Origin of the sequence: Pseudomonas sp. Ost2, assembly GCF_018326065.1 — a bacterium.
GTDB lineage: Bacteria > Pseudomonadota > Gammaproteobacteria > Pseudomonadales > Pseudomonadaceae > Aquipseudomonas > Aquipseudomonas gingeri.
Window position 1 is genome coordinate 5577102 of the sequence record NZ_AP021904.1, and the last position, 115343, is coordinate 5692444.

General features: G+C 63.3%; 107 protein-coding genes and 1 pseudogene (2 of these 108 cut by a window edge). 35 read left to right on the forward strand and 73 right to left on the reverse strand.

Going from position 1 to position 115343, the window contains the following annotated elements:
* The 15 genes from ybgF to KI243_RS24615 all read right to left on the reverse strand — a co-directional run.
* Positions 1-199 carry the start of a tol-pal system protein YbgF gene (ybgF, locus tag KI243_RS24545; RefSeq protein WP_212810000.1) on the reverse strand. Its footprint begins 638 nt before the window's first position, so only the first 199 of its 837 coding nucleotides appear in the window; its start codon is at positions 197-199; its stop codon lies beyond the left edge, outside the window.
* Between the two features lie 6 nt (positions 200-205).
* On the reverse strand, positions 206-703 hold the full coding sequence (gene pal, locus KI243_RS24550) for a peptidoglycan-associated lipoprotein Pal (protein ID WP_083875268.1): 498 nt from the start codon (positions 701-703) through the stop codon (positions 206-208).
* 52 nt (positions 704-755) lie between these two features.
* Complete coding sequence (gene tolB, locus KI243_RS24555) at positions 756-2036, reverse strand: Tol-Pal system beta propeller repeat protein TolB (protein ID WP_177088235.1); 1281 nt, start codon at positions 2034-2036, stop codon at positions 756-758.
* A gap of 17 nt (positions 2037-2053) precedes the next feature.
* Complete coding sequence (gene tolA, locus KI243_RS24560) at positions 2054-3133, reverse strand: cell envelope integrity protein TolA (protein ID WP_017124281.1); 1080 nt, start codon at positions 3131-3133, stop codon at positions 2054-2056.
* Positions 3133-3585, reverse strand: coding sequence for a protein TolR (gene tolR, locus KI243_RS24565; RefSeq protein WP_017124282.1), 453 nt, complete (start codon positions 3583-3585; stop codon positions 3133-3135). Before tolR ends, tolA begins: the two co-directional genes overlap by 1 nt.
* Before the next feature lie 14 nt (positions 3586-3599).
* Complete coding sequence (tolQ, locus tag KI243_RS24570) at positions 3600-4295, reverse strand: protein TolQ (protein WP_103033137.1); 696 nt, start codon at positions 4293-4295, stop codon at positions 3600-3602.
* The gene (gene ybgC, locus KI243_RS24575; protein WP_017124283.1) at positions 4285-4752 is read right to left on the reverse strand and encodes a tol-pal system-associated acyl-CoA thioesterase; all 468 of its coding nucleotides are present in this window, start codon (positions 4750-4752) and stop codon (positions 4285-4287) included. Before ybgC ends, tolQ begins: the two co-directional genes overlap by 11 nt.
* A gap of 128 nt (positions 4753-4880) precedes the next feature.
* Positions 4881-5939 carry a Holliday junction branch migration DNA helicase RuvB gene (gene ruvB / locus KI243_RS24580; RefSeq protein WP_177130805.1) on the reverse strand — a complete coding sequence of 353 codons (1059 nt, stop codon included), beginning with the start codon at positions 5937-5939 and terminating at the stop codon, positions 4881-4883.
* Positions 5940-6554: a Holliday junction branch migration protein RuvA gene (gene ruvA / locus KI243_RS24585; protein ID WP_017124285.1), complete on the reverse strand. Its 615-nt coding sequence runs from the start codon at positions 6552-6554 to the stop codon at positions 5940-5942.
* A gap of 114 nt (positions 6555-6668) precedes the next feature.
* Positions 6669-7193, reverse strand: coding sequence for a crossover junction endodeoxyribonuclease RuvC (gene ruvC / locus KI243_RS24590; RefSeq protein ID WP_177088222.1), 525 nt, complete (start codon positions 7191-7193; stop codon positions 6669-6671).
* A 148-nt stretch (positions 7194-7341) separates the two neighbouring features.
* Positions 7342-8088, reverse strand: coding sequence for a YebC/PmpR family DNA-binding transcriptional regulator (locus KI243_RS24595; RefSeq protein WP_212810001.1), 747 nt, complete (start codon positions 8086-8088; stop codon positions 7342-7344).
* Positions 8089-8221: 133 nt separating this feature from the next.
* A complete protein-coding gene (aspS, locus tag KI243_RS24600) occupies positions 8222-9997 on the reverse strand; it encodes an aspartate--tRNA ligase (RefSeq protein WP_212810002.1) in 1776 nt (591 codons plus the stop codon).
* Positions 9998-10091: 94 nt separating this feature from the next.
* A complete protein-coding gene (locus tag KI243_RS24605) occupies positions 10092-10313 on the reverse strand; it encodes a zinc ribbon domain-containing protein (protein ID WP_177119760.1) in 222 nt (73 codons plus the stop codon).
* A gap of 212 nt (positions 10314-10525) precedes the next feature.
* Complete coding sequence (locus tag KI243_RS24610; protein WP_017124290.1) at positions 10526-10798, reverse strand: ribbon-helix-helix domain-containing protein; 273 nt, start codon at positions 10796-10798, stop codon at positions 10526-10528.
* A gap of 288 nt (positions 10799-11086) precedes the next feature.
* Positions 11087-11557, reverse strand: a complete 471-nt coding sequence (locus KI243_RS24615; RefSeq protein WP_017124291.1) for a Dps family protein — start codon at positions 11555-11557, stop codon at positions 11087-11089.
* 461 nt (positions 11558-12018) lie between these two features.
* Between KI243_RS24615 and KI243_RS33120 the strand changes: the two genes are divergently transcribed.
* A complete protein-coding gene (locus tag KI243_RS33120; RefSeq protein ID WP_017124292.1) occupies positions 12019-12621 on the forward strand; it encodes a cold-shock protein in 603 nt (200 codons plus the stop codon).
* Between the two features lie 74 nt (positions 12622-12695).
* On the opposite strand, the gene KI243_RS24625 is transcribed toward KI243_RS33120, so the two are convergent.
* Positions 12696-12902, reverse strand: coding sequence for a SlyX family protein (locus KI243_RS24625; RefSeq protein WP_017124293.1), 207 nt, complete (start codon positions 12900-12902; stop codon positions 12696-12698).
* A complete protein-coding gene (locus tag KI243_RS24630; protein WP_177119758.1) occupies positions 12899-13330 on the reverse strand; it encodes an HIT domain-containing protein in 432 nt (143 codons plus the stop codon). Before KI243_RS24630 ends, KI243_RS24625 begins: the two co-directional genes overlap by 4 nt.
* Positions 13331-14315: 985 nt before the next feature.
* Here KI243_RS24630 and KI243_RS24635 point away from each other — a divergent pair.
* A complete protein-coding gene (locus KI243_RS24635; RefSeq protein WP_017124295.1) occupies positions 14316-15680 on the forward strand; it encodes an OprD family porin in 1365 nt (454 codons plus the stop codon).
* Positions 15681-15913: 233 nt separating this feature from the next.
* Here the strand turns inward: KI243_RS24635 and KI243_RS24640 are convergent, their stop codons facing one another.
* Positions 15914-16756, reverse strand: a complete 843-nt coding sequence (locus KI243_RS24640; protein WP_017124296.1) for a mechanosensitive ion channel family protein — start codon at positions 16754-16756, stop codon at positions 15914-15916.
* Positions 16757-16877: 121 nt separating this feature from the next.
* Complete coding sequence (locus KI243_RS24645; RefSeq protein WP_177119757.1) at positions 16878-17363, reverse strand: YajQ family cyclic di-GMP-binding protein; 486 nt, start codon at positions 17361-17363, stop codon at positions 16878-16880.
* 118 nt (positions 17364-17481) lie between these two features.
* Between KI243_RS24645 and KI243_RS24650 the strand changes: the two genes are divergently transcribed.
* Positions 17482-18435 (forward strand): diguanylate cyclase, encoded by a 954-nt coding sequence (locus tag KI243_RS24650; protein ID WP_177119756.1) that lies wholly within the window; start codon positions 17482-17484, stop codon positions 18433-18435.
* A complete protein-coding gene (locus KI243_RS24655) occupies positions 18435-19352 on the forward strand; it encodes a putative 2-dehydropantoate 2-reductase (protein ID WP_212810003.1) in 918 nt (305 codons plus the stop codon). The genes KI243_RS24650 and KI243_RS24655 overlap by 1 nt, the downstream gene beginning before the upstream one ends.
* 26 nt (positions 19353-19378) lie before the next feature.
* Here the strand turns inward: KI243_RS24655 and KI243_RS24660 are convergent, their stop codons facing one another.
* Positions 19379-20614 (reverse strand): M20/M25/M40 family metallo-hydrolase, encoded by a 1236-nt coding sequence (locus tag KI243_RS24660; protein WP_212810004.1) that lies wholly within the window; start codon positions 20612-20614, stop codon positions 19379-19381.
* 215 nt (positions 20615-20829) lie between these two features.
* Here KI243_RS24660 and KI243_RS24665 point away from each other — a divergent pair.
* Positions 20830-22865 (forward strand): annotated as a pseudogene (locus KI243_RS24665) (ATP-binding protein).
* 2 nt (positions 22866-22867) lie between these two features.
* Entirely contained in the window at positions 22868-23452 is a 585-nt protein-coding gene (locus tag KI243_RS24670) for a cob(I)yrinic acid a,c-diamide adenosyltransferase (RefSeq protein ID WP_212810005.1), read from the forward strand.
* 108 nt (positions 23453-23560) lie between these two features.
* On the opposite strand, the gene KI243_RS24675 is transcribed toward KI243_RS24670, so the two are convergent.
* From KI243_RS24675 to secA, 3 genes are all read right to left on the reverse strand, one after another.
* On the reverse strand, positions 23561-24502 hold the full coding sequence (locus KI243_RS24675; protein ID WP_212810006.1) for a Nudix family hydrolase: 942 nt from the start codon (positions 24500-24502) through the stop codon (positions 23561-23563).
* 60 nt (positions 24503-24562) lie between these two features.
* The gene (argJ, locus tag KI243_RS24680) at positions 24563-25780 is read right to left on the reverse strand and encodes a bifunctional glutamate N-acetyltransferase/amino-acid acetyltransferase ArgJ (RefSeq protein WP_177108733.1); all 1218 of its coding nucleotides are present in this window, start codon (positions 25778-25780) and stop codon (positions 24563-24565) included.
* A 128-nt stretch (positions 25781-25908) separates the two neighbouring features.
* A complete protein-coding gene (gene secA, locus KI243_RS24685; protein WP_212810007.1) occupies positions 25909-28644 on the reverse strand; it encodes a preprotein translocase subunit SecA in 2736 nt (911 codons plus the stop codon).
* A gap of 308 nt (positions 28645-28952) precedes the next feature.
* On the opposite strand from secA, the gene KI243_RS24690 reads away from it, so the two are divergent.
* Positions 28953-29408, forward strand: coding sequence for a DciA family protein (locus KI243_RS24690; protein ID WP_017124306.1), 456 nt, complete (start codon positions 28953-28955; stop codon positions 29406-29408).
* Between the two features lie 4 nt (positions 29409-29412).
* On the opposite strand, the gene KI243_RS24695 is transcribed toward KI243_RS24690, so the two are convergent.
* From KI243_RS24695 to purU, 3 genes are read right to left on the reverse strand one after another with little or no spacing between them, the layout of a single operon-like run.
* On the reverse strand, positions 29413-30900 hold the full coding sequence (locus KI243_RS24695) for a helicase HerA-like domain-containing protein (RefSeq protein WP_212810008.1): 1488 nt from the start codon (positions 30898-30900) through the stop codon (positions 29413-29415).
* Positions 30901-30934: 34 nt separating this feature from the next.
* Positions 30935-31132, reverse strand: a complete 198-nt coding sequence (locus KI243_RS24700) for a hypothetical protein (RefSeq protein WP_017124308.1) — start codon at positions 31130-31132, stop codon at positions 30935-30937.
* Between the two features lie 30 nt (positions 31133-31162).
* Positions 31163-32011 (reverse strand): formyltetrahydrofolate deformylase, encoded by an 849-nt coding sequence (gene purU / locus KI243_RS24705; RefSeq protein ID WP_042934597.1) that lies wholly within the window; start codon positions 32009-32011, stop codon positions 31163-31165.
* A 349-nt stretch (positions 32012-32360) separates the two neighbouring features.
* Between purU and mvaT the strand changes: the two genes are divergently transcribed.
* The gene (gene mvaT, locus KI243_RS24710; protein ID WP_017124310.1) at positions 32361-32738 is read left to right on the forward strand and encodes a histone-like nucleoid-structuring protein MvaT; all 378 of its coding nucleotides are present in this window, start codon (positions 32361-32363) and stop codon (positions 32736-32738) included.
* Between the two features lie 90 nt (positions 32739-32828).
* On the opposite strand, the gene sbcB is transcribed toward mvaT, so the two are convergent.
* Positions 32829-34265, reverse strand: a complete 1437-nt coding sequence (gene sbcB, locus KI243_RS24715) for an exodeoxyribonuclease I (RefSeq protein WP_212810009.1) — start codon at positions 34263-34265, stop codon at positions 32829-32831.
* Between the two features lie 162 nt (positions 34266-34427).
* On the opposite strand from sbcB, the gene KI243_RS24720 reads away from it, so the two are divergent.
* The 6 genes from KI243_RS24720 to KI243_RS24745 are packed head-to-tail and all read left to right on the forward strand — an operon-like array spanning position 34428 to position 41164.
* A complete protein-coding gene (locus KI243_RS24720; protein WP_212810010.1) occupies positions 34428-35153 on the forward strand; it encodes an RDD family protein in 726 nt (241 codons plus the stop codon).
* Positions 35150-36130: a stage II sporulation protein M gene (locus KI243_RS24725; RefSeq protein ID WP_177088203.1), complete on the forward strand. Its 981-nt coding sequence runs from the start codon at positions 35150-35152 to the stop codon at positions 36128-36130. The genes KI243_RS24720 and KI243_RS24725 overlap by 4 nt, the downstream gene beginning before the upstream one ends.
* On the forward strand, positions 36117-37646 hold the full coding sequence (locus tag KI243_RS24730; RefSeq protein WP_212810011.1) for a DUF4129 domain-containing protein: 1530 nt from the start codon (positions 36117-36119) through the stop codon (positions 37644-37646). Before KI243_RS24725 ends, KI243_RS24730 begins: the two co-directional genes overlap by 14 nt.
* Positions 37643-38806, forward strand: coding sequence for a DUF4350 domain-containing protein (locus KI243_RS24735; RefSeq protein ID WP_212810012.1), 1164 nt, complete (start codon positions 37643-37645; stop codon positions 38804-38806). The genes KI243_RS24730 and KI243_RS24735 overlap by 4 nt, the downstream gene beginning before the upstream one ends.
* On the forward strand, positions 38803-39819 hold the full coding sequence (locus tag KI243_RS24740; RefSeq protein WP_177088197.1) for a MoxR family ATPase: 1017 nt from the start codon (positions 38803-38805) through the stop codon (positions 39817-39819). Before KI243_RS24735 ends, KI243_RS24740 begins: the two co-directional genes overlap by 4 nt.
* Positions 39820-39832: 13 nt before the next feature.
* Entirely contained in the window at positions 39833-41164 is a 1332-nt protein-coding gene (locus KI243_RS24745) for a DUF58 domain-containing protein (RefSeq protein WP_017124322.1), read from the forward strand.
* Positions 41165-41182: 18 nt separating this feature from the next.
* Here KI243_RS24745 and KI243_RS24750 read toward each other — a convergent pair whose 3' ends face one another.
* On the reverse strand, positions 41183-41542 hold the full coding sequence (locus tag KI243_RS24750) for a PilZ domain-containing protein (RefSeq protein ID WP_017124323.1): 360 nt from the start codon (positions 41540-41542) through the stop codon (positions 41183-41185).
* Positions 41543-41769: 227 nt separating this feature from the next.
* Positions 41770-42144, reverse strand: coding sequence for a hypothetical protein (locus KI243_RS24755; protein WP_042934583.1), 375 nt, complete (start codon positions 42142-42144; stop codon positions 41770-41772).
* 172 nt (positions 42145-42316) lie between these two features.
* Between KI243_RS24755 and pyk the strand changes: the two genes are divergently transcribed.
* Complete coding sequence (pyk, locus tag KI243_RS24760) at positions 42317-43768, forward strand: pyruvate kinase (RefSeq protein ID WP_017124326.1); 1452 nt, start codon at positions 42317-42319, stop codon at positions 43766-43768.
* A 92-nt stretch (positions 43769-43860) separates the two neighbouring features.
* Here pyk and KI243_RS24765 read toward each other — a convergent pair whose 3' ends face one another.
* Genes KI243_RS24765 through KI243_RS24775 form a run of 3 tightly spaced genes read right to left on the reverse strand, consistent with a single transcriptional unit; the run spans position 43861 to position 46693 of the window.
* A complete protein-coding gene (locus KI243_RS24765) occupies positions 43861-44610 on the reverse strand; it encodes an enoyl-CoA hydratase-related protein (RefSeq protein WP_212810013.1) in 750 nt (249 codons plus the stop codon).
* A 45-nt stretch (positions 44611-44655) separates the two neighbouring features.
* A complete protein-coding gene (locus KI243_RS24770; protein WP_177109382.1) occupies positions 44656-45594 on the reverse strand; it encodes an iron-sulfur-binding ferredoxin reductase in 939 nt (312 codons plus the stop codon).
* Positions 45587-46693, reverse strand: coding sequence for a GGDEF domain-containing protein (locus tag KI243_RS24775; RefSeq protein WP_177088234.1), 1107 nt, complete (start codon positions 46691-46693; stop codon positions 45587-45589). Before KI243_RS24775 ends, KI243_RS24770 begins: the two co-directional genes overlap by 8 nt.
* Before the next feature lie 335 nt (positions 46694-47028).
* Here KI243_RS24775 and KI243_RS24780 point away from each other — a divergent pair, with 335 nt between their 5' ends.
* Entirely contained in the window at positions 47029-48552 is a 1524-nt protein-coding gene (locus KI243_RS24780) for a fumarate hydratase (RefSeq protein ID WP_017124330.1), read from the forward strand.
* Positions 48553-48979: 427 nt separating this feature from the next.
* Here the strand turns inward: KI243_RS24780 and KI243_RS24785 are convergent, their stop codons facing one another.
* Positions 48980-49462: a transposase gene (locus tag KI243_RS24785; RefSeq protein WP_042934585.1), complete on the reverse strand. Its 483-nt coding sequence runs from the start codon at positions 49460-49462 to the stop codon at positions 48980-48982.
* A gap of 873 nt (positions 49463-50335) precedes the next feature.
* Entirely contained in the window at positions 50336-51262 is a 927-nt protein-coding gene (locus KI243_RS24790; protein WP_177088188.1) for a LysR family transcriptional regulator, read from the reverse strand.
* A gap of 77 nt (positions 51263-51339) precedes the next feature.
* On the opposite strand from KI243_RS24790, the gene KI243_RS24795 reads away from it, so the two are divergent.
* The gene (locus KI243_RS24795; protein ID WP_017126576.1) at positions 51340-51858 is read left to right on the forward strand and encodes a DMT family transporter; all 519 of its coding nucleotides are present in this window, start codon (positions 51340-51342) and stop codon (positions 51856-51858) included.
* Here KI243_RS24795 and KI243_RS24800 read toward each other — a convergent pair.
* The 8 genes from KI243_RS24800 to yiaY all read right to left on the reverse strand — a co-directional run bounded on the left by KI243_RS24800 (position 51846) and on the right by yiaY (position 60050).
* Entirely contained in the window at positions 51846-53186 is a 1341-nt protein-coding gene (locus KI243_RS24800; protein WP_017126577.1) for an MFS transporter, read from the reverse strand. The genes KI243_RS24795 and KI243_RS24800 overlap by 13 nt on opposite strands.
* A gap of 78 nt (positions 53187-53264) precedes the next feature.
* Positions 53265-54206, reverse strand: coding sequence for a hydroxymethylglutaryl-CoA lyase (locus KI243_RS24805; RefSeq protein WP_177119339.1), 942 nt, complete (start codon positions 54204-54206; stop codon positions 53265-53267).
* Positions 54203-55396, reverse strand: coding sequence for a CaiB/BaiF CoA-transferase family protein (locus KI243_RS24810; RefSeq protein ID WP_177119338.1), 1194 nt, complete (start codon positions 55394-55396; stop codon positions 54203-54205). Before KI243_RS24810 ends, KI243_RS24805 begins: the two co-directional genes overlap by 4 nt.
* A 119-nt stretch (positions 55397-55515) precedes the next feature.
* Entirely contained in the window at positions 55516-56424 is a 909-nt protein-coding gene (locus KI243_RS24815) for a LysR family transcriptional regulator (protein WP_212810014.1), read from the reverse strand.
* Between the two features lie 47 nt (positions 56425-56471).
* Complete coding sequence (locus KI243_RS24820; protein ID WP_177119336.1) at positions 56472-57143, reverse strand: NAD(P)H-binding protein; 672 nt, start codon at positions 57141-57143, stop codon at positions 56472-56474.
* A 10-nt stretch (positions 57144-57153) separates the two neighbouring features.
* The gene (locus tag KI243_RS24825; RefSeq protein WP_017126582.1) at positions 57154-58017 is read right to left on the reverse strand and encodes an oxidoreductase; all 864 of its coding nucleotides are present in this window, start codon (positions 58015-58017) and stop codon (positions 57154-57156) included.
* 76 nt (positions 58018-58093) lie between these two features.
* On the reverse strand, positions 58094-58666 hold the full coding sequence (locus KI243_RS24830) for a TetR/AcrR family transcriptional regulator (protein WP_017126583.1): 573 nt from the start codon (positions 58664-58666) through the stop codon (positions 58094-58096).
* A gap of 235 nt (positions 58667-58901) precedes the next feature.
* On the reverse strand, positions 58902-60050 hold the full coding sequence (yiaY, locus tag KI243_RS24835) for an L-threonine dehydrogenase (protein WP_177088176.1): 1149 nt from the start codon (positions 60048-60050) through the stop codon (positions 58902-58904).
* A 153-nt stretch (positions 60051-60203) separates the two neighbouring features.
* Between yiaY and KI243_RS24840 the strand changes: the two genes are divergently transcribed.
* Positions 60204-61208, forward strand: coding sequence for a DUF4917 family protein (locus tag KI243_RS24840; protein WP_017126585.1), 1005 nt, complete (start codon positions 60204-60206; stop codon positions 61206-61208).
* Positions 61209-61219: 11 nt separating this feature from the next.
* Here KI243_RS24840 and KI243_RS24845 read toward each other — a convergent pair whose 3' ends face one another.
* The gene (locus tag KI243_RS24845; protein WP_017126586.1) at positions 61220-61762 is read right to left on the reverse strand and encodes an XRE family transcriptional regulator; all 543 of its coding nucleotides are present in this window, start codon (positions 61760-61762) and stop codon (positions 61220-61222) included.
* Between the two features lie 160 nt (positions 61763-61922).
* Here KI243_RS24845 and KI243_RS24850 point away from each other — a divergent pair, with 160 nt between their 5' ends.
* Positions 61923-62705: an aldolase gene (locus tag KI243_RS24850; RefSeq protein ID WP_017126587.1), complete on the forward strand. Its 783-nt coding sequence runs from the start codon at positions 61923-61925 to the stop codon at positions 62703-62705.
* Between the two features lie 42 nt (positions 62706-62747).
* The gene (locus KI243_RS24855) at positions 62748-63641 is read left to right on the forward strand and encodes a dihydrodipicolinate synthase family protein (protein WP_212810015.1); all 894 of its coding nucleotides are present in this window, start codon (positions 62748-62750) and stop codon (positions 63639-63641) included.
* Positions 63642-63671: 30 nt separating this feature from the next.
* Here the strand turns inward: KI243_RS24855 and KI243_RS24860 are convergent, their stop codons facing one another.
* The 16 genes from KI243_RS24860 to KI243_RS24935 form a co-directional block, all read right to left on the reverse strand.
* Positions 63672-65024 carry an LLM class flavin-dependent oxidoreductase gene (locus KI243_RS24860; RefSeq protein ID WP_244861773.1) on the reverse strand — a complete coding sequence of 451 codons (1353 nt, stop codon included), beginning with the start codon at positions 65022-65024 and terminating at the stop codon, positions 63672-63674.
* Complete coding sequence (locus KI243_RS24865) at positions 65017-66438, reverse strand: MFS transporter (protein WP_017126590.1); 1422 nt, start codon at positions 66436-66438, stop codon at positions 65017-65019. The genes KI243_RS24860 and KI243_RS24865 overlap by 8 nt, the downstream gene beginning before the upstream one ends.
* Positions 66439-66674: 236 nt before the next feature.
* Positions 66675-67424 carry a tRNA-dependent cyclodipeptide synthase gene (locus KI243_RS24870; RefSeq protein WP_017126591.1) on the reverse strand — a complete coding sequence of 250 codons (750 nt, stop codon included), beginning with the start codon at positions 67422-67424 and terminating at the stop codon, positions 66675-66677.
* A 4-nt stretch (positions 67425-67428) separates the two neighbouring features.
* On the reverse strand, positions 67429-68205 hold the full coding sequence (locus KI243_RS24875) for a 2OG-Fe(II) oxygenase (RefSeq protein ID WP_177088167.1): 777 nt from the start codon (positions 68203-68205) through the stop codon (positions 67429-67431).
* A gap of 10 nt (positions 68206-68215) precedes the next feature.
* Positions 68216-69145 (reverse strand): aliphatic sulfonate ABC transporter substrate-binding protein, encoded by a 930-nt coding sequence (locus KI243_RS24880; RefSeq protein WP_244861774.1) that lies wholly within the window; start codon positions 69143-69145, stop codon positions 68216-68218.
* Positions 69146-69277: 132 nt separating this feature from the next.
* Positions 69278-71740, reverse strand: a complete 2463-nt coding sequence (locus KI243_RS24885; protein ID WP_103032948.1) for a TonB-dependent receptor — start codon at positions 71738-71740, stop codon at positions 69278-69280.
* Positions 71741-71768: 28 nt separating this feature from the next.
* The gene (locus tag KI243_RS24890) at positions 71769-72266 is read right to left on the reverse strand and encodes a RidA family protein (RefSeq protein ID WP_178991282.1); all 498 of its coding nucleotides are present in this window, start codon (positions 72264-72266) and stop codon (positions 71769-71771) included.
* A gap of 89 nt (positions 72267-72355) precedes the next feature.
* Positions 72356-73933: an FAD-dependent oxidoreductase gene (locus KI243_RS24895; RefSeq protein WP_212810017.1), complete on the reverse strand. Its 1578-nt coding sequence runs from the start codon at positions 73931-73933 to the stop codon at positions 72356-72358.
* A 249-nt stretch (positions 73934-74182) separates the two neighbouring features.
* Entirely contained in the window at positions 74183-75367 is a 1185-nt protein-coding gene (locus tag KI243_RS24900; protein WP_178991284.1) for a dipeptidase, read from the reverse strand.
* 33 nt (positions 75368-75400) lie between these two features.
* Entirely contained in the window at positions 75401-76357 is a 957-nt protein-coding gene (locus tag KI243_RS24905) for an ABC transporter substrate-binding protein (protein WP_017126598.1), read from the reverse strand.
* A 14-nt stretch (positions 76358-76371) separates the two neighbouring features.
* The gene (locus KI243_RS24910; protein ID WP_244861775.1) at positions 76372-77190 is read right to left on the reverse strand and encodes a class II aldolase/adducin family protein; all 819 of its coding nucleotides are present in this window, start codon (positions 77188-77190) and stop codon (positions 76372-76374) included.
* The gene (locus tag KI243_RS24915) at positions 77180-78118 is read right to left on the reverse strand and encodes a D-isomer specific 2-hydroxyacid dehydrogenase family protein (protein WP_212810019.1); all 939 of its coding nucleotides are present in this window, start codon (positions 78116-78118) and stop codon (positions 77180-77182) included. Before KI243_RS24915 ends, KI243_RS24910 begins: the two co-directional genes overlap by 11 nt.
* Positions 78115-79320 carry an acyl-CoA dehydrogenase family protein gene (locus tag KI243_RS24920; RefSeq protein ID WP_212810020.1) on the reverse strand — a complete coding sequence of 402 codons (1206 nt, stop codon included), beginning with the start codon at positions 79318-79320 and terminating at the stop codon, positions 78115-78117. Before KI243_RS24920 ends, KI243_RS24915 begins: the two co-directional genes overlap by 4 nt.
* Positions 79317-80090: an ABC transporter ATP-binding protein gene (locus KI243_RS24925; protein WP_178992433.1), complete on the reverse strand. Its 774-nt coding sequence runs from the start codon at positions 80088-80090 to the stop codon at positions 79317-79319. Before KI243_RS24925 ends, KI243_RS24920 begins: the two co-directional genes overlap by 4 nt.
* Positions 80091-80092: 2 nt before the next feature.
* Positions 80093-80914: an ABC transporter permease gene (locus tag KI243_RS24930; protein ID WP_178992434.1), complete on the reverse strand. Its 822-nt coding sequence runs from the start codon at positions 80912-80914 to the stop codon at positions 80093-80095.
* A 161-nt stretch (positions 80915-81075) separates the two neighbouring features.
* Complete coding sequence (locus KI243_RS24935) at positions 81076-81978, reverse strand: LysR family transcriptional regulator (protein ID WP_017126603.1); 903 nt, start codon at positions 81976-81978, stop codon at positions 81076-81078.
* A 105-nt stretch (positions 81979-82083) separates the two neighbouring features.
* Here KI243_RS24935 and KI243_RS24940 point away from each other — a divergent pair, with 105 nt between their 5' ends.
* The 5 genes from KI243_RS24940 (at position 82084) to KI243_RS24960 (ending at position 88709) form a co-directional block, all read left to right on the forward strand.
* Entirely contained in the window at positions 82084-82719 is a 636-nt protein-coding gene (locus KI243_RS24940; protein ID WP_017126604.1) for a hypothetical protein, read from the forward strand.
* Entirely contained in the window at positions 82716-84299 is a 1584-nt protein-coding gene (locus KI243_RS24945) for a rhodanese-related sulfurtransferase (protein ID WP_212810021.1), read from the forward strand. The genes KI243_RS24940 and KI243_RS24945 overlap by 4 nt, the downstream gene beginning before the upstream one ends.
* 232 nt (positions 84300-84531) lie before the next feature.
* The gene (locus KI243_RS24950) at positions 84532-85071 is read left to right on the forward strand and encodes a sigma-70 family RNA polymerase sigma factor (protein WP_177088153.1); all 540 of its coding nucleotides are present in this window, start codon (positions 84532-84534) and stop codon (positions 85069-85071) included.
* Entirely contained in the window at positions 85068-86027 is a 960-nt protein-coding gene (locus tag KI243_RS24955) for a FecR domain-containing protein (protein ID WP_177130561.1), read from the forward strand. Before KI243_RS24950 ends, KI243_RS24955 begins: the two co-directional genes overlap by 4 nt.
* 117 nt (positions 86028-86144) lie before the next feature.
* Positions 86145-88709, forward strand: coding sequence for a TonB-dependent receptor (locus KI243_RS24960; protein WP_212810022.1), 2565 nt, complete (start codon positions 86145-86147; stop codon positions 88707-88709).
* On the opposite strand, the gene KI243_RS24965 is transcribed toward KI243_RS24960, so the two are convergent.
* A complete protein-coding gene (locus KI243_RS24965; RefSeq protein ID WP_017126608.1) occupies positions 88687-88995 on the reverse strand; it encodes a ribbon-helix-helix domain-containing protein in 309 nt (102 codons plus the stop codon). The two genes, KI243_RS24960 and KI243_RS24965, sit on opposite strands and share 23 nt — an antisense overlap.
* Before the next feature lie 14 nt (positions 88996-89009).
* Positions 89010-89591 carry a DJ-1/PfpI family protein gene (locus tag KI243_RS24970; RefSeq protein ID WP_017126609.1) on the reverse strand — a complete coding sequence of 194 codons (582 nt, stop codon included), beginning with the start codon at positions 89589-89591 and terminating at the stop codon, positions 89010-89012.
* Between the two features lie 206 nt (positions 89592-89797).
* On the opposite strand from KI243_RS24970, the gene KI243_RS24975 reads away from it, so the two are divergent.
* Positions 89798-90709: a DMT family transporter gene (locus KI243_RS24975; protein ID WP_042935479.1), complete on the forward strand. Its 912-nt coding sequence runs from the start codon at positions 89798-89800 to the stop codon at positions 90707-90709.
* On the opposite strand, the gene KI243_RS24980 is transcribed toward KI243_RS24975, so the two are convergent.
* Positions 90697-91914 carry an SAM-dependent methyltransferase gene (locus KI243_RS24980; RefSeq protein WP_177088150.1) on the reverse strand — a complete coding sequence of 406 codons (1218 nt, stop codon included), beginning with the start codon at positions 91912-91914 and terminating at the stop codon, positions 90697-90699. The two genes, KI243_RS24975 and KI243_RS24980, sit on opposite strands and share 13 nt — an antisense overlap.
* Before the next feature lie 323 nt (positions 91915-92237).
* Between KI243_RS24980 and KI243_RS24985 the strand changes: the two genes are divergently transcribed.
* Together KI243_RS24985 and KI243_RS24990 are read left to right on the forward strand one after the other, a co-directional pair.
* Positions 92238-93185, forward strand: coding sequence for a hypothetical protein (locus KI243_RS24985; RefSeq protein WP_177057274.1), 948 nt, complete (start codon positions 92238-92240; stop codon positions 93183-93185).
* A gap of 38 nt (positions 93186-93223) precedes the next feature.
* Entirely contained in the window at positions 93224-95398 is a 2175-nt protein-coding gene (locus tag KI243_RS24990; protein ID WP_212810023.1) for a germacradienol/geosmin synthase, read from the forward strand.
* A 67-nt stretch (positions 95399-95465) separates the two neighbouring features.
* Here KI243_RS24990 and KI243_RS24995 read toward each other — a convergent pair whose 3' ends face one another.
* From KI243_RS24995 to KI243_RS25010, 4 genes are all read right to left on the reverse strand, one after another.
* Positions 95466-95918 carry a hypothetical protein gene (locus KI243_RS24995; RefSeq protein WP_017126614.1) on the reverse strand — a complete coding sequence of 151 codons (453 nt, stop codon included), beginning with the start codon at positions 95916-95918 and terminating at the stop codon, positions 95466-95468.
* A 275-nt stretch (positions 95919-96193) separates the two neighbouring features.
* Positions 96194-96811 (reverse strand): hypothetical protein, encoded by a 618-nt coding sequence (locus KI243_RS25000; protein ID WP_177088147.1) that lies wholly within the window; start codon positions 96809-96811, stop codon positions 96194-96196.
* Positions 96812-96843: 32 nt separating this feature from the next.
* On the reverse strand, positions 96844-97554 hold the full coding sequence (locus KI243_RS25005; protein ID WP_017126616.1) for a TPM domain-containing protein: 711 nt from the start codon (positions 97552-97554) through the stop codon (positions 96844-96846).
* 70 nt (positions 97555-97624) lie between these two features.
* Positions 97625-98233 carry a LemA family protein gene (locus tag KI243_RS25010; RefSeq protein WP_017126617.1) on the reverse strand — a complete coding sequence of 203 codons (609 nt, stop codon included), beginning with the start codon at positions 98231-98233 and terminating at the stop codon, positions 97625-97627.
* Between the two features lie 243 nt (positions 98234-98476).
* On the opposite strand from KI243_RS25010, the gene bglX reads away from it, so the two are divergent.
* The 6 genes from bglX (at position 98477) to KI243_RS25040 (ending at position 107749) form a co-directional block, all read left to right on the forward strand.
* Positions 98477-100768 (forward strand): beta-glucosidase BglX, encoded by a 2292-nt coding sequence (gene bglX, locus KI243_RS25015; protein ID WP_212810024.1) that lies wholly within the window; start codon positions 98477-98479, stop codon positions 100766-100768.
* 489 nt (positions 100769-101257) lie between these two features.
* Positions 101258-103024: an ATP-binding protein gene (locus tag KI243_RS25020; protein WP_212810025.1), complete on the forward strand. Its 1767-nt coding sequence runs from the start codon at positions 101258-101260 to the stop codon at positions 103022-103024.
* A complete protein-coding gene (locus tag KI243_RS25025) occupies positions 103018-104346 on the forward strand; it encodes a sigma-54 dependent transcriptional regulator (protein ID WP_212810026.1) in 1329 nt (442 codons plus the stop codon). Before KI243_RS25020 ends, KI243_RS25025 begins: the two co-directional genes overlap by 7 nt.
* Before the next feature lie 321 nt (positions 104347-104667).
* Positions 104668-105990, forward strand: coding sequence for an MFS transporter (locus tag KI243_RS25030; protein WP_042934147.1), 1323 nt, complete (start codon positions 104668-104670; stop codon positions 105988-105990).
* Between the two features lie 418 nt (positions 105991-106408).
* Positions 106409-106891: a hypothetical protein gene (locus KI243_RS25035; RefSeq protein ID WP_212810027.1), complete on the forward strand. Its 483-nt coding sequence runs from the start codon at positions 106409-106411 to the stop codon at positions 106889-106891.
* A 228-nt stretch (positions 106892-107119) separates the two neighbouring features.
* On the forward strand, positions 107120-107749 hold the full coding sequence (locus KI243_RS25040; protein WP_212810028.1) for a flavin reductase family protein: 630 nt from the start codon (positions 107120-107122) through the stop codon (positions 107747-107749).
* Between the two features lie 15 nt (positions 107750-107764).
* On the opposite strand, the gene KI243_RS25045 is transcribed toward KI243_RS25040, so the two are convergent.
* Positions 107765-107995 (reverse strand): hypothetical protein, encoded by a 231-nt coding sequence (locus tag KI243_RS25045; RefSeq protein ID WP_017123998.1) that lies wholly within the window; start codon positions 107993-107995, stop codon positions 107765-107767.
* 193 nt (positions 107996-108188) lie between these two features.
* Positions 108189-108554, reverse strand: coding sequence for an antibiotic biosynthesis monooxygenase family protein (locus KI243_RS25050; protein ID WP_017123999.1), 366 nt, complete (start codon positions 108552-108554; stop codon positions 108189-108191).
* Between the two features lie 346 nt (positions 108555-108900).
* Here KI243_RS25050 and KI243_RS25055 point away from each other — a divergent pair, with 346 nt between their 5' ends.
* Positions 108901-109830 carry an AraC family transcriptional regulator gene (locus KI243_RS25055; protein WP_042934492.1) on the forward strand — a complete coding sequence of 310 codons (930 nt, stop codon included), beginning with the start codon at positions 108901-108903 and terminating at the stop codon, positions 109828-109830.
* Here KI243_RS25055 and KI243_RS25060 read toward each other — a convergent pair.
* The 5 genes from KI243_RS25060 to KI243_RS25080 all read right to left on the reverse strand — a co-directional run.
* Positions 109827-110891, reverse strand: coding sequence for an ABC transporter ATP-binding protein (locus tag KI243_RS25060; RefSeq protein ID WP_177088143.1), 1065 nt, complete (start codon positions 110889-110891; stop codon positions 109827-109829). The two genes, KI243_RS25055 and KI243_RS25060, sit on opposite strands and share 4 nt — an antisense overlap.
* 18 nt (positions 110892-110909) lie before the next feature.
* Complete coding sequence (locus KI243_RS25065; protein WP_177107929.1) at positions 110910-111758, reverse strand: ABC transporter permease; 849 nt, start codon at positions 111756-111758, stop codon at positions 110910-110912.
* Complete coding sequence (locus KI243_RS25070; protein ID WP_212810029.1) at positions 111755-112663, reverse strand: ABC transporter permease; 909 nt, start codon at positions 112661-112663, stop codon at positions 111755-111757. Before KI243_RS25070 ends, KI243_RS25065 begins: the two co-directional genes overlap by 4 nt.
* A 229-nt stretch (positions 112664-112892) precedes the next feature.
* The gene (locus KI243_RS25075; RefSeq protein WP_017124004.1) at positions 112893-113996 is read right to left on the reverse strand and encodes an ABC transporter substrate-binding protein; all 1104 of its coding nucleotides are present in this window, start codon (positions 113994-113996) and stop codon (positions 112893-112895) included.
* A 208-nt stretch (positions 113997-114204) separates the two neighbouring features.
* On the reverse strand, positions 114205-115343 hold the 3' portion of the coding sequence (locus KI243_RS25080) for an aldehyde dehydrogenase family protein (RefSeq protein WP_177088142.1). Its footprint extends 310 nt past the window's final position; the window shows 1139 of its 1449 coding nt (coding positions 311-1449); its start codon lies off the right edge, out of view — the gene reads right to left on this strand; it ends in the stop codon at positions 114205-114207.

Here is a 115343-nt window from a genome sequence, read left to right on the forward strand (position 1 = left end):
ACAGTTCGCCCTGTGCCGAGACAGGGGCCGAAACCCCTCCCCCGGCATAGGCGCCGTTCGTACCGTAACCCGCTGGAGGATAACTCCCACCGCCATTGTTATAGCCGGAGTTGTCATCGACCACAGGAACCGCAGCCCACGCCGCAAGCGGCATGAGGCTGAGAGCCAATACAGTTACAGCACGACGGCACGTTCGCATGACGAATTACTTACGCAGTTCGACGCGACGGTTTTGAGCCCAGGACTGTTCGTCGTGGCCAGTAGCAACTGGACGCTCTTTACCGTAGGAAACCAGTTCCAGCTGAGCTGGGGAAACACCTTGCAGTACCAGGTAGCGCTGAACGGCTTTCGCACGACGCTCGCCCAGTGCCATGTTGTACTCACGAGTACCACGTTCGTCGGTGTTGCCTTCCAGAACGACGCGAGCGCCGTTGGCTTTCAGGTCCTTGGCGTGAACGTCCAGAGCGCGCATGGCTTCTGGCTTCAGGTCCGAGCTGTCGTATTCGAAGTAGAAGGTGGTGATTGCGCGCAGAGCAGCTTCTTCGCTCAGGGAGCCATCAACAGCACCAGTGTTAGCGCCGTAACCAGCATTTGGATCAACAGCGCCTTGACCGGCGTTGTCGCCGCCTTTGGACGAGCAACCTACAGCTACAGCCATGGCCAGAGCCAGCGCAGCAAATTTACCAAACTTCAGCATTTCCATCGTGAAACTCCTAATGAACCCCAGTGTGTTAAGTAAAACGTATAGCGCCGCGTCAGTTCAGGTAAGGGGACCAGGAAGGTTCTCTGACTTCGCCTTGTGCGGTAGGAAGCGGGAGCCTTACGCGTCCGTTGATGGACACGAGCATCAAGACTCCCCGGCCCTGCTGGGCGGTGGCGTAGATTACCATGGTGCCGTTGGGCGCGACAGTAGCTGACTCATCAAGGTTGGTGTCTGTAAGGATTTTTACGCTACCGCGCTGCAAATCCTGAGCCGCCACGCGGAAATTGGTGAAGCCATCCTGACGATGGATCATCACCAGCGTTTTTTCATCGGCCGACAGTTTCGGGTTGGCGTTGTAGTTACCGATGAAGGTCACGCGCTCGGCACCACCGCCATTGACGTTGGTCTTGTAGATCTGTGGCTTGCCGCCGCGGTCGGAGGTGAAGTAGATGGTCGAGCCATCCTTGCCCCAGAACGGCTCGGTGTTGATGCCGGGACCGCTGGTCACGCGACTGATCTGACGCGAGGCCAGGTTCATCACGTAGATATCCGGGTTACCGTCCTTGGACAGCACGAACGCCAGGCGCGTGCCATCCGGCGACCAGGCTGGCGCGCCGTTCAGGCCTTCGAAGTTGGTGATCTGCTCACGACGACCGGTGTCGATGTGCTGGACGAAGATCCGCGGACGCTTCTGCTCGAACGAGACATAGGCGATACGCTTGCCGTCCGGCGCAAAACGTGGCGAAAGGATCGGCTCGCGCGATTGCAGCAGGGTCACCGCACGCGCACCGTCGTAGTCCGAACGCTGCAGGGTGTAGCGGGTGTTGTTCACCGAGAAGCGTTCGGCCGTCACGTACAGCATGCGGGTGGAGAACGCGCCCTTGATGCCGGTGAGTTTTTCGAACGACTGGTCGGCGATGTAGTGCGACATGTCCCGCAGTTGCTCGGCCGTGCCCGACACGCTGCCGGTCAGCACTTGCTGCTCGGTGGCGACGTTGAACAGCGCGTACTGCACCTGCAGGCGACCGCCCGCCGGAACAATGCTGCCGACCATGATGTACTGGGCGCCCAGGGCCTTCCAGTCACGGTAGATGACTTCGCTGGCCTGGGTCGGCAGGCTGATCATGTTCTGCTTCGGGATCGGCGAGTAGTAACCGGAGTTACGCAGGTCGTCGCCGATAATCTGGGCCATGTCGTCCGGCAGGACGCTGCCGCCCTGCCAACCGAACGGAACCACCGCGATCGGCGTGGCCCGGTCACTGCCACTGGTGACCAGAATGTTCTTTTCATCTGCTACCGCCATCCCTGCCAGGCAGCAGATCACGACAAGCATTCCTCGAAGAAGGTTTCTCACAAGGCTAGATCCTCAGGTGTGAATGTCATCTTGAATGAACGATAAGGAGCGAAGTCGCTCGGTTTCATTCCCTGCATTTCTGTCAAACGACCAATATTCTTGACCGCCGCTACCGCCGATGCGTCAAACGGACCGTCACCACTGGACTTGGCCACCGAGACCGTAGTCACGGTACCGTCCGGCAACATGCCGATCTGCAGCACCACCGTCATCCCTTTACGTGCCGAAGGCGGACGAGCCCAGCCTTCCGCGGCACGGGAGCGAATCAGATCGTCGAAACTGCCCGCGGTTTCATCGCCCTGCTCATCCGCCAGGGCCTGCTGACGCTGCGGCGTATCGGAAAGCAAATCGGCCAGGGCTTGCGCCTTCTTCTCTTCGGCGGATTTACGCGCGGCGTCCTGCGACTTTTTCTTCGCCGCATCGGCTGCTGCTTTCTTCTTCGCGTCTTCGGCGACTTTCTTCTTCGCCTCTTCAGCTTCAGCTTTCTTCTTGGCGTCTTCCGCGGCTTTCTTCTTCGCGTCTTCGACTATCTTTTTCTTCGCTTCGTCAGCGGCCTTTTTCTTGGCCTCTTCTTCAGCGGCCTGCTTGGCTTCTTCTTCGGCTTTCTTCTTGGCTATATCAGCCAATTGTTTCTCTTCAGCCTTTTTCGCTTCGGCAGCCTTCTTCGCGTCGTCGGCTTTCTTGGCTTCGTCAGCCTTCTTCGCCTCATCCGCTTTCTTGGCTTCGTCAGCCTTTTTCGCTTCTTCGGCCTTTTGAGCCGCCTCTTCTTTCTTTTGTTCCGCTGCCTTTATCGCTTCCTGCTCGACCTTCTTCTGTTCCATCTGCTCGACTTCGGTCTGGCGCGCGGCGGATTTCTTCGCCTCACCCGCAATCTTCTGATTGGTCTGGGTGGTTGCCTGACTTTTCGATTTCAGCTGGTACAGGGTCGCCTGGACGATCGGCTTGGCCGGCGGCAGTTCCGGAGTCATGGCGAAGCTGGCGAACAGCATGCCAAAAATCAGGACGTGCAGACCTATCGCCCAGACGCTGGGCCAGAAGTAGCTTTCCGAGGCGGACGGCTCTCGCTGTTGGTGCATCAGGGCGCCTCGGTAATCAAGCCAACATTACCGACCCCAGCTTTCTGCAGACCGCCCATGGCACCCATGACGGCGCCGTAGTCAACGGTCTTGTCGCCACGAATGAAGACCTGGGTATGCTTGCCGCCTTCGTTGCCGGCGCGAATGATCTTGGTCACGGCGTCGGTCATCTGCGGCAAGGTCATGGCCTTGTCCTGCTGCTTTTCGGTGTCGACTTCACTGCCAAGGTTCCAGTAGTAGGTCTTGTCAGCCTTGATCGAAATGGTCAGGACCTGGGTGTTGTTGTCCTGCGGCAAGGCTTCGCTGGAAACCTTGGGCAGATCGACTTTCACACCCTGGTTGAGCATCGGTGCGGTAACCATGAAGATAACCAGCAATACCAACATCACGTCGATGTATGGCACCACGTTCATCTCGGCAACCGGCTTGCGTTTGTGGCGAACTCGGGCCATGGGGATTTACCTGCTCACTCTTCGCTGGTGTGCACTTTACGGTGCAGGATCGCCTGGAACTCGTCGGCGAAGGTGTAGTAACGGCTGATCAGCGTTTCACCGCGGGCGGCGAAGCGGTTGTAGGCGATAACCGCCGGGATCGCCGCGAACAGGCCGATCGCCGTGGCCACCAGGGCCTCGGAGATACCCGGAGCCACGGTGGCGAGGGTCGCCTGCTGGGCAGTCGCCAGGCCACGGAAGGAGTTCATGATCCCCCAGACGGTGCCGAACAGGCCGATATACGGGCTGACGGAACCCACGGTCGCGAGGAACGGCAGGCTCTGCTCGAGCTTTTCTTCTTCACGGGAAATGGCGACGCGCATGGCACGGGACACACCTTCCATGACCGCTTCCGGATCGACACCCGGTTGCTGGCGCAGGCGGGAGAACTCCTTGAAGCCGGCGCGGAAGATCTGCTCGACACCCGAATCCGGATCCGGGTTGCTGCCGGCCTGACGGTACAGCTTGGACAGGTCGATACCCGACCAGAAGCGCTCCTCGAAGCTCTCCAGGGCGCGACGACCGGCGCGCAGCAGGTTGCTGCGCTGGAAAATCATGATCCACGAGGTGACTGAGGCAGCCACCAGGATCAGCATGACCAATTGCACCACGATGCTGGCATTGCTGACCAAGCTCCACATGGAGGAATGGTCGACGACGTTAGCTTCCACGCTTTATCTCCTGCTCTAAGTGAGTACCCGCGCCGCTTGAGTCGGCAAAGGCCGACCGCAAGGCTTCTGGAATGGCCCGGGGTTTCAAACTGTCGGCGCGTACACACGCCACCAGAAACTGCCCTTCGCAGAGCAGCGTTAAATCCGTTGCCCGCCGAACCTGCTGCTTGAAACGCAGGCTCGCACGGTTCAATTCAATGACATCCGCGCTGATCAACAGCTCGTCGTCCAGTCGCGCCGGCACGTGGTAACGCGCTTCGCTGGAATGCACGACGAACAACAGGTTCTCCCCCACCAGCTCGGATTGGGCAAAGCCCAGCTCCCTCAGCCGCTCGGTTCGAGCCCGCTCCATGAACTTAAGGTAATTAACGTAATACACGATGCCGCCGGCATCGGTGTCCTCGTAATAAACGCGACAGCGATGTGCGAACGACTGAACCCCGTTTTGCGCGCGCATACTCTAGTGCTTACTCCTCAGGTTGCCAATCCGGCCAGGCAACTGTTTTTCATACTTTTGCATGAAGATTCGTGACACGTGCCCTTCGGACAACGCAAACACCGAATAAATCAGCCCCTGTCCCGTCTTTACTCATCCAGCGCATCCAGAAACTCGTCTGCCACGGGCATTTCACCCAGGCGCGAGGGAATGTTCAAACCGAAGTGCAGATACGCATGCCGGGTGACCACACGACCACGGGGGGTGCGCATGATGTAGCCCTGCTGGATCAGGTAGGGCTCGAGCACATCCTCGATCGTGTGTCGTTCCTCGCTGATCGCCGCCGCCAGGCTGTCCACGCCCACCGGGCCACCGTCGAACTTCTCGATCATGGTCAGCAACAGGCGCCGATCCTGATGATCGAAACCGTGTTCGTCGACATCCAGCAGGTTCAACGCCAGGTCCGCCACCGCCTTGGTGATATGCCCCTTGGCCCGCACCTCGGCGAAATCACGGACCCGCCGCAGCAGCCGGTTGGCGATCCGCGGCGTACCGCGGGCACGCCTGGCGATCTCGAAGGCACCGTCGGGATCCAACGGCAACCCGAGAATCCCCGCCGAACGACTGACGATGGTCGCCAGGTCCGCGGTGCTATAGAACTCAAGACGCTGCACGATACCGAAGCGGTCACGCAACGGGTTGGTCAACATGCCCGCACGGGTGGTCGCGCCGACCAGGGTGAACGGCGGCAGATCCAGCTTGATCGAGCGCGCGGCCGGGCCCTCGCCGATCATGATGTCGAGCTGGAAGTCTTCCATCGCCGGATACAACACCTCCTCGACGATAGGCGACAGGCGGTGGATTTCGTCGATGAACAGCACATCATGGGGCTCGAGGTTGGTCAGCAGCGCCGCCAGGTCCCCCGCCCGTTCGAGCACCGGTCCGGAAGTGCTCTTGATCGACACACCCATTTCCTGGGCAATGATATTGGCCAGGGTGGTCTTGCCCAACCCCGGCGGCCCGAAGATCAAGGTGTGGTCGAGGGATTCGCTACGACCGCGGGCGGCCTGGATAAACAGCTCCATCTGTTCCTTGACCGTGGGCTGACCGATGTACTCGGCCAGGCTCAACGGACGAATCGCCCGGTCCTGGACCTCCTCGCGGTCACGCCCGCTGGAAGCGGCTATCAAACGATCGGCTTCAATCACTTAAATCATTCCCTTCAGGGCGCGACGAATCATATCTTCGCTGCTCAAGCCTTTCTCTTTGATGGCAGACACGGCCTTGCTGGCTTCCTGTGGCTTGTAGCCCAGGGAAATCAGCGCGCTGACCGCATCGGTCTCGGCGCTGGCGACCGGCACCGGCGGCGCACCGTCCGGCTGGTTCGGTACCAGGGCAAACATGCTCGGCACGGTTTCCCAGGCCTTGAAGCGGTCCTTGAGCTCGACCAGCAGGCGCTCGGCGGTCTTCTTGCCCACCCCCGGCACCTTGACCAGCGCCGAGGTGTCCTGGGCCGACACACAGCGCACCAGCTCATCGACCTCCAGGCTGGACATCAACGCCAGTGCCAGCTTGGGCCCGACACCATTGAGGCGGATCAGCTCGCGAAAGAAGTCGCGCTCACGCTTGCCGACAAAGCCATAGAGTAACTGGGCATCCTCGCGCACGACCAAATGGGTGTGCAGCGTCAGCGGTTCGCCGACCGACGGCAGGCGATAGAGCGTGGTCATCGGGACCTCCAGCTCATAGCCGAGACCATTCACATCCAGGATAAGGTGCGGTGGCTGTTTTTCAGCCAGGGTGCCGCGCAAGCGTCCAATCACGTATCAGATCCTTGTTTCCGGCCAGGCCGGGGGCTGATGAACAGAACGATAGACCTGCCATCATCCGGCAAGACACTCTATCGGCAAGCAAAATTGTTTAAGCTGATGATGCTATCAGAGACGCAGGCGACCGCCACGGGTCCGTGCCGCCCCCAATCCATGGGGCAACAGGCTCGAACGCGTGTGCGCATGGCACAAGGCGATCGCCAGGGCATCCGAGGCGTCAACCTGTGGCTTGCTGGTCAATTTGAGCAGGTGCATCACCATCATCATCACCTGTTCCTTGTTGGCGCCGCCCGTACCGGCTACCGCCTGCTTGACCTGGGTCGCCGTGTACTCGGCAATCTCCAGGTTCTCCTCGGCACCGGCGACAATCGCCGCGCCGCGCGCCTGGCCGAGCTTGAGCGCCGAATCGGCGTTCTTTGCCATGAACACCTTTTCGATGCCCATGGTTACCGGGCCATAGGTCTGGATCACCTCGCGCACGCTGCGGTAGACCACCTGCAAGCGCTCGTGCAGCTCGCCGCTGCCGGTGCGGATGCAGCCCGAGGCCACATAGACACAGCCACGCCCGGTGTCGCGGACCACACCGTAACCGGTAATCCGCGAACCCGGGTCGATACCAAGAATAAGAGTCATAACGCCTGCGGTTTGATCGAGAAAGCCTGCCAATGACGCGCAGTATCTACTGTATATGCATGCAGGTCGATAGAGTGCTGCCCTGAGGACACCCGCCCCTCCCCGCGGCAACCGGAGAATGCCCCTGCCACGCAGGGGCATGTGTCGCTCAGCCGAGCTGTTCCAGCACGGCCTCGGGAATCTCCGCGTTGGAATAGACGTTTTGCACGTCATCCAGGTCTTCGAGCATATCGATCATCTTCAGGACCTTTTCCGCGCCCTCGAGATCGAGTTCGGCACTGGTGGTCGGCAGCATGACGATTTCCGCGTCACCAGCCTTGAACCCGGCCGCCTCCAGGGCGTTGCGCACCGCGTAGAAGCCGGCAAACGAGGTGAAGACATCAATGGAGCCGTCTTCGTTGGTCACCACGTCATCGGCATCGGCCTCCATCGCGGCTTCCATCAGGGCATCCTCGTCGACGCCCGGAGCAAAGGAGATCTGCCCCTTGCGTTCGAACAGATAGGCCACGGAGCCATCGGTGCCGAGGTTGCCGCCACACTTGCTGAAAGCATGACGCACGGCGGCGGCAGTGCGGTTGCGGTTATCGGTCATGCATTCGACCATGACCGCCACACCGCCCGGACCATAGCCTTCATAGCTCAGCTCGACCATGTCGTCGGTGTCGGCGGCACCGGCACCACGGGCGACGGCACGATCGATGATGTCACGACTCATGTTCGCGCTCAGGGCCTTGTCCAGGGCCAGGCGCAGACGTGGGTTGGAGCCCGGCTCAGCACCACCCTGGCGGGCAGCAACGGTCAGCTCGCGAATCCACTTGGTGAAGATCTTGCCCTTCTTGGCATCCTGACGTTCTTTGCGGTGCTTGATGTTCGCCCACTTGGAATGACCCGCCATAACTCGCTCCGGTGCTCTTTGAAAGATTGCCTTGAAACATTGCCCGCCACGCAGTCGGCGCCGGCCGGCAAACAGAATTTTCGACCTGTATAAAAGAAAGGGCGCATCCAAGGATGCGCCCGCCAGGACCGGGTTACTCGGCCTTGGGTGTTTCGCGCAGGCGGATATGCAGCTCGCGCAGTGCCTTGGCGTCCACCAGGCCCGGTGCCTGAGTCATGACACAGGCCGCGCTCTGGGTTTTCGGGAAGGCGATCACTTCGCGGATCGACTGGGCACCGGTCATCAGCATCACCAGGCGGTCGAGACCGAAGGCCAGGCCACCGTGGGGTGGAGCACCGTACTTCAGTGCATCGAGCAGGAAGCCGAACTTCTCTTCCTGTTCCGCTTCGCTGATACCCAGCAGGCGGAATACCGCCTGTTGCATTTCCTTGCGATGGATACGGATCGAACCGCCACCCAGCTCGGTGCCGTTCAGGACCATGTCGTAGGCGCGGGACAGCGCGGTGGCCGGGTTGGCCTCCAATTCTTCCGGCGAGCACTTCGGCGCGGTGAACGGGTGATGCAGGGCGGTGAAGCTGCCGTCTTCGTTCTCTTCGAACATCGGGAAATCGACGACCCACATCGGCGCCCACTGGCTGGTCAGCAACTCGAGGTCATGACCGACCTTGATCCGCAGCGCTCCCAGGGCCTCGCCGACGATCTTGGACTTGTCGGCACCGAAGAACACGATATCGCCATCGACCGCACCGACGCGATCGAGGATCACGTTGAGGTTGGCCTCGGGGATGTTCTTGACGATCGGCGACTGCAGACCTTCCACGCCCTTGGCGCGCTCGTTGACCTTGATGTACGCCAGGCCCTTGGCACCGTAGATGCCGACGAACTTGGTGTAGTCGTCGATCTTGCTGCGCGGCATGCTCGCCGCACCCGGCACGCGCAAGGCTGCCACACGGCATTTCGGGTCGTTGGCCGGACCGCTGAACACCTTGAATTCGACATCCTTGAGCTGGTCGGCAACGTCCACCAGTTCCAGTGGGATACGCAGGTCCGGCTTGTCGGAGCCGTAGCGACGCATGGCCTCGTCCCAGGTCATGTGCGGGAATTCGCCGAATTCCAGATCCAGCACTTCCTTGAACAGGTTGCGGATCATGCCTTCGGTCAGTCCCATGATGTCTTTTTCATCGAGGAAACTGGTCTCGATGTCGATCTGGGTGAATTCCGGCTGGCGGTCGGCACGCAGGTCTTCGTCGCGGAAGCACTTGGCGATCTGGTAGTAACGGTCGAAACCGGCCACCATCAGCAGTTGCTTGAACAGCTGTGGCGACTGTGGCAGGGCGAAGAAACTGCCGGGGTGGGTACGGCTCGGTACCAGGTAGTCGCGGGCGCCTTCCGGAGTCGCACGGGTCAGGATCGGCGTCTCGACGTCGAGAAAGCCGTTTTCGTCCAGGTAACGACGAATGCTGGTGGTCATGCGCGAACGCAGGCGCAGCTTCTCGGCCATTTCAGGGCGACGCAGGTCGATAAAGCGATAGCGCAGGCGGGTTTCCTCGCCGACATCGGAATACTCGTTGAGCGGGAACGGCGGGGTTTCCGCTTCGTTCAGCACTTCCAGCTCGTAGCCCAGCACTTCGATTGCACCGGAAGCCATGTTGGCGTTGCCGGCACCGGCCGGACGCAGGCGCACCTTGCCGGTGATCTTCACCACGTATTCACTGCGCACGCGATCGGCGGCGGCAAAGGTGTCGGCGCGATCCGGATCGAAGACCACCTGGGCCAGACCTTCGCGGTCACGGATATCGAGGAAAATCACCCCGCCATGGTCGCGACGACGGTGGACCCATCCGCAAAGGGTGACTTCCTGGCCTTCCAGGCTCTCGTTCAGTTGGCCGCAATAATGGCTGCGCATCATGGTCGTGGTTTCACTTCTCGTAATTCGAATTCGGTGGAGGTCTTGCGTACTGTAGTGCCTGTAGCGCGCAAGAGCCCGCTCGTGTGACTCATTTTCAGTCGGCTTTGTCGCCACCGGCCAGGTTTTTCTTGGCACCGGTCTTGAAATCGGTTTCGTACCAGCCGCTGCCGCTGAGGCGGAAGCCGGGCATCGAAAGCATCTTTTTCAATTCTGGCGCCTGGCAGGCAGGGCAATCGACCAGAGGGGCGGCGTTGATTTTCTGAATGGCTTCCAACTGATGACCACAGGAAGCGCATTGGTAGTCGTACATGGGCATGGGGCGTCTCGACAATCAGATAACGACATCACTGCTGCCCGAGCCCAGAGTCGGGCCATGCAGCAAAGAGCGGGATTATATCTGTTAAATCGAGGCTTTGCAGCCGTATGACCGGCCATCCCGCTCAGCGTATCCAGCGACCGCCGACGGGCGCCGCCTTTCAGGACCTTCGACGACCGACAGTCCGACCGGGGGCGCCGCTCCCCCCCCTATCACGCCGAACGGTGCAAACCACCCAGGGTCAGGAGGTGCACCATGCACACGACACGAATCAAGCCACTGAAGTTCTTCACCCCCCCATAGCGCAGATGAACCTCCATATCGACGTTGGACAGCAGCGCATTGACCGTGCACTGGTTGATACCGGCCATATCGGCCAGTACTTTCCAGTACACCTCCTCCAGGCGCAGACAGGTTGCAAATCCATTCAGGCGCACCGACCGCGAAACCGGCTTTGCCAATCCGATATCAAACTCCAGCAACATGGGATCCGTCCTGGTTTTACGAAACAAACCAGCCTCCCCCCCACACTGACTTAACTGAACCATCTTCCTCGCACTCCGTCGCCACATGTCCTTGAATAAGGACATTCCTGGAAAATCTCTCTCACATAAAACATTAAGTAAAAGTTCTTATCCAGCGGACCGAACCATGACAACTGTAGGATGATGCGACGAGAAAATGCAGAACCGCGATATTGCGCGGCAGGAACGGAACAGCAGGCCCGGCAATCGCACGAATGAAGCCCCGTGGGCCTCATCCGTGCCCCTGCCTCAGCCCTCCAGCAGCGCCCGCAGCATCCAGGCGGTTTTCTCATGCACCTGCATACGCTGGGTCAACAGGTCGGCGGTCGGCTCATCGCTGACTTTATCCAGCAGTGGAAATATGCCTCGCGCCGTACGGGTAACGGCCTCCTGCCCCTGCACCAACTGCTTGATCATTTCCTCGGCACTCGGCACACCTTCTTCTTCCTTGATCGAAGACAACCGTGCATAAGTTGAATAAGTACCCGGCGCCGGAAATCCCAGTGCCCTGATTCGCTCCGCAATCAGATCCACCGCCAGGGCCAGTTCATTGTATTGTTCTTCAAACATCAAGTGCAGGGTCCGAAACATCGGGCCGCTGACATTCCAGTGGAAGTTGTGGGTCTTCAGATAAAGTACATAGGTATCCGACAACAGGCGGGAAAGCCCCTCGACAATGGACTTGCGATCCGCTTCACTGATACCGATATCAATAGCCATATGCATCCCCTTGATGTGATTGAGATCACCCTTGAAGGTGTAGGACCACTCTAGCAAGAGTCCGCGCGGCATGCAGCCCGCACGCCACGATCCACCTGCGACAAATCCGCCACACCTGCCAGCCCGACACCGGCGAAAGCGAAGGAAAAAACCGGGCTCGCCGGCCTTCACCTTGAAACATCTCGGATCAACGGCCTGCAAACGTCTAGATCAGGCCTCTCCCCGCTCCTTGGGCAATCACGACCGGCATTCACCCGCAATGCCACCGATAGTAGGCCAAGCCACTGATTTGAGAAGGTTCGGGCTTTGCTGTTAAATAGAGTCTGTGTCGTCGCAACCCAATTTTCTGGGCGCGGCGCATAGGCTGATTGGCGCGCGTGCTCACCGCCTCACCTTTTTTCAGAAGCGAACCGGGTGCCCTCAGCTCTTCCTTGCGATCTATCTTGAGTGAGTTAATCAAAATGTTGAAAATCGTCCATCTGCTAACGGGCGCTGTCGCCCTGCTGCTGTCCTTTATACCCAGCCTGCGATCCGAAGCCCTGCCCTACCTGCAACAACCCGATGCGCTTTACCTGGCATTCTTCGGCTTGCTCAACCTCATCCTCGCTCCGGTCATTCCCTACTGGAACAAGGGTCCACGTCACCAATTGCAAAACCTTGTCAGCGCCTTGCTGATCCTCGCGGTTGTCCTGCAAATCCTGGTACTGCTCGCCCCCCTGCCGATGGTCGCAGGCCAACCCGCCGTACTGCTGAGCCTGGCAGCCGCGGTGATAGCCGTGCTTCTGCACCTGGTCGTGAGTTTCTACAGGTCCTCGCCCGCCGCGGCTTCCCATAACTACGACATGACCAACCGCGATACCGGCACCGTGAAGTGGTTCAATACCTCCAAGGGTTTCGGCTTTATCTCGCGGGACTCCGGTGACGATATTTTCGTGCACTTCCGCGCCATTCGTGGCGAAGGCCACCGCGTCCTGGTCGAAGGCCAGCGCGTGGAGTTCTCGGTGATGAACCGCGACAAGGGCCTGCAGGCCGAAGATGTGATCGCCGCCTCGCCGCGTCGCTGATTCCCGCCTGAAAAAAAACCGCGACGCCATTTGACGGCTCGCGGTTTTTTTTACGCCTGCTGGCTGCGCCCCCCTCAATAGTGTGGCGGCGGGGCCTCCTCTTCGGAAGACTCGAACTGCCCCATCATTTCTTCATGACGTTTGAGCAGGGCCGCCATCTGCAGTTGCAGACGTTCCACCACTCGCTGCTGTACCACCAGCACATCGTTCAGCGACTGGATGGTGTCATCCTGAAAGGCCAGACGGGTCTCCAGTTCCGTCACGCGCTCCTCGAGGCTCATGATTGCGCCTGCACATAGGAGAAACCCTCGGCCAGGGCCACGCCCAACTGCTGGCGAATCACACTGACCTGCGCATCACTGTAGGGCTGTGCCGCATGCTTGCCCCAGACCGGGGCGGGCCAGGCGGCGTCGCTCTGCCGACGAACGATGACATGCATATGCAGTTGGCTGACCACATTGCCCAGCGCCGCGACATTCAACTTGTCCGCCTCGAAAGTATCCTTGAGCACCCGCGCCAGCTCGGTGGTTTCACGCCACAACTGTTCCTGGTCCGCCGCCTCCAGTTGAAACAGCTCACTGATGTCCGCGCGCCGGGGCACAAGAATGAACCAGGGATAATTCGAATCATTGGATAACAGCAGGCGACACAACGGAAAGTCGCCCATCGGCAAAGTGTCTTGTTGAAGACGCGAATCGAGAACGAACACCGTAAACACTCCTGCTTGACTGATTTTCCTGCCAAGGCGACGACTCGACTGCGCCTTCGCCCGGCCACATGCGATGAGGATACCCGCCTTCGGCCTCCAGTTCACTGCAAGCCGGCCGGAGAGCGGCAAACGGACGATCATCTTCTCTCCGCGCCAAAATGAAACACCTGGAAACGCTACGCACCATTTCGGGTACAGAACGACCCTTTCTCATTCAGAAAGACGTAAAAAAACCTTTCTTATAATCAAAACGTCATCTTTTCCTGAAAACCTTCCCTGACCTGCGATGCCGACTCGACCTGAGCCGATCGACAGAAAGCACGAACGGAAACGACTGACTGTACGAACAGAAACAGCCTACAGTCACTTTTGCACCAAAACTGCACAGAGCGACTACTATCGGTGCATGTTCTACCCGCCGATTAACCCATTGGCGGTGTGGACCGGTAACGTTTTCAGCTTTCTGCACGTAATCAATGGATTAGCAGCACAAGGAAAAGTGATACGTCAAGCACCATGAGAAACCGGCTTCGCCCCTGCTCTCATGAGGGTTTCAGCGCGACGGGACGGTCAGGAAAATATTTTCTGGTTTTTTTTGAACTTTGTGCATGCTTGTTGCATTACCCCCTGCATAGTCGCTACAGAGGGCCTGATCGGACGCTGAAGCTCCCGCGACACGGTAACAACGCAAGACGGTGCGACCATGGACAGTTAAATGCTTGAACATGGGGCTTTCTTATCTATGCTCAGGCGTTCGACAACAGCGCTGAAGTTGTACAGCCGATACGAAAAGGCTGTGAATTTGCGACATGGACCGAGCTTTTTGCGACACGCTCGTAAAGAAGCCGCAAGGATAGGTGAGCAAGTATCGCCAATAATGTCAGCGTGATATAAGTTTGCGCCGACACAAAAAGAAAGAGCCGCCCAGACAAAAATACAGGTGGGACGGCAGTACTCTTCCTAAAAACCAAAGGAGCAAATCACGATGCGCGTGATGAAGTGGAGCATGATCGCCCTGGCTGTTTCCGCAGCAGGCACTCAATTGGCAATGGCTGAACCTTTCGTTACCGACCAGGCTGATGCCAAGGGTTTTGTTGAAGGTGCTTCGGCTGGCGTGGTTCTGAAGAACTACTACTTCAACCGTGACAAGAAAGCCGGTGCAGAAGACTCGATCGACTGGACCCAGGGCATTCTGGGCAAGTTCAGCTCGGGTTACACTCAGGGTCAGGTTGGTGTAAAGGTTGAAGGTTTTGGCGATGCTGGCTATCTGCTGAGCGGCGAAGACAAACAATCGGGCTCTCAGAACATGAGCCGTGATGCCAACAACAAGAACAATGACAGCTTCGGCAAAGCCGGTGCAGCAGTTGCTGTACGCGTCTCCAAGACCGAACTGAAATTCGGTGACCAGCAGCCTAGCACTGCTCCTGTCTTCGCCCTGGGCGGCAGCCGTCTGTTCCAACAGACCGCTCGTGGCTTCCAACTGCAGAGCAGCGAAGTCAAAGACCTGGATCTGGAAGCCGGCCACTTCTACGCTGGCAGCAGCCAGGACCAGACTGCAATGGATCAGCAACTGCGCGCTACCTACGCCGGCAAGATCGGTGCAGGCAAAGCCAACGCTGGTGCGAACCTCGACGTCAAGAGCGCCGACTACCTGGGTGGCAAATACGCCATCAACGAGAACCTGACCGCGTCCCTGTACGGCGCCAAACTCAAGGATCTCTGGAACCAGTACTACGCCAACGTCAACTACACCCTGCCATTGGCTGCACAGCAATCGTTGAACTTCGACTTCAACATCTATCGCACAACCGACACCGGTTCTGCGCTGGCAGGTGACATCGACAACACCGCTTTCTCGTTCGCGACCGCCTACTCCTTCCTGAATGCGCACACGATTACCGTGGCATTCCAGAAAGTACGTGGCGACACCCCGTTCGACTACGTCGGTGTGGGTGACCGCAACAACCGTGGTGGCGACTCGATTTTCCTCGCCAACTCCATCCAGTACTCCGACTTCAACGGTCCGGGTGAGAAGTCCTGGCAAGTACGTTACGACCTGAAAATGGCCGAGTACGGCATCCCAGGCCTGAGCTTCATGGCTCGTAACATCCACGGTACCGGCATCGACGGCACCCACGCCGACGTTGATGGTTCCTATGTCGGTGCATACGGCAAAGATGGCCGCCACTTCGAAACCAACGTGGAAGCCAAGTACGTCGTTCAGGCTGGTCCTCTCAAGGATCTGTCCTTCCGTGCACGTCAAGCCTGGCACCGTGCCAATGCTGACGAAGGCGAAGGCAACATCAACGAGTTCCGCCTGATCACCGAATACCCGATCAACATCTTGTAATCGTGTGATACTCGCAATACTCGCTTGAACAAAGGCCCATCTTGGTGATGGGCCTTTTTTATTGCCCTGATTTTAGTAATGCGTGAACTTTGATAGCAAACTAATAAGTAGCTAGCATCCAATTTACCAACAACTATCCCACTGATCGACGGCCACAAAAAAGGGGCCATCAATCGGCCCCTTGGTTTGCCACTGAATACCTGACCACTGCGCCAGGTAACAATGCACTTGTCTTACTTTGCCGCGGTTTCCTGCATCACCCGGATAACGCGCTGCGGAAACGGAATATCGATCCCCGCGTCCTTGAGACGATCCCGCGCATGTTCGTTGAACATGAACATCAGGTCCCAGTAATCGGCAGTCTTCACCCATACTCGCAGGGAAACGGTGATAGAACTGTCGCCCAGCGCCGAAATCACCGCCGCGGGGGCCGGGTCAGCCAGGACGCGCTCATCCTTGGCCAGATCCAGCAATACCTGGCGAGCCTTCTGCAGGTCAGCCTCGTAATCGACACCGACATCGAACACCACCTTGCGGGTGGCCTGGCGGTTGGCGTTGGTGATGATGCCGTTCGACAGGTTGCCGTTGGGCACGATCACCGTCTGGTTGTCACCCGTGCGCAGGATGGTGTGGAAAATCTGGATGCTGTCGACTGTCCCGGTAATGCCTTGCGCGGTGATCGTGTCACCGATGCGGAACGGCCGGAACATCAGGATCAGCACGCCACCGGCAAAGTTCGCCAGGCTGCCCTGCAATGCCAGGCCAATGGCCAGGCCCGCGGCACCGATAGCCGCGACAAATGACGTGGTTGCCACGCCGATCATCGAGGCCACACTGATGCTGAGCAGGATCTTCAGGGCAATATTCGCCAGGCTGCTGATAAAGCCTTGCAGCGCCAGGTCGGCGTTGCGCAACGCCAGCAACTTGCCGATCTTGCCCGTCAGCTTGTTGATCAGCCACCAGCCCACGGCCAGGGTAACCACCGCCAGCAGCACACGGCTGCCATATTCCATGATCATCGGAATCCAGGCCTCGGAGGCCTTGATGAGATGATCCACTTCCGCATTCAGATCCATTGTTCTCTCCTGTTACCGTACGATCGCCCGGCGAAACGATTGCGCCTTGAACACCCAACCGTTTCGCCGTGCCTGGGCCCTCCGACGCCGATAACTTCCAGAGGTTCCCTGACAGGCTGGATCAGTCGCGGAAGTTGTTGAATTGCAGCGGCATGTCGAATTCCTTGGCACGCAGGTTGGCAATGGCTTCCTGCAGGTCGTCACGCTTCTTGCCGGTCACCCGTACCTGTTCGCCCTGGATCGCCGCCTGTACTTTCAGCTTGGCGTCCTTGATATGGGCGACGATCTTCTTCGCCATTTCCTTGTCGATGCCTTCCTTCAAGGTCGCTTCCTGCTTCATCAGCTTGCCGGATGCATAGGCGTCCTTGACCTCAAGGCACTTCACGTCGATCTTGCGCTTGGCCAGGGCCAGCTTCAGGATCTCGATCATCGCCTCCAGCTGGAACTCGGCCTCGGCGGTCAGGTTGACGGCCAGGTCCTTTTCCTTGAATTCGAAGCTGCCCTTGCCCTTCAGGTCATAGCGACGATCCAGCTCCTTGACGGCGTTCTCGACGGCGTTGGTGACTTCGTGTTTGTCCAGTTCGGATACCACGTCGAACGACGGCATGTCATTTCTCCAAAATAAGGTCGGCGCAGCTCGATACCGATGGAGCGCGCCTGGTTTGACGGTTAAAATCCGCGAGCATTATAACGGTTCTTCCCACTCATTCACTTGCGAGCCACCCATGCCTAACCCGGATCTGAGCATTTTGCTGGTGAGTGACGGTCAGCTGGTGAGCAGTGCCTTTGGCAGCAGCCTCCAGCGTGCGGGTTACCAGGATATACGCCAGGCCAACGACGCCGTGCTGGCACTGGAACAACTCGACCAGCGAGCCGCCAGCGTGGTGGTCTGTGCCGGGGCCGCCGGCCTCAAGCTGGCGGCAAAGGTCAGACAGCGCGACGAGATGAACGATCACTATACCTATGTGCTCCTCATCAGCGCCGAACCTGCGCTCACGTTGCTCGACGATGCGTCGGACAACGATATCGACGACCTGATCGCCCCCGGCGATATCGAGCGCCTGCTGCTGACCCGGGTACTGGCCGCCGATCGCCAATGCAGCACCCTGCAGCGGCTGCGCCAGGAAAACCGCCTGCTGCGCCAGAACATCGCCAGCCTCGAACAACGCAATCTCGTCGACTCCCTGACCGGCCTGGGCAATGCCCGCTACCTGCGCCAGAAACTAACCGACAGCCTGCGCCAGGTGCAGGCCCGTGGCGGCGCCATCTGCTACCTGCTGATCGGGGTGGAACAGGCGAACGAGCTGCAACGCCAGCATGGCAACGACTTCTACGACGAGTTGCTGCAGGGCATTGCCCGGCGCCTGCAACAACTGGTGCGCCCGCTGGATGTGCTGGCACGCCTGGACGACCAGCATTTCGTCCTGATGACCATGCCGCCGGACCTCCAGGATTGCGCCCCCAGCAGCTTCAAGCGCCTGTATGACGGGTTGAACCTCAAGCCTTTCATGACCAACGCCGGGCCTATCGAACTGAAGGCCGGCATCAGCCTGGTGGGCCTGGACAGCAAATGCTTCCCGCTGGACCAGCAAACCCTGTTCGATGAGGCCGCCCGCCTGCTGACCGAATCCTATGCCGATGGCGTGGTCAGCGCCAAACGCCTGCCGGCCCGCAGCTGATGGCCACCCCCTGGCACGTCCTTGGCGCCGGCAGCCTGGGCAGCCTGTGGGCCACCCGCCTGGCGCGCGCGGGGCTGCCCGTGACGCTGATCCTGCGCGACCCGGAGCGCCTGGCCGCCTACACAGCCAGCGGTGGCCTGACCCTGGTCGAACAGGGCCGGGAGCATCGCCTCGCCATTCCCGCCCAGACCGTTGACACCGCCGAGCCCATCAGCCGCCTGCTGGTCGCCTGCAAGGCCTATGACGCAGAGGCCGCCGTGGCCCGGCTGGCCCCACGCCTGGTCGAAAATGCCGAACTGGTCCTGCTGCAGAACGGCCTGGGCAGCCAGGATGCCGTCGCGGCGCTGGCGCCCAAGGCGCGCTGCATCTTTGCCTCCAGCACCGAAGGTGCCTTTCGCGATCGCGACTGGCGGGTCGTGTTTGCCGGACACGGCTTTACCTGGCTGGGTGATATCGCCCATCCCCAGCCACCCTACTGGCTCGACGATCTGACCCTGGCCGGCATTCCCCATGAATGGAACACACAGATCCTCACCCGGCTCTGGCGCAAGCTGGCGCTGAACTGCGCCATCAACCCGCTGACGGTGCTGCATGGCTGCCGTAACGGCGGCCTGCAGGATCACCACTGCGAAGTGGCGACCCTCTGCGGCGAGCTGACGGAACTGCTGGAATGCTGCGGCCAACCCGCGGCCGCACAGGACCTGCACAGCGAAGTGGAACGGGTCATCCAGGCCACGGCGGCGAACTACTCCTCCATGTACCAGGACGTCGCCCAGGGCAGGCGTACCGAGATCAGCTACCTGCTGGGCTACGCCTGCGCGGCGGCGGCACGCCATCACCTGAACCTACCCCACCTGAACCAGTTGCGGGACCGCCTGGTCGCGCACCTTGCCGCCCGCGGATTGCCCGCCACCTGAGCAATCCGTGAACGGATGCGGCGGTTTTACCGGCTGATTTCCATCAACATCCGGGTCAGCAGATAGAAACGCGGCACCACGCTCTCGACCTCGGCATATTCATCCTCGGTGTGAATACCACCGCCGACGATGCCGAAACCATCCAGTGTCGCCGTCCCCACCGCAGCCGACAGGCTCGCATCAGCCGCACCACCACTGCCTTCCAGGGTCAGCTTGCGGCCGATTTCGCCATAGATCGCCTGCGCCTTGGCCGCCAGGGCATCCTGGGCCGGCGTTGGCGGCATCGGCGGCAAGCCACGGAGCAGGCTGGTCTTGACCTCGGTGTCGGCAATCAACTTGCTGGTCGAGACCTTGGCCAGGTCGCGCTCGACCCGGTCGAACTCCTCCGGCACCAGCACCCGGACATCGGCCTTGGCAACGGCTGAATCCGGGATCACATTGACCCGGTCACCGGCCTTGAGCACCGTGAAGTTGACCGTGGTCTGCTTCTCCGGATCCCCCAGCTTGCCCAACTGGAGAATCTGGTGCGCGGCTTCCATCGCGGCATTGCGGCCGCTGTCCGGGGCCACGCCGGCATGGGCCGACTTGCCCTTGACCTCCACCACCGCCGTGCCGCTGCCCTTGCGCCAGATCACCAGGCCGTCGGCCGGGCGACCGGGCTCCAGGTTCAACGTCACATCGTGCTCCCTGGCTACCCGCTGAATCAGTTCGGTGGTGCCCTTGGAGCCGGTTTCCTCGTTGGTATCGAGCAGGAAGGTGATTTTCGCGTAGTTCTTGAAGTCCAGGTCCTGGAGGATTTTCAACGCATATAGACCGGCGACGATACCGCCCTTGTCATCCATGACGCCCGGCCCGTAGGCGCGCCCGTCCTTGATATAGAAAGGCTTGGCTGTCGCCGTGCCTTCCTTGAACACCGTGTCCATGTGCGCCATCAACAGGATCCGCGCCTTGCCGTTGCCCTTGAGGGTCGCCACGATGCTCTCGCCCGGCTCCGGCGTGGCGGGAAAGGTCTCGATACTTGCCCCGAGCTTTTTCAGTTCTTCGGTGACGATGGCCCGGACCTGCTTCAGGCCCGGCTCGTAGCCCGACCCCGAGTCGATATTGACCAGCCGCTCCAGTAGCTTCAAACCGTCTTCCTTGTAGTGCTCGGCCTTGTCATGGACCGGCTTGTTGACCTCGGCCAGTGCCTGAGGCGCGCCTGTCGCCAGCGCCACCCCCATGGCAAGCCCCGCCAGTGCCGCACGCTTGAAATGAAACCCCATGGTCATTTTTCTCCCTGAACCCGGTTCTTGATGTTTTCTTATCGAACTGTGATCGCATCGCCCAGGCAACTTACAACGCGGGAAAGCAACCGTCGACCCGTTCAGTTCGCACCTTTGGCAAAAGGCCGTGGTAAAAACCGACGGTTTGATACACTCATTCACGGTCGGCGCGATCGATGCCCGCCCTCTTCATCCCTTGCCAAACAGGATCTGCAATGCCTTTGCGCCAGCGCCTAGAAAACCTGCCGGTCGGCCAGAAACTCCTGGCGGCCCTGCTGGTGCTGCTGACCACCGTACTGCTGGTGGCCAACCTGACCTTTATCAGCGCGGCCTACTGGATTTCCCAGGAAAGCATGGCCCCCAGGCCTTGCAGACCATCGGCCGGCTCGTGTCCAACCCGGCCCTGGCCAGCCAGGCCCTGGACTCCACCGCCAATGCCGAGACCCTGCTCAAGGAACTCAACACCTATTCCCCCCTGCGGGCCGCCGCCATCTACGACAGCAAGGGTGATCGGCTGGCCCAGTTGCAACACGGTGACCGCCTGAAGCTGCCGGAACGCTATCGACATATCGAAGCCTGGCGCCTGACCGAGTTTCGCAGCAACCAGGTGATCGACATGCCCCGTCCGGGCCAGGCGCCCGGCCACCTGCTGCTGGTGGCCAGCAGCGAGTTGCCGGTGGCCTTCTATACCGGGACCCTGACCGCCAGCCTGGGCATCCTGATCTTCAGCGTCCTGCTGTGGCTGATCATTGCCCGGCAGATCAAGCGGCTGATCACCCGGCCGATCCACGAACTGGAAGAGTTGTCGCGCCAGGTGACCCGTGAGGAGAATTACTCGCTGCGGGCATCACGGGGCAATCACGATGAAATCGGCAGCCTGGCCGAGGCCTTCAACACCATGCTCTCGCGCATCGAAGCCCGCGAGCAGCAGCTCAAGCGCGCCCGTGACGATTCCCAGGCCGCCTATGACCAGGCCCAGGGCCTTGCCGAGGAAACCCGGCATACCAACCGCAAGCTGGAACTCGAGGTCCAGGTCCGCAGCAAGATCGAGAAAAAACTCACCGGTTTCCAGAACTACCTCAACAGCATCATCGACTCCATGCCCTCGGCGCTGATCGCCCTGGACGAGCAGCTTTACGTCACCCAGTGGAACCAGGAGGCCAGCGCACTCTCCGGAACCCGCCTGGACGAGGCGCTGAACCAGCCGATCTTCCTCGCCTTCGAGCCGTTGAAACCCTTTCTGCCCCAGCTCAAGGACACCGTCGAACAACACAGCGTGGCGAAGATCGAGCGCGTCACCTGGATCAAGGACGACGAGGCCCGCCACTATGCCCTGACCTTCTACCCGCTGATGGGCGGTGCCGGCCGCGGCGTGGTGATCCGCATCGACGACATCACCCAGCGCCTGTCCCTGGAAGAAATGATGGTGCAGTCGGAAAAGATGCTTTCGGTCGGCGGACTCGCCGCCGGCATGGCCCACGAGATCAACAATCCGCTGGGGGCGATCCTGCACAACGTGCAGAACATCCGCCGGCGCCTGTCCTCGGATCTGCCGAAGAACCTCGAGTACGCCGAACAGGCCGGAATCGACCTGGACACCGTCAACCAGTACCTGACAAGCCGCGAAGTCCCGCAACTGCTCGACGGCATCCAGCAGGCCGGGGCACGGGCGGCAAAGATCGTCACCCACATGCTCAGCTTCAGCCGCCGCAGCAACCGGGAAATGGCCCCGTGCGACCTGCCGGCGCTGATCGACCAGGCCGTGGAAATCGCCGGCAACGACTTCGACCTGGCCATCGGCTTCGACTTCAAGGGACAAGCCATCATCCGCCAGTTCGACCCGCAGCTGGGGCCGGTCCCCGGCACCGCCAACGAACTGGAACAAGTGCTGTTGAACCTGCTGAAAAACGCCGCCCAGGCCATCCACCAGCGCGATGACGACCGCGAGCCCGGGCGTATCACCTTGCGCACCCGGCTGAACCCGCCCTGGGCGGAAATCCAGGTCGAGGACAACGGCATCGGCATGTCGGAGAACATCCGCAAGCGCACTTTCGAACCCTTCTTCACCACCAAGGAGATCGGCCAGGGCACAGGGCTGGGGCTGTCGGTTTCCTATTTCATCATCACCAACAACCACAAGGGCCAGATGGAAGTGCAATCGACCCTTGGCCAGGGCACCTGCTTCACCCTGCGCCTGCCGCTGGCCGGTAGCCAGGCCACCCTTCCCGTACTGAACCAAACGGAGCTGTAACCATGGGTTTTCGCCTGTCGAAGATTTACACAAGGACCGGTGACGCCGGCGAAACCGGGCTGGGCGATGGTCGTCGCGTGCCCAAGGACCATCCGCGGATCGAAGCCATCGGTGAAGTCGACAGCCTCAACAGCCAGCTCGGCCTGCTATTGGCGGGCCTGGCGGAACTGGTGGTCATCCACCCGGAACTGGAGGAACTGATCGAAGTGCTCGCACCTTGCCAGCATCGGCTGTTCGACCTCGGCGGCGAGCTGGCCATGCCGGAGTACCAGGCGCTGAACAAAAGCGAAATCGACCGACTGGAAGCGGCCATCGATCGTTGGAACGAGGAACTCGGGCCACTGGAGAACTTTATCCTGCCAGGCGGCTCGATGCTGATTGCCCAAGCCCATGTCTGCCGTAGTCAGGCACGCAGCGCGGAGCGCCGTTGCCAGCAGCTCAACGCTTTGGAACCCTTGAGCGGGGTCGGTCTGGCCTATATCAATCGACTGTCGGATCTGCTGTTCGTGGCGGCACGCCTGATTGCGCGGCGCGAGAAGATTGCGGAGATATTGTGGGAGGCGGCGAAGAAGCCGGTCTCCCACTAACCCGCCGCAGGAGCCGGCTTGCCGGCGATGAGGCCCTGAGGTCGTGTATCGATTGACCGGGCGCCATCGCTGGCAAGCCAGCGCCTACAAGGGAAGCCGCGGCCCTGATTACTGCGGCCAGAACGCCCGGATGCCGGCCACGCCCTGTGCACCGGCTTCCCAGGCACGCGGCTGTTCCTGCGGGCCAACGCCCCCCAACAGATACACCGGTCGGTTGAAGCCACCGATCAGCTGCTGCGCCTGTTCCCAGCCCAGGGGCTGCGCATCGGGATGGGTCAGGGTCGGCTGGACCGGCGACAGGGTGACGAAATCCACGCCCATCTGCTCGGCCAAGGCCAGCTCTTCAGCGTTATGGCACGAAGCCGCCAACCAGCGATCCGCGGGCAATGGGCGACCGGCACTGGCGTACTTGCGCAACTGCGCCGCCGTGATATGCCAGCCGGCCGAAGGGAAATCACCCAGCCACTCGAACGGCCCCTTGAGCATCAGTTGCGCCTTGCCGGCACACAAACCCACCGCATCCACCGCCAGGTCGCGGTACTTCGGGTCATAACCGTTCGGCGCACGCAGCTGGACCAGCTTGATCCCGCCGGCAATCGCCTTCTGGATACCCCGCAACAGCTCCGGCGTCTCCAGGCCTTCCGGCGTGATCAGGTACTCGCCCGGCAGACGGGCCGCCGCGATGATCGGCTGGTTGGCCGCCGGGAACTCGTAGTCCGCCAGCTCCCGCTGCGTGACCCAGGCCAGCGGCTGGCCTTCGGCACCATGGGGTTCGCCAGTAAAGGCCGAAACCTCCCAGACGTCCAGCAGCACCTGCTTGTCCGGATAGTCGTGGCGCACCTTGATCAAGGGCCGGGCCGTGGTCACCACGATACCCAGTTCCTCCCGCAGCTCACGGGCCAGGGCGACCGCTACCGCTTCGCCCTCCTCGACCTTGCCGCCGGGGAACTCCCACAGACCGCCCTGGTGCTGGGAATCGGCACGCCGGGCGATCAGGATCCGCCCATCGTTGCCTCGAATAACGGCCGCGGCCACATGTACGCGTTTCACGCTGAAAGCTCCTATAAATCCGCACCTGACAGAACTGGCCCCTACAGGGGGAAGTCGTACTTACGTGCGGTATTCCGCGTTGATCTTCACGTATTCGTGGGACAGGTCGGTGGTCCAGATGGTTTCGCTGCAGGCACCACGTCCCAGTTCGATACGAATGGTGATTTCCTCGCGAGCCATCACCGCCGAGCCCTGCTCCTCGGTATAGGTCGAGGCACGGGCACCACGACTGGCGATGCAGACCTCGCCGAGGAACACATCGATCTTGCTCACATCGAGGTCCGCGACACCGGCACGACCGACCGCAGCCAGGATACGGCCCCAGTTCGGATCGGAGGCGAACAGCGCGGTCTTGATCAGTGGCGAATGGGCCACGGTGTAGCCCACATCCAGGCATTCCTGGTGAGTGCCGCCGCCGTTGACTTCGACAGTGACGAACTTGGTCGCGCCTTCGCCGTCACGGACAATCGCCTGGGCCACTTCCATGCAGACTTCGAATACCGCCTGCTTCAGGGCCGCGAACAGCGGACCGCTGGCTTCGGTGATTTCCGGCAGCCTGGCCTGGCCGGTGGCGATCAGCATGCAGCAATCGTTGGTCGAGGTATCGCCATCGATGGTGATGCGGTTGAACGACTTGTTGGCGCCGTCGAGCATGAGATTCTGCAGGACTTCGCGGGAGACTTTGGCGTCCGTGGCGATGTAACCGAGCATGGTCGCCATGTTCGGCCGGATCATGCCGGCGCCCTTGCTGATGCCGGTCACGGTGACGGTGACGCCGTCGTGCTGGAACTGGCGGCTAGCGCCCTTGGGCAAGGTGTCGGTGGTCATGATGCCGGTAGCGGCAGCGGCCCAGTTGTCCACGGACAGGTCGTCCAGGGCGGCCTGCAGGGCACCTTCGATCTTCTCGACCGGCAATGGCTCGCCGATCACGCCGGTGGAATAGGGCAGCACGGCATTGGCATCGACGCCCGCCAGTTCGGCCAGTCTGGCACAGGTGCGTGCCGCGGCAACCAGACCGGGCTCACCGGTGCCGGCGTTGGCGTTGCCGGTGTTGGTCAACAGGTAGCGCACCGGCCCCTGGACGCGCTGTTTGGCCAGGATCACCGGCGCGGCGCAGAACGCGTTCAGGGTGAACACGCCGGCCACGGTGGAGCCTTCGGCACAGCGCATGACCACGACATCCTTGCGCCCCGGGCGCTTGATACCCGCCGAGGCGATACCGAGTTCAAAACCGGCAACCGGGTGCAACGTTGGCAACGGACCAAGACCAACAGCCATGAATGCGCTCCTATCAATGTTCAATGTGATGTCTGCACTGCCGGCAAAAGGGACAGTGTTTCAAATGGAAAAACGCCGCGACGGCTGAAGCCGGTCGCGGCGCGGTAGTTCAGGGGTCAACAGGAACCTTAGCTGATCTGCCCGTGGCAATGCTTGTACTTCTTGCCCGAACCGCAGTAGCACAGTTCGTTGCGGCCCAGCTTCTGCTCGTTGCGGACCGGAGCGGCGGCCAGGGCGACATCAACCTCCTCGCCCAGCACTTCCGGCTCTTCCAGGCCAGGCGCTTCGGCGTGCTGGAACTGCATGCGCTGGGCCAGGGCTTCGGCTTCCTGGCGCAGGCGGGCTTCTTCCTCGATCGGATCTTCGCGGCGTACCTGCACGTGGGACAGCACACGGATCGAGTCGCGCTTGATCGAATCGAGCAGTTCGGAGAACAGCGTGAACGACTCGCGCTTGTACTCCTGCTTCGGGTTCTTCTGGGCATAGCCGCGCAGGTGGATACCGTGGCGCAGGTGGTCCATGGTCGACAGGTGGTCTTTCCACAGGTCGTCCAGCACCCGCAGCACGATCTGCTTCTCGAAGGTCCGCAACGCTTCGGCGCTGGCCTGCTCTTCCTTCTCGTTGTACGCCGCCAGCAGCTCGTTCAGGAGCTTCTCGCGCAGGGTTTCCTCGTACAGGTGATCGTCTTCGTCGAGCCATTGCTGGATCGGCAGCTTCACGCCGAAATCGTTTTCCAGGGCTGCTTCGAGCCCGGCGACGTCCCACTGCTCCGGCAGCGACTGCGGCGGAATGTGCGCGCTGACAGTGGCGTTGAGCACATCCTGGCGGAAATCGGAGATGGTTTCGCCGATATTGTCGGCCGCCAGCAACGTGTTGCGCATGTGATAGATCACTTTACGCTGTTCGTTGTTGACGTCGTCGAATTCGAGCAATTGCTTGCGGATGTCGAAGTTGCGGCCTTCGACCTTGCGCTGGGCCTTTTCGATGGCGTTGGTCACCATGCGGTGCTCGATCGCCTCGCCAGGCTGCATGCCCAGGGCCTTCATGAAGTTCTTCACCCGGTCGGAGGCGAAGATACGCATCAGGCTGTCTTCCAGGGACAGGTAGAAACGACTGGAACCGGCGTCACCCTGGCGACCGGCACGACCACGCAACTGGTTGTCGATACGGCGCGATTCGTGACGCTCGGATGCGATGACCTGCAGGCCGCCCGATTCGAGCACCTGCTGGTGACGCTTCTGCCAGTCGGCCTTGATCTGGGCGATCTGCTCCGGCGTCGGGTTTTCCAGGGAAGCCACTTCGACTTCCCAGTTGCCGCCCAGCAGGATGTCGGTACCGCGACCGGCCATGTTGGTGGCAATGGTCAGCGCCCCTGGACGACCGGCCTGGGCAATGATTTCCGCTTCCTTTTCGTGGAACTTGGCATTCAGGACCTTGTGCTCGATACCTTTCTGGTTGAGCAGGTTGGACATGTGCTCGGAGGTTTCGATGGTCGCGGTACCCACCAGCACCGGACGTCCCTGCTTCAGGGACTCCTCGATGTCGGCAATGATCGCCGTGTACTTCTCTTCGGCGGTCAGGAACACCAGGTCGTTGTAGTCCTTGCGCGCCAGCGGCTTGTTCGGCGGGATGACCATCACCGACAGACCATAGATCTGGTGGAACTCGAACGCTTCGGTGTCGGCCGTACCGGTCATGCCGGACAGCTTGGTGTAGAGACGGAAGTAGTTCTGGAACGTGGTCGACGCCAGGGTCTGGCTTTCGGCCTGGATATTGAGGTTTTCCTTGGCTTCGATGGCCTGGTGCAGGCCTTCGGACAGGCGACGGCCCGGCATGGTACGACCGGTGTGCTCGTCGACCAGGACCACCTGGCCATCCTGCACGATGTATTCGACGTTGCGGTGGAACAGCTTGTGCGCGCGCAGGCCGGCATAGACGTGGGTCAACAGGCCCAGGTTATGCGCCGAGTACAGGCTCTCGCCTTCGGCCAGGAGGCCGACCTGGGTCAGCATCTCTTCGATGAACTGGTGGCCGGCTTCGTTCAACTCGACCTGGCGGGTCTTCTCGTCGATGCTGAAGTGACCTTCCTTGGTCACCACGCCTTCGACTTCCTCGATGTGCTGGGTCAGGCGCGGGATCAGTTTGTTGATCTCGGTGTACAGGCGCGAGCTGTCTTCGGCCTGGCCGGAGATGATCAGCGGGGTACGGGCTTCGTCGATCAGGATGGAGTCGACTTCGTCGATCACGGCGAAGTTCAGCTCGCGCTGGAACTTCTCTTCCATGCTGAACGCCATGTTGTCGCGCAGGTAGTCGAAACCGAATTCGTTGTTGGTGCCGTAGGTGATATCGGCGGCATAGGCCGCGCGCTTCTCTTCCGGTGGCTGGAAAGGCGTGACCACGCCGACCGTCAGGCCGAGGAACTCATAGAGAGGACGCATCCAGTTGGCGTCGCGGCGGGCCAGGTAGTCGTTCACCGTCACCACGTGCACGCCCTTGCCGGACAGCGCGTTGAGGTAGACGCCCAGGGTTGCTACCAGGGTCTTGCCCTCACCGGTACGCATCTCCGCGATCATGCCTTCGTGCAAGGTCATGCCACCGATCAACTGGACGTCGAAGTGGCGCATGCCCATGACACGCTTGCCGGCTTCACGGGCGACCGCGAAAGCTTCCGGCAGGATCTTGTCGAGGGTTTCACCTTTGGCTAAGCGGGCCTTGAACTCTTCGGTCTTGGCGCGCAATTGCTCATCCGAAAGGGCCACCATTTGCTCTTCGAAGGCATTGACGATCTGTACCGTCTTGAGCATGCGTTTGACTTCACGCTCGTTCTTGCTTCCAAAAAGTTTCTTTAACAAAGGCGCAAACATATCGGCAGGTTCTTCCACACATAGGGATGGAGGGCGGCCCCGTGAGTCGCCCGAGCAGCCCTCATGGCCGCATGCGAACGAGCATTCTACCCGGAAACGGTGGTGAGGAAAGTGGCGTTATTCCACGATGCTGGCACTGCGCTTTGACGGGGCCACTCTAAAATAAGGTCTTTTTCCCGAACTTCAAGCCACCAAGCCCGGAAACTGGTTGCAGACTTTAGGGGCAAAGCCGCTCTGCATCAATGGGGGCCGGCTGCCCCGCCCGTTTCTGCTACCATGGCCGCTCTGTTACTTCAGGTGTCTGAATCATGGCATTTCGCCCTCTCACCGCCCGGGCACCCGCCGTCCTGCTTCGCGAGGCCAAGCCGCTGAAAGCGATTTTCGGCCATGCCCAACGCCTCGCGCACCTGCAGCGCCTGGTGGAAAGCCAGTTGCAGCCCGCGGCCCGCGAACACTGCCATGTGGCCTCCTGGCGCGAAGGCAGCCTGCTGCTGATCGTCACCGACGGGCACTGGGCAACCCGCCTGCGCTACCAGCAAAAACGCCTGCAACGGCAGTTGCAGGCATTCGACGTGTTCATCGGCCTGAACCGCATCCTGTTCAAGGTGCAACCGCCGACCGTCCAGCAAGGCGCGGTGGGTCACACCATGGACCTGTCGATCAATGCCGCGCAGACCATCCAGGAAACCGCGGACGGCATCAGCGACCCGAACCTGCGTGCGGCCCTCGAACGCCTGGCCAGCCACGCCCGACCCAAGGCCTGAGCACTCAACGGCGCTTGTTGCCGCCGAGCAACGAGCCCATCAGACCACGTACCAACTGTCGCCCCAACTGATTGGCCGCCTGCCGCATGGCGGACTTCAGCGCCTGCCCCGCCGCCGTTCCGAGGAACTCGCCGGCCTTGTCCGCCAGGCTCGGCTCTTGCGCCGTCGCTTCGTCGGTGGACGCAGGAGCTTCGCTGACCGGTGCCTTGCGCGCCATCAGGATTTCATAGGCCGACTCGCGATCGACAGGCTTGTCGTAGCGACCGAGCAGGACCGAGCCGGCGACCAACGCCGCCCGTTCGGCTTCGCTCAACGGGCCGATGCGCGATTGGGGCGGTGCGATCAGCACCCGCCGGACCATCTCCGGCGTGCCCTTGTCCTGCAAGGTCCCCACCAGCGCCTCGCCGATCCCCAGCTCGGTCAGTACCGCCAGGGCCTCGAAGGCCGGGTTGGGTCGAAAGCCCTCGGCGACCGCCCGCAGCGACTTCTGCTCGCGCGCCGTGAAGGCCCGCAGGCCGTGCTGGATCCGCAACCCCAGCTGCGCCAAGATGGTATCCGGCAGGTCACCCGGCGACTGCGTGACGAAGTACACCCCGACACCCTTCGAGCGAATCAGCCGGACCACCTGCTCCAGGCGGTCCTGCAAGGCTTTCGGGGTACCGGCGAACAACAGGTGCGCCTCATCGAAGAACAGCGCCAGCAGCGGCTTGTCCGCATCGCCGCGCTCGGGCAGTTGCTCGAACAGCTCGGCCAGCAGCCACAACAGGAACGTCGCGTAGACCTTGGGTGCTTCGTGCACCAGGCGACTGGCATCGAGCAGATGAATCCGTCCGCGCCCATCGCCGGCCGGCTGCAGGATATCTTCCAGTTGCAGCGCCGGCTCGCCGAACAGCGCTTCGGCGCCCTGCTGTTCCAGGGTCGCCAGGCGCCGCAGCAGCGCCTGACTGGAACCGGTGGTCATCAGCGCCGCGTCTTCGCCCAGCAGTTGGGGATGATCCTTGAGGTGATTGAGCAGCGCCTTGAGATCCTTCAGGTCGAGCAACAACAGGCCTTCGCGATCCGCCACCTTGAACGCGGCATACAAGGCCGACTGCTGGCTGTCCGTCAGTTCCAGCAACGCACCGATCAGCAGCGGCCCCATTTCGCTCAGGGTCGTGCGCAACGGATGCCCGGATTGTCCATGGATGTCCCACAAGGTCACCGGATAGGCCCTGGCCTGGTAATCCAGCCAAGACATGCCGGCAATCCGCTCCGCCACCTTGCCCTGGGGATTGCCCGGTGCACCCAGGCCACAGAGATCGCCCTTGATATCCGCCGCGAACACCGCGACACCGGCATCGCTGAAGGCTTCGGCCAGGCGTTGCAGGGTCACGGTCTTGCCGGTCCCGGTGGCCCCGGCGATCAGGCCGTGACGATTGGCCAGGCGCATCGCCTGGCCAATGGGTTGGCCCGCCGGGTCGGCGCCGAAAACAAGTTGTGCAGGATCCGTCATGTCGTCACCCAGGGTTGGTCGCTGAGACAAGCCACTAGGATTTTAGCGGACCTCGGGAAACATCGACGGAAATCGTCTCGGACTCTTCCTGCAACTGCCGCCAGAGTTCGGCGGCACCGGGAAACTCGGTACCGTCCTCACTGCTCATGGCGTCGGGGTCATAGCGGCTCAGGCAGCCTTCCCCCAGGGTCGGCGGTGCCTTGGAGGTGGCCTTGTCGAGTGGATCGCCCATCAGCAAACCTCCAGGCCCGTCGACGGGCGGTCAGAACACCACGGTCTTGTTGCCGTGCACCAGCACACGGTCTTCCAGGTGATAGCGCAGGCCACGGGCCAGCACCATCTTCTCGACATCGCGGCCGAAACGCACCATGTCCTCGATGCTATCACTGTGGCTCACACGTACCACATCCTGTTCGATGATCGGGCCGGCATCCAGCTCTTCGGTCACGTAGTGGCAAGTCGCACCGATCAGCTTCACCCCACGCAGGGATGCCTGGTGATAGGGCTTGGCGCCCACGAACGAAGGCAGGAAGCTGTGGTGGATATTGATCACCTTGTGCGCGTACTCGCTGCACAGTTCCGGCGGCAGGATCTGCATGTAGCGCGCCAGTACCACCACATCGGCATCGTGATGCTTGACCAGGCGCGACACCTCGGCGAAGGCCGGTTCCTTATCCTGTGGATTCACCGGCACATGGTAATAAGGAATACCGTGCCACTCGACCATGCTGCGCAAGTCGTTGTGGTTGGAAATCACGCAGGCGATCTCGCAATCGAGCTCATCGCTGTGCCAGCGGTGCAGCAGGTCGGCCAGGCAATGGGATTCGCGGCTGGCCATCAGGACCACGCGCTTCTTCTGCTCGGTGTCGGTGATGCGCCAGGTCATGGAGAACTCTTCGGCGATCGGGGCAAATGCCTCGCGGAAAGCATCCAGGCCAAACGGCAGGCTGTCGGCACGGATCTCGTGACGCATGAAGAACCAGCCACTGAGGTTGTCGGAGTGATGGCTCGCTTCGGTGATCCAACCGTTGTAAGACGCCAGAAAGTTACTGACTTTGGCAACGATGCCAACGCGGTCGGGGCAAGCGATCACCAGCCGGAAAGTGCGCATGAGGGGGAAACTCCAGAACTTCGCAAAGGCGGCCATTCTAGCGAGTGCGCGGCAAAACTGCAGTATTCCTTGCAATGCGCGCTGCAACAGGCGGCCCGCGGGCCCGGACAGCAGGACAAGGCTCGCGACATCAACTGAAGCAGCCGGCAGTTTCCATAGTTCAACGGCCCACTCGTGGGACTATTCTCAAGCGTCGCGGGCAGAACATCTAACAGGCACACATCGCGCGCCTGCAAAGTTCAAAAATTAAATGCAACAAACATTCGCTTAATTGTTTACTTGGGCAAACTGTCTGACTACTATTGCGACACTGCACCCTGTCACACACGACTCACATAAGGTAGTCCTCATGTCCCTGATCAACAAATATCGCGCCACAGAAGTAGCTATCAAAGAACTGCAAGCTCAGATGGCAGCGATGGAAAAAGACGGCGCCCTGAAAAAAGAAATGGAATTCGAAAAAGAACTGCGCGCCCTGCTGGCCAAGCACGCCAAATCGCTGCGCGACTGCCAGGTGATCCTGGACCCTCAGTCCAAAGAAAAAGCCCCACGTGGCGGCGCGGTAAAAACTACCGGTACCAAGCGTGCGCGCAAGGTCAAGCAATACAAAAACCCGCACAACGGTGAAGTCATCGAAACCAAAGGTGGCAACCACAAGACTCTGAAAGAGTGGAAAGCCAAGTGGGGCGGTGACGTGGTTGAAGGCTGGGCCACTCTGCTGGGCTAAGCGAAATACCCGTCGCGGCGCTGTTTGCGCTGCAGAAAAAACGCCAGCTTGCTGGCGTTTTTTATTACCTCGATTTAATCCGCCGCCCGCTCAATCCAGCGGAATGTTAAAACGAGTGCACAAAGAGAGTGCATGGCGCTGCCATTCACCGAGCACTTGTGCCTGCTCAGGCGTGGCATTGGTCAAACAGCTCGTAAGCGCTTCGCTAAATCCCGCCAGGGTATTTGGCGCGCCCCAGCTCGATTCACTCAAGCGTTGCCGACAGAATGTCTGCCAACGCTGTTGCTCTTCTTCGCCCAAGGTATCGGGAAAGTTACGTGCGCGATAACGGAATAATAATTCCGGCAAGCGCTCATCATCGAAAGGCCATTGCTCCCGTGTCAATTGCTCCGGCCCCGCGTTGCGCACTTGTTCACATAAGCGGCGGTCCCGATCGCCAAAAAAACCATCGTATAACTGCTGCTCCGGGTCTTGGCTGGGGGTGAAATCTTCTGCCGCATAAATCGCCTGGACTTTCTCCCGCCAAACTTCCTGTGTGTCATTAAGCCGCAGGCGACGGGCCTCATAGAGCGCCATGTCGAGTTGCAGGCGCTGCTGGTCTTCTCCCCGTAAAACCGCCATCGGCGCCACGACCGGACAGCGATTGACGTGAATCAACTTGAGCGGCACCGGCAATTGCCCATCCACCATGTCTTCACGACGGGTATACAGATGCTGGCGCAGCGATTCGGCATCCAGGTCCAGCAGCGGCTGCGGATCCTGATGCAAGTCGCAGACAATCAGCGCATTGCGATTGCGCGGATGCCAGGCCAGTGGCAGGACCACTCCCAGGTAGCTGCGGGCCGCGGAAAAACGTCCGGAGATATGCACCATCGGTTGCAACAGGCGAATCTGATCCAGCACCCGCTGCTTGCTGCGCAACTGGAAGAGCCAGTCATACAGCTTCGGCTGCTTTTCCCGGATCAGCCGCGCCAGGGCGATGGTCGCGCGGACATCGGACAAGGCCTCGTGGGCATGGCCATGATCGATGCCGTTGGCGGCCGTCAGTCGCTCCAGCCTCAAGCTCACCCGCCCGTCCTCCTCCGGCCAGACAATGCCCTGGGGACGTAGTGCATAGGCGGCACGCACTACGTCGATCAGATCCCAGCGGCTGTTGCCGCCCTGCCATTCCCGCGCGTAGGGATCGAAGAAGTTCCGGTACAGGCTGTAGCGCGTCACCTCGTCATCGAAGCGCAGGGTGTTGTAGCCGGCGCCGCAGGTTCCCGGTTGCGCCAGCTGGGCGTGCACCCGGGTCATGAAATCGGCTTCCGCCAGCCCCTGGCTGGCCAGTTGCGAGGGGGTGATGCCGGTAATCATGCAGGCCGCCGGATGCGGCAGGATATCCTCGCTGGGCTGGCAGTAGAGATTGACCGGTTCGTCGATCTCGTTGAGCTCGGCATCGGTACGGATGCCCGCCACCTGCAAGGCGCGGTCGCAGCGCGGATTGATCCCGGTGGTTTCGTAGTCGTACCAGAAGATAGTGGTCACGGCTTGTTCCTGAACAGAAGACCGGGGCAGTCTAGGCGCTCGATAGCCCTCGGGGCCAGTCGCCCGGCACAACTTATATATACAGCCGATTGCAGAGTTCGGTTGCTTAGCCCGGCAGCGCTGGCTAGGATCGGCCGACAAGTCCCTACCGACATGGCAGCCATGCCGCCGACTTCAAGCCCGACAAGGAATGCACCGCTGCAAACGCCACTGGATACCCGTTACCAGGTCGAGACCCCGGAAGGTATCGACCTGACCCTGCGCCCGGCCGGCCTGCCGGTGCGGGCGGTCGCGTTCGCCATCGACCTCGGTGTACGCGGCGTGATCCTGGGCGCCCTGCTCTCGGTGCTGACCCTGCTGGACAAGTTCGGTGCCGGCCTCGGCTCGATCATCCTGTTCCTGGTCAGCTGGTGGTACATGGTGCTGTTCGAAGTGCTCAACCAGGGCCGCTCGCCCGGTAAACAGCTGATGGGCCTGCGGGTGGTACACGATGACGGCACGCCGGTCGGCTGGTCCGCCTCGCTGACCCGCAACCTCCTGCGTTTCGTCGACATGTTGCCGTTCGGCTATTGCCTGGGCGCCCTCAGTTGCCTGCAGCATCCGACCTTCAAGCGCCTGGGTGACCTGGCCGGCGGCACGCTGGTGATCTACCGCGAACAACCGTTGTCGCGCCCGACTCTGCCCGAAGCGGTGCCGAGAACGCCGGTGTTCGCCCTGCGCCTGAACGAGCAACGGGCCCTGTTGAGTTTCGCCGAGCGCCAGGGCGAACTGTCCGCCGAGCGCGTCAACGAACTGGCCGGCCTCCTCGCCCCGGCGCTGCGGGTCCCGCCCTCCCTGGCCGTGACCGAGCTGAACGGCATCGCCCGTGGCCTGCTGGGGCCGACATGAAACAGAGCCTCTTCGAAAGCCGTCATCAGCCCGAGTGGCAACATTTCAGTCATCTGCTCGAACAACTGGAACGCGGCAAGGCCAAGGCCGATACCTCGACGCAATTCCCCGCTGCCTACCGACGCCTGTGCCATCAACTCGCGCTGGCCCAGGAGCGCGGCTACAGCAGTCACCTGGTGGATCCGTTGCAACAGCTGGCCCTGCGCGGACACCAGCAGCTTTACCGACATCGCAGTCGCCTGGGCGCCCAGTTGCTGGGATTCATCCTCGCCGACTTCCCCCGCCTGGTACGCCGGCAATGGCCCTTTGTCCTGGCCGCCGGCCTGCTGTTCTTCGCCAGCCTGCTGCTGATCGGCGTGCTGGTCTACCTGTTCCCGGACCTGATCTACAGCATCGTCAGCCCGCAACAGGTCGCCGACATGCAGAACATGTACGATCCCGCCGCCAGCCGGCTGGGACGCACCGCTGCACGCGCCTCCAGCGAGGACTGGGCGATGTTCGGCTACTACATCATGAACAACATCGGCATTGCCTTCCAGACCTTTGCCGGCGGCTTGCTGTTCGGCCTGGGCAGCCTGTTCTTCCTGCTGTTCAACGGCCTGACCATCGGTGCGGTCGCCGGCCACCTGACCCAGATCGGCTTCGGCCAGACCTTCTGGTCCTTTGTCATCGCCCATGGCGCTTTTGAACTGACCGCCATCGCCCTGGCCGGTGCCGCCGGGCTGCAACTGGGCTGGTCACTGGTAGCACCAGGACGCCTGAGCCGCGGCGAAGCCCTGCGCCTGGCGGCGAAAAGCAGCATCCAGATGATCGCCGGGGTGATCCTGTTCCTGCTGATTGCCGCGTTTATCGAAGCCTACTGGTCCTCGCGGACCCAGCCGACGCTGCTGATCAAGTACCTGGTGGGTGCCGGCGCATGGTTGCTGGTAGCGGCCTACCTGCTGTTTGCCGGACGGAGTCGTCATGCGCCTGACTGACGCCAGCGTCACCATCCGTCCACGCAGCAGCTGGGAAGCCATGGACCTCGGTATCCTGCTGGCCAGGCAACACCGTGGCTTGCTGACGACCAGCTGGGCCATCGTCACCCTCCCGGTCTTTGCCCTGTTGAGCCTGCTGCTGTGGGAACATCCGTCGATCGCCCTGCTGCTGTTCTGGTGGCTGAAGCCAGCCTTTGAACGCCTGCCGCTGCATATCCTGTCCAGGGCCCTGTTCGGCGATACCCCGGACCTGAAACAGGCCCTGAAAGCCTGGCCGCGCCTGCTCAGGCCACAACTGCTGGCGAGCCTGACCTGGCGCCGGCTGAGCCTGAGCCGCAGCTTCACCCTGCCAGTGCAACAGCTCGAAGGCCTGGGCGGGCAGGCCCGGCAACAGCGCCTGCGCGTCCTGCTGCCACGGGCCAACCGGGGGGCGCGCTGGCTGACACTGATCGGCGTGCACCTGGAGTCGGTGCTGTGGATCGGCTGCATGGCGTTGTTCTACCTGCTGCTGCCGCGACAGATAGAGCTCGACTGGAACTGGCAGAAACTGGTGTTCGCCGCCCAGCACGGCTGGCTGTGGCTGGAACACCTGACCAACCTGTTCTATGTGCTGGTGCTGATTGTCTGGGAACCGATCTATATCGCCTGCGGCTTCAGTCTCTATCTCAATCGACGCACCGTGCTGGAAGCCTGGGACATCGAGCTGATCTTCCGTCAATTGCGCCAGCGCCTGGCACCGATGCTTGCCGGTCTGATGGTCGCGGGTCTGTTGCTGGTATCACTGCCCGCGCCGGTGATGGCCGCCGCGCCACCCGCTCCGGACAGCCCGCGTCTGCTGCAACAACCGCTGACCAGCCAGGCGGCCCACGACTCGATCAGGGCGCAACTGGACGCGGCACCGTTCAAGAACCGGGAAACCATCACCCGCTGGCGTCTGGGAGATCCCTCCGCGAAGAACGAAAAGGCCACGCCCGGCTGGCTGCAGCGACTGCTGGGCGGCCTCGACAGCCGCACGTTCGACGGCCTCGCCGATGGCCTGGCGGTACTGCTCTGGGCCAGCATTTTCGGCTTGATCGCCTGGCTGGCCTGGCGCTATCGGGACTGGTTGCAGGCCTTTGTCAGCCGGCGTCCGGCTCCGCCGGCAAAACCGCGCCCCGGTGCGCCGGCGCAACTGTTCGGGCTCGACCTGACTACCGAGAGCCTGCCCGAGGATATCGCCGGCCGCGCCGAAGCCCTCTGGTCCAGCCAGCCCCGCGAGGCCATGAGCCTGCTCTATCGCGGCTTGCTGAGTCGCCTGCTCCACGACTTCCAGGTGCCCCTGAAAAATGCCGATACCGAGGGCCAGGTCCTGGAGCGGGTCGCGCATCTGCGGCAACCGGACCTCCAGGCCTTCAGCCAGAAACTCACCCGCCACTGGCAGAACCTCGCCTATGGCCATCGCGCGCCCTCGCCTGAACTGCAAGAGGAGCTGTGCAACGGCTGGCGCCAGCTGTTCGGTCCGGGAGCCCGTTCGTGAATCGTCGCCGGACACTGCTCGGGGCCTTGCTGGTCGGCGGCCTGCTGCTCGGCCTGGGCCTGTACCTGTATCACAAGGCGGTGCCCTACCCCGTGGTCATCGACCATGGGCCGTCCCCCGAAGCCCGCGCCTATCCCTATCTCGCGGCGGAAAACTTCCTGCGCCAGCAAGGCCTTGACGTCCACCACGCCAACGACCTGCGGATCCTCCCGGACCTGGACCCGCGTCACCACAGCCTGATGCTGCTGGGCGAGCGCTCGAACATGAGCCCGCGCCAGGCCGACCAGTTGCTCAACTGGGCCCGGGCCGGCGGCCGCCTGCTGTTCGTCGCCGAAGCCCTCTGGGACCCGCGACAAGGCCGCAGTAGCGACCTGCTGCTGGATCGCGTGCAACTGCGCCAGTCCCTGAGCAAGGACCTCAAGGGCGACGGCCCCGAACCCGAGGACAAGTACTACCCGCAACTGACCCGGATGTACCTGGAGGACGAGGACGCCCCGGCCTACTTCAGTTTCGACACCGCCTTCCACCTGTCCGACCCGCAGAACCTGGCGCAATCCTGGGCCAGCAGCGCCACTTCCACGCACCTGATGCAAATGAGCTACGGCCTCGGCACGATCACGGTGCTGACCGACGCCGACCTCTGGACCAACGCCGCCATCGGTCGCTACGACAACGCCTGGCTGCTCTGGTACCTGAGCCAGGACAGCGACGTCACACTGCTGTTCAACACCGACCATGACAGCCTGTTCAGCCTGCTGCTGCGCTATTTCCCCCAGGCACTGGTGGCCTTCGCCGCCCTGATCGCCCTGTGGCTATGGCATGTCGGCCTGCGCCAGGGTCCGTTACAGGCCCCGGCCTCCAAGGCCCGCCGGCAACTGCAGGAACACCTGCGGGCCAGCGCCGATTTCCTGCTCCGGCGCAGCGGCCAGGAGGCCTTGCTGCAAGCCCTGCAACAGGACATCCTGCGCCGCGCCCGCCGCCGACACCCCGGATTCGAACGGCTCGGCGTTGCCGACCAGTGGCAGGTGCTCGCGCGCCTGACCCGCCAACCCACCAGCGCCATCAGCCAGGCCTTGCGCCCACGCCCGAAACAGCGCCTTTCCAGCGCTGACTTCAGCCGTCAGGTCGCCCACCTGCAAACCCTCAGGAATGCCCTATGAGCGAACATCCAACGGAACCGGCACCGGCGGTCGACGCCGAGGCCCACGCCCTCCAGCAGCGCCATCGCGCCAGCCAGCTGGCCCAGGCGGTGCGTCATGAACTGCAAAAGGCCCTGATCGGCCAGGACGCGGTCATCGACGACGTCCTGACCGCGCTGATCGCCGGCGGCCATGTCCTGCTCGAAGGCGTGCCCGGACTCGGCAAGACTCTCCTGGTGCGGGCCCTGGCCCGTTGCTTCGGCGGCGACTTCGCGCGGATCCAGTTCACCCCCGACCTGATGCCCAGCGATGTCACCGGGCATGCCGTCTACGACCTGCAGACCGAGCAGTTCAAGTTGCGCAAGGGCCCGCTGTTCACCAACCTGCTGCTGGCCGACGAGATCAACCGCGCCCCGGCGAAAACCCAGGCCGCCCTGCTCGAAGCCATGCAGGAGCGCCAGGTCACCCTGGAGGGTCGCGCCCTGCCGATTGCCCAGCCATTCATGGTGCTGGCCACCCAGAACCCGATCGAACAGGAAGGCACCTACCCGCTGCCCGAGGCCGAGCTGGACCGCTTCATGCTCAAGCTGCGCATGGACTATCCGGAGGCCGAGCAGGAATTGAACATGGTCCGCCAGGTCACCCGCTCGACCAAGGCCGACATGCTCGACGTGCAACCGCTGCGTACCGTGCTGCAAGCCAAGGATGTGCTGGCCCTGCAGCGTATCGCCAGCGACCTGCCGCTGGACGAGCAGGTCCTCGACTACGCCGTGCGCCTGGCCCGGGCCACCCGTACCTGGCCCGGCCTGACCCTCGGCGCCGGCCCCCGAGCCTCGATTGCCCTGGTCCGCGGTGCGCGGGCACGGGCCTTGTTGCGTGGCGGCGATTTTGTCATACCGGACGACATCAAGGGTTGTGCGCTGGCCGTCCTGCGCCATCGGGTCCGTATCGCCCCGGAACTGGATATAGAAGGCCTGTCGGTCGAGCAGGTGCTCAGGCAACTGCTCGACCAGGTCCCGGCGCCGCGCCTGTGAGTCAGCCCGAACGATGAAACCCTCACGGCTGCTGCTGATCTGGCTGGGCGTACTGCTCGGGCTGGGGATCCTCCTCGGGGCGCTCAAGGCCCTGGGCGTCGGCGTCCCTGAAAGCTTCGACGCGATCGGCTGGGGCCTGTTGCTGGCGCTGTTGCTGCTGGCCGCGCTGGACGCCGCGCGCCTGCGCCGCCTGCCCTCGCCACGCCTGCAACGGCAGATGCCCGGCAGCCTGGCCCTGGGCCGCTGGGGCGAAGTGCGCATCGAGTTGCAGCACGATTACCCGGACGAACTGCAGTTGCAGGTGTTCGACCATGTTCCGGACGGCGTGGGATTCGAACACCTGCCGCAGTCCATCACCCTGCAACCGGGGGAAAAAAGCGAACTGGGTTACCGCGTACGGCCCCTGCGCCGCGGGCATTTCACCTTCGAGCGCTGCGAAATCAGCCTGCCCAGCCCGCTGGGCCTGTGGTCGCAACGGCGCTACCTGGCACTCGACGACGCCACCCGGGTCTATCCCGACTTCGCCCGGCTCTACGGTGCACGCCTGCTGGCGGTGGATAACTGGCTCAGCCAGCTCGGCGTGCGCCAGCGCCAGCGGCGTGGCCTGGGCCTGGAGTTCAACCAGCTGCGGGAATTTCGCGAAGGCGACAGCCTGCGCCAGATCGACTGGAAAGCCACCGCCCGGCAACGCACCCCGATCGCCCGGGAATACCAGGACGAACGCGACCAGCAGATCATCTTCATGCTCGACTGCGGGCGCCGCATGCGCAGCCAGGACGGCGAGCTGGCGCACTTCGACCACGCGCTCAACGCCTGCCTGCTGCTCAGCTATGTGGCCCTGCGCCAGGGCGACGCGGTCGGCCTGAGCACCTTCGCCGGCGATCAGCCGCGCTTCCTGTCACCGGTCAAGGGCCAGGGCCAGCTCAACCTGCTGCTCAACGCGGTCTACGACCTGGACAGCAGCCAGCGGCCGGCGGACTACCAGGCCGCTGCCAGCCAGGTCCTGGCCCGGCAGAAGCGCCGCGCCCTGGTGGTGCTGGTCACCAACCTGCGGGATGAAGACGACGAGGAACTGCTGACCGCGGTCAAGCGCCTGGGTCGCCAGCACCGGGTGCTGGTCGCCAGCCTGCGTGAGGAAATCCTCGACCAGTTGCGCCAGAGCCCGGTACAGACGCTGCCCGAAGCCCTCGCCTACTGCGGCACGGTCGACTACCTGAATGCCCGGGCCAACCTCCATGAGCGCCTCAACGCCCATGGGGTTCCCGTACTCGACGCGCGTCCAAGCGAACTCGGCGCCGAGCTGGTCAGCCGCTACCTCAGTTGGAAGAAAGCCGGGACCCTGTGAAACCGGAGGGCTCCCCGGCTACGCCGAAGCCTCCAACGGGTAAAAGCTGAAATAGTGCTGTAACGCATCCACCAGCTTCTGATACGCCTCGGGAGGTTCGGACAGGACAAACCCCGAGTCGTAATAGCCCGGCGTCACCTCTTCATGGGACCAGAGACAACGGGCATTCAGATCGATGAGCTGGACCGTGTCATCCGGTCCGGGGAGTTTCAATTGCAGCTGGAAGTCCGCATTCACCAATAACGGCAACTGGCTGATGAGCATCAGCCCGTCTTCGGAGACATTGCCCAGATACCCCATGGGCTTGTCGGTGAAGCGGTTGAACACCTTCAAAAAATACGGCAACTGGTGCCGCTCGATTCGACGGTCGGTAGGCATGTTCGTGATCGCTATACAAGGCCATTCAGCATGACCGCGCTAGTGCTTCGGAGCAGGGCCAGCCGGCCCGCTCTCCCTTGGCCTCGGCGCGACGGCAGCGGATCGCCCTGTCGCATGACATCTACCGAGCCATGGTTTTCAACTCGAACGAATTGATGAAACTCAAACCATACCCCCCGAACTGTAGCTGAAAGCTGGCAGAGAGCCAGTTCATATTACAGCCTTCATCATAGGGCTGCCGGCCTGGGTTGGGCCGGGACTGCGCCGTCGGCGTGCCCCAACTGACGCAAGGTATCCAGGCGAGCCTGGGCCCGGTAGGCATATTCGCTGTAGGGGAACTGGGTGATGATGAACCGATAGGTCTGCGCCGCGTCGACGAACAGTTTCTGGCGCTCCAGGCACTGACCGCGCAACATCGACACTTCCGGCTGGACGTAGGGCCGGGTGCGGCTCTCACGGTCGACCTGGGACAGTTGCAGCATCACGTCTTCACAATTGCCCCGGTCATAGGAACGGTAGGCATTGTTCAGGTGGCTGTTCATCGACCAGCGGGTGCAACCGACGACACTGGCGGCCAAGACTAAAACGAGCAAAATTCGCATGGATATCTCCTGTTCTTGGCAGTGTATCGACCCGTCGGCGAAAATCTTCAGAGTGTTCGCCAAACAACATATCCGAAAAAAACTTCTTCGCCGAAAAGTAGTGCAAATGAACAATGACTACAGCACAGGACCATAGTAGCCTCTCGTTGCGCTTGAACTCAGGAGTCTCTGCATGTCCGTTCGTCGTACTAAAATCGTCGCCACACTGGGCCCGGCCAGCAACTCGCCGGAAGTTCTGGAACAGCTGATTCTGGCTGGCCTGGACGTCGCCCGCCTGAACTTTTCCCACGGTACCCCCGACGAGCACAAGGCTCGCGCCAAGCTGGTCCGCGACCTCGCCGCCAAGCACGGGCGCTTCGTCGCGCTCCTGGGTGACCTGCAGGGCCCGAAGATCCGTATCGCCAAATTCGCCAACAAGCGTATCGAGCTGAAGATCGGTGATCAATTCACCTTCTCCACCAGCCATCCGCTGACCGAAGGCAACCAGCAGGTCGTCGGTATCGACTACCCGGACCTGGTCAAGGATTGCGGCGTGGGCGACGAGCTGCTGCTTGACGACGGTCGCGTGGTCATGCGCGTCGACACCGCTACCGACACCGAACTGCGTTGCACCGTGACCATCGGTGGCCCGCTGTCGGACCACAAGGGTATCAACCGTCGCGGTGGCGGCCTGACCGCTCCGGCCCTGACCGAAAAGGACAAGGCCGACATCAAGCTCGCCGCTGAAATGGAAGTGGACTACCTCGCGGTCTCCTTCCCGCGTGACGCCGCCGACATGGAATACGCCCGCAAGCTGCGCGACGAAGCCGGCGGCACCGCCTGGCTGGTGGCGAAGATCGAGCGCGCCGAAGCCGTGGCCGACGACGAGACCCTCGACGGCCTGATCAAGGCCAGCGACGCCGTCATGGTTGCCCGTGGCGACCTCGGCGTGGAAATCGGCGATGCCGAGCTGGTGGGCATCCAGAAGAAAATCATTCTGCATGCGCGCCGCCACAACAAGGCCGTGATCGTTGCGACCCAGATGATGGAGTCGATGATCCAGAACCCGATGCCGACCCGTGCCGAAGTGTCCGACGTCGCCAACGCCGTGCTGGACTACACCGACGCCGTCATGCTGTCGGCCGAAAGCGCCGCCGGGGCCTACCCGCTCGAAGCCGTGCAGGCCATGGCCCGCATCTGTGTCGGCGCGGAAAAGCACCCGACCAGCAAGACCTCCAGCCACCGTATCGGCAAGGTCTTCGAAAGCTGCGACCAGAGCATCGCCCTGGCCGCCATGTACACCGCCAACCACTTCCCGGGTGTCAAGGCGATCATCGCCCTGACCGAAAGCGGCTACACGCCGTTGATCATGTCGCGGATCCGTTCGTCCGTGCCGATCTACGCGTTCTCCCCGCACCGTGAAACCCAGGCTCGCGCGGCGATGTTCCGTGGCGTCTACACCGTGCCGTTCGACCCGGCTTCGCTGCCGCCTGAGCAAGTCAGCCAGGCCGCGGTGGACGAGTTGCTCAAGCGCGGCGTGGTCGAGCAAGGCGACTGGGTCATCCTGACCAAGGGTGACAGCTACCACACCATCGGTGGCACCAACGGCATGAAGATCCTGCATGTCGGCGACCCGATGGTCTGAGTGACCTGACGCTGGACCCGAAGCCTCGCCGCAGTCTTGCCGCGAGGCTTTTTAATGCCTGGAAGAACCACTACCCCGGGCGTTGCGATTGCTCAGCGCCGGGTCATGAACCCCGAAAGCGCGGCAATCGCCTCGGGCGAACGCAGGCGCTGGACAAACAGCGTGCCCTCGGCCTCCACCACCTTGCGCAGTTGCTCGCGGTCCGGGGCCTTCATCAGTTCCTTGCTGATCTGCACCGCCGCCGGTGCCAGTTGCTCGAAACGCAGTGCCGCTTCCCTGGCCCTGGCCAGTGCCTCGGCACCACTGGACAAGGCCGCCGTCGCCAGCCCCCAGGCCGCCGCCTGTTCACCGCTGAAACCTTCGCCCAGGAGCAACAGCTCGGCAGCCCTGGCATGGCCGACCAGGCGTGGCAGCAACAGGCTGGAACCGAATTCGGGGCACAGGCCCAGGTTGACGAACGGCATCCGCAGGCGCGCATCGGCGCTGACATAGACCAGGTCACAATGCAGCAGCAAGGTCGTGCCGATCCCCACCGCCGGCCCCGCCACGGCGGCAATCAGCGGCTTGCGGCAGTCGAGCAGGCTGCGCATGAAATGGAACACCGGGCTGTCGAGGTCGCTCGGCGGCTCCTCGAGGAAATCGGCGATATCGTTGCCGCTGGTAAAACATTCTTCACTGCCACGGATCAGCACCGCCCTGATCGCCGGGTCTTCGTCGGCCTGGCGCAACACCTGGCCCAACTGGCTGTACATGGCGCGGGTCAGGGCGTTCTTCTTGTCGGCACGGTTCAGGCGCAGGGTCAGCAGACCGCCTTCGCGCTCAATCACAATCGCGTCAGTCATCACGGCTCTCTTGTTGTGGGCTCTGTGTTTTTCGAAAGCGGGCGCTCAACCCCGCGGCAGGAACACATCCGCCAGCAGTTGATTACGCGGCAATCCGGCCAGGTACAGGCGCTTGGCAAAGGCTTCGACACTGGCCGGGGCACCACAGAGTAGAGCCAGGGTTTGTCGCGAGACAAGCCGCAGTTTGGCCAGAAACTCCGGCAGTTCGGCCCCGTCCAGGTATTCGACCGTGAGATTGTCATGGGCCGCGGCCAGTCCGGCCAGCTCGGCGGCCAGGTAGTGCTCATGGCGATCATGGGCCAGGTGCACCAGGCGGATCGGTCCTTCGTGGCCCTGGCGCAAGGCTTCGCGCAGTACGCCCCACAACGGTCCGAGACCGGTGCCGGCCGCCAGCAGCCAGAGCGGTCGGGCATGCCAGTCGGGATCGTAATGCAAGGCGCCGCCACGCAACTCGCCCAGGCGAATCACTTCGCCGATGCTGAAGCGCCGGGCCGCATCGACGAATTCGCCGGGCTGGCGGCAATCGAGGTGAAATTCCAGGTGGCGGTCTTCCTCGGGCAGGCTCGCCAATGAGTAGGGACGCGCGACACCCAGGGTGGTCCACAGCACCAGATGCTGGCCGGCGCGATAACGCAGCGGACGTTCCGGCAACAGCCGCAGGCGCAGGACCGTCGGGCTCGGCCAATCGAGTTCGGCGATATGGGCCGCGACCCCGTCCCGTAGCGGATCGAAGACTTCCAGGAGCAAGTCCTCCTGTACCTGGCACTGACAGGCCAGGCGCCAGCCACGCTCGCGCTGCACGGGGGTCAGGGCCTGCGGTTGCCTGTCCAGCGGTTCACCCTGCAGGCAATGCACCAGGCAGGCATGGCAACTGCCCGCCCGGCAACTGTAGGGCACCCTCACTCCGGCCTGGTTCAAGGCATCGAGCAGATTGCTGCCGATGGCCACCGACCAGGCCCGTTCACCGACCCGCAGCTCAGGCATCGCTGTATTCCCAGGCGGCGCAACAACGGTTGCGGCCGTCCCGCTTGGCGCGGTACAGCGCCTGGTCGGCACGCTGCAAGGCGTCATCGAGATCGTCGTCCTCGACCACCAGGGTCATGCCCACCGACAGGCTCAGGTTACTCACCGTCACGCCAACCAGCTCGACCTGGGTAAAGGCCAGGCGCAGTCGTTCGCAGCAGGCCGTCAGGCGCTCGGGATCGGCATTGGGCAACAGCAACACGAATTCTTCTCCACCATAACGGGCCAGCACATCGCCCTCGCGTACACAGGCGCCGGCCACGCCGGCAAAGGCCTGCAACACCTGGTCACCGGCCGCGTGCCCATGGACGTCGTTGATGCGCTTGAAGTGATCCAGGTCGATCAGCGCCAGGCCGTGCACGGTGTCCGGGTCCATCAGTTCCAGCTCGCGGGAAGCCAGGCGCAGGAAGTGCCGACGATTATACAGGCCGGTCAGCTCGTCAGTGGCGACCAGGTCCTCCAGCTGGCGCATCATTCCGCGCAGGGTGTCCTGGTGGGCCTGCAGGGCAAACCGCCGCTGGCGCATGCGTTGCCGGGAGGCCTGGACATAACTGGCATACAGGCACAGCCACACCAGCACCACGAACAGCACGCTGACCTGCAGCGCCGCCAATCCGGGATCGGGCAGCCGGAACTGATAGCCTTCCCACAGATTCAGGGCGGCAAAGCTGAAGAACACCAGCACCGCGCAACGCACGAATTTGCGGCGCGGCAGATGAAACAGGCCGAACAGCAGCACCAGCGGGTAAAACACCAGGAAGGTGCCGCGGGCGTGCTCGAGATTGGCCATCATGTAGGTCTGCCAGCCCAGTCCCAGCAATACCTGGAACTCGGTCAGGCTCGGATCGCGAAAGCGCAGGTTGCGGCCACTGAAAAACAGCCAGCCGAGTCCACCCTGGCTGGCGATCACCAGGCCGGTACTGATCAGGCCCGTGGTGACGCTGGCACGGTAGTGGTCGGTGAAAATCGCCGCCCAGACCAGCAGCAATGCCAGTACATACGTACCGGCAGCCAGGGCAAAGCGTTTGCGTAACAGACTCTGTATGGCTTTATGGGTCAATCTATGACTCACCGTGCGCTGAGGGCTCAAGGGGTTTCCTTCCCGTACAGGCCACTTGCCACTCTAGTGATCTGGATCAAAAATGACTATTCAATTTTTTACAACTAGTACAGCTTTTGCTGTACGAGCACGCAAGAACGATGCCTGCCGCCACCCGACCATGGTTTGACCACTGACGGATGTGCCCGGCAGCCGGGCGGGTTATACTGCCGCGCCTTTTTTGTGCCGGTCCTGCGTGCCCGGCCAGCCTCAAAAGATGTTTTCGACAGACCGGATGCACCCAGGTCGCAAACACCTTACTTAAATGTTCCCGTCTTTATAGAGGAGCGCGACCCATGACCGTGATCAAGCAAGACGACCTGATACAGAGCGTTGCTGACGCCCTTCAGTTCATTTCCTACTACCACCCCGTGGACTTCATCCAGGCCATGCACGAGGCCTACCTGCGGGAAGAGTCGCCGGCCGCCCGTGACTCCATGGCACAGATCCTGATCAACTCGCGCATGTGCGCCACCGGCCACCGGCCGATCTGCCAGGACACCGGGATCGTCACCGTTTTCGTCCGCGTCGGCATGGACGTGCGCTGGGATGGCGCCACCATGGGCCTGGACGACATGATCAACGAAGGCGTGCGTCGCGCTTACAACCTGCCGGAAAACGTCCTGCGCGCCTCGATCCTGGCCGACCCGGCCGGTGCCCGCAAGAACACCAAGGACAACACCCCGGCGGTCATCCACTACTCCATCGTCCCGGGCAACACCGTGGAAGTGGACGTGGCGGCCAAGGGCGGCGGTTCCGAGAACAAGTCGAAGATGGCCATGCTCAACCCGTCCGACTCGATCGTCGACTGGGTCCTCAAGACCGTACCGACCATGGGTGCCGGCTGGTGCCCACCGGGCATGCTCGGCATCGGCATCGGCGGCACCGCGGAGAAAGCCGCGGTGATGGCCAAGGAAGTGTTGATGGAATCCATCGACATCCACGAGTTGAAGAAACGTGGTCCGTCCAACCGCATCGAAGAAATGCGCCTGGAGCTGTTCGAGAAGGTCAACCAGCTGGGCATCGGTGCCCAGGGCCTGGGCGGCCTGACCACCGTGCTCGACGTGAAGATCATGGACTACCCGACCCACGCCGCTTCCCTGCCGGTGTGCATGATCCCCAACTGCGCCGCCACCCGTCACGCGCACTTCGTGCTCGATGGTTCCGGCCCGGCCTCGCTGGAAGCGCCACCGCTGGACGCCTACCCGGAAATCGTCTGGGAAGCCGGTCCGTCGGCCCGTCGCGTCAACCTCGACACCCTGACCCCGGAAGACGTGCAGAGCTGGAAGCCGGGCGAAACCGTCCTGCTCAACGGCAAGATGCTCACCGGTCGCGATGCTGCGCACAAGCGCATGGTGGAAATGCTGAACAAGGGTGAAACCTTGCCGGTGGACCTCAAGGGTCGCTTCATCTACTACGTCGGCCCGGTTGACCCGGTGCGCGAGGAAGTCGTCGGCCCAGCCGGTCCGACCACCGCCACGCGCATGGACAAGTTCACCCGGCAGATCCTCGACCAGACCGGCCTGCTGGGCATGATCGGCAAGTCCGAGCGCGGCCCGACCGCCATCGAAGCGATCAAGGACCACAAAGCCGTGTACCTGATGGCCGTGGGTGGCGCTGCCTACCTGGTGGCCCAGGCGATCAAGAAATCCAAGGTCGTCGCCTTTGCCGAACTGGGCATGGAAGCGATCTACGAGTTCGAGGTCAAGGACATGCCGGTCACGGTCGCCGTCGATGCCAAGGGCGAATCGGTGCACATCACCGGCCCGGCGATCTGGCAGAAGAAAATCAGCGACAGCCTGGCGGTAGAAGTGCAGTAACGGCTTCTGTTGCAGGAAAAGAGGCGGCCCGGTTGATCCGGGCCGCCTTTTTTATGCCCGGAAAACAGCACCGTGGCGAAATACCAGTCCTGTAGGAGCTGGCTTGCCAGCGATCAGGCCCTCAAGTCTTGCGGTGCCCATCCGGACGTCATCGCCAGCAAGCCGGCTCCCACAAAAGGGGGCATCACCACCCAATATCGCTACCACCACGATCCCTGTAGGAGCTGGCTTGCCAGCGATGAGGCCCTCAAGCCTTGCGGTGCCCACCCGGACGTCATCGCCAGCAAGCCGGCTCCCACAAAGGGGACATCACCACCCAATATCGCTACCACCGCGATCCCTGTAGGAGCTGGCTTGCCAGCGATGGGGCCCTCAAGTCTTGCGGTGCCCACCCGGACGCCCCAGCGTAGCGATGGCTGTATCAAGCTCACGTATCCTTACCATCAGCATCCTCCAGCCATACAGCATCCCATAGTGGATAATCCCCTACCTGTGTCACCAAACCAGCGCGCAACGGGTTGGCGACGATGTAGCGGGCAACTGCCAGCAAATCTTCTTCGCTGCGAATCGCACGATCATGAAAGCCTTTTTGCCAAAGCCTCCCCGAACGTCCTGAACGGGCATTGATCTCTCGTGCACTTCTCGATTTTGTCGCAAGCATCAGCTCTGGCAAGGTGCCGTTTTTCAGCTCAACCAACCAGTGGAAATGATCCGGCATAACGACCCAGGTCAGGGAGTCAGCCAAGCCTAAGCTTTGTGCCTGACGAAATTGCTGTACCAGCAACCTGCCCGTTTGCCAGTCGGCGAGAATCGGTCTGCGGTTCTCGATAACGGCGGTCAGAAGATAGATTTGTCCGGACTGTGAATAGCGCCCGGCACGCAGCCGGTTGGAGTGAGGTGGCATAGGCAATCCGTCGCCTTCCTGTAGGGGTGGGAGGTCACAGAAAAGTTAGTACGCGACCGGAAAAAATGAAAAATGACCTTGGTTCTGGATGTGTCTGTACCCCTGCCATTGTTGCGATGCGGCGGCCTGGCAACCCAACACCTACCCAGATCGTGACTGCAACGATGCTTGATGGTCATGCACAAACCTTGTGGGAGCCGGCTTGCTGGCGATGGCGTCCGGGCAGGCGCCACAAGACTCAGGGGCCTCATCGCTGGCAAGCCAGCGCCTACAAGGGCCGTGCCGGGCATAGAACCGGCGTATGACATCTCACTCTGTGGGAGCCGGCTTGTCGGCGATGGCAGACGATCAAGCGCCACAAGGCTCCAGGGCCTCATCGCTGGCAAGCCAGCTCCTACAAGGGCCGTGTCGGACACAGAACCGGCGTATGACCTCTCACCCTGTGGGAGCCGGCTTGCTGGCGATGACAGATGATCGAGCGCCACAAGGCTCAAGGGCCTCATCGCTGGCAAGCCAGCTCCTACAAGGGGCATGTCGGACACAGGACCGGCGTATGACACCTCTCCCTGTGGGAGCCGGCTTGCTGGCGATGGCGTCCGGGCAGGCGCCACAAGGCTCCAGGGCCTCATCGCTGGCAAGCCAGCTCCTACAAGGGCCGTGCCGGGCATAGAACCGGCGTATGACATCTCAATCTGTGGGAGCCGGCTTGCTGGCGATGGCGTCCGAGCAGGCGCCGCAAGACTCAAGGGCCTCATCGCTGGCAAGCCAGCTCCTACAAGGGGCATGTCGGACACAGAACCGGCGTATGACATCTCAATCTGTGGGAGCCGGCTTGCTGGCGATGGCAGACGATCAAGCGCCGCAGGACTCGCGACCCCATCACCGGCAATCCAGCGCGCCCACGGCCACCACCGCCCGCAGGCGTTCGCGCAGCCAGCCCAGCGCCTGATCGCCATCACGACGCTGGTGCCAGACAAAAATGAAATCGAACGGCGCAATCTCGAAGGGCGGCGGCACTACCACCAGCCGCTCCTGATCGATATGGCGCAAGTTGCGCGAGGCGACGGTCAGGATCAGGTCCGTGCCCGCAATCAACTGCGGCGCCACGCTCCAGTGCGGCAGGCTGAGCGCCACGCGCCGACGCTGGTGCATCGCGCTCAGGGCCCGCTCGATTTCCGCCGTGCCGCTGCCGCGCATTTCCAGCAGCACATGGGGCCGTGCCAGATAGTCGGACAGATCGAGCCCGCCCCCGGCCGACAGACTGTCCCGATCCACCAGGCAGGCATAGTGCTCGCTGAACAGATGGGCACTGCGCAACTCCGGTGAAAAGTCCGGGAACACCCCGGTGGCCGCATCGATATCGCCATTGAGCAACAGCTCCAGCATCCCCTCGCGACTGGCCTGGGTGATCTGCAGGTCAATGCCCGGCGCCTCCCGCCGCAACACCCGCACCAGCCCCGGCAACAACAGGGCGGCGCCATAGTCGGACATCGCCAGCCGGAACGTGCGTCGGGCCGACGCCGGATCAAAACCTTGCGGGGCCAGCAGGTCCTGCACCCGCCCCAGGGCATCGCGCAACGGCAACGCCAGTTCCAGCGCCCGGGCGGTCGGCACCAGGCCGCCGCCGACACGCACCAGCAAGGGATCACCGAGCAAATCGCGCAAACGGCCCAGGGCATGGCTGACCGCCGGCTGGCTCAGGTGCAGGCGCTCGGCGGCACGGGTCACGTGTTGTTCGGCGAGCAGGGCGTCGAGGATCACCAACAGGTTGAGATCGATACGACGAAGATCATTCATCCGCTGCATGCTCTTGATATTTTCTTCGAATTTAAATTTGCCCGGCGAATACCTTAGAGTCCAGCAAAACCTGTTGGAGAACGATCATGAACATCTTGAATTGGCTCGGGCTGCTGGCCCTGGCGGCGCTAGCCGGCGCGGTGGTGCCGTTCCAGAGCGCGGTCAACGCGAACCTGGGCCGGGGCCTCGGCCATCCGCTGTGGGCAACGCTGGTCTCGCTGCTGGTGAGCATGGCCGTACTGCTGCCGACGATGCTCGCCCTGCGCCTGCCATTCCCCGACCTGGAATTTGCCGCCCGGGCTCCCGCCTGGATCTGGCTCGGCGGCCTGTTCGGTGTGTGTTTCGTCGCCCTGGCGGTACTGCTGGTGCCCAGGCTGGGAACGGGCGGCTTTATCGCCCTGGCCCTCGCCGGGCAAGTGGCGGCCTCGCTGCTGCTGGATCACTTCGGCCTGTTCGGCCTGCAGGCGCGCCCTCTCGACACGCCGCGGCTGATCGGCGCGGCCCTGCTGATCGCCGGGGTGGTGACGATCCAGCTCGGCAGCGCCCCCGGCCGGCCCGTCGCCCAACTGCCCACGTCAGCGGCGGGCAATGCTCAGTCGGCCTGATGCCGGTCGAGGCTGCGCAGTTTCTGTGGCAGCCCCCACAACAGCAACCCGGCGGCGATCAGGCTGGTGACGCCGATGACGTAGAGCGCCGGCGTCGTGCTGCCGCTGAGGTCCTTGATCCGTCCGACCATGACCGGGCTGATGATGCCGCCGAACTGCCCCAGGGTATTGATCACCGCGATACCGCCCGCCGCACCGGCACCCGCGCCGGCCAGCAGCTTCGGCGGCAAGGTCCAGAAGGTCGGGATCGACGCGATGATCCCGGCTCCCAGCAGGCTCAGGGCAACGATCAGGAACACCGTGTGATCGGCGAAGATTCCCGCACAGAAGAAGCCGATCGCCCCCAGCACCACCAGCCCGCAGACAAACTTGCGGCGCTCGCCACTGGCGTCGGACAGGCGTCCCACCACCACCATGCTGATCGCCCCGCAGATATAGGGGATGGCCGTGAGCAAGCCGATCATCACCGGGCTCTGGGTGCCCGCGCTGCGAATCAGCTGCGGCGCCCAGAAGTTCAGGCCATAGGAAGCGACCTGGATCAGGAAGTAGATCAGCCCCAAGGTCAGGAAACCGGGAATGCGCAGCGCCGCCAGCAGCGAACTGCCGCCCTGGTGCGGCTCATGCTGGGCAATACGGCTCGACAGCAGGGTCTTCTCCGCCGGTGTCAGCCAGTGGGCATCGTCGATACGGTCCTTGAGCAGGGTCAGCACCAACAGGCCGAGACCGATGCAAGGCAGGCCGCCGAGCAGGAACAACCAGTGCCAGCCGCGCATCTGCAACACACCGTCGAGGTGTTCCAGCACCAGCCCGGAGAACGGCGCGCCCACCAGGCCGGCGAACGCCGAGGCGAGAAACAGCATCGAGGTGATACGTCCGCGATAGTGCTGGGGGAACCACAAGGTCAGGTAATACAGCACACCCGGGGCGAAACCGGCCTCCATCGCGCCGATGACAAAACGCAGGGCATAGAACTGCCATTCGCTGTTGACGAAGACCATCGCCGCCGTCGCCAGTCCCCAGGACATCATGATCCGGGCGATCCAGCGGCGCGCGCCGACCTTGTAGAGCATCATGTTGCTCGGCACTTCGAACAGCACATAGCCGACCACGAACAGCCCCGCTCCCAACCCGTAGGCGGTGTCGCTGAGGCTCAGGTCGGCCTGCAACTGGAACTTGGCGAAGCTGATATTGATCCGGTCGAAGAAAGCGAACAGGTAGCAGACCATGATCAGCGGCATCAGTCGCCAGGCGACCTTGCTGACCAGGGCTTTTTCGGCAGTGTGCATAACGGCGGGGCTCGCGCCCGCCTCCAGGACATTGAGGCTCATGGTATTTCTCCAGGCGGACTGCCCGTGGGTGTCCGATTGTTTTTGTTGTCTGGTGATGATTGTCTGAAGCAGGTACCGCTATGATCCGGCGCCAAAGTCCGGGAGCGGATGCAGGTCGCAATTGCGTCCGGCCTTGGCCACCTGGCCGGGCAGTTCGTGTCCGAGCAGCGCCGGCAGGCGACGGGAGATCGCCAGCAGCGCCGGCAGGTCGATCCCGGTGTCGATGCCCATCTCGTCGCACAGGTTGACCAGGTCCTCGGTACAGATATTGCCCGAGGCCCCGGGGGCGAAAGGGCAGCCGCCGAGCCCGCCGACCGCGGCGTCGAAACGCCGGGCCCCGACCTCATACGCGGCCAGCACGTTGCACAGGCCCAGGCCACGGGTATTGTGGAAATGCAGGGTCAGGGCCTTGGCCGGCAGACGGCCGAGCACACGCTTGACCAGCCGCTCGACCTGACGCGGATTGGCCATGCCGGTGGTGTCGGCCAGGGTGATGCCCTGCATGCCCATTTCCAGGTAGGTATCGACGATCCGCACCACGCGGTCTTCGTCGATGGCACCTTCGAACGGACAGCCGAAGGTGGTGGCGATGCTCGCGTTCAGCAGCACCGTCTCGCCGCGAACCCGTTCGATGACCGTCGCGAAGGCCGTCAGCGAGGCCTCGCAACTCATGCGCATATTGGCCCGGTTGTGGCTCTGGCTGGCGGACATCACCAGGTTCAGTTCATCGGCGCCGGCCGCCAGGGCCCGCTCGGCCCCTTTCAGGTTCGGCACCAATGCCACGTAGATCACGCCCGCCTGGCGACGAATGCCGCGAAAGACGGCTTCACCATCGCGCAGCGCCGGGATCGCCTTGGGCGAGACAAAGGAACCGCCTTCGATCCGCGAGAAGCCGGCCAGCGACAGTTCGTCGATCAAGGCGATCTTGTCGACGGTTTCGACCCAGCTCGGTTCGATCTGCAAACCGTCGCGGGGCGAGACTTCCTGGACCACCAGGCGTTCGGAAAAATCGCGGATCATTGCACCACCCCTTCGGCTTTCAGGCGTTCGATATCGGCCTCGATCAGGCCCAGGTCCTGGAGAATGTCATGGGTATGCTGGCCCAGGCTCGGCCCCTGCCAATTCACCACGCCCGGTGTCTCGGACAGTTTCGGCACGATGCCCGGCATTTTCACCCGGGTACCGCCAGGCAATTGCGCATCCAGCAGCATGTCGCGGGCCTGGTAATGGGGATCGGCGACGATATCGGCGACGGAATAGATCCGCCCGGCCGGCACCTCGGCGTCCTGCAGGGCCAGCAGTACATCGTCGATCGGCAGGCTGCTGGTCCAGTGGGTGATCGCCGCGTCCAGCAACCCGCTCTGTGCCGCCCGGCCATCGTTGTGGGCGAACTGCGGCGCCTCGGCCAGGTCGGGGCGGCCGATCACGTTCATCAGGCGCTTGTAGATCGGGTCGCTGTTGCCGGCGATCACTACATAGGCGCCATCAGCGGTCAGGTAGGTATTGGACGGAGCGATGCCGGGCAAGGCTCCCCCCGTACGCTCACGGACATGGCCGAGCAGGTCGTATTCCGGCACCAGGCTTTCCATGACATTGAACACGCTTTCGGCCAGGGAGACATCGACCACCTGCCCTTCACCCTGGCCGGTCTTGACCCGCAACAGCGACATCAGCGCGCCGATGACACCGTGCAACGAGGCCAGGGAATCGCCGAGACTGACCCCGACCCGCGCCGGTGGCGAACCGGGCGTGCCGGTGGTGTAGCGGATCCCGCCCATGGCTTCGCCGATGGCGCCGAATCCGGGACGGTCGCGATAGGGGCCGGTCTGGCCATAGCCGGAAATGCGCACCAGGGTCAGCCCGGGATTGAGGGCGTGGAGCACGTCCCAACCGAGGCCGAGTTTCTCCAGGGCGCCGGGGCGCAGGTTTTCGATCAGCACGTCGGCATCGGTCGCCAGTTGCTTGACCAGTTCGATGCCTTGCGCCGACTTGAGATTCAGCGCCAGGGATTTCTTGTTCCGCGATTGCAGGTACCACCAGAGCGAGGTGCCTTCGTGGAGCTTTCGCCACTTGCGAAGCGGATCGCCCTGGCCGATGGATTCGATCTTGATCACCTCGGCGCCGAACTCGCCGAGCATGCGCGCCGCGAAAGGCGCCGCAATCAGCGTGCCGATCTCGATCACCTTGATTCCGCTCAGGGGAGCAGTCATCACCGGTACCTCACTTTCTTGGAATTTGCAGCCAAGGCTAGTGGAGCACGGGGTGTTGAATCCAACCTTCACTCGGCAAGCTTCGTTCGCGAAACGCGAAAGCTCGGGAGCAGGAACGTTCAGTCCGGCGCTTTCAGGTGCTCGAACAACAAACGGCTCACCGGCGACAACGCCGTCTCATCCCGGGCCACCAGGATCAGGCTGCGCGTGGACCATTCGTCGTTGAGCGGCACGGCGTGCAAGCCCAGGGCCCGACCGAACAGCTCATAGGCCTTCAGCGGCAGGATGCCGATGCCCATGTTCGCCTGGACCATCCGGCACATGGCATCGAAGCCCGGCACATGGATCCGCAGACGCAGCACCTTGCCCGCCGCGCGGGCCGCCGCATGGGTGCGCATATTGATCGAACTGGCCGAATGCAGGCCGACGTGATCGCTGTCCAGCGTCTCGGCGAACGCCAGTTCCTCGCGGCCCGCCAGCGGATGATCGGGCAGCATCAGCACCACCAGCCGGTCGTGCCGGTAGAGCACGCTGGGCAGGCCGCGCACATCGGTGTCGCAGGAACAGACGCCGAGATCGGCCACGCCGTCGAGCACGCCTTGCACCACGCCATTGCTGGGGCGCTCTTCGAGATCGACCTTCACTTGCGGATGGCGCGCGGAGAAGTCCCGCAGGTCTTCCGGCAGGAACTGGATGATCGCCGAAAGATTGGCCAGCATGCGCACATAACCGCGTACACCCTGGGTGTGCTCACCCAGTTCCAGGCCCATTTTCTCGACGTTGAACAACATCTGCCGGGCGTGATGCAACAGGGTTTCCCCGGCCGGCGTCAGCGCCATGCCCTTGGCCTGGCGCACGAACAGACCGACACCCAGCGCCTCTTCCAGCTCCATCAGGCGCTTGCTCGCCGCCGACACGGCGATGGCCTCGCGAGCTGCCGCGCGGGTCAGGGTGCCTTCTTCGTGCACGGCGACGAACAGTTGCAGGGTGATCAGGTCCAGGCGGCGGATCAGGCTTTTTTGCAGCATGGCAGACTCGGCGGCGGCTCAATCGAAGTGCCGAGGATATCGCCCTTTCAGCCCCGTGCTGAGAGTTGATTGATCGCCCGGGGATCGAGGATCGCCTGCGGCGCGCCCTGGCGGGCCACCGCCAACATCGCCCGGCCCACGGTTTCGGTGGTCTGGATGGTGTCCGGCCACAAGCGCCGCAGCAGGCTGATCAACGGTCCGGCGACACTGTAGACCGTCTGGTACAGCGGGGTCTTGGAGCGCACGCCGTGCAGCGGCTGGATCGCCCCGGGACGCATCAGGTACACCGCCTTGAACGGCAGGCGCTGCAAGGCGTTCTCGGTGCGCCCCTTGACCCGCGCCCACATGCTGCGGCCCTTTTCACTGCTGTCGGTGCCCGCGCCGGTGACATAGACAAACGTCATGTCCGGGTTGAGCCGCGACAAGGTCGTGGCGGCCGCCATCGTCAGGTCGTAGGTCACCCGGGTGTACTGCGCCTCGTCCAGGCCCAGCGCGGAAACACCGAGGCAGAAGAAGCAGGCATCGAAGCCCTGCAACTCGGCCTCGATGCCGTGGTAGTCGAACAGGTCGGCGTGTACCACCTGGCTGAGCTTGCCATCGACCTGGCTCACCGGCGTACGACCGATGACCCGGACCTGCCGCACATCATCGGCCAGCAGGCATTCACGCAGGACACCCTGGCCGACCATGCCGGTCGCACCGAACAACAGAATCTTCATGGACGACCTCTCAATGGGTTGGAAATGCCGGCAGCTCGACAGGTGCGCTGTAGTCGGCGGCGCGACTGACCTCCAGCCAGCGCTCGCCCGCCTCGGCGCGCGCGGTCTCGGCCTGCGCGCAGTACTGCAGCGCATCGTTGCCGATCAACAGGTGCAGCGGCAGTTGCTCGTGATAGGCCAGCTTGAGCAGGATCTGCGCGATACGATCGGGATCGCTCGGCTCATTGCCGGCATAGGCACCGAGCAACTCCTTGATCGCACCGACGCTCTCGGCGTAGTCGTCGATGATCGACGGCGTACCCTGGCCGGCGCGTACCGCCCAGTTGGTGCGCATGCCGCCCGGTTCGATAGCACAGATCCTGATGCCCAGCGGCGCCACTTCCTGCGCAACCACTTCGGTGAAACCGCCCACCGCCCACTTCGCCGCCTGATAGGCGCTGAGGCCGGGCATGCCCAGGCGACCGCCCACGGAGGAGATCTGCAGGATGTGCCCGCTGCGTTGTGCGCGCATCACCGGCAAGGCCGCCCGGGTCATGTTGACCACGCCGAAGAAATTGGTCTCGACCTCGGCGCGGAACGCTTCGGCTTCGGTCTGCTCGAAGGGCGCGAGATGACCGTAGCCGGCATTGTTGACCAGCACATCGAGGCGCCCGAACGTATCGACCGCGACCTGCACCGCGGCTTGTGCCGCTGCCGCGTCCGTGACATCCAGGGCCACCAGCCGCACCTGGTCGCCATAGCGCGCCACCAGGTCGTCCAGGCGCTGTGGATCACGCGCCGTCGCCACCAGGCGTTCCCCTGCCGCCAGCACCGCCTCGGCAATATTGCGACCCAGGCCGCTGGCACTTCCGGTAATCAACCAGACTTTGGACATTATCGTACTCCTGCTTTGCGTTGAGATAATTTATGAGTGAGCACTCACTCATTTTCAATACAAGAAAAAGCCTCGCCTATTCCTTGGCAGTGGCACTCCAGAACGCCTGGAAACCGGTTTCGGCATAACGTTCGGCCTGGTCGGGTTCGCGGCGGATGAAATCGATGGTGGTGTCGGCCAGGGCGCCCATGATCGCCGCGACAAAGGCCGCCGGCTGATCGCGGAACAGACCGCTGGCGATGCTCTCCTGCATCATCGCGTTGACCTCGCAGAAGTCCTGCATGCCGAGCAGCTTGCTCTGCTCGGTGACCTGCGCGGACATCCCGAGCAAGGCCACCACCTTGCGCTTGTGCGGCTCGGCCACGCCCCAGTCGACATAGCTCTGCCAGGCATGGCGGGCACGCTTCTTCACCGTTTCCGTGCGCGGATAGCCGGGCATCATCACGTCACGCAACTCGGCCTTGAGATGCAGGTAGAGTTCGTTGAGCAACACGTCCTTGGAACTGAAGTAGTTGAACAGCGTGCCCTCGGCGACACCGGCGAGCCTGGCGATCTTCAGCGTCGGACAACCCAGGCCCTGCTCGGCGAACACCTCGATGGCGGCGCTGAGGATGGCGTTGCGTTTGTCGGTGCTTTTCGGACGGGCCATGGATCGGGGAGTGCTCGGGGAATAAGTGAGTAATCACTCAATTAAACCCGCAAAGGTTTTTATTTGCAAGTGCCAACGAGATGAACGGTGTTTGCACCACGTCACGTGCGCTGGTGAATGCGCTGACGCCTTCGTGGGCAAGCCCACTCCCACAGGGGAACGCGATCAACTGTGGGAGCGGGCTTGCCCGCGAAAGATCCTAGAAGGCTGGAATGCGCTGCGGAACGATCTGTGACTAGAACGCGCTGCGGAAGATCTCTTCGATCTGCCGCTGATCGGCCGCCCGCGGGTTGGTCAGGCCACAGGCGTCCTTCAGGGCATTGGCCGCCAGCACCGGGATATCCTGCAATTTGGCCCCCAGCTCACGCAGGCCGGCCGGAATCTCGACGTCCCCGGACAGGCTGCGGATCGCCACGATGGCCGCCTGGGCGCCCTCTTCCGCGCTCAACCCGGCAACCTCCGCACCCAGCGCCCGCGCCACATCGCTCAGCCGTTGCGGGCATACCGCCGCGTTGAAAATCTGCACATGGGGCAACAGCACCGCATTGCAGACGCCGTGGGGCAAGTCATAGAAACCGCCCAATTGGTGCGCCATGGCATGGACGAATCCCAGGGAGGCATTGTTGAAGGCCATGCCCGCCAGGAACTGCGCATAGGCCATGTTCTCCCGGGCCTTCAGGTCGCTGCCGTCGCGCACCGCCAGGCGCAGGTTGGCGCTGATCAACTCGATGGCCTTGATCGCGCAGGCATCGGTGATCGGTGTCGCCGCCGTCGAGACATAGGCCTCCACCGCATGAGTCAGGGCATCCATGCCGGTGGCCGCCGTCAGCCCCTTGGGCATGGCGACCATCAGCGCCGGGTCGTTGACCGACAGCAGCGGCGTGACATTGCGGTCGACGATGGCCATTTTCACGTGCCGCGACTCATCGGTGATGATGCAGAAGCGGGTCATTTCGCTGGCGGTACCGGCGGTGGTATTGATCGCGATCAGCGGCAGTTGTGGCCTGGCCGAACGGTCGACACCTTCATAGTCGCGGATATGCCCGCCGTTGGTGGCGCACAGGGCGATGCCCTTGGCGCAGTCGTGGGGCGAACCGCCGCCCAGGGACACCACGCAATCGCAGCCGGCATCCTTCAGCACGGCCAGTCCTTTCTCGACGTTGTCGATGCTCGGATTGGGCCTGGCGCCGTCGAAGATCAGCGAATCGATGTCCTGCATCGCCAGCAACTCGGCGATCCGCGTCGCCACGCCCGCCCTCGCCAGCCCGGCATCGGTCACGATCAGCGCCTTGCGAAAACCGTAGTTGCGGATGGCATTCATCGCTTCGTCCAGACAGTCGATGCCCATGATATTCACGGCGGGAATGAAAAATGTGCTGCTCATGGCGAGTCCTCTTGGCGTTGACGGGGCTTGCCTGCCCCACGAGGCTCAGAGCATCGACCGGTTATCCGTGGGCGTTGTTGATCTGGCTCAACGCCGGGTCGTGATAAAGTCGCCGCCTGTCCACCTTTTGCCTTGAGACGACGAATAGCGATTATGGAATTCCAGGAATTTGACGCCGAACTTGAAGACTGGAACGCCCTGCGCGCCGAGATCCCCTTCAAGGGGCTGCTGATCGGCAACGGGGCGAGCCTGGCGGTGTGGCCGAAGTTCTCCTACGACTCGTTGTTCGAGAAGGCCCAGAGCACCCGTAACCGTCCGCTGGGGTTGAGTGAGCTGGCGGTGTTCAAGGCCCTGGACACCAGCAACTTCGAACAGGTGCTCAGTGCGCTGAAGAGCACCATCAAGGTCAATGCCGCCCTGACCATCAACTCGTCGTCACCGCGCAATCGCTACTTCGCGATCAAGGAAGCGCTGATCCATGCGGTGCGCTCGGTGCACATCCCGTGGAAGTTCGTCGAACCCGGCAGCCTGGCGCGGATCAACGCCGAACTGGGCAACTACCAGACGCTCTATTCCACCAACTATGACCTGCTCAACTATTGGGCGATCATGCAGGCGCCGCAGTCGTTCAAGGACCTGTTCTGGAACGCCGACGCGACCTTCGACCTGGGCAATACCGCAACCCAGGGCACGCGCATCCTCTACCTGCACGGCGGCCTGCACCTGGTGAAGAATCTCGATGGCAGCACGCGCAAGTTGCTGTCCTCGGAAAGCACCCTGCTCGGCAGCTTCGCCATCAACACCCTCGGCGATGTGCCGCTGTTCGTCAGCGAAGGCAGTGCCGAAGACAAGCTCAAGGCGATCCGCAACTCGGACTACCTGGCGTACTGCTACGGCCAACTGAGCGAGCACCAGGGCGCCCTGTGCATCTTCGGCCACGACCTCGGCGAACAGGACCAGCACATCGTCCAGGCCCTGCACGACGCCCGCATCCAGACCCTGGCGATCTCGATCCATCCGCGCAGCAAGGCGTTCATCCAGCACCAGAAACGGCGCTTCGCGAAACTGTTCGTCGGCCGCGACGTGACCTTGCGCTTCTTCGATGCCAAGAGCCACCCGCTGGGCAGCCCGCAGCTGCTGGTCACCCCCGAGGACTGAGACTTTCCCGGTCACTCCTCACGGCTGTGCACCACCACCAGCAACTCGGCCTGCTCTTCGCCCACCGAGCGCAGGCGATGGGGTTTCTGTGCGTTGAAATGCAAGGCATCGCCGCGCTCGAGAATCACCCGTTCGGTCATGAAGTCCACTTCGACGCGGCCTTCATGGACGAACAGGAACTCTTCGCCGAGGTGCTCCTTGAAGCGCTTGTCGGTGAATTCCCTGGGCGGATAGATGATGAACGGCAGCAACGTGCGCTCGCTGACCTGATGGGCCAGCACCGCATAACCCGGCGCCTGCGCATCAGTCCCCAGGGACTGACGCTGCCCACGGCGCACCAGGCTGTAGCTGTCGAGGCTGACACTGTCTTCGCTGAACAACTCCTCGACCTTGACGTTCAACGCCTTGGCCAGTTTCAACGCGGCCGCAATCGACGGCGTGTTCAAGCCGCGCTCGACCTTCGACAGGTAACTCTTGGTCATGCCGGATTTCTCGGCCAATGCCTCAAGGGTTACGCCAAGTTTTTTTCTCAATAATTTCAAACGGATAGACATGCGCAGCGATTAATCCAGCAGAAAGCCAGCGAATTCGTCTTGCCAATGACACTTTGTGTCATATAGCCTCTTTGGTGTCATCCGCTTTCCCACCCACAACCTTGCGAGCAACGGAGGGTTGGCAGATCCGACGTCCCTCGACATGACACAGGACCCCGATATGGCCAAGACATTAGCACTGCCCAAGGACCAGTTGGTCAAGCAGGCCCTGAACCAGATGCAGAACACCCTGGCGGATAATACGTGGACTGACCGGCAAAAGCTGGCCCTGACCTGCCGCATCCTCTTCGAGAACGGCCACGACTCGGGCCTGGCCGGGCAGATCACCGCGCGCGGACCGCAGCCCGGCACCTACTACACCCAGCAACTGGGCCTGGGCTTCGATGAGATCAGCGCCAGCAACCTGCTGCTGGTCAACGAAGACCTGGAAGTCCTCGAAGGCCAGGGCATGCCCAACCCGGCCAACCGTTTCCACAGCTGGGTCTACCGCGCCCGGCCGGATGTGAACTGCATCATCCACACCCATCCGACCCACGTCGCCGCGCTGTCGATGCTTGAAGTGCCGCTGGCGGTCTCGCATATGGACCTCTGCCCGCTCTACGAGGACTGCGCGTTTCTCGAAGCCTGGCCCGGCGTGCCGGTGGGCAACGAGGAAGGCGAAATCATCAGCGCCGCCCTCGGTGACAAACGGGCGATCCTGCTCTCCCACCACGGCCAGCTCTCCACCGGTGCGAGTATCGAGGAGGCCTGCGTCATCGCCCAACTGATCGAGCGTGCGGCCAGGTTGCAACTGCTGGCCATGGCTGCCGGCACGATCAAGCCGATCCTGCCGGAACTGGGTCGTGAAGCCCATGACTGGATCTCCCGGCCCAAGCGCCATGCCACGGCCTTCAACTACTACGTTCGGCAGAACCTGCGCCAGCACGCCGATTGCCTGAACTGAGCGTCCCTGCCCGATAACCTGCTCTCAATCCCGGAGACCCACATGACTACCCCTGCTATCCACGGCATCATCGGCTACCCCGTCACGCCCTTCAGCGCCGACGGCGAACACCTCGACCTCGACGCACTGGGACGTGGCATCGACCGCCTGATCGAAGGCGGCGTGCACGCCATCGCGCCCCTCGGCAGCGCCGGTGAAGGCGCCTACCTGAGCGACGCCGAATGGGACACCGTGGCCGAATTCAGCCTGGCCCATATCGCCCGGCGCGTCCCCACCGTGGTCAGCGTGTCCGACCTGACCACCACCAAGGCCGTGCGCCGCGCCCGCTTCGCCGAGGCCAGGGGCGCCGATGCGGTGATGGTGCTGCCGACGGCCTACTGGAAGCTCGGCGAAGGGGACATCCTCGCCCACTACCAGGCCATCGGCGCCAGCATCGGCGTGCCGATCATGCTCTACAACAACCCGGCCACCAGCGGCACCGACATGTCGGTGGAACTGATCCTGCGGATCGTCCGCGCCGTGGAGAACGTGACCATGGTCAAGGAGAGCACCGGCGATATCCAGCGCATGCACAAGCTGCACCTGCTCGGCGAAGGCCAGGTGCCGTTCTACAACGGTTGCAATCCGCTGGCACTGGAAGCCTTCTGCGCCGGCGCGGTGGGCTGGTGCACGGCGGCGGCGAACCTGATCCCGCAGCTCAACGGCGCGCTGTACCAGGCGGTGCAGGACAACGACCTGCAACGGGCCCGGGCCCTGTTCTACCGGCAACTGCCGCTGCTGGAGTTCATCCTCAAGGGCGGCTTGCCGGCCACGGTCAAGGCCGGGCTGCGCCTGACCGGCCTGGAAGCGGGCGAGCCACGCCTGCCGGTGTCGCCACTGAACGAGGCCAGCCGGAAATCGTTGCAAGGGATGCTCGACAGCCTGCGCGAAGACTGAGCCGACAGCCGTGCCGGCGGAGCTGCCCGCTCAGGTCCGCCGCCCCCCGGCAAAATGGCGATTCTCGACCCGCCGCAGCCCGAGGTTCTCCCTCAGGCTGCGGCCTTCGTATTGCCGCCGGAACAATCCCCGGCGCTGCAACTCCGGCACCACCAGCCCGACAAAATCGTCGATGGCCCCCGGCAGATGGGTAAACAGCACATTGAAGCCATCCGCCGCATCCTCCTCGTACCAGGTGGCCAGTTCGTCGACGATCTGCGCGGGCGTGCCCACCAGTACCTTGTGTCCGCTGGCCGACAGGCTGCGCAGCAATTGCGCCACGGTCGGCCGCTCGCGGCGAATCAGCTCGATCACCAGTTGCTGGCGACTTTTATGCCGCTCGGTCGACGGCACTTCGTCCGGCAACGGCACCCGTGCCTGCAGAGGCAATGACGACAGGTCGAGCCCCAGGTCCAGCAGGTAGGACAGGCCCTTGAGCTGCGCCTGGGGATCGACCAGGCTTTGCAGGTAGTCGTGTTTTTCCTCGGCCTCGCTCAAGGTCCGCCCCACGGTCGGCGAGATCCCCGGGAAGATCTTCAATGCCTCGGCAGTCCGCCCATACCGCGCCAGACGGCCTTTCAGGTCGGCATGGAATCCCTGGGCTTCCCGCAGGGTCTGCTGCGCGGTAAACACCAACTCCGCGGTACGCGCCGCCAGCTCCCGACCGGCTTCGGAAGAGCCGGCCTGGGCGATCACCGGCCAGCCTTGCAGCGGCCGTGGCGCATTCAGCGGACCACGGACCTGGAAGTGCCGGCCCTGGTGCTCCAGCACATGCATCCGGGTCACATCGAGCCAGGTCCCCGAAGCCTTGTCCCGGACAAAGGCATCGTCCGCCCAGCTGTCCCAGAGCCCGCTGACCACATCGAAAAATTCCTCTGCCCGCTGGTAGCGGTCGGCATGTGCCAGGTGTTCGTCACGATTGAAGTTCTCGCCACCGATCAGCGCCGTCACCAGGTTCCAGCCGGCGCGCCCGCCGGACAGATGATCCAGCGAGGCGAAGGTCCGGGCGAGGTTGTACGGTGCGTTGTAGCTGGTGTTGGCGGTGGCGACCAGGCCGATATGCCGGGTCGTCATCGCCAATGCCGGCAGCAGCGTCAGCGGGTCCCAGCGCAGGCTGTGGGAGCTGCGCGCCAGCACCTGCGGATCGAGGCTGCCCACGGCAACGTTGTCATTGAGGAACAGGGCATCGAAGCAGCCGCGCTCCAGGGTCTGGGCATAAGCAACGTAGCGCCGCGCATCCAGCGAGGCGTCGGCGTCCGCCTGCGGATGCCGCCAGCTGGCGCCATGGGCACCGGAGCCCGACAGAAAGGCACCGAGGCGAATCTGCCCGGCTCGCCTAGCCACGACCGGAGCCCTCCACCGCTGGCTGCGCCGCCGGCACCCGCAACAGGCCACTGACCAGCGCCCAGCCGGCCAGCACCACCAGGGCGAGGAACAGCATCACCGCGCGGTAACCGTGGATAAAGGCACCTTGCACATCGTCCAGCGGTTGTCCGGAAAAGCCGTGGTAGATGCCCACGCCGACCGCCAGGCCGAGGCCGCCGCCGACATTGTGCAGGGTCATCAGCGACCCCATCGCCACCGACGACACGCCTTGCGGTACCGAGGAGATGCCCAGCACCGTGGACGGACCGAGGATACTGGCCCAGCCCAGCCCCATGATGACGAAGGCCGCCAGCAGGTAGGGCAGCGAAGTCTGGCGATCGAAACCGGCCTGCAACAGCGCCGACAGCAGGAACAACAACAGGCCGGACTTGATCAGCAGGGCCGGGCCCTTGCGGTCCACCAGCCGCCCCACCAGCGGCGACAGCAGCGCCACCCCGAGGGTGGTCGGCAGCAACAGCAGGCCGCTGGCCTGCACGCTTTCACCGCGTACCAGCGCCAGGTACAGCGGCATCACGAAGAACGCCACGCAATAGAACACCGCCAGGGTGAAACTGGCGACCACGCCGGCGACAAAGCGCCGATTGGCGAACAGCTGCAGATCGATGATCGGTGCCGCGACACGTTTCTCTACCCGGACAAAGGCCGTCAGCGCCACAACCGCCAGCCCGATCAGGCCCAGGCTCAACGGCGAGCTCCAGCCCCAGGCGGCCCCCTGGACAATCACCAGCACCAGGCTCGGCAAGCCGACCAGCAGCAGCGCCGCCCCCAGCCAGTCGAGCCGGGTACCCGCCTGCGGCGAGCGCGATTCATTCACGCTGAACGCGCAGATCCCCAGGCTCAGCAGGACAAACGGTACGTTGATCAGGAAGATCCATTGCCAGCCGAAGGCGCTGGTGATCAGCCCGCCGAGCACCGGTCCCACCGCCAGCCCGACGCCGTTGACGCCGAACAGCACGCCAAAGGCCTTGCCCTGTTCGGCACTGTCGAAGGTATTGGCGACAATCGCCCCCGAGGCGGTGTAGAGCACCGCACAGGCCAGCCCCTGGGCGATGCGCGCGGCGATCAGGCCATCGATACCGACCGCCAGCCCGGCGCCGAGGGAGGCCAGGCCGAACACGCTCAGGCCGATAAACAGCACGCGCTTGCGCCCGTGCAGGTCGGCCAGGCGACCGACCAGCACCATGAAGCTCGACAGTGCCAGGATAAAACCGTTGATCACCCATTGCAGGCTGTCGACCGACGCCCCGAGGTCGGCCTGCAAGGCCGGCAGCGCGGTGTTGACGATGGTGAAATCGACACAGCCGAGAAAACTGGCAATGCTCACGCCGAGCAATGCCCACCATTTGCGTTGCTGTTGCGCAAAAACGCCCATGGGGAAACTCCTTTTTTCAATTGAAAATCACTCGTAAGGATCGTTCCCACGCTCCAGCGTGGGTACGCCTCGCTGGACGCTCCGCGTCCGTTTTTGTGCCGCGGAGCGTGGGCACGATCACCCATATCGGGGTGGCCGCACTCGCCTCTTCGCGGGCAAGCCCGCACCCACAAATTGGCGGTCGTGTGTGGGAGCGGGCTTGCCCGCGAAAGCGATGCGACAGGCAGCACAAAACCTCAGATGGCAATCGCCCCACTGGACCAGTTCGGGTGCACGATGCCCGGCAAGGTGAACGGAATCGGGATCCCGCGCTTCTTGAACTTGAGCGGCAACCAGCGCACCCGGTCCGGACTGTGGGGGGCGATCAGCAGGTCGCGACTGGTGGCCATCGCCGCCGTCATCTGCTGCGGATACAGCACATAGTGATAACCCTCGTCCGCCCACAGCGGCAGGATGATCGGGATCTCTTCCAGGATGTATTCCCGGCACTGGGCCGCGGCCTTTTCGATATCGGCGTGTTCGTCACGCAATCGCAGGCGGTCGGTGAACACCGCGATGGTTTCCTCGATGGCCAGGCGCAGTTCCTCGCGGCTCTGGTAGACCTCGTTCAATTGCTGGCGCAGCTCGGCATAGCGGTCGCTGGCCAGTTCCTGGTTCCAGCGCGTCACGTGGTACGGCACCCGCAAGCCGTCGAGGATGCCCTGGTTGCGCGCCAGCCAGGCATCGCCATCGCGGATCGACGCCGACAGCGCTTCTCCCGGCGACTTGCCGTGCTTGTTGTGGCGTTGCAGGGTGTCGGCCACCACCACCTTCACGTGGCTGAAGCCCGACTGGTTGATCAGGTGGATGGTCGAGCGCAGCTTCTGGTCCTCGTGATACTCCTGGCCGACGCTGACCGCCAGTACCACACGCTTGCCATCGAACTCGTGGTCTTCACCACCCTTGTTGAAATACGCCTTGAGGTTGATCTCTTGCACAGTACTCATGGGATTAGCTCCAGTAGGCCAAAGGCTGGTGTTCGCCGTAGTAACCGATAAAAACGCCGAGGGTGACGCGGGTGCTGGTGGGCGAAGGGCGCACCGCGTGGATCAGCCGTGGGTTGAGCAGGATCAGGTCGCCGGGCTCGGGCTTGATCACGAAGTCCGGTGGCGGCAGCAGGTGGCGCTCGATGCCGTAGGCCCGTTCGCCGCGCAGGCGCCGGTACTCGTCTTCGTCGGGCTCGATGCCCCAGATCTCCAGCTCGCCGCCGTCGTCGGGAATCTGCAGGTAGATGTTGGTCGAGAGCTGGCTCAGCAACTGCCGGCCATGACCGGGCGGGGTGTTGCGTTCCAGGTCGTCGGTGTGGGGCGTGAGGTCGACGCCACTGCCCTGGAAACGGGCGATGCCGACAAAGCATTTCTGCCCCTGCACCTGCAACAGATGCGCACCGCTCGGCCAGACCTCGTCCAGCAGCAGGCGCAGTTCGTCGATGGGCGAGGCCAGCGGCCGGAACAGGTTGCGGATCCGGCGGATGTTCGGCAACGCCAGCGCGTGGTACTCGGCGCGGCTCTGCTCGTCCTGGATCTCGATGTAGGCCTTGCCCACCCGGACGAATTCGCGCTGCTCGCTGAAGGCGCTCCGCAGGTCGTGCTGGTAAAGCTTGTCGCGGGCCAGTTGCAAGGTGTCCGGCGGGCAGAAACCCTTGAGCTGGACCCCGTAGGAACGTTTCTCCACGACATCGAGGATATGTCGTGCTTCAAGCTGATCGGCAGTGGTCACGGTAAACATGAAAACTCCTTCAATTCCCTGAAAGTGATGGACTGTGCACAGCAGTGTTGAAGCGTTGATCGAAATGCTCGTCGGCCTTGAATGCGGCCTGGATGACGCCCTCCTCCCGATACAGATCGGCGGTGTGTTGCACGTCGTCGATCACCGTCGGCCCGACATCGATGCGATGGGCCTGGGCAAAGCGATTGGAACGTTCGTGGATGGCCAGTGGCAGGCCGCTGTAGCCGGCCTGGATCGCGGAAAAGGCTGGCTGGTGGGCATTGGCCCAGTCATAGGCACGGGCCAGGCGCTGCAGGAAGTCGCCGATCTGCGCCGGCTTGTCGCGGATCGCCGCGTCGTTGGCCACCAGCAACATATGCCCGGCGAACAACCCGGCACCGCTGACCAGCACCCGTGTGCCGCCCTCCAGCTGGACCATGCTGGTGTAGGGGTCCCAGGTCGACCAGGCATCGGCCTCGCCGTTGGCGAGCAGGGTTCGCGACTCGCCCGGGGCGAGGAAGACGAACTGCGCGTCGCCCCCGTGCAGCCCCACCGAACGCAGTGCCGCCAGCGCCAGGAAATGACCGATGGAGCCGCGCGTGGTCGTGATGCGCCGGCCCTTGAGATCGGCGGCTTCCTTGAGCGGCGAGTCGTCCTTGACCACGATGGCCACGGCGGTCGGCGTGACATTGACCTTGATCACCCCGACGGTTTTCAGCGGCGCACCGGCGGCCGCGGCAAACACGAAGGGCGCGTCGCCCAGGCTGCCGATATCCACCGCGCCGGCCGCGAGGGCTTCGGCGGTGGGCGCGGCGGCGGCGAACGAGGCGAACTCGATCGGATACGGCAGGTTGTCCAGTTCACCGGCGGCCTGCAGGAGGATCTTCAGCGACTGCTTCTGGCTGGAGACCCGCAACGGCTCGGCGGCCTCGACGCCCAGGCACAGTAGCAACGCAAGCAAAACACCACACCTGTGCAGGAGCCGGCTTGCCGGCGATGGCGACCGCTCAGGCGATACAAGACTCACCGGCCTCATCGCCGGCAAGCCGGTTCCCACGGGGACGGGGGTGGCATCGATACGCGGGCTCATCACTCAAAACGCCAGGCTGATGCGGCTGTAGTAGTACCCGCCACCCAGTCCGTACGGCGAGAACATGCCGTACTCGTAGGTGCCGGCCCAGGCCTTGAGGCCGATCTTGTCCGGGTAGACGTCGAACAGGTTGTTCGCCCCCACCGCCACCGTCAGGTTCTGGGTGACGTCATAGGCCACGTCCAGGTCGGTGATCCACTTGGCACTGTAGGTGCGATCGTCGGCGGGACTGTTCGCGCCCTCGGTGTATTCGCCGAAACGGGTGAACTGCAGGTTGGTGGTCCAGTCGCCGACCTTGTAGTTGCCGGACAGGATCCATTTGTCCTTGGGCGTGGCCTTGGTCAGGTCCAGTTGCTGCTGGCGGTCGAACAGCACGTACTGCGAGCCGAGACTCGCCAGCGCCGCCGGGGTGTCGGCCAGGCTGCGGATGGTGGTCTTGTTGCGGTTGTAGGCCACGCTCCATTTCGCCGAACCGTATTCGCCGAACGACTGGCTGTAGTCCGCCACCAGGTCGACGCCCTTGGTCCGGGTGTCCGCGGCGTTGGCGTAGTACTGCCCGGCCAGGTTCGGCGACAGGCCGTTGTCGACCAGGATCTGCGACACCGCCGGGCCCTTGAGGATGCCAGTCTGGAGGATTCGCTTGTCGATATCGATCAGGTAGAAATCCGCCGTCAGCCGCAGCCGTTGCGCCGGCTCGGCGGTCAAGCCGATGCTGTAGTTGCGCGAGGTCTCCGGTTCCAGGTCCTTGGCGCCCAGGGCGCGGCCTTCAGGGGAGTCCGGGCGCATCTGCTTGGTCCGCACGTTGGTGGTCGTACCGCTGGAAAACTGGGTGACGGTACTGGTGGTGGAGAACACGCTCTGGGCCAGGGACGGCGCGCGGAAACCGTTGCTGACCGCCGCCCGCACCGCATAGCCGGGAAGAAATTCATAGCGGGTGGTGAGCTTGCCGCTGGCGGTCTCGCCCACGCCCAGGTTGTACTTCTCATAACGTGCCGCCGCGCCCACGTACCACTTGGGCGTGACGTTCAGGCCCAGGTCGACATAGGCCGCGTCACTGTGGCGCTGCAACGAATAGGCATCTTCCGGGGTGGTGCCGTTGACCGAGAACAGTCCCGGATCCGGCACCCTGCCGGCAAACGGTCCGGTGCTGGGCACATAGCTGCCGAAGTTGTAGGAGTTCGGTTCGCCGGCTTCCAGGGCGTATTTCTCCCAGCGGTGCTCGACGCCGAACGAGGTTTCCAGCGGGCTGCTCCAGCCGATATCCAGGGCGCGACTGAAGTCCAGGTTGGTGGTCCACTGGTCGAAGATCAGGTTGCCCAGGTGGAAGTCATGCTGGCCGTAGGGGCCGTTGGAAATATTCAGGTTGTTGGCCGTGTCGAGGACCGCGCGATCCTTGCCATAGGTGCTGCTCAGGTCCCAGTCCCAGTTGCCGACCAGGCCCTTGGCGCCACCGGCGAACTGGAAGTCCACCTCGTGGATCTCGCGCCGGGCCTGGCCGCCATTGGGGTACGGCGCGTCCGGCACACCGGCGAGGCTGGTGATGTCGGTGGGCTTGCGATGGCCCAGGTCCTTGTTGCTGTTGCGGTAGCTGAGGGTGGAAAACGAATACAGCTTGAGGTCGTCCTGCAGCGGCAGTTCCAGGTTGTAGGCCAGGCTGCTGGTGCGGTCGCGCCCCAGGCCGTATTCGCCGCCCCAGCCATGCCGGTTGCTTTCGCGGGGATCGGGCGAGCCGTCGGGCTGGTTGAAATACAACTGGCCGCTGGCCGCGGCCGCCCGCTCGTAGGGCTCCTGGACCTTGCCGTCGAAGGACAGGTTGAAGAAGCCGCCGCTCTCTCCCAGCTTCGAACCCCAGTTGGCCGCTTCGTGCCCGGTGGTGCCGTCGCCGTCATAGTATTGACCCAGGCTGGTATCGGAGGTCAGGCCCTCGGCGTTGCGCTTGAGGATGATATTGATCACCCCGGCAATCGCGTCCGAGCCGTACTGCGCCGCCGCGCCATCGCGCAGCACCTCGATGCGCTCGATGGAAGCGGTGGGGATCAGATCGAGGTCCACCGGTACCGAGGCGTTGCCGACCCGCGCACCGTTGTTGATCAGCGCCGAGTTGTGACGGCGCTTGCCGTTGACCAGGATCAGCACCTGGTCGCCGCCCAGGCCGCGCATGCTGACGCCCCGGACCAGGAACGCGGTGCCGCCGCCGTTGATGGTGGGCACGTTGAACGACGGCAGCAGGCGGCCCAGCATTTCCTTCAGGCCGTTCTGGCCAATGGTGCGCAACTGCTCGCTGTTGATCACATCGATCGGGGCCGGGCTGTCGGTGACCGTGCGTTGCTGGCTGCCGCGCACGCCGGTGACCACCACGGTATCGAGGGTCTCGTCGGCGGCGAACAGCGCCTGGGAAGTGGCGAGGCTGAGCAGCGCGGCACTGAACGGGGCCGCGAACCGGGTATTGCCAAAAGTAGAAGCCATGACTCGGATATCCTTCCTGTGGACCGGCTCAACGCGCCTTGGCGGCAACGGTTTCGACTTCGATCAGGGCGCCGGGCAATACCAGTCCGGCCACCTGCACCGTGGTGCGGGCCGGTTTCAGCGGTTGCTTGTCGGTCCCGAAGAACTCCCGGAAAGCACTCTGCAGACCGTCGAAATCCAGCTTGCCGCCCAGTGCCGGATCGCCCACCAGGTAGATGCGCAGTTGCACCACGTCACCGAGGCCGAGCCCCTGGCTGGCGAGGAGGGTCTCGACCTTGCGCAGCACAGCCCGGGCCTGGGTCTCGGTGTTGCCGACGGCATGCACCTGGTCCTTGGCGGCCTTGGGGTCGACGGGATCGGGCAGCAGCCCGGAGAGGTAGGTGACCTCGGCATTGGCCGGCAGAGTCACCGACTGCAGGATCGGCGAATTGGGATAGGTCGACGGCACCCGTTGGATCGAGCCGGCCTGGGCACTGCCCGCGGCGAAAAGGATCCCCAGACCCAACAAGGTTTTCTTGAAAAACATACGGACACTCCAAGGTTTTTTTAACGCCGGCCTCGGAGGTCCGCTACCCGGCAAATCGATGCTGCTGTTTTAGTGAGAGCGCGGCTTTTTCAGGCCGTTTGCTTGATGGGCGAGCGCTGGGCCCGCTCGAAGAGATGGCGGACCACCCGTCGTGCCGCGCCGGCGGCGGCTTCCTGCCAGATACCGACTCCGCTGTGGGCCAGGCCGTCGCTGGTCAGGTAGACCCGACCCTGGGCCTGGTTGAGCAGGCTGTAGTCCGGGTCAGCCACTTCATGGTTGATCCACGGGCCGAGGTTGTAGGGAATCCTGGCCCAGGCGATCGCCAGCGGCTTGCGCAGTTCATGACCGTGGCCGGGATGCAGCAACTCCACCGCCTGGCGTGACAGGGCGATCTGTTCGTCCAGGCTTTTCTCGCCGAAACGGCGGGCGATTTCACCGTTGTTGTAGGCCGCCACCAGCACGCCTTCGGCCTGGTTGAAACCACCGCTGGGGTACCACAGGCCGGAGGCTTCCTGGTTGATGAAGGACAGCCCGCCGTAGATCTGGTAATCGCTTTCCCAGAAGCGCCGGGACTGCCAGGCGACCTTGTTGGCGTAGCCGAACTGCACGGCGGCAATCGCCTGCCGCACCGGCTGGGTGAGGTTGTTCTCGACCTTGGCCAGCAACGGCAGCGGCAACGCGCTGATCACATAGTCGGCCCGCAGCGAGTGGCTGCGACCGCTGCGTCGGTCGAGGTAGCCGACCTCGACGAAATCCGCCTGGTTGTCAATCGAACGGACCTCGACACCCAGGCGCAGCTCCGCTTTCAGGTGGCGCTCGAACGCCTTGGGAATCCGGTCCATGCCCCCCACCGGCTGGAACATGGTCGGGGAGAACTCCGGGTACTCGTCGATCATCAGCGCCGTGGTCAGCGCCGGATTGAGCAGCGTCTGCAACGGCAACGGATCGCGTTTCTGCGCCAGTTGATCGCCCGCTCCCGGCCAGACCTTGTAGCCGGAGCGCGCCGAGCCGAGGTATTCGAGCTTGTCCGAGAGGTCGCCCCAGGTCTTCAGGAAACTCAGCAGGTTGCTGCGGTCCGCCGGGCTCAGTTCCTGGTCGAGGGCGTTGCGATTGACCGCCTTGGCCAGCAGCTCGGAAAAATGCCCGCGGCTGTCGTTGACCGCCTGGCGGATCTGGAGGGGCGGTGCGTTCAGGTCGGGGCGAACCAGGGCATTGCGGCTGGTATTGACCAGCACTTCCAGTTCGACCCCCAGCTCGCGGCAGTAACCGAGCATCAGTTGGTGATGGCTGGGCAGGCGACCAGGGCCAGCGTTGAGGTAGAAGCCCTTGTCGAAGTCGGCGACCTGCACGCTGCCATCGGTGTACTCGACACGATCGCCGTGACGTACGGTCCAGTTGCGTCCGCCGACCCGCTCCCGGGCTTCGAGCAACGTCACCTTGAAACCGGCCTTCTTCAGCTCGAAGGCGCTGACCAGGCCACCGATGCCGGCACCGATCACGATCACGCTGGCACCCTTGCCGACGGCGGCGATGGGCAAGGCCGCATAGTTCTCTTCGCCGGCCGTTGCCTGCTGGTCCACCCCGAGCAGGCCCATCACCGCCGTTGCTGCATGCAGGCCGCCGACGGCAGCCACACGGGCAATCAGTTGTCTTCTGGTCAACGGCATGCAAGCGCTCCCTGCCTGGTGTAGTGGATAGTTCATTCCGTTATAGCCCGATGAAACATTCAGTTACTTCGGTCTATGGACGCCATCCTAGAGAGCGGAACTTAATAAGAGAAATACATTTTAGGCATATGCAAATATTACTTTGTTTCATATTTTATGACGGTGATATTGCGCAAAATGCATAACCTCAAGGACGCCGGGCACGCTCCTGACGCTTTCGTGGGCAAGACCGCTCCCACACCGGGCGGCTCAAGGTTCAGAGCGGGCCTGGGCCGCGGCCAGCACCCGCAACAGATTGCCACCCCAGATATTCGCCAGGTCCCGTTCGCCATAACCCGCCGCCAGCAGACGCTCGGTGATCTTCGGCAACTGCGAGACGTCCGCCAGCCCCTCGACCCCGCCGCCGCCATCCCAGTCGGCGCCGATGCCGACATGCTCCGGGCCGACCATCGCGAGGATATGCAGCAGGTGCTTCATGTAGTCGTCGAGGGTCGCCCTGGGCTCGGGGAAGCGCGCCTCCACCTCGCGAATCCGCGCTGCCAGGTCCGCCACCTGCTCCGGCGCCATGCTCGCGGCCAGACGAAACTCCTTGTACAGCGGCCCGAGGGCCTTGCTGCGTTCCGGGTTGGCTCGCTGCTCGATGAGGTCGCTGGGGAAGCTGTTCACCTGGATCACCCCACCCTTGGCCGCCAGCGCCCGCAGGCGGCGATCGTCGAGGTTGCGCGGGTGCGCGGTGATCGCCCGGCTGCCGGAGTGGGAAGCGATGATCGGTGCCGTGGACAAGGCCAGCACCTGATCGAAGACCTGGTCGGAGGCATGGGAGACATCCAGCAGGATACCCAAGCGATTGGCCTCGATCACCAGCTCCCGCCCCCTGGGACTCAGGCCATGCCACTGCGGCAGCGCCGTGGCCGAGTCGGCGAAGTCATTGTTCGCCGCATGCACCAGGCCGAGCATGCGCAGGCCGAGACGCCGGTAGGTCAGCAGGCGGCCGGGGTCCGCCGCCAACGGCTCGGCGTTCTCCATGCTGATGAACACCACCCGCTGGTGCCGCGCGACGATCTTCGGGACATCCTCGGCGCTCAGAGCCAGGGCGAACTGTCGCGGGTGGGCGGCAATCATGTCGCGAATCCGCGTGATCACCGCCAGGCCATGCTCGCTGGCGAGGGTCCGGCCTTCATCGGTCAATGCTCCCTGGGGCGTGAATATCGCCCAGAAACCACCGTCCAGGCCGCCCTCCTCCATGCGCGGCAGATCGACCTGGGACAGGTCGTCCTCATAGCGATGGCGTTGCGTGATATCCCAGCCCGGGCGGGCCAGATGCATGGGTGTGTCGAGATGGCTGTCGAGCACGGTGAGACGTTGGTGCAGCGTGTCCGCGGCCTCAGCCGGCGAGGCGATCAGCAAGGCCAGCGCGAGGGTTTTCCAAGGCATTGAGTCCTCCCTGGGACTTGATCGTTGCGGCACCTAGCCCCAGTTGAAACTGCGATCCCACAACCCCGTGACATCCAGCTTCTGCGGTAGCACCCCGGCCTCGAAGAACAGGTCGGCGACGTCCTGCTGCGAGCGCACCGCCGCATCGTCCACCGGTTGCAGGATGCGTGGTCCGCTCTGGGCCTTGTACTGCGCCAGGAACACTTCGCGTGGCATGCCGAGGATCTGCGCGCTCTTGCTCGCCCACTCCTGCGGATGCGTGGCGATCCACTGCCACGCGCGGTACTCGCGCAGGATGTAGTCGGTGATCGCCGCATGCTTGAGCGGGTCGGCAATGCTGTTCTGGTTGGCCGCGATCACGTAGTTGCCGGACAGGTAGCCCTGCCCGGTCTTCAGCACCCGCGCGCCGGCCCGCAGTTCCGCCAGCTGGATGAAGTAGCCGAAGCTGACCCAGGCATCCACCGCGCCGTTCTGGAACGCGGCAAAGCCGTCCTGGGGCGTCAACGCCATGGGCACGATGTCGTTGAAGCCCAGTCCCTGCTCCTTCAGGGCCTTGAGCAGAAAGTAGTGGGAACTGGTGGAGCGGATATAGGCGATGCGCTTGCCCTTGAGTTCGGCCACCGACTGCACCGTCGAGCCCCTGGGCACGATAAAGGCCTGGTTGTTGACGTCACCGGTAAGCACCGCGATGAGCTTCACCGGGGCATGGTTCTTGATGCCGAAGATCGGCGGGATTTCGCTCATCGGCGAGATATCCAGGGTGCCGCTGACCAACGCCTCGAAACTCAGGTTGCCGCCGGTGAACTCGGCGTACCTGACCTGATACGGCGCCGGGCCGATACCCGCCTCGGGGAAGAATGTCGGGGCCGCGCCCTTGTAGGTGGCGACATTCAGGGTCACCCCGCTCAGGTCCCGGGCCGCACTCAAGCCGGGCAGGGAAATCCCGAGCCCGGTCAGGGCGCAGAGTTGCAGAAAACCACGACGGTCCATCACGCTGACTCCTGTCACAGAAAGGCATCCGGTTCGCTACGCAGCACCCGGTCCCAATAAGGTTGAAAACTGAACCAGCCACCAAACTCGGTGCCCACCTGGCGCGCGGTGTGGAGCGCCACCTCCGGCGGAATCGGCCGTGGCGTGCCGGCGGCTTCGGCCAGCAGTTGGGCATGGGCGGCGTTGTCCATGGCGATAAAACGCCAGACCGCCGCCTCGACCGTCTCGCCCACCGTCAGCAGGCCATGGTTCTGCAGGATCAGCGCCTTGTGCTGGCCCAGGGTCCGGGCGATCCGCTCGCCTTCGCTGCTCTCCAGCACCACGCCGGAAAAGTTGTCGAACAGCGCATGCTTCTCGTAGAAGGCGCAGGCATCCTGAGTCAGCGGATCGAGCAGGCGGCCCAGGCTCGACCAGGCCTTGCCGTGCAGCGAATGGGCATGGGCCGCCGCCACCACATCCGGCCGGGCTTCGTGCAGGGCGGCGTGAATGGCGAAGGCCGCCAGGTTCAAGGCGCCCTCGCCTTCGACGATAGTGCCGTGGGGATCGACCCGCAGCAGGTCGGACACCCGCAGATGACCGAAATACACGCCCACCGGATTGACCCAGAAATGATCGCGGTGCTCGGGATCGCGCACGGTGATATGCCCGGCGCCGCCCATGTCGAAACCGAGCCAGGCAAACACCCGGAACGCCGCGGCCAGGCTTTTCTTGCGTTGCAGTCGTTCCAGTTCAAGGGTCGGTTGCTGCGGCGGATGTTCCCAGCGGAACACCGTCTGCCCGTCGCGGGGCAAGCCGTAGGCACTCGGTGCCGGTCTCGGCGATTCAATAGCCACGTTCGGCCTCCACGCGGTTTTCCAGGGGCAGGCCGAGGGCATCGCGCTCCAGGTTGCGCAACAGCAACCGGGCGAGTTCCAGGTAGACCTGCGGTGAGTTGGCGCTGGTATGCGGCGACAGGCGGATACGCGGATGCCGATAGAAACCATGGCCCTCGGGCAACGGCTCCGGGTCGCTGACATCGAGACTGGCAAGGCTCAGTTGCCCGCCCTCCAGCGCTTCCAGCAAGGCCTCCTGGTCGAGCAGGGCGCCGCGGGCGATATTGATCAGGTGCAAGCCGGGCCTGGCCGAGCCGAGGACATCGCGGTCGATGATGCGGCGGGTCTGCGCGGTCAGTGGCACCGCCAGCAGCAGATGATCGGCACGTCCGAACAGCTCATGCAGATCGGCCACCGCCTGCACTCCGGGGACCTCGAAAGGTGTCGCCGAACGGCGCAGGGCCAGGACTTCCATCCCCAGGGCCAGCGCCTTCGGCGCCAGGGCCCGGGCGATACTGCCGAAACCGAACAGCCCCAGGGTACTGCCCGCGACCGAGGCCAGAGGTCGTTGCTGCCAGTGCGCGGCTTCCCCGATCCAGACATCCGGCAACCGCTTGGCCGCGGCAAAGATCGCCGCCAGGGCAAACTCGGCAATGCTCTGGGCAGTGACCCCGCGGGCACTGGCCACCGGCAGGCTGTCGAACAGCCAGCGGGGAAAATAGTCGAGCCCGGACGTCACCAGTTGCACGAACCGCAGACCGAACGGCCAGCCCGGAGGCGCTTGTGGCGCGTCGCGGAACCCGGCATGGGGGGCGGCCAGCAGCACCTGGATATCCGCCGGCAGATCAGCGGGCAGGCCGCGCGGCAGCTCCAGCACTTGCAGGCCCTGGGCACGCAGGCGGGCATTGAAATCGGCGTCCAGCTGGCTGGCGATGCGTACGCCGCTCACGCCTGGCCCCCACGGGCCGGCAAAGCAAACGCCGCCCGCCCGACCGCGGCGAGAATCGCATCGTTCTGCGGTGTATGAATCCGGCTGCACAACACATCGCGATAATGTCGTTCGAGCGGATTGCCCCGCGCCAGGCCGGGATTGCCGATGGCCTCGATGCCCAGCTCCACGGCACTGATGGCGTTGCCGGTGACCAGGTACTTGACCTGGGTCGCTTCGCTCGCGGCGATCCGTCCTTCGGCGGCGGCATCGAGCAGCACGCGGTTGGTCAGCAACAGTGAATCGATCCGGCCGATCAATTCATGGAAACGCGGCAGGCTCGACAGAGGCGCGCCGAGGTTGGCCGGGGTGCGTTCGGCCAGCCAGGTCACCAGCCAGTCCCGCGCCGAGCGCGCCACGCCGTCATAGATCGCCGACAGCAGCACCGCCAGCCAGAGCACGCCTCTGCTGTCCAGCTCGGAGGGGCGCGGCACGCTGGCGGGCTGGATATCCACGGCGAACTCGCAGGCGACAAAGACATCCTCGAACACCACGTCATGGCTGCCGGTAGCGCGCATGCCCAGGTGATCCCAGGTCTCCTCGACACGGATTCCCGGGGTATCGCGGTGCACCAGCCAGGTACCGACCCGCGGTTCGGCTTCGTCACTGCGAGCCCAGACCGACAGCCAGGTCAGGCCCGGAATACCGGTGGAATAGATCTTGCGCCCGTCGAGTCGCCAACCGCCCTCGACCCGCCGCGCCACGGTGCCGGGCAAGCCGCCCCGGGCCGGGGTGCCGAGATCCGGCTCGACGCGCAGGGCATTGATCAGCGCCCCCTGCTCCACCGCTTCGCGAGCCACCTGCAGCCGCAGATGCCGGGGCCAGGCCTGGTTGCCTTGCAGGCGCGTGTGCTGCAAGTACTGCATCACCAGCACCAGCGCGGTCGAGGGCTCGCCCCGGGCCACCGCGCCGATCACCCGCCGCGCCTGGGCCAGGGTCGCTTCGCTGCCGCCGAGATGGCGCGGCACTGTCAGCGCCAGCAGGCCATGCTCGTGCAGGCGGTGCAGGTTGGCGTGGGGGAACTCGCCGTGCCTGTCGTAATAGGCCGCGGTGCTGGCGAACTCTTCGCTGAGCTGCTCCAGCAGATCGGCGAATGCAGGGGAATCAAGGTCCGGACGCTGCCCGGCGGTAGTGGAAGGCGATTGCACGGTGGTCAGGTTCATCGATGGGCGATCCTGCTGAGAAAATGAAGGCGACCGTCCTCGACGGCCGGAGGTTGTTCAACCCCGAGCAACTCCAGCAAGCGCGCACGCAGCTTCTGGAATGCCGGGCTGGCCACCTGGCGCGGACGCGGCAGGCGGATCGCAATCTGTTCGGCGATACGTCCGTTGGCCAGGACCACCACCCGGTCGGCCAGCAATACCGCCTCGTCGACATCGTGGGTCACCAGCAGCACCGCCGGTTCGTGCACCCGCCACAGGTCGATGATCAGCTGATGCATGCGAATCCGCGTCAGCGCATCGAGGGCGGCGAACGGCTCGTCGAGCAACAGCAGTTGCGGCTCGCGGACCAGCGCCCGGGCCAGGGCCACGCGCTGGGCTTCGCCACCGGACAGGGTGTGCGGCCAGGCATCGACCCGATGGGCGAGCCCCACTTCGGCGAGCGCCGCCAGTGCCCGTGACCTGGGTTGGTCACCGCGCAGGCCGAGGGCGACATTGCGCCAGGCGCGTTTCCACGGCATCAGCCGCGGTTCCTGGAACACCGCCGCCAGCGGCTCGGGCACCGTCAGCCGGCCTTCATCGATCCGGTCCAGGCCGGCCAGGGCACGCAGCAACGTGGTCTTGCCCGAGCCACTGCTGCCAAGCAAGGCGACGAATTCACCGGGAGCGATGTCCAGGTCGAGGGCGTCGAGGACCGCCTGGCCGCCGAAACGGCGACTGACCTGGCGGCACTCGACGGCCGGGCGTGGGGAACGGGAAAGCGGCAGAGTCATGGTCAGTTCCTGATAAAGGACGGGCGCCAGGCCAGGGTGAAGCGCTCCAGCAAGCGCACCAGGCTGTCGATACCCAGGCCCAGCACGCTGTAGATCAGCAGGCAGATCACGATCACATCGGTGCGCATGAAATCCCGGGCGTCATTGACCAGGTAACCGATACCGGCGCTGGCGTTGATCTGCTCGACCACCACCAGGCCCAGCCAGCTGAGGCCGAAGGCATAGCGCAGGCCGACGAAAAACGACGGCAAGGCTCCGGGCAGGATCACGTGCCAGATCCGCTCCCGCCGGGACAGGCCGAGCAAGGTCGCCGCCTCCAGCAACTTGGGATCGAGGCTGCGGATACCGGAGAACAGCGTGAGGTAGACCGGAAACGTGGTGCCGAGGGCAATCAGGGCGATCTTGGGTGTCTCGCCGACCCCGAACCAGAGGATGAACAGCGGCACGATGGCGAGGAAGGGCAAGGTGCGCAGCATCTGCACGGGCGAGTCGATCACCAGCTCGCCGCGTCGGGACAGCCCGGAAAGCAGGGCCAGCACGGTGCCGATACTGATGCCGATGGCCAGTCCGCCCAGCGCCCGCTGCAAAGACACCCAGAGGTGACGCCCGAGTTCGCCGTTGCCGAGCATCTGCCACAAGGTGCCGCCGATGGTGCTCGGCGCGGCGATGATCCGGGTGGGCAGGAGCCCGGTGCGCGAGGCCAGCTCCCAGAGCAGCAACAGCACCAGCGGGCTGATCAGGCGTACCGCCAGTTCACGCCAGCCGTGCCAGCGGGCAACGGCCCGCAGGCCGGATCGTGGGGAGACAAGGTCTTGCGCGGGCATGCTGACGTCCTGTTCTGTAGCGCGTGGAGGACCATGCTAACTACATAAAAAACGTCCGTGAAATTCGCTTTGGTTCTAATCTAATATACAAAAAATGCATTTATCAAAATTATGATTATGCAAAATACAAAAACTGACGAGGTTCTGGCCGCCCCCTTCCACTATTGCCCCGGCACCTTGCCCACCCGCTGCGCCACCATCTCGCCAAAGACACTGACCGGTTCCTGCAGGTTGCCCAGGAAACGCGGATGGATCAGCCACAGATCGATCACCGGCTTGAAGTCCGTCACCGGCACGATCTCCAGCTTGTCCCGATGGCTGCTGTTCTCCAGCAGCGGCGACGGCACCAGGCCGTAACCCAGGCCATTGGCGATCAGCCCCAGTTGCAGTTCGGTGCCAAAGGTCTCCAGATTGATCTGCAGCGACAGCCCCTGGGCACTCAGGGCCCGTTGCAGGCCGGCGCGGAAACCGCAGCCATCGGGGTTGAGCACCCAGCCGCGTTGATAGAGGTCGGCCAGCTTGTAGGCGCGCCGGGTGACCTCGCCCTTCGCCGCGACCACCACCAGGTTCATGCTGCCCAGCGAACGCCCGACCACCCCTTCGGGAAACACCTTGCCCGCCGGAAACAGCGCCGCCACCACATCCAGCTCGCCGTTCTCGACCTTGCCCAGCAAATGGCTGCCCCAGCCGGTGGCGACCGAGGTCTGCAGTTGCGGGTAGCGGTTTTTCAGGTGGCTGAGGGCATCGAGCAGCACCACGTCGCCGATGGTCTGCGGCACGCCGATCCGCAGGGCGCCGCTCGGCGCACCATCGTTGGCCACCAACTCGCTCAAGGCGTCGATGGTACGCAGCACTTCCAGGCACTGGCCGTACACCCGCAGGCCCATGCTGGTGGGTTTCAACGGCTTGGTGTTGCGATCCAGCAACTCCACCCCCAGCGCTTCCTCGAAGTTCTGCACGCGCCGGGTGATGGCCGGCTGGGTCAGTTGCAGCGAATCGGCGGCCTGGCTGATGGTCTGGCAACGGATTACCGCCACGAATGCGTTGATATCATCTATCTTCATTCTTTATTCGCATAATAAATAACTGGAAAAATGTCTGGAAAGAATAATACCTTTTAGCTCACTCGTGTAGTTCACATCGTGACTGACTGTCCACGGAGGGAGTTCATGCCCCAGCAAGCCCACAGCATCGCTTCAACGCAGCCGACACCGAACCTGGGGCGATTGCGCCGGTTCATCCAGCAACTGGCCGACCTGCTGGCCGATCAACCCGACGAGCCGCACCTGCTCGAACACGGCAGCCGGCTCTTGCAGCAACTGGTCGAGCATGACGACTGGTTGCCCGAGGACTTCGCCCGCCCGGACCCGCAGCGCTACCAGCAGTTCCTGCTGCACGCCGATTCGCGCCAGCAGTTTTCCATCGTCAGCTTTGTCTGGGGACCGGGGCAGCAAACGCCGATCCACGATCATCGGGTCTGGGGCCTGATCGGTATGCTGCGCGGGGCCGAATATTCCCAGGGTTTCGCCCGCGGCATCGATGGCGGCCTGCAGGAAGCGGGCGCGGCGATCCGCCTCGAACCGGGCCAGGTCGAGGCGGTGTCGCCACGGATCGGCGATATCCATCGGGTGTCCAACGCGTTCGATGACCGGGTGTCCATCAGTATCCATGTCTACGGCGGCAATATCGGTGCGGTGAAACGCGCGGTGTACAGCCTCGACGGCAGTGAAAAAGCCTTTATCTCCGGCTACTCCAACAGCCTGCTACCTAACCTCTGGGACCTGTCGAAGGAGCCCCCGCAATGACCGAAACCCGCACCCGCCGTTACCAGGATATTCGCCGAGCCTTGCTTGCCCGCGAGGAACTGGCCTTGCTCGATGTCCGTGAAGAAGCGCCGTTTGCCGAGTCCCACCCGCTGTTCGCGGCCAATATCGCCCTGTCGAAACTGGAACTGGAGGCCTACGCGCGGATCCCCCGTCGCGACACGCCGGTGACCGTCTATGACAACGGCGAAGGCCTGGCGTCGCGGGCCGCCGAGGTGCTGCGCGATCTCGGCTACAGCGATGTCGCCCTGCTCGACGGCGGACTGGCCGGCTGGCAGGCGGACGGTGGCGAGCTGTTCAAGGACGTCAATGTGCCAAGCAAGTCGTTCGGCGAACTGGTGGAGTCCGAGCGCCATACGCCATCGCTGGCCGCCGAAGAAGTCCAGGCCCTGCTGGATGCCGAGGTCGACCTGGTGGTGCTCGACGCCCGACGCTTCGACGAATACCAGACCATGAGCATTCCCGGCGGCATCAGCGTGCCCGGCGCCGAACTGGTGCTGCGGGTCCGCGAACTGGCACCCGATCCGGGCACGCGGGTCATCGTCAATTGCGCCGGACGCACCCGTAGCATCATCGGCACCCAGTCGCTGGTGAATGCGGGAATTCCCAATCCGGTCGCCGCCCTGCGCAACGGCACCATCGGCTGGACCCTCGCCGGCCAGACACTGGAGCACGGACAGGCGCGGCGCTTTGCCGAGGTCGGCGCGGACAACCACCAGGCCGCCCGGCAATCGGCGCGTGCCGTGGCCGATCGTGCCGATGTCGGCCGGGCCGGCCTGGCCGAGCTGCGCCAATGGCAAGCCGAACGCGGACGCACCACCTACCTGTTCGACGTGCGCACCCCGGAAGAATTCGAGGTGGGCCACCTGCCTGGCGCCCGCTCCACCCCAGGCGGACAACTGGTGCAGGAAACCGATCACTTCGCCAGCGTCCGCGGGGCCCGGCTGGTGCTGGTGGACGACGATGGCGTGCGGGCCAACATGAGCGCCTCGTGGCTGGCACAGATGGGTTGGCAGGTGAAAGTACTGGATGGCCTGGTGCCAACCGACTTCAGTGAGCAAGGCCCCTGGCAGGCACCGTTGCCGCGGGCCCCCGAAGCACAGCCCGTGGATGCCGCCACCCTGGCCGGCTGGTTGCAGGAGCCCGGCACCCAGGTGCTGGACTTCACCGCCAGCGCCAACCATGTACAACGGCATATCCCCGGCGCCTGGTGGGTGTTGCGCAGCCAGCTGGCCGAGGCCCTGGCGCGGATTCCCGCGGCGCAACGCTATGTGCTGACCTGCGGCAGCAGCCTGCTGGCCGGCTACGCCGTCGCCCAGGTCCAGGCTCTGACCGCGCGGCCGGTGTTCCTGCTGACAGGCGGCACGGCGGCCTGGGTCGCGGCCGGATTGCCGGTGGAAGCCGGCGAACAACGACTGGCCTCGCCGCGCATCGACCGCTACCGTCGCCCTTATGAAGGCACCGACAACCCGCGCGAAGCCATGCAGGGTTACCTGGACTGGGAATATGGCCTGGTGGCGCAACTGGGGCGGGACGGGACCCACGGTTTCTTCGTGATCTGACCACCACCACCACCACCACCACCACCACTGATCGTTCCCACGCTCTGCGTGGGAATGCCTCACCGGACGCTCCGCGTCCGCTGCAAGGTGACGCAGAGCGTCACGGGCTGCATGCCCACGCAGGGCGTGGGAACGATCGACAGTGGCTTTATTTCAAACGAGACAAATAGCAATAATTCTCGATATCATTCACAACTTCTCCCGTTACCACCCGAAGTCGTGAAGGATCCCCATGCCTCGTCCCAAGCCCGACCCCCTGTCGGCTGATACCTTTCGCGGGTTCTATGCGGACATCCTGCATTTCCTGCGCAAACGCACGGACAACGCCAGCGACGCGGCGGACATGACCCAGGACGTCTTCACCCAGTGGCTGGACTACGACGACCAGGCCAAGGTCGAGCAGCCACGGGCCTTTCTGTTCCAGATGGCACGCAACCTGCTGCGCGATCACTGGCGCAAGCAGAAGGTCCGGCAGGCGGTGCACAGCGAGCAAAGCGACCCGGAGCAGGAACCCGTGGCCGACGATCGCAATGACCCGCTCGCGGCCGCCCAACGCCTGCAACGACTCGAACAGTTGAAACAGGTACTCGGCGAACTCTCGCCTCGGCGTCGAGAAGCCCTTATGCTTGCCCGTTTCGAGGGCCTGAGCCAGGCCCGGATCGCCGAACGCATGGGAATTTCCGTCAGCATGGTGGAAAAACATATCGCCTTTGCCTTGCTGCACTGCAAGCAGCGTCTGGATCAGGACCATGGCAAGGAGCAGCCAGAATGACCCGCGTCACCGATATCGAGTTCGCCGAGGACAGCATCGACGCCCAGGCCGCCAGCTGGTTTGCGCGTAATCGCAACACGCAGGACCAGGCCGCCGACAAGGCCTTCGAGGCATGGCGGGCGACGCCTGCCCATGCCCGTGCCTATGCCGAGTTCGAGGCGCTGTGGGCCGATCTCGCCGAACTCCAGCAGTTGAACCGAGCGGTGCCGCTGGCACCGCGCCGCCCCAGCCCCTGGCGCCCGGCCCTGGCCGTGGCGGCCGCGCTGGTCTGTGCCGTATTGACCACCAGCCTGGGCGCGCCGAACACCCCGTACCGGCATCAGGTCGCGGCCCATGCCGAAGGGACCCGCACCCTGAAGTTGCCGGACGGCAGCACCCTGTACGTGAATGCCAACACCCGCCTGCGTATCAACTTCCGGGCCTTGCAGCGGGATATCTACCTGGACCAGGGCCAACTGTACCTGGAGGTCGCCGCCGACAAGGAGCGGCCGCTCTGGGTGCATGCCGGCAACGCCCGGGTACGGGTGGTCGGCACCGCATTCGACGTGCGCCGCGGCCAGAAGCAACTGGTGGTCAGCGTCGCCCATGGCCAGGTCGCCTTCGAGCCTGAAGGCGATCCGAACAACACGACCCTGCTCGAAGCCCGCCAGCGCGGGATCTACGACTATGCCAAGGGCACCGTCCAGCAGCAGGCGCTGAGCGCCGAGGAAATCGCCGATTGGCGCAGCGGCCACCTGACCTTTCGCAACCGCGAACTGGCCAGCCTGATCGACGAACTGAATCTATACCGCGGCAAGCCCGTGCAGCTGGCCGACGGTCCGCTGGCGCACTACAAGGTTTCCGGCAGCCTCGATGCCAAGGACCCCGATGCCCTGCTCGAGGCCCTGCCCGCCCTGATCCCGGTGAAAACCGTGGGCCTGGACGACGGCGAAGTCAGGATCGAAAGCCGCAAATAACCTCATTTGCGAATATTTTTCATTCGCATATGAGGTTTTATTTCACTGCCGCGTCTTCCTCCCCGATTGCGTTCTGAACGAACGCCTTTTTGGCCTTTGGCCACATCGGGGGATTCAATGTTTCGCGCTGCTCATGAGCTGTTCCACACCTGTTCCCGTCCCACACTGATCGCCGCCTGCCTGACCGTCAGCCTCCAGGCCATGGCCGCCGACCCGGTGATGCTGAACCTGCCGGCCCAGTCCCTGGCGACGTCCCTCAGCCAGGTTGCGCAGAAGGCCCGCATCCAGTTGCTGTTCGACGAAGAACAGTTGCGCAGCACCCAGGCCCGTGCGCTGGAGGGCCGGTTCACCGCCCAGGAAGCGATTATCCTGTTGCTCAAGAACGGCGGATTCAAACTGATCCAGGTCGGCAACACCTTCGTCGTGCGCAAGATCGAGCCCGAGCCCGCCCCCAGCAACAGCGCCATCCAGCTGGGCGCGGTGAGCATCCTCGGCGACGGCAAGGAAGTGAACGCCAGCAGCGTCGGCCGCTCGACCCTGACCCAGGACGATATTGAGCGCAACCAGCCCAGCAACATTCCCGCCCTGCTCGGGACCCTGCCCGGCATCAGCATGGGCGGCTCGATGAAACCCGGTGGCCAGACCATCAATATCTGGGGCCTGGGCGATGCCGAAGATGTGCCGCTGACCGTCGATGGCGCCACCAAGAGCAGCTTCGAACGCTATCAGCAAGGCACCATCTTCATCGAACCGGAGCTGATCAAGAGCATCGAGGTGGAGAAAGGCCCGCACTCGCCGGAAACCGGCAACGGCGGCTTCGGCGGTACCGTGCACATGGAAACCAAGGATGCCCCCGACCTGCTGGAAAAGGGTCGCAACAGTGGCGCCATGGTCAAGTACGGTTACGCCAGCAACAACCATGAGCAGACCTACAGCGGCGCCGCCTATGGCCGCACCGATGATGGCAAGGCCGATGCCCTGGTGTTCCTCACCCAGCGCGACGGCGGCGACATGAAACTGGCCGCCACCCCGCCCGATCCCAACAACCAGTATCCGATCAATCCCAAGCGCCTGCCCAACAGCGCCCAGGACCTGGACGCGATGCTGCTCAAGCTGAACCTGAACGTCACCGACGAACAGACCCTCAAGCTTTCCTACTCGCGCTCCCACAGCGAGCGCTGGGCACCGTTTTCCTCACAGAGCTACCCGACGCCGCCCACCGCCTCGAACATCAGGCAATACGGTTACGAAGGTGCCCTCAGGCGCTTCCTCGCCGATCGCGATACCGTCGATACCACCTGGTCGGGCAAGTACGAATACAAGCCTTCGGACAACCCCTGGGTCGACCTGCAGGTGAAATACTCCGAATCCGATACCGACCAGACCGACGAGCGCGACGCCACCGCGTTCTTCCAGCTGGCCACCGGCGGCCGCAGGATGGACACCGAGTACAAGGACCGCGAACTGGAGATCAAGAACACCAGCCTGTTCGACACCGGTGTCCTGCAGCACGCGCTGACCGCCGGCGTGCAGATCCGCAAGCACGCCCGGGAAACCGAGATGTGGATGCCCGGCAACACCTACAACACGCCGAAGTACAACTACGGGCATTTCCAGCCGGCCTTCATGCCCCACGGCAAGGTCGACGCCAACGCCTTCTTTATCGAGGATGCGGTGACCCTCGGGGACTTCACGCTGACGCCTTCCCTGCGTTACGACCACGTACGCAACCGCGGCGAAGCCAACGATGCGCCCTACTACTCCAACCCCGATCCGGCCATCGGCCACGACTACAGCGACCGCACCTACACCGGCTGGTCGCCACGCCTGGCGGCCTTCTGGCGAGTGACGCCGACCCAGGGCCTGTTCGCCAACTACAGCAAGACCTGGCGCGCCCCGGTGATCGACGAACAATACGAAGTCCAGGGACTGGGCAGCCGCACCGCCACCAGCGTCGACCTCGACCCCGAGCGCATCACCGCGTTGCGCTTCGGTACCATCAGCAACTTCTCCAGGCTGCTTTCGGGCAATGACGACCTGATGGTCCGCACCACCTTCCTGCACAACCGGATCGAGGATGAAATCTTCAAGGCCACGGGTGTCGGTTGCGAGAACCAGGCGATCAACGGCGGCACCATCAGCACTGCCTGCCCGTCGGGTGCGATGTCCAACTACCGGAATATCGGAGGCATGACCATCAAGGGCTTCGAGGTCGAAAGCTACTATGACTCGGACTACCTGTTCGGCCAGTTGTCCTACAGCTATCTCACCGGCAAGCGCGACAACCCCTACACCAACCCGTGGGGCTCATCGGTATGGGCACGGGACATCCCGCCGGCCAAGTGGGTGGTGATGCTGGGGACCAAGATTCCGAGCCTGGATGCCCGGGTCGGCTGGCAGGGCATCTATGTGCGCAAGACCGACCGCCTGCCCAGCGACAAGTACAGCAGCGGCCCGGGCAGCAGTGTCGGCGACGCCTTCTACGACCAGTACGCCAACGACAGCTACGTGGTGCAGAGCCTGTTCGCCCAGTGGAAACCCCAGCAGCGCTACCTGAAGGGCACCGAGGTGAACGTCACGGTGGATAACCTGATGAACCGCAACTACCGCCCGGAACTGAGCGGCGACCGCGCCTACAGCGAGGGACGCAACCTCAAGGTCAGCCTGACGCGGTTTTTCTGAGGACCGTCAGTTCCGCTACCTGGGCCCTTCGCTGGCTCAGGTAGCGGGTACAGCTGACCCGCAGGAAGGAGGCGAAATTAACCACCTCCCCGCGATAGTCCATCACTTCTTCGTAGAGCCGGGTGATCATCTGGTTGGTGGTCACGCCTTCCGCGTCGGCGATCTCGCTGAGGATGTCCCAGAACTGGTTTTCCAGGCGCAGGGTGGTGACCACGCCACAGATGCGCAGCGACCGGGAGCGTGATTCGTAGAGAATCGGATCGGCTTTGACGTAGAGCTCGCACATGACCGCAACCTCGCTTACAAGATGATTTTGGTGCCCAGCAGGCCGAGGAACGCCGCCAGCCAGCTCGGATGCGCCGGCCAGGCCGGGGCAGTGGCGAGATTGCCCTGGACATGGGCCTGGGTCACCTCGATATCGATGTAGCGACCACCGGCCAGGCGTACTTCCGGGGCACAGGCCGGATAGGCACTGCACTCGCGACCGTCGAGGATACCCGCCGCCGCCAGCAATTGCGCGCCATGGCAGACCGCCGCGATCGGTTTGCCGGCCTGGTCGAAGGCCTGCACCAGTTGCAGCACCTTGTCGTTCAGGCGCAGGTACTCGGGGGCGCGACCGCCGGGAATCAGCAGGCCATCGTAGTCGGCGGCATCGACCTGGGCGAAATCGAAGTTCAGGGCAAACAGATGACCGGGCTTCTCGCTGTAGGTCTGGTCGCCCTCGAAGTCGTGGATCGCGGTGCGCACGGTCTGGCCGGCGATCTTGTCCGGGCACACCGCATGCACCTGGTGACCGACCATCAGCAGGGCCTGGAACGGCACCATCACTTCGTAATCTTCGACGTAGTCGCCGACCAGCATCAGAATCTTTTTCGCGGCCATGGGGTGAACTCCTCTGGGTGAACGCTTGGGCAGACAAGAGTAGTCAAGGTAGACCCTGTACACGCCGCCGGGTAATCGCCCGCTACTACGCTGCCTGCGGACGAAAAACTGTACGGACAACTTTCTGCCCAGCTGTAACAGCGCGTCGGCGAACCTTTATGGCTAGATGGCAGACCTTGTTCCCCTGAATTCCCGGCCTACTCTCTATGTCTTCCCGTGAAAACACCGGCATGCTCCTGGGCCTGCTGGGTGTGGTGATCTTCAGTTTGACCCTGCCCTTCACCCGTATCGTGGTGCAGGAAATCAATCCGCTGCTCAACGGCCTCGGCCGGGCCCTGGTCGCGGCGATTCCGGCGGCGGCCCTGCTGCTGTGGCGCCGGGAAAAGTGGCCGACCTGGAGCCAGTTCAAAGGCTTGTGGCTGGTGATCGCCGGGGTGATCCTGGGCTTTCCGGTGCTCTCGGCCTGGGCCATGCAGACCCTGCCGGCCTCCCACGGCGCCCTGGTCAATGGCCTGCAACCCTTGTGCGTGGCGTTGTATGCGGCCTGGCTGTCCCACGAACGCCCCTCGCGGGCCTTCTGGGCCTGCGCCGCCCTGGGCAGCGCGCTGGTGCTGGGCTATGCGTTGATCAGCGGCGCCGGCAGTATCCAGGCCGGCGACCTGTTGATGCTCGGCGCGATCGCCGTCGGCGGCCTCGGCTATGCCGAAGGCGGACGGCTGGCCCGGGAGATGGGCGGCTGGCAGGTGATCTGCTGGGCGCTGGTGCTGTCGGTCCCGGTGTTGATCGGCCCGGTGCTGTACCTGACCTGGCAACACCAGGGGGCGATTTCCAGCAAGACCTGGTGGGCCTTCGGCTACGTGGCGATGTTTTCGCAGTTCCTCGGCTTTTTTGCCTGGTACGCCGGGCTCGCCCTCGGCGGTATCGCCCGGGTCAGCCAGATCCAGCTGCTGCAGATTTTCTTCACCATCGCCTTTTCGGCGCTGTTCTTCGGCGAACACGTCGAGCCGATCACCTGGCTGTTTGCCGGGGGCGTGATCGTCACCGTGATGCTCGGGCGCAGGACCAGCGTCCGCCCGGCACAACCGGGCAGCCTGCCGCCGGGGGTTCAGCTCAAGTAGCCGTCGGCCCGCAGCAGGGTTTCCAGGCAGTGCTCGTGGATGGCGTAGAAACTCTTGAGTTCCTCGATTTTCGCCAGCAGCAAGGCCGGATCCTGCGGTTCGGCCCGCTTGACCGCGAGGATCATCTTGTTCTTGTTGGTGTGCTCCAGGGAGATGAACTCGAAGACCTTGGTCTCGTAGCCGCAAACCTCGAGGAACAGCGCCCGCAGGCTGTCGGTGACCATCTCCGCCTGCTGCCCCAGGTGCAGGCCGTATTGCAGCATCGGCTTGAGCAATGCCGGGCTCTGGATCTGCAGGCGGATCTGCTTGTGGCAGCACGGCGAGCACATGATGATCGCCGCGCCGGAGCGGATGCCGGTGTGGATCGCATAGTCGGTGGCAATATCGCAGGCATGCAGGGCGATCATCACGTCCAGTTCGCTCGGCGCCACGCTGCGGACGTCGCCGCACTTGAACACCAGCCCCGGATGATCCAGCCGCGCCGCGGCGGCATTGCACAGGGTCACCATGTCTTCGCGCAGCTCGACCCCGGTCACCTGCCCCTGGGCCTGCAAGGTATTGCACAGGTAGTCATGGATGGCGAAGGTCAGGTAGCCCTTGCCCGAGCCGAAGTCCGCTACCCGCACCGGCTGGTCCAGCTTGATCGGTGAGCTGCCCAGGGCGTGGGAAAACACTTCGATGAACTTGTTGATCTGCTTCCACTTGCGCGACATGGCCGGGATCAGCTCGTGCTGCCGGTTGGTCACGCCGAGGTCGGTGAGGAACGGCCGGCTGAGCTCCAGGTAGCGGTTCTTTTCCCGGTTGTGCTCGCTGGACGGCACCTCCCGCGCCTGCTGGGTCTTGCCCTTGAACAGGGTGCTCTTGCCTTTCTTGCTGTATTCGAGCTGCACTTCGTCGGTCAGCGACAGCAGATGGGCATTTCTGAACGAGGCCGGCAGCAACCCGGCGATGGCCGCGACGCCGTCGGCCAGGGAAAAATTCTTGGTGATATCGCGGGTCTTGTAGCGGTAGACGAAGGACAGGCACGGCTGCTCCTTGACCGTCAGTTGCTTGACGATCACCCGCTGCAGGTCCGCCTCGGCTCCCACGTACCTGGCCAGCACCAGCTTGATAAAGGCGTTCTGCGCCAGGCTGGTTTCGAGCAACTCGATAAAGCGGGCGTGATGGTCCGGCACGGACTGGGCGGGAGTTGCAGTAGCTGACATGGAAAAAGCGCCTCGGGCGTGCGGAAGTCGGATCGGGGGAATGGCGGGCATTTTAGGCGGGATGGGACGCCGGGGCACGGGGTTATTTCGTCATTCATCCGATTCCCGGGCACAGGCGCCCCGCGACAACTTGACGTTGCGCAGAACCGACTAGAATTAACAGCTTCTGGTCATGGACGCCCGGCGCTTCATGACTTTCGCCCACCGAACCGATAGCGACCTCAGAAGCAGCAAGGGCTACGCAAGTTTCAGACGCGGCATTTTCCCCGGCAGCAAACCTGCTGACTGAGTGGTTTTGAGAAAAAACTGATCAGGTGCCCGTCATGAGCAAAACCGTCCAGCCCCCGGCGTCGTTGAGCAGCAACGCCGCGCGTACCCTGTCGACCACCACCAAATCGATTCCGCAAAGCCAGGAGACCACGACCCGCTGGCTGTTGAACCGGCTGCCCTGGGTCCAGGCGAGCGGGGGTGTCTATCGGGTCACCCGGCGCCGGGTGCTCGCCGATCACGAGGGCCCGACCAACCCGTACGCCGAGGCCCTGATCGAACTGGCCTCCGGAGCCGCCGAAGGCCAGGCGCTGCCCCGGACCTTCGCCGATTACGACCCGACACCGCGCGAGTACGCGCTCAGTTCGACCCAGACCATCCTGCAGATTCCGGTGCGCGTCGCCGACCTCTACAACGACCCGCAGAACCAGACCGAACAACAGTTGCGGCTGGTCATCGAGGCGATCCGTGAACGCCAGGAGCGCGAACTGCTGCACAACCACGAATTCGGCCTGCTGCACAATGTCGCCGAGTCCCAGCGCCTGGCCACCCGCAGCGGACCGCCAACCCCCGATGACCTGGATGAACTGCTGTGCCGGCGGCGGCAGACCCATTTCCTGCTGGCCTCGCCCCAGGCCATCGCCGCCTTCGGTCGCCAATGCAGCCAGCGCGGCCTGTCCCTGGACAGCGTCGAACTCGAAGGCCATCGGGTTCCGGGCTGGCGTGGCGTGCCGCTGCTGCCCTGCACCAAGATGTCGGACGGCGTGAACAAGACCACCTCGATCCTCGCGGTGCGCACCGGGGAAGACAATGGCGGGGTCATCGGCCTGCACCAGACCGGCCTGCCGGACGAGTACCAGCCGAGCCTGTCGGTGCGTTTCATGGGCATCAACGACAGTGCGCAGATCGCCTACCTGGTCACCGCGTATTACTCGGTGGCGGTGCTGCTGCCCGATGCGCTGGGTGTGCTCGAAGGGGTCGAGGTCGGCCACTACGCCGACTGATCCCGGCCCCTCACACCCTCCCGAACAGGAGCCCGCCGATGCAGCCCTTCGCCCTGCCCGAGTTCTACATGCCCTACGGGGCACGGTTCAATCCCCATGCCGCCAGTGCCCAGCGACACACCCGCGCCTGGGCGCGGCAGATGGGCATGCTCGACAGCCCCGCCGTGGCCAACGGGCCGGTCATCTGGGACCTGGCCGCGCTGGACGCCCATGACTATCCGGCGATGTGCGCCTATACCCATCCGGACTGCGACAGCCAGGAACTGGAGCTGATTACCGACTGGTATGTCTGGGTGTTCTTCTTCGACGACCATTTTCTCGAAGCCTACAAACGCAACCGTGACAGTGTGGCGGCCCGCCAGCATCTCGATCGCCTGGCGCAGTTCATGCCCGACGTCGCCACCGCGTCCCCGCCCCTGCCGGTCAACGGTGTCGAGCGCGGGCTCGCCGACCTCTGGCCGCGCACCCTGCCGGGCATGCCCGAGGACTGGATAAGGCGCTTTCGCGAACACACCCACGACCTGCTGGAAGCCTCGATGTGGGAGTTGATGAACATCAACGAAGGGCGGGTCGCCAATCCCATCGAGTACCTGGAGATGCGCCGCAAGGTCGGCGGCGCGCCCTGGTCGGCCACCCTCGTCGAACACGCCAACCGCACGCCGGTCCCACCACGGATCGCCGAGACCAGAACGATGCAGGTGCTGCGCGACACCTTTGCCGATGGCGTGCACCTGCGCAACGACCTGTTCTCCTACCAGCGCGAGGTCCAGGAGGAAGGCGAACTGTCGAACTGCGTATTGGTGGCGGAACGCTTCCTGGACATCGACACGCAAAAAGCCGCCGGGATCACCAACGATCTGCTGACCTCGCGCCTGCGACACTTCGAGAAAACCGCGGTGCTGGACCTGCCCCGGCTGTTCGACGACCTCGGCCTGGACCAGGCGGAGCGCGCGGATACGCTGGTCTACACCAAGGGCCTGGTGGACTGGCAGTCCGGCGGGCATGCCTGGCACATGCGCTCCAGCCGCTACATGAAGGCGCATCGCTCGGCACTCGTCCCCGGCAAACCGTCAGGCCTGGGCACCAGCGCGACTCGCCTGGCCGGGCATGCCACGGGCGGGGCCAGGCCTCGGCGCAGCCTCGAGGCATTGCACCGGACGGTGATCCCGTGCCAACTGCCGGCGGTCCATATGCCGTTCGAGGTCCGTTGCAGTCCGCATCTGGAAAGCGCGCGCCACGGTTTGCGCGAATGGGCCACGCAGGTCGGCATCATCGATGCGCGCGCCGGGTTCGGCGTCTGGGACGAACGCCGCTTCGAAGCCGCCGACACCGCCCTGTGCGCCGCCCTGATGTGTCCCGATGCCCCGCCTGCGGAAGTCGACATGGCCGGGCGCTGGCTCAACTGGGGCACCTATGCCGACGATTACTTTCCGGCGGTCTTCGGCCGCAACCGCGACCTGCGGGCGGCCACGGCCCAGGTGAGACGCCTGTGCCAGTGCATGCCGCTGCCGGGCATGACGCCCTTGCAGACCAGCAACCCGCTGGAAGCCGGACTGACCAGCCTGTGGTCGCTCAGCGCGCCGAACATGTCGGCCCGCCTGTTGCGGGAACTGCGCCGCTACGTCGTGGAAATGCTCGAAAGCTGGTTATGGGAACTGGATAACCAGTTCAACCTGCGCCTGTCCGACCCGATCGACTACATCGAGATGCGGCGACGCACCTTCGGCGGTGACCTGACCACCGGGCTGACCTACCTGAGCCTGCTGGCCCGGGGGCCCGAGCTCGACGAGAAGATTTTCCGCAGCAGCCCGCTGCGCCAGTTGATCCATTGCACCGTCGACAGCGTCACCCTGACCAACGACATCGTCTCCTATCGCAAGGAAATCGAGGTCGAAGGCGAGCTGAACAATTTTGTGCTGATCCTCCAGCAGTTCCTCGACCTCGATCTGCAACCGGCCATGGACCGGGTCGGGCAACTCAGGGACGCACGTATCCGCCAGTTCGAGCATATCGTCGCCCTGGAACTGCCGGTGCTGTTCGAAGAGTTCAGCCTGGATGCCGACGGACGCCGGCTGATCCTGGACTACGCGCAACGCCTGCAAGACTATATCGCCGGCGTCATGCAGTGGCATCAGACCGTCAGCCGCTACCGCGACCCACGGCCTTACAACCTGCCGCTGCCAGGCTGGATGCAGGCACGGCTATTTATATAGGTTGAAACCCAGACCCGCCCGGTCCTGACGCCATGCTGTCGTGCAAAAAAACCGGGCGGGACTCTGATCAAGGCTGGTAACACAGGACAAACTGGGTTTCGTTGAAATTGAATGTAGCCGACTCATAAGAATTGAGTCTTACCCCTCGTGCCGGAATAAACCCCGGGCTGACTATATAGTCAGTGATACTGTTGACATCCGCGTCATTGGTCGGCCACCCCGAATATTGCTGAAGTGCCTCAAATCCCCTTCTTGTAAACATATTGATTCTCTCGGCATCGAACCCCTCAAAGGAATTCAGGGCACAGAGATAACACACACGAGGTCCGAGATTTTTCAAGGTCACCACGGGCCCCGCAGGGTCGTCCCCCCACTGTGTCCCGGTAAAGCGCAGCCGGTCACCCGAGGTATAGCCCAGTCCGAGCTCGGTTGTTGTGCTATAGACTTGTGTCGATTTGTCATCACCGACTCTCGCATAGATATTCGTTTGATCGATGGATGTGATACTAAGCGATGCCATTTCAGTAACTCCTTGAGTTTGAGTGTCGTTTCCTCTCTATCGAGCGCTCATCAATACGACTCCAACCAACCACAAGGAAAATAAAGCACTCGCCATAATCAGAATACCCAGTGAGTCATAGTGTGACTACTGTCAGAATTGACAGGTACAGAGTGCAACTCCGCCGAAACACAGACCTCTGATCGGAAACCGTCGATAGACGTCATTCAGTACGCGAGAACTCGAACAAAAGCCCCGATCTGCCAGGCCTGTCCCTGGCATCGACACCACGCGGATCAGCCCAGCAACACCAGGCGGTTGGGCAACTCGTTGCGTACCTGGGTCAGCGGCACGTGGGTCTTGAGCAGTTCACCGCAGGACTGGATGCAGGTGACGAATCCCAGCAGGGTCTGGCCCTGCCTGACCTGCTCGGTGAAGGCCTTGACGATAGGGTCCCAGGCACTGTTGTCCAACCGCCGGGATATGCCTTCGTCCACCAGGATCTCCACATAACGCTCGGCCTCGCTGACAAAGATCAGCACGCCGGTACTGCCGACGGTGTGGTGCAGGTTCTGTTCGAGAAACTGCCGCCGTGCCAGGCCTGACGCCCGCCAGTGGCGTACCGAGCGGGGGATCAGCCGGCTGGTGATCGAAGGGATGCGAAACAGCAGGCACAGCAGGATGAAACTGCTCCACTGCACCGCCAGCAGGGTATGGCTGTTGAGCCAGCCGAAGACGAAGTTGACGATCCCCGGTACCAGCAGCGCCAACAGGCTGGCCCACAGCAGCGGGATATAGGCGTAGTCGTCGGCGCGGCTGGCCAGTACCGTCACCAGTTCCGCATCGGTCTGCTGCTCGACCCGCGTAATCGCTTCGGCGACCTGGCGTTGTTCGTATTCACTGAGTAAGGCCATGGTTGTGCATGCTCTCTCGTTATTATGTTTTTTTACCAACTGCCCGATGATCCGCCGCCACCGAAGCTGCCACCGCCACCGCTGAAACCACCGCCTGGGCGTCCACCACCGCCACCACCGAAACCTCCCGAACCGCCACCCCGCGGTCCGTAGCCCATCAGTTGCATGAAGGCGCAGATCAGCACGAAGAGCACCATCAGGAAACCGATCAGTACCGGGTGCCGCGAGCCGAAATCCCCTTCCGATTCGGTTTTTTCACCGGGCGGACTGCCGAGCACGTCGAGTATCGCGCCGACCCCGGCACTGATGCCGCTGGAAACATGGTCGCGCTTGAACTGCGGCACGATCAGCTGGTTGATGATCAGGGCGGACTGGGCATCGGTCAGGCGATCCTCCAGGCCATAACCCACTTCAATGCGCACCTTGCGCTCGTCCCGGGCGACGATCAGCAGCGCACCGTTGTTGCGGTCTTTCTGACCGATGCCCCAGTGACGTCCCAACTGGTAGCCGTAGTCCTCGATAGTGGTGCCTTGCAGGTTGGGCAAGGTGACCACCACCACCTGCTCGCCCGTGGCCTTTTCATGGGCCTGCAGTTGCTGGTCCAGGGCCTCGCGCACCGGCGCATCGATCATCCGGGCATTGTCCACCACCCGTCCGATCAGTTCGGGAAACTGCAAATCGGCCCGGGCCGTCAGTGCCAGCGTGCAGAGCAACAGCCACAGGGCACCCTTGAAAATACGCATGCCTACCTCGTCCGTGATGACGCTGGGCCGGGCCTGGCCACGCAGCCGCGCGGCAAGGCCCGGCGAGTGATCAGAACTTCACCTGCGGGGCCTTGTCGGCGTCCTGGGCGGTCGCTTCGAAGGTCGGGCGCAGCGGCAGGTCGCTGTACATCAGGCTGTGCCAGAGACGACCGGGAAAGGTGCGGATCTCGGTGTTGTACTTCTCGACGCTGAGGATAAAGTCACGCCGCGCCACGCTGATGCGGTTTTCCGTGCCTTCCAGCTGGGACTGCAGGGCGAGGAAGTTCTGGTTCGACTTGAGGTCCGGGTAACGCTCCGAGACCACCATCAGCCGGCTGAGGGCGCCGGTCAGCTGGCCCTGGGCTTCCTGGTACTGCTTGAGCTTCTCGGGATTGTCCAGGGTGCTGGCATCGACCTGGATCGAAGTGGCCCTGGAGCGCGCCTCGATAACCGCGGTCAGGGTTTCCTGTTCCTGTTTCGCATAGCCCTTGACCGTTTCCACCAGGTTCGGAATCAGGTCCGCCCGGCGCTGGTACTGGTTCTGCACCTGGGCCCAGTTGGCCTTCACCTGCTCGTCGTAGGTGGGAATGTTGTTGATGCCGCAGCCCGCCAGCAAAGTGGCCAGCAAGGCCAGGACGGCGAATCTCCAGCTCGAACGGAAGCCCGGTTGTGCCTGCATGTTCGAAACGCTCCTTGAAACGATAAAAAGGGAGAAATCCTAGGATTTTTCGCACCGGGGGCTCAGGCATAATCCGCCGCTGCCACTGGAATGTATGAAGCCAATCAGCTAAAAGATGCCCAGCGCGAAAAACAGTTCAGAAGTGTGCTGGATTTATTGGCACAACAATAGTCGCTCCCTATAACTAAACAGCCCGGCCGGTGCTCGAACACCTCGCCGTATCGGGCCCCGAGATAATCATTCATGAAGAAGCTGTGTTTGCTGGGCCTCGCTATCGGCCTGGCCAGTCTCCCGGTCGTGGCTGACACAAAGCCTGCACCCATTGCACAAAAGGACGCCTTCATCGCCAACCTGATGAAGCAGATGACCCTCGAGGAAAAGATCGGCCAGTTGCGCCTGATCAGTATCGGCCCGGAAATGCCCCGGGAACTGATCCGCAAGGAAATCGCCGCCGGTAACATCGGCGGCACCTTCAACTCCATCTCCCGCCCGGAAAACCGTCCGATGCAGGACGCGGCCATGCGCAGCCGGCTGAAGATCCCGATGTTCTTCGCCTATGACGTGATCCACGGCCACCGGACCATCTTCCCCATCAGCCTGGGCCTGGCGTCCAGCTGGGACATGGACGCCATCGGCCGCTCCGGACGCATCGCCGCCCGCGAAGCCAGCGCCGACAGCCTCGACATCACCTTCGCGCCCATGGTCGATATTTCCCGCGACCCGCGCTGGGGCCGCACCTCCGAAGGTTTCGGCGAGGACACCTACCTGGTCTCGCGCATTGCCAAGGTGATGGTCCAGGCCTACCAGGGCAAGAGCCCGGGCGAACCGGACAGCATCATGGCCAGCGTCAAGCACTTCGCCCTCTACGGCGCGGTGGAAGGCGGTCGCGACTACAACGTGGTCGACATGAGCCCGGTGAAGATGTACCAGACCTACCTGCCACCCTATCGCGCCGCCATCAATGCCGGCGCGGGCGGGGTGATGGTCGCCCTGAACTCGATCAACGGCGTGCCCGCCACCTCCAACACCTGGCTGATGCAGGACCTGTTGCGCAAGGACTGGGGCTTCAAGGGCCTGGCGGTCAGCGACCACGGGGCGATTTTCGAACTGCTCAAGCACGGTGTCGCCAAGGACGGTCGCGAAGCGGCCAAGCTGGCGATCAAGGCCGGCATCGACATGAGCATGAACGATTCGCTCTATGCCAAGGAACTGCCGGGGCTGGTCAAGTCCGGCGAAGTGCCGCAGAGCGACCTCGACAACGCCGTGCGTGAAGTACTCGGTGCCAAGTACGACATGGGCCTGTTCAAGGACCCGTACCTGCGTATCGGCAAGGCCGAGGACGATCCGGCCGACACCAACGCCGAAAGCCGCCTGCACCGCAGCGATGCCCGGGATATCGCGCGTCGCAGCCTGGTGCTGCTGAAGAACCAGAACCAGACCCTGCCGCTGCAGAAATCGGCGAAGATCGCCCTGGTCGGCCCGCTGGCCAAGGCACCGATCGACATGATGGGCAGTTGGGCCGCCGCCGGCCTGCCGGCGCAATCGGTCACCCTGTATGACGGCATGAGCCGTGCGCTGGGCGACAAGGGCCAGTTGATCTATGCCCGCGGTTCGAACATCACCGCTGACAAGAAGGTCGTCGACTACCTGAACTTCCTCAACTTCGATGCCCCGGAAGTGGTCGACGACCCGCGCCCGGCGCAGCAACTGATCGACGAAGCGGTCAAGGCCGCGCAGCAGGCGGATGTGGTGGTGGCAGCGGTGGGCGAATCGCGGGGCATGTCCCACGAGTCGTCGAGCCGTACCGACCTGAACATCCCCGAAAGCCAGCGCGAGCTGATCAAGGCCCTCAAGGCCACCGGCAAGCCGCTGGTGCTGGTGCTGATGAACGGCCGGCCGCTGACCATCGGCCACGAACAGGACCAGGCCGCCGCCGTGCTGGAAACCTGGTTCAGCGGGACCGAAGGCGGCAACGCCATCGCCGACGTGCTGTTCGGCGACTACAACCCGTCGGGCAAGCTGCCGATCACCTTCCCGCGCTCGGTCGGCCAGGTGCCGATGTACTACAACCACCTGACCATCGGCCGGCCATTTACCCCGGGCAAGCCGGGCAACTACACCTCGCAGTACTTCGACGAGGAAAATACCCCGCTGTACCCGTTCGGCTACGGCCTGAGCTACACCGACTTCAGCCTGAGCAACATGGCCCTGTCCTCCACCACGCTGAACAAGAGCGGCAAGCTCGATGCCAGTGTCACGGTCAAGAACATCGGCAAGCGTGACGGCGAGACCGTGGTGCAGTTGTATATCCAGGACGTCGCCGGCTCCATGATCCGGCCGGTCAAGGAGCTGAAGAACTTCCAGAAAGTGATGCTCAAGGCCGGTGAGGAGAAGGTCATTCACTTCACCATCGACGAGAACGACCTGAAGTTCTACAACACCCAGCTGCAGTACGCCGCCGAGCCGGGCAAGTTCAATGTGCAGATCGGCCTGGACTCCCAGGATGTGACGCAGCAGAGCTTCGAGTTGTTGTAAGACCCGTCAACCTGTAGGAGCTGGCTTGTCAGCGATGACAATGCCAGCCGCACCGCCGCTATCGCCAGCAAGCCGGCTCCCACAGGGCGATGTTTCACCACGGACTAGCGTCCAGCCTGGAACCCTGTAGGAGCTGGCTTGCCAGCGATGACGATGCCAGCCTCACCGCCGCTATCGCCAGCAAGCCGGCTCCCACAGGGCGATGTTTCACCACGGACTAGCGTCCAGCCTGGAACCTTGTAGGAGCTGGCTTGCCAGCGATGACGATGCCAGCCGCACCGCCGCTTTCGCGGGCAAGCCCGCTCCCACAGGATCGCGGTTCACCACGGACTATTATCCAGCCTGGAACCTTGTAGGAGCTGGCTTGCCAGCGATAACGAGGCCAGCCGCGCCGCCGCTTTCGCGGGCAAGCCCGCTCCCACAAGGTCCGTATACACCCTTGGCCGGCGTGTTATCTTTCCGGCCCCTCCCCAGCCTGTCGTTGCCCGCATGCCGCCGATTCCCCGTTCCCTGCGTCTGGCGCTCCATACCCTGCTGATCCTCGCCGGCACCGCACTGGCCGCCGGCTGGGCCGTGCACCGCGCCGGGCAACAGGCCCTGGTGGACGATGCCGCGCGCGGGAAGGCGCAACTGACGCTGTACGCCAATTCCCTGCATACCCTGATCGAGCGCTACCGTGCCCTGCCCGCCGTCCTGGCCCTGGACTCGGAATTGCGCGAAGCCCTCGACGGTCCGGTCAGCCCGCAACGGCAGGACGCGCTCAACCGCAAGCTGGAACGCATCAACGGCGCCGCACGCTCCTCGACCCTGCAGCTGCTCGATCGCAACGGTCTGTCGGTGGCCGCCAGCAACTGGCGCCTGCCCAGCAGCTATGTCGGCCACTACTACGGCTTCCGCCCCTACTTCAACCAGACCCGCAGCGAAGGCAGCGGGCATTTCTACGCGGTCGGCGTGACCAGCGGGATTCCCGGTTATTTCCTCTCCAGCGCAGTGTTCAACGATCGCGGCGAATTCATCGGGGCCATGGTGGTGAAACTGGAGTTCCCCGAGATCGAACACGAATGGAGCAAAGGCAACGACACCCTGCTGGTCAGCGATTCCCGTGACATCGTGTTTATCGCCAACCAGCCGGGCTGGCGCTATCGCCTGTTGCGGCCGTTGTCGGACAGTGACCGCAGCGAGATCGGTCGTACCCGCCAATATGACAAGCAGGCCCTGAGTCCCATCGAGCACCAGACCCTGCGGGTCTTCGGCGACAACAGCTACCTGACCCGGGTCGACACCCCCGCCGGGCGCGCCGAACTGCTGTGGGAATCGCTGCCACTGGACACCGAACACTGGACCCTGCACCTGCTGCGCAAACCGCAACTGGCCGCCGAGGAACGCCGCAACGCCGGGCTGGCCGGTGCCGGCCTGTGGCTGACCCTAGTGTTTCTCGGCTTGTTCCTCAACCAGCGCTGGCGCCTGGCCCGTTTGCGCCAGCGCAGCCGTGAAGAGCTGGAACGCCTGGTGGAAGAGCGGACCCGCGACCTGCGCACGGCCCAGGACGGCCTGGTGCAATCGGCCAAGCTGGCGGCGCTGGGACAGATGTCCGCGGCCCTGGCCCATGAGATCAACCAGCCGCTGACCGCCCAACGCATGCAACTGGCGACCTTGCGCCTGCTGCTGGATCACGGGCGGATCGAGGCGGCCTATCAGGCCCTGGAACCCCTCGACCAGATGCTGACCCGCATGGCGGCCTTGACCGGGCACCTGAAGACCTACGCCCGGCAAAGCCCCAGCGGCCTGCGTGAGCACCTGGACCTGGCCGGCGTGGTCGACCAGTCGTTGCAACTGCTCGACCCGCGCCTGCGCGAGGACAATGTCAGCACGGTGCTGCACCTGACCCGCCCGGCCTGGGTCCGGGGCGATGCGATCCGCCTGGAACAGGTGCTGATCAACCTGCTGCGCAACGCCCTCGACGCCATGCACGACAAACCGCTCAAGCGCCTGGAAATCCGCATCGAGGCCGACCAGCAATTGTGGTTGCTGACCGTCGGTGACAGCGGCGGCGGGATTGCCGAGGAACACCTGGCCAAGGTCTTCGATCCGTTCTTCACCACCAAACCGGTGGGAGAAGGCCTCGGGCTGGGACTGGCGGTATCCTATGCCATCGTCCATGAGCTGGGCGGCCGCCTGAGCGTCGACAACCGCCCCGGCGGCGCCCTGTTCACCCTGGCCCTGCCGATCGCCCTGGAGGTACACAGCCCATGTTGAACACGGTGATGGTGGTCGATGACGAAGCCAGCATTCGTAATGCCGTGGAGCAGTGGCTGAGCCTGTCGGGCTTCGCGGTGCAGGTCTTCGGCCGCGCCGAGGAATGCCTGGCGCGGCTGCCGGCGCATTTTCCCGGCGTGATCATCAGCGACGTGCGCATGCCGGGCCTCAGCGGCCTGGAGTTGCTGGAGCGGGTGCGCACCCTCGACGCCGACCTGCCGGTGATCCTGCTGACCGGCCATGGCGATGTGAAGATGGCGGTCGAGGCCATGCGCGACGGCGCCTACGACTTCCTGGAAAAGCCCTTCAGTCCCGAAGCGCTGCTGGGCAGCCTCGGGCGTGCCCTGGAAAAGCGCCGACTGGTCCTGGAAAACCGCCGCCTGCATGAACAGGCCGACAGCCGCTCGCGACTCGAAACCAGCCTGCTCGGGGTGTCCCGCAGCCTGCAGACCCTGCGGCGACAAGTGCTGGAGCTGGCGCCGCTGCCGGTCAACGTGCTGATCCGTGGCGAGACCGGCAGCGGCAAGGAACTGGTCGCCCGCTGCCTGCATGACTTCGGCCCGCGTGCCGCCAAACCCTTCGTGGCGCTCAACTGCGCGGCGATTCCCGAGCCGTTGTTCGAGGCCGAGTTGTTCGGCCATGAAAGCGGTGCCTTTACCGGCGCCCAGGGCAAGCGCATCGGCAAGCTGGAATACGCCGACGGCGGTACGCTGTTTCTCGACGAGATCGAAAGCATGCCGCTGGCCCAGCAGGTAAAACTGCTGCGGGTCCTGCAGGAACAGAAACTCGAGCGCCTGGGCTCCAACCAGAGCATCCATGTCGACCTGCGCATCGTCGCCGCGACCAAGCCCGACCTGCTGGAGGAAGCCCGCGCCGGGCGTTTTCGCGAAGACCTGGCGTATAGACTGACAGTGGCCGAACTGCGCCTGCCACCGTTGCGCGAGCGACGCGAGGATATTCCGCTGCTGTTCGAACACTTCGCCCAGGGCGCTGCCGAGCGCCTGGGACGCGCCGCGACCGCTCTGAGCGGGCCACAGTTGAGCCGGCTGCTGAGCCATGACTGGCCGGGAAATGTCCGGGAACTGGCGAATGCCGCCGAACGCTCGGTGCTCGGCCTGGGCGAGCCGGAAGGCATCGACCCCGGCCAATCCCTGGCGGCCCAGCAGGAAGCGTTCGAAGCGCAATGCCTGCGTTCGGCGCTGACCCGGCACAAGGGCGATGTCAAGGCGGTGCTCGAAGAGCTGCAACTGCCCCGCCGGACCTTCAATGAAAAGATGCAGCGCCATGGGCTGGCGCGGGAGATGTTTCTCAAGGAGGAGTAACCCCCCTCTGGAACGCCACCTGACCTGTAGGAGCGGCCAGTCGACGCTGGATTGCCCGTGAGGCTTCTGGCGCTCTCAAGATCGCCTTCGCGGCGATGCGCCGTCCCGACAAGCCCGGCCCCTGCAGTCATGTTTCGCCTGACACATCCCGCATCGGCGATTTTCCGCTTACCGATTTATCCACCATGAGCGGATTTCCGCTTATCAGTTCCCGCCAACCCCTCTGGACCGGGCCTTCGGCCCCTGGCACGGCTCCTGCTATAGCCCTGCCAGGCTGCGCTTGCGCGCGCTCCACAAAAACAATGACTTGAAGGTTCCCTGATGGATAACTCCTCTACCCTGCCCCTCGGGTCGGCGGCTGCGCCGGCAAAAGAAAGAACCACTTCCAGCCGTTTGAAATCGATCTTCAGCGGTTCGGTCGGCAACATGGTCGAGTGGTACGACTGGTACGTCTACGCCGCGTTCTCGTTGTACTTCGCCAAGGTCTTCTTCCCCAAGGGCGACACCACCGCACAACTGCTCAACACCGCCGCGATCTTTGCCGTGGGCTTCCTCATGCGTCCGATCGGCGGCTGGCTGATGGGCCTGTATGCCGACCGCAAGGGACGCAAGGCTGCCCTGATGGCCTCGGTCCTGCTGATGTGCTTCGGCTCCCTGATCATCGCCCTGACCCCCGGTTATGAAACCATCGGCGTCGGCGCCCCGATCCTGCTGGTGGTAGCCCGCCTGATGCAGGGCCTGTCGGTCGGTGGCGAATACGGCACCTCGGCCACGTACCTCAGCGAGATGGCGACCAAGGAGCGTCGCGGCTTCTTCTCCAGCTTCCAGTACGTGACCCTGATCTCCGGCCAGCTCATCGCCCTGGCGGTGCTGATCGTGCTGCAACAGACCCTGACCACCGAACAGTTGCAGGACTGGGGCTGGCGGATTCCGTTCGGCATCGGCGCCCTGTGTGCGGTCGTCGCGCTCTACCTGCGTCGCGGCATGGAGGAAACCGAGTCGTTCACCAAGAAGAAGGAAAAACCGAAGGAAAGCCTGATGCGCACACTGATGCGTCATCCCAAGGAACTGATGACCGTGGTCGGCCTGACCATGGGCGGTACCCTGGCCTTCTACACCTACACCACCTATATGCAGAAGTACCTGGTGAACACCGTCGGCATGAGCATCTCCGACTCCACCACCATCTCGGCGGCCACGCTGTTCCTGTTCATGTGCCTGCAACCGGTGGTCGGCGCACTGTCGGACAAGGTCGGCCGGCGGCCGATCCTGATCGCCTTCGGGATTCTCGGCACGCTCTGCACCGTGCCGATCCTCAGCACCCTGCATACCATCCAGACCTGGTGGGGCGCGTTCTTCCTGATCATGGCCGCGCTGATCATCGTCAGCGGCTACACCTCGATCAACGCGGTGGTCAAAGCCGAACTGTTCCCGACGGAAATCCGCGCCCTGGGCGTGGGCCTGCCGTATGCACTGACGGTATCGATCTTCGGTGGTACCGCTGAATACATCGCGCTGTGGTTCAAGAGTATCGGCATGGAAACCGGCTACTACTGGTACGTGACCGCCTGCATCGCGGTTTCGCTGCTGGTGTACATCACCATGAAGGACACCCGCAAGCATTCGCGGATCGAAACCGACTGAGTACCGATGCCCTAAACCTGTAGGAGCCGGCTTGCCGGCGATGAGGCCTTTGAGCCTTGCAGCGTCCATACGGACGTCATCGCCGGCAAGCCGGCTCCTACAAAGGTTCGGTGTTGTTTGCCGGACTGCATCCCGCCACTCACGTCCTTACAGGACGAGCCCGCGCATTTCTGCGCAAGCGCAAAAGAATTTTCGGAATTAATAGTCAGTTAATTCCCTACCTCCATTCTGACCCTACGCCAAATCGACCTGCGCACATGCTCTCGGGCATCACGTGACCGCCGCCTGATTGCATCGCCATAAGTATCGATTTATACGATTGATTTAAGCGTTTTTTTGCGCTTTTTAATCAAATTAACCAGCGTAATATGACTTCCACACCCACTGAACAAAACGACTACCGACTGGAGCAACGACCATGAAAACCAAACTGATCCTCGCCCTGACCCTTTCCATGCTGGCCGCCAACACCTTTGCCGCCGATGGCTACAGCCACACCCCGGGCGCTTACAGCGTTGCTGCTGATGGCTACGACAAGACCCCAGGTGCCAACGCTGTCGCCGCTGATGGCTACGACAAAACCCCGGGTGCCAACGCTGTCGCCGCTGATGGCTACGACAAGACCCCAGGTGCCAACGCTGTCGCCGCTGACGGCTACGACAAGACCCCAGGTGCCAACGCTGTCGCCGCTGACGGCTACGACAAGACCCCAGGTGCCAATGCTGTCGCCGCTGACGGCTACGACAAGACCCCAGGTGCCAACGCTGTCGCCGCTGACGGCTACGACAAGACCCCAGGTGCCAACGCTGTCGCTGCTGACGGCTACGACAAGACCCCAGGTGCCAATGCTGTCGCCGCTGACGGCTACGACAAGACCCCTGGCGCTGCTGCCATCAGCTGATTGATCCCGGTGGCATCACAGCCCGGCTTCGGCCGGGCTTAGTCGTTTCTGGGGGAAAGGAAAATACTGATCGTTCCCAGGCTCCGCATGGGAATGTCTCTCAGGACGCTCTGCGTCACTGGCTGCTTTGCTGCGCACAGGTTCGATCCATGATGCGTGAGCTATCGCATTTGCTCTCGATGCCAAGCACACTATCGACCTCCACCCAGCCCGCGGAACCCTCGAACCATGTCCGACGATATCCACTATTACGAACCCGCCAACGGCCACGGCCTGCCTCACGATCCGTTCAACGCCATCGTCGGCCCGCGCCCCATCGGCTGGATTTCGTCGCAGGACGCCGAAGGCCGCCTGAACCTGGCGCCCTACAGCTTCTTCAACGCCTTCAACTACATCCCGCCGATCATCGGTTTCTCCAGCGTCGGCCGCAAAGACAGCCTGAACAATATCGAACAGACCGGCGAATTCGCCTGGAACCTCGCCACCCGCCCACTGGCCGAGGCAATGAACCAGAGCTGTGCCGCCGTGCCGGCTGCGGTCAACGAGTTCGAACTGGCCGGCCTGACGCCCGCCGCCTCGAAGATCATTCGCGTGCCGCGGGTGCAGGAAAGCCCGGTCTCCTTCGAATGCAAGGTGACCCAGATCATCCAGTTGCAACGCGCCGACCAGGCCCTGGTGCCCAGCTGGCTGATTCTCGGTGAAGTGGTTGCCGTGCATATCGCCCGGCACCTGCTCAAGGACGGTATCTACGACACCGCCGCCGCCGAACCGATCCTGCGTGGCGGCGGTCCGGCGGACTATTTCCAGTTGGGCCCGGAGTCCCTGTTCAAGATGTATCGCCCGCAAGTGGCGAAGTGATCGCCCGGGAAACGCTTACCAGGACAACCCGCCCTCGGCATCGACGTCGATCAGCCGCGCCAATGCCTGCTCGGCGGCCTGGTCGGCTTCGAGAGCCGTCTTGAACGTCTGGTCTTCAAGGATTTTGTGGAAACGCGGGGCATCGAAACCGCCCAGGGCCTTTACCGCAATGGCTGCGCTATAACCGGCCTCACCGCGAACTGCTGCTGAAACTGCTTCGAACTGTGCAAACTCTTTACGTGCCATGCCTGTCTGTCCCGGCCAATTGATCGGCCGGTATTCTAGTCCCCTGCCTCGCAAATACGCTCATGTTTTGGCGAGTGCCTGTAGTTCTCGGGCAAGGCACCGGGACGAGTCAGAGCACGTTATGGCGAGGAGCGGCAAGGCAGCATGGGGGCGACAGGTGCCGCCAAAATTAAGCGGGATTTTCGTGCGTCCTTCAGCTGGCCAACTTCTGCAGGGAACCTGCGCTGGACAGATGAAAATCGCACTGGGCACGGGCGGCGGACACATCGCTGAAGGTGTGGAAGTCGAAGCTGTTGACCACCAGGTCCTGCACCAACTCGGCAAAGATCTGCATCGCCGGGGTGTTGAAATAGGCGGTCATCGCCGGTTGGTTGATCCAGAAACCGGACACCAGCCAGAGGTCGGCATCGGCCAGGGAGTGTTGCAGGGAAAACTGCAGGCAACCGGGTGCCTGGCGGGAAGGTTCGATCAGGCTGCTCAGACGCGAACCCAGCTCGGCGGAACGCCCTGGACGTGCGCGAACAAAGGCCATGTGACTGACGGGGATATGCTTGGACATGCTCGGCTCTCCCGAAGAGAAGGTTGTACTCGCTCCATCAACCGCCGGACTGACGGCGACAGGAGCAGAGATTAAGGCTTCAGGCGAGAGGTCGTTAGTCGATTCCTGTCGGGTTATTGCACAATCCTGTCGGAGCGCGCTATTGGCCAGGTCAAGCGTGCGTGCCAGCGACGTCCGGCATTTCAGAGTTTTAAGCAAGTTCGCCCCTCTCGCCGGCCAGTCATCAGACTGTCACAGGGGATCAAGGCAGGATCAGGCAAGAATTGGGCAGGATTCGGCTGGCGGTCCGACTTGCCCAAACTTAAGCTATGAACCGTTGAAAGTGACACTCTCGAGGGGATTCTCCATGTCGTTGTCCGTACATCCGCAAGAAGCTATCCCCCCGGAGATGGAGAAACAGCGCCTGGAACTGGCCGATATCATCCGTCGCCACACCGATGAGGACGGCAGCTACCAGACCGCCGTCGGCTCCCTGGTACTGGGCCGGCACAATCACCCCTACGATTTCAATCCGGTGCTGGCGCAACCGGCGCTGTGCATCATGGCCCAGGGCCGCAAGGAAGTCCGCCTGGGTGACGACCACTTCATCTACGACCCACTGAATTACATGGTGATCTCGGTTTCCATGCCGATGAGCGGTCGGGTCCTGAATGCCTCGCCGCAGATGCCGTTGCTGGCGTTGCGCCTGGACATCGACCCCAACGAAATCAGCGCGCTGATCGCCGAGGCCGGGCCCATGGGCGTCCCCACCCGACCGACCGGGCTCGGCCTGTATGTCGAGCGGGTCGACACCCAGATGTTCGACGCCCTGCTGCGCCTGACCCGGCTGATCGACACGCCGAAGGATATCCCCATGCTCGCGCCGCTGATCCGTCGGGAGATCCTCTATCGCCTGCTGCGCAGCCCACAGGGTTATCGCCTGTACGAAATAGCCATCGCCAACAGCCAGGGGCACCGGGTGAACCAGGCGATCAAGTGGTTGAACGGCAATTTCGAGCAGCCGCTGCGGATCGACGACCTGGCGCGGGAAGCCAACCTGAGCGTGTCGACCCTGCACCACCGGTTCAAGGCCATGACCGCCATGAGCCCGCTGCAATACCAGAAGCAATTGCGGCTGCAGGAAGCACGGCGGCTGATGCTGGCCGAAGGGCTGGACGCCTCCGCGGCGGGTTACCGGGTGGGTTATGAAAGCCCCTCGCAATTCAGCCGCGAATACAGCCGGCTGTTCGGCGCGCCGCCCCTGCGCGACCTGGCGCGGCTGCGCCAGAGCGTCTAGGCGCCGGACCCGAGCATCCGACAGGCCTCGGCCGGAATCGTCAGCGAGACCCTGTGCCCCACGTCCAGGCCGATCCCCTGGCATGGCGTGTTCAGCGCCGTGAACGACACGCCGGAACACTCGACGATGGTTTCAATGGTCGAACCGATATCCCGCACGAAGGTCACGGTGCCGAGCAGGCAATTGCTCGCCGGCGTCGCCTGGGGCACGGACAGTTGCAGATCCTCCGGGCGCACCAGCATCCGCACCTGCTTCCCGGCCTCCACCCCGGCACTGCCCGGCACCTCGATGCTCTCGCCCCCCGGCAGCCCGACCCGGCCGTCGCCCAGCACGGTGGCCGGGAAGATATTGCCCGAGCCGATAAAGTCGGCGACGAACTCATTGGCCGGGTGCCGATAGATCTCGATAGGCGTACCCACCTGCTGCACGCGGTGCTCGCCCAGCACCACCACGATATCGGCCATGGTCATGGCTTCACGCTGGTCATGGGTGACCATGATGGTGGTGATGTTCAGGCGCTGTTGCAGTTGGCGGATTTCCACCTGCATCGATTCGCGCAATTTGGCGTCCAGCGCCGACAGCGGTTCATCCAGCAGCAGAATCTTTGGCCGCGCGGCTATCGCGCGGGCAATCGCCACCCGCTGACGCTGCCCGCCGGAGAGCTTGGACACCGGCCGGTCGATCATCTCGCTCAGTTGAATCAGTTGCAGCAACTCGACCACCCGGGCCTGTTGCTCGTCCCTGGCGACCCCGCGCAGTTTCAGCGGATAGGCGATGTTCTCGCCCACGGTCATATGGGGAAACAGCGCCAGGGACTGGAACACCATGCCGAAGTTGCGCAGGTGCGCCGGCGTCTGGCCGATGTCCTCGCCGTCCAGGCGGATCTCGCCGGCGCTGAGGGTTTCCAGGCCCGCGATCATCCGCAGCAAGGTGGTCTTGCCGCATCCCGAAGGGCCGAGGAAACACACCAGCTTGCCTTCGGGCAGATGCAGATTGACGTCCTTCACCGCACAGGCCGTGCCGTAGTACTTTTCGACGTTTTCCAGAATCAGTCCAGTCATGTTGCTCACCTCAAGAAATCAGAAGGAAACGCCGCCCTCGCCCACCAGCTTCTCCAACGCCCAGATCAGGGCGAAGTCGATCAGCACGATCAGCACGGCAAAGGAGAAAACAGTCGGGTCGAGGGACGAGACGGTGCGGCTGTACATCCAGATCGGCACGGTCATCACGTCGATGGTGTAAAGGAAATAGGTCACGGTGAATTCGTTGAACGAGACGATGAACGCCAGCAGCATCCCGGCGAGAATCCCCGACTTCATCAACGGCACCACCACATCGAGGATCGCCCGCTGCGGTGAAGCGCCCAGCATCTGCGCAGCCTCCTCGACCTCGCTGCCGATGGAAAGCATGGCCGCCGTGCAGTTCTTCACCACGAAGGGCAAGGCCAGGATCACGTGGGCGATGACCAGCCGCGAGAAGCTCATCTGGAACGGCAGGCTGTCGAACACCAGCAGCAACGCCAGCCCCAGCACCACCATCGGAAACACCAGGGGCAGCGACATCAGTTGCAGCGCCACGGCCTTGCCGCGAAATTCGCAGCGCACCAGCGCATAGGCGGCGGGCACCGCCACCAGGGTGGCAAGCACCATGGTCAGGCAGGCCACCAGCAGGCTGGTGGTCATCGCCTTGCCCAGGCTCAGCACATCGCTGGCATCCGGCGAGACAATGGTGTGCCAGGCCGCGCGATACCATTGCAGGCTGTAGCTGCTGGGCGGGAAGTCGAGGTTCGAGGCGCCGCTGAAGGACATGACGATCATGGTCAGGATCGGCAGGACCGCCAGCAGCAGGATGATTCCCGAAAGAATCCCGGCGAAACGCCCGGTCTCCCCCGGCAGGATCGACAGGCGCTTGGACGACGACAGGCTCATTGGCAGGACTCCAGCATCCGGCGTCGACGGCCGGTGACGTATTCGGACAGGGTCATGATCGCCAGAGTGGTGATGATCAGCACGACACCGGCCGCCGAGGCCGCCGGCCAGTTCATCAGCGGGGCGATCTGGTCATGGACCATCACCGCCAGCATCGGCACGCGCCGGCCGCCCAGCAGCAGGGGCACGACGAAACTGCTGGCGTTGTAGGCGAACACCAGGGTCGCGCCGGTGATGATGCCCGGCAGGCTCATGGGCAGGACGATCTGGCGAAACACCTGCAAGCGGCTCGCGCCGAGGGTCGCGGCGGCCTCTTCATAGGTGCGCGCGACACCGCGCATGGCGCTGGCGATCGGCAATACCGCGAGGGGGAAGGCGGTCTGCACCAGGCCCATCAACACGCCGTTCTGGTTGTACAGCAGCATGATCGGGCGCTTGATCAGGCCAAGGCCCATCAGCGCCTGGTTGAGCATGCCGCCGGGACCGAGGATCACCAGCCAGCCATAACTTTGCAGCAGCAGGTTGACCAGCAGTGGCAGGAGCACGGCGGCGAGGAAGATCCGCCGCACGAACGGCGAGGTCAGGCGCGACATGGTGTAGGCCACGGGAATCGCCAGCAGCACCGCGATCACGGCGCTGAACAGCGCCAGACGCAAGGTCAGCAGCAGCGACTTGAGGTAGTAGGGTTCCAGCAGTTGCGCGTAGCTGGCGAGGCTGAAGCCGGTCCACTCGGCCCCCTTGGTGCCGACGCTCATCCGTAGCACCAGCAGGCTGGCGAGAATCAGCACGGCGAGAAACAGCATCGACGGCGAGAGGAAAAGCCAGGCCCGGGCGGTGGGCGAAATCCCCGTTCGAGGGCGCGACAAAGCCACGCCGACCGGCCGGGTCAGAGGTTGGTGTTCCATAGAAAGAGTCTCGACAGAGAGAAATCATCAACAAGGCAGAGGCTTGGCGGACAAGGTCGATCGCCAGGATTGACACGGTCCCTGCAGGAGCCGGCTTGCTGGCCATGGCGATCTGACGGCCAACATCCTTGTCGCCTGATACACCGCTATCGCCAGCAAGCCGGCTCCCACAGGTTTCGCGACAGGTTCAAGACCTGCCCGAAAGTTTCAAGCCTCCTGCGCCTGCACTTCAGGACGAAAAGATTTCCGTATACCGGCGGATCCACTGGTCATGCACCGTCGCCAGGAAGGCGTTGTCGTGCATGATGGCTTTCTCGGCGATCTGTTCCGGCGTCAGGATGTACGGACTCTTGCGCGCCTCGGCGGAAATGATCGCCTTGGCGTTGACCGGACCGTTGAAGATGTCTTCGGCCATCTTGCCCTGTACCAGCGGGTCGAGCGAATGGTCGATAAAGGCGTAGGCCAGGTCGGTATCGCCGGGGCGGTTCTTCGGCATCACCGAAAGCATCAGGTCGGTGTAGAAACCTTCCTTCATGCCGAACGTCGCGCCCAGGCCATAGGCCGGATCGCGGATCTGCTTCGGAAAGAACGCCGGGGCATACAGGCCGCCCAGGTCCAGCGAGCCGGTGCGGAACAGCTCGGCGATCTGGTTGGGGTTCTCCCCGAGGGTGACCACGCGGTCCTTGAGCTCGGCGAGCTTCTTGAAGCCCGGCTCGATATTGTGCTCGTCACCACCGGCCAGCTTGGCGGCGATGATGATCAGGTCCATGGCCTCGGTCCAGTTCGGCGGCGGCAGGAACAGGTTGCTGGCGAAGTCCTTGTCCCACAGCGCCGCGTAGCTGTCCGGCGCCTCCTTCACGGTGCGGGTGCTGTAGACCAGGCTGTTGCACCAGAGCAGGTAGCCGATGCCGTGGCCGTTGGCCCCGGTGCGGTACTTTTCCGGCACGTCGACCAGGTTGGGAATGCGGTTCAGGTCGGGCTTTTCCAGGAGCCCGGCGGCGGCCAGGCCCTCGGCGCCGACACCGGCCAGGGTGATGATGTCGTACTGCGGACGATCCCCGCCGGCCTTGAGCTTGGCGACCATTTCCGAGGTACTGCCGGTGCGGTCGGCGATGACCTTGGCACCGGTCTTGGCCTCGAAGGTCGCGGCGATATTGCGCAGTGCGGCAAGGCCGGTGTCATCGGACCAGGTCAGCAGCTTCAGGGTCTTGCCCTGGAAGCGGGTGTCGCTGGCATTGGCCCGGATAAACGGCATGCTCATGGCGGCCGCGGCCACCGAGGCGACGCCCACGGTCTTGATGAACTGCCTTCTGTTCAGGTCGTGCTGGCCCATTTCGGACTCCCTTTATTCTTTTAGGTATGAGGTCGGTCGCAACGCGTTCCGCCGGTCTTCGATCTCGCTGAAGCCCCCGTAGACCGTGGGTCGTAGCTGAGTCGGCGGGTTCATCCTGAGGTCGCCCGGAACCGGCAACAATCGAAAGTTTGTCATTGAAGCCATGCGCCCGGCGCATGCCTCATTTCGAGGCATGCGCCGCCCCGTTTTACACGGCGCGAATCACGTGCTTGATCTCCTGGAAGGCCTGTAGCCCCCAGGGCCCCAGCTCGCGACCGAGGCTGCTCTGCTTGTAGCCGCCCCAGGCGGTCTGCGGGAAAATCACCTGCGGTGCGTTGATCCACACCAGCCCGGCCTGCAAGGCATTGGCGACCCGCTGCGCGGTTTCGTCATGGCTGCTGACCACGCTGGCCACCAGGCCGAACTCACTGTCGTTGGCCAACGCCAGCGCCTCGGCCTCGCTGCTGAAACTGCGCACACAGAGCACCGGGCCGAAAATCTCCTCGCGCCACAACGCACTGTCCAGGGGCACTTCAGTGAAGATCGTCGGCCGTAAAAAATAGCCGCGTGTCAGCTCGGGCGGACGCCCACCACCACAGACCAGCCGCGCGCCGACACTCAGGCCACGGTCGATATGACCCAGCACGCGCTGGTACTGCGCCTGGTTGACCAGCGCGCCCATTTCCACCTCGGGGTCGAACGGGTCCGCCACGCGAATGGCGTTGGCCCGCGCGGTCAGGCGCAGCAGGAACTCATCGGCGATCTCCTCCGCCACCAGCACCCGGCTGGTGGCCGAACACATCTGCCCGGCATTGAAGAAGCCGCCGCCGCTGGCGAGTTCCACCGCGAGATCGAGATCCGCATCGGCCATCACCAGCAACGCGGATTTGCCGCCCAGTTCCAGGCTGACGCCCTTCACGGTTTCCGCTGCCCGCTGCATCACCTGGACCCCCACCGCATTGCTGCCGGTAAAGGAAATCTTCGCCACCCGCGGGTCGGCCGCCAACGGCGCGCCGACGGCCAGGCCGGTGCCGCAGACCAGGTTGAACACTCCGGCCGGCACACCGCTGTCGGCGATGATCGCGGCCAGTTCCAGTTCCGGCAGCGGCGTGACCTCCGATGGCTTGAGCACCACGCAGCAGCCGGCGGCCAGGGCCGGGGCCAGCTTCCAGGCGGTGGTGACCATCGGGAAATTCCACGGCACGATCAGTCCCACCACCCCACACGGCTCACGGCGCACACGGGCGGCAAAGGCGTCGCTGGGCAGCTCGACCGTCTTGTCCTGCTGGCCGTCGAGCGTCTCGGCCAGACCCGCGTAGTATTCGAAGGTGGCAATCACATCATCGA

Coding starts and splice junctions, on each gene's coding strand:
- pal (WP_083875268.1), bottom strand. CDS start 703: ATGGAAATGCTGAAGTTTGGTAAATTTGCTGCGCTGGCTCTGGCCATG.
- tolB (WP_177088235.1), bottom strand. CDS start 2,036: ATGCTTGTCGTGATCTGCTGCCTGGCAGGGATGGCGGTAGCAGATGAA.
- tolA (WP_017124281.1), bottom strand. CDS start 3,133: ATGCACCAACAGCGAGAGCCGTCCGCCTCGGAAAGCTACTTCTGGCCC.
- tolR (WP_017124282.1), bottom strand. CDS start 3,585: ATGGCCCGAGTTCGCCACAAACGCAAGCCGGTTGCCGAGATGAACGTG.
- ybgC (WP_017124283.1), bottom strand. CDS start 4,752: ATGCGCGCGCAAAACGGGGTTCAGTCGTTCGCACATCGCTGTCGCGTT.
- ruvC (WP_177088222.1), bottom strand. CDS start 7,193: ATGACTCTTATTCTTGGTATCGACCCGGGTTCGCGGATTACCGGTTAC.
- KI243_RS24595 (WP_212810001.1), bottom strand. CDS start 8,088: ATGGCGGGTCATTCCAAGTGGGCGAACATCAAGCACCGCAAAGAACGT.
- aspS (WP_212810002.1), bottom strand. CDS start 9,997: ATGATGCGCAGCCATTATTGCGGCCAACTGAACGAGAGCCTGGAAGGC.
- KI243_RS24605 (WP_177119760.1), bottom strand. CDS start 10,313: ATGCCCATGTACGACTACCAATGCGCTTCCTGTGGTCATCAGTTGGAA.
- KI243_RS24610 (WP_017124290.1), bottom strand. CDS start 10,798: ATGTTGCTGGAGTTTGATATCGGATTGGCAAAGCCGGTTTCGCGGTCG.
- KI243_RS24615 (WP_017124291.1), bottom strand. CDS start 11,557: ATGGCTATTGATATCGGTATCAGTGAAGCGGATCGCAAGTCCATTGTC.
- KI243_RS33120 (WP_017124292.1), top strand. CDS start 12,019: ATGTTGAAAATCGTCCATCTGCTAACGGGCGCTGTCGCCCTGCTGCTG.
- KI243_RS24625 (WP_017124293.1), bottom strand. CDS start 12,902: ATGAGCCTCGAGGAGCGCGTGACGGAACTGGAGACCCGTCTGGCCTTT.
- KI243_RS24635 (WP_017124295.1), top strand. CDS start 14,316: ATGCGCGTGATGAAGTGGAGCATGATCGCCCTGGCTGTTTCCGCAGCA.
- KI243_RS24640 (WP_017124296.1), bottom strand. CDS start 16,756: ATGGATCTGAATGCGGAAGTGGATCATCTCATCAAGGCCTCCGAGGCC.
- KI243_RS24645 (WP_177119757.1), bottom strand. CDS start 17,363: ATGCCGTCGTTCGACGTGGTATCCGAACTGGACAAACACGAAGTCACC.
- KI243_RS24650 (WP_177119756.1), top strand. CDS start 17,482: ATGCCTAACCCGGATCTGAGCATTTTGCTGGTGAGTGACGGTCAGCTG.
- KI243_RS24655 (WP_212810003.1), top strand. CDS start 18,435: ATGGCCACCCCCTGGCACGTCCTTGGCGCCGGCAGCCTGGGCAGCCTG.
- KI243_RS24660 (WP_212810004.1), bottom strand. CDS start 20,614: ATGGGGTTTCATTTCAAGCGTGCGGCACTGGCGGGGCTTGCCATGGGG.
- KI243_RS24670 (WP_212810005.1), top strand. CDS start 22,868: ATGGGTTTTCGCCTGTCGAAGATTTACACAAGGACCGGTGACGCCGGC.
- argJ (WP_177108733.1), bottom strand. CDS start 25,780: ATGGCTGTTGGTCTTGGTCCGTTGCCAACGTTGCACCCGGTTGCCGGT.
- secA (WP_212810007.1), bottom strand. CDS start 28,644: ATGTTTGCGCCTTTGTTAAAGAAACTTTTTGGAAGCAAGAACGAGCGT.
- KI243_RS24690 (WP_017124306.1), top strand. CDS start 28,953: ATGGCATTTCGCCCTCTCACCGCCCGGGCACCCGCCGTCCTGCTTCGC.
- KI243_RS24695 (WP_212810008.1), bottom strand. CDS start 30,900: ATGACGGATCCTGCACAACTTGTTTTCGGCGCCGACCCGGCGGGCCAA.
- KI243_RS24700 (WP_017124308.1), bottom strand. CDS start 31,132: ATGGGCGATCCACTCGACAAGGCCACCTCCAAGGCACCGCCGACCCTG.
- purU (WP_042934597.1), bottom strand. CDS start 32,011: ATGCGCACTTTCCGGCTGGTGATCGCTTGCCCCGACCGCGTTGGCATC.
- mvaT (WP_017124310.1), top strand. CDS start 32,361: ATGTCCCTGATCAACAAATATCGCGCCACAGAAGTAGCTATCAAAGAA.
- KI243_RS24720 (WP_212810010.1), top strand. CDS start 34,428: ATGCCGCCGACTTCAAGCCCGACAAGGAATGCACCGCTGCAAACGCCA.
- KI243_RS24725 (WP_177088203.1), top strand. CDS start 35,150: ATGAAACAGAGCCTCTTCGAAAGCCGTCATCAGCCCGAGTGGCAACAT.
- KI243_RS24730 (WP_212810011.1), top strand. CDS start 36,117: ATGCGCCTGACTGACGCCAGCGTCACCATCCGTCCACGCAGCAGCTGG.
- KI243_RS24740 (WP_177088197.1), top strand. CDS start 38,803: ATGAGCGAACATCCAACGGAACCGGCACCGGCGGTCGACGCCGAGGCC.
- KI243_RS24745 (WP_017124322.1), top strand. CDS start 39,833: ATGAAACCCTCACGGCTGCTGCTGATCTGGCTGGGCGTACTGCTCGGG.
- KI243_RS24750 (WP_017124323.1), bottom strand. CDS start 41,542: ATGCCTACCGACCGTCGAATCGAGCGGCACCAGTTGCCGTATTTTTTG.
- KI243_RS24755 (WP_042934583.1), bottom strand. CDS start 42,144: ATGCGAATTTTGCTCGTTTTAGTCTTGGCCGCCAGTGTCGTCGGTTGC.
- pyk (WP_017124326.1), top strand. CDS start 42,317: ATGTCCGTTCGTCGTACTAAAATCGTCGCCACACTGGGCCCGGCCAGC.
- KI243_RS24765 (WP_212810013.1), bottom strand. CDS start 44,610: ATGACTGACGCGATTGTGATTGAGCGCGAAGGCGGTCTGCTGACCCTG.
- KI243_RS24770 (WP_177109382.1), bottom strand. CDS start 45,594: ATGCCTGAGCTGCGGGTCGGTGAACGGGCCTGGTCGGTGGCCATCGGC.
- KI243_RS24780 (WP_017124330.1), top strand. CDS start 47,029: ATGACCGTGATCAAGCAAGACGACCTGATACAGAGCGTTGCTGACGCC.
- KI243_RS24790 (WP_177088188.1), bottom strand. CDS start 51,262: ATGCAGCGGATGAATGATCTTCGTCGTATCGATCTCAACCTGTTGGTG.
- KI243_RS24795 (WP_017126576.1), top strand. CDS start 51,340: ATGAACATCTTGAATTGGCTCGGGCTGCTGGCCCTGGCGGCGCTAGCC.
- KI243_RS24800 (WP_017126577.1), bottom strand. CDS start 53,186: ATGAGCCTCAATGTCCTGGAGGCGGGCGCGAGCCCCGCCGTTATGCAC.
- KI243_RS24805 (WP_177119339.1), bottom strand. CDS start 54,206: ATGATCCGCGATTTTTCCGAACGCCTGGTGGTCCAGGAAGTCTCGCCC.
- KI243_RS24810 (WP_177119338.1), bottom strand. CDS start 55,396: ATGACTGCTCCCCTGAGCGGAATCAAGGTGATCGAGATCGGCACGCTG.
- KI243_RS24815 (WP_212810014.1), bottom strand. CDS start 56,424: ATGCTGCAAAAAAGCCTGATCCGCCGCCTGGACCTGATCACCCTGCAA.
- KI243_RS24820 (WP_177119336.1), bottom strand. CDS start 57,143: ATGAAGATTCTGTTGTTCGGTGCGACCGGCATGGTCGGCCAGGGTGTC.
- KI243_RS24825 (WP_017126582.1), bottom strand. CDS start 58,017: ATGTCCAAAGTCTGGTTGATTACCGGAAGTGCCAGCGGCCTGGGTCGC.
- KI243_RS24830 (WP_017126583.1), bottom strand. CDS start 58,666: ATGGCCCGTCCGAAAAGCACCGACAAACGCAACGCCATCCTCAGCGCC.
- yiaY (WP_177088176.1), bottom strand. CDS start 60,050: ATGAGCAGCACATTTTTCATTCCCGCCGTGAATATCATGGGCATCGAC.
- KI243_RS24840 (WP_017126585.1), top strand. CDS start 60,204: ATGGAATTCCAGGAATTTGACGCCGAACTTGAAGACTGGAACGCCCTG.
- KI243_RS24845 (WP_017126586.1), bottom strand. CDS start 61,762: ATGTCTATCCGTTTGAAATTATTGAGAAAAAAACTTGGCGTAACCCTT.
- KI243_RS24850 (WP_017126587.1), top strand. CDS start 61,923: ATGGCCAAGACATTAGCACTGCCCAAGGACCAGTTGGTCAAGCAGGCC.
- KI243_RS24855 (WP_212810015.1), top strand. CDS start 62,748: ATGACTACCCCTGCTATCCACGGCATCATCGGCTACCCCGTCACGCCC.
- KI243_RS24865 (WP_017126590.1), bottom strand. CDS start 66,438: ATGGGCGTTTTTGCGCAACAGCAACGCAAATGGTGGGCATTGCTCGGC.
- KI243_RS24870 (WP_017126591.1), bottom strand. CDS start 67,424: ATGAGTACTGTGCAAGAGATCAACCTCAAGGCGTATTTCAACAAGGGT.
- KI243_RS24875 (WP_177088167.1), bottom strand. CDS start 68,205: ATGTTTACCGTGACCACTGCCGATCAGCTTGAAGCACGACATATCCTC.
- KI243_RS24885 (WP_103032948.1), bottom strand. CDS start 71,740: ATGGCTTCTACTTTTGGCAATACCCGGTTCGCGGCCCCGTTCAGTGCC.
- KI243_RS24890 (WP_178991282.1), bottom strand. CDS start 72,266: ATGTTTTTCAAGAAAACCTTGTTGGGTCTGGGGATCCTTTTCGCCGCG.
- KI243_RS24895 (WP_212810017.1), bottom strand. CDS start 73,933: ATGCCGTTGACCAGAAGACAACTGATTGCCCGTGTGGCTGCCGTCGGC.
- KI243_RS24900 (WP_178991284.1), bottom strand. CDS start 75,367: ATGCCTTGGAAAACCCTCGCGCTGGCCTTGCTGATCGCCTCGCCGGCT.
- KI243_RS24905 (WP_017126598.1), bottom strand. CDS start 76,357: ATGGACCGTCGTGGTTTTCTGCAACTCTGCGCCCTGACCGGGCTCGGG.
- KI243_RS24920 (WP_212810020.1), bottom strand. CDS start 79,320: ATGAACCTGACCACCGTGCAATCGCCTTCCACTACCGCCGGGCAGCGT.
- KI243_RS24925 (WP_178992433.1), bottom strand. CDS start 80,090: ATGACTCTGCCGCTTTCCCGTTCCCCACGCCCGGCCGTCGAGTGCCGC.
- KI243_RS24930 (WP_178992434.1), bottom strand. CDS start 80,914: ATGCCCGCGCAAGACCTTGTCTCCCCACGATCCGGCCTGCGGGCCGTT.
- KI243_RS24935 (WP_017126603.1), bottom strand. CDS start 81,978: ATGAAGATAGATGATATCAACGCATTCGTGGCGGTAATCCGTTGCCAG.
- KI243_RS24940 (WP_017126604.1), top strand. CDS start 82,084: ATGCCCCAGCAAGCCCACAGCATCGCTTCAACGCAGCCGACACCGAAC.
- KI243_RS24945 (WP_212810021.1), top strand. CDS start 82,716: ATGACCGAAACCCGCACCCGCCGTTACCAGGATATTCGCCGAGCCTTG.
- KI243_RS24950 (WP_177088153.1), top strand. CDS start 84,532: ATGCCTCGTCCCAAGCCCGACCCCCTGTCGGCTGATACCTTTCGCGGG.
- KI243_RS24955 (WP_177130561.1), top strand. CDS start 85,068: ATGACCCGCGTCACCGATATCGAGTTCGCCGAGGACAGCATCGACGCC.
- KI243_RS24960 (WP_212810022.1), top strand. CDS start 86,145: ATGTTTCGCGCTGCTCATGAGCTGTTCCACACCTGTTCCCGTCCCACA.
- KI243_RS24965 (WP_017126608.1), bottom strand. CDS start 88,995: ATGTGCGAGCTCTACGTCAAAGCCGATCCGATTCTCTACGAATCACGC.
- KI243_RS24970 (WP_017126609.1), bottom strand. CDS start 89,591: ATGGCCGCGAAAAAGATTCTGATGCTGGTCGGCGACTACGTCGAAGAT.
- KI243_RS24975 (WP_042935479.1), top strand. CDS start 89,798: ATGTCTTCCCGTGAAAACACCGGCATGCTCCTGGGCCTGCTGGGTGTG.
- KI243_RS24980 (WP_177088150.1), bottom strand. CDS start 91,914: ATGTCAGCTACTGCAACTCCCGCCCAGTCCGTGCCGGACCATCACGCC.
- KI243_RS24985 (WP_177057274.1), top strand. CDS start 92,238: ATGAGCAAAACCGTCCAGCCCCCGGCGTCGTTGAGCAGCAACGCCGCG.
- KI243_RS24990 (WP_212810023.1), top strand. CDS start 93,224: ATGCAGCCCTTCGCCCTGCCCGAGTTCTACATGCCCTACGGGGCACGG.
- KI243_RS24995 (WP_017126614.1), bottom strand. CDS start 95,918: ATGGCATCGCTTAGTATCACATCCATCGATCAAACGAATATCTATGCG.
- KI243_RS25000 (WP_177088147.1), bottom strand. CDS start 96,811: ATGGCCTTACTCAGTGAATACGAACAACGCCAGGTCGCCGAAGCGATT.
- KI243_RS25005 (WP_017126616.1), bottom strand. CDS start 97,554: ATGCGTATTTTCAAGGGTGCCCTGTGGCTGTTGCTCTGCACGCTGGCA.
- KI243_RS25010 (WP_017126617.1), bottom strand. CDS start 98,233: ATGCAGGCACAACCGGGCTTCCGTTCGAGCTGGAGATTCGCCGTCCTG.
- bglX (WP_212810024.1), top strand. CDS start 98,477: ATGAAGAAGCTGTGTTTGCTGGGCCTCGCTATCGGCCTGGCCAGTCTC.
- KI243_RS25020 (WP_212810025.1), top strand. CDS start 101,258: ATGCCGCCGATTCCCCGTTCCCTGCGTCTGGCGCTCCATACCCTGCTG.
- KI243_RS25025 (WP_212810026.1), top strand. CDS start 103,018: ATGTTGAACACGGTGATGGTGGTCGATGACGAAGCCAGCATTCGTAAT.
- KI243_RS25030 (WP_042934147.1), top strand. CDS start 104,668: ATGGATAACTCCTCTACCCTGCCCCTCGGGTCGGCGGCTGCGCCGGCA.
- KI243_RS25035 (WP_212810027.1), top strand. CDS start 106,409: ATGAAAACCAAACTGATCCTCGCCCTGACCCTTTCCATGCTGGCCGCC.
- KI243_RS25040 (WP_212810028.1), top strand. CDS start 107,120: ATGTCCGACGATATCCACTATTACGAACCCGCCAACGGCCACGGCCTG.
- KI243_RS25045 (WP_017123998.1), bottom strand. CDS start 107,995: ATGGCACGTAAAGAGTTTGCACAGTTCGAAGCAGTTTCAGCAGCAGTT.
- KI243_RS25050 (WP_017123999.1), bottom strand. CDS start 108,554: ATGTCCAAGCATATCCCCGTCAGTCACATGGCCTTTGTTCGCGCACGT.
- KI243_RS25055 (WP_042934492.1), top strand. CDS start 108,901: ATGTCGTTGTCCGTACATCCGCAAGAAGCTATCCCCCCGGAGATGGAG.
- KI243_RS25060 (WP_177088143.1), bottom strand. CDS start 110,891: ATGACTGGACTGATTCTGGAAAACGTCGAAAAGTACTACGGCACGGCC.
- KI243_RS25065 (WP_177107929.1), bottom strand. CDS start 111,758: ATGAGCCTGTCGTCGTCCAAGCGCCTGTCGATCCTGCCGGGGGAGACC.
- KI243_RS25070 (WP_212810029.1), bottom strand. CDS start 112,663: ATGGAACACCAACCTCTGACCCGGCCGGTCGGCGTGGCTTTGTCGCGC.
- KI243_RS25075 (WP_017124004.1), bottom strand. CDS start 113,996: ATGGGCCAGCACGACCTGAACAGAAGGCAGTTCATCAAGACCGTGGGC.